General features: G+C 61.8%; 95 protein-coding genes, 2 tRNA genes and 2 pseudogenes (2 of these 99 running past the window's edge). 52 read left to right on the forward strand and 47 right to left on the reverse strand.

Annotation, left to right across the window (positions count from 1 at the left end; genetic code table 11):
- From V8359_RS02595 to V8359_RS02620, 6 genes are all read left to right on the forward strand, one after another.
- Nucleotides 1–1,052 carry the 3' portion of an NADH-quinone oxidoreductase subunit M gene (locus V8359_RS02595; RefSeq protein WP_336427144.1) on the forward strand. It extends 496 nt beyond the left edge of the window, so the window shows 1,052 of its 1,548 coding nt (coding positions 497–1,548); its start codon lies off the left edge, out of view; its stop codon occupies nucleotides 1,050–1,052.
- Nucleotides 1,053–1,064: 12 nt separating this feature from the next.
- Nucleotides 1,065–2,498 carry an NADH-quinone oxidoreductase subunit NuoN gene (gene nuoN, locus V8359_RS02600; protein ID WP_336427145.1) on the forward strand — a complete coding sequence of 478 codons (1,434 nt, stop codon included), beginning with the start codon at nucleotides 1,065–1,067 and terminating at the stop codon, nucleotides 2,496–2,498.
- Between the two features lie 86 nt (nucleotides 2,499–2,584).
- Nucleotides 2,585–3,334, forward strand: a complete 750-nt coding sequence (locus V8359_RS02605; protein WP_336427146.1) for a biotin--[acetyl-CoA-carboxylase] ligase — start codon at nucleotides 2,585–2,587, stop codon at nucleotides 3,332–3,334.
- 18 nt (nucleotides 3,335–3,352) lie between these two features.
- On the forward strand, nucleotides 3,353–4,126 hold the full coding sequence (locus V8359_RS02610) for a type III pantothenate kinase (RefSeq protein ID WP_336427147.1): 774 nt from the start codon (nucleotides 3,353–3,355) through the stop codon (nucleotides 4,124–4,126).
- Between the two features lie 7 nt (nucleotides 4,127–4,133).
- A complete protein-coding gene (locus tag V8359_RS02615) occupies nucleotides 4,134–5,801 on the forward strand; it encodes a ribonuclease J (protein ID WP_336427148.1) in 1,668 nt (555 codons plus the stop codon).
- A 66-nt stretch (nucleotides 5,802–5,867) separates the two neighbouring features.
- Nucleotides 5,868–6,329: a hypothetical protein gene (locus V8359_RS02620; RefSeq protein WP_336427149.1), complete on the forward strand. Its 462-nt coding sequence runs from the start codon at nucleotides 5,868–5,870 to the stop codon at nucleotides 6,327–6,329.
- A 201-nt stretch (nucleotides 6,330–6,530) separates the two neighbouring features.
- Here the strand turns inward: V8359_RS02620 and V8359_RS02625 are convergent, their stop codons facing one another.
- Both V8359_RS02625 and V8359_RS02630 read right to left on the reverse strand, forming a co-directional pair.
- Nucleotides 6,531–8,015 (reverse strand): DEAD/DEAH box helicase, encoded by a 1,485-nt coding sequence (locus V8359_RS02625; protein WP_336427150.1) that lies wholly within the window; start codon nucleotides 8,013–8,015, stop codon nucleotides 6,531–6,533.
- A 197-nt stretch (nucleotides 8,016–8,212) separates the two neighbouring features.
- Entirely contained in the window at nucleotides 8,213–9,223 is a 1,011-nt protein-coding gene (locus V8359_RS02630) for a glycosyltransferase family 2 protein (RefSeq protein WP_336427151.1), read from the reverse strand.
- Nucleotides 9,224–9,298: 75 nt separating this feature from the next.
- Between V8359_RS02630 and V8359_RS02635 the strand changes: the two genes are divergently transcribed.
- The 3 genes from V8359_RS02635 to grxD all read left to right on the forward strand — a co-directional run bounded on the left by V8359_RS02635 (nucleotide 9,299) and on the right by grxD (nucleotide 10,264).
- Nucleotides 9,299–9,535: a BolA/IbaG family iron-sulfur metabolism protein gene (locus V8359_RS02635; protein WP_336427152.1), complete on the forward strand. Its 237-nt coding sequence runs from the start codon at nucleotides 9,299–9,301 to the stop codon at nucleotides 9,533–9,535.
- Between the two features lie 60 nt (nucleotides 9,536–9,595).
- Nucleotides 9,596–9,832, forward strand: a complete 237-nt coding sequence (locus tag V8359_RS02640; RefSeq protein ID WP_336427153.1) for a hypothetical protein — start codon at nucleotides 9,596–9,598, stop codon at nucleotides 9,830–9,832.
- A gap of 69 nt (nucleotides 9,833–9,901) precedes the next feature.
- Complete coding sequence (gene grxD, locus V8359_RS02645; protein WP_336427154.1) at nucleotides 9,902–10,264, forward strand: Grx4 family monothiol glutaredoxin; 363 nt, start codon at nucleotides 9,902–9,904, stop codon at nucleotides 10,262–10,264.
- Nucleotides 10,265–10,416: 152 nt separating this feature from the next.
- On the opposite strand, the gene purL is transcribed toward grxD, so the two are convergent.
- Both purL and V8359_RS02655 read right to left on the reverse strand, forming a co-directional pair.
- Nucleotides 10,417–12,579, reverse strand: coding sequence for a phosphoribosylformylglycinamidine synthase subunit PurL (gene purL, locus V8359_RS02650; RefSeq protein WP_336427155.1), 2,163 nt, complete (start codon nucleotides 12,577–12,579; stop codon nucleotides 10,417–10,419).
- Between the two features lie 130 nt (nucleotides 12,580–12,709).
- Nucleotides 12,710–13,246, reverse strand: a complete 537-nt coding sequence (locus tag V8359_RS02655) for a hypothetical protein (RefSeq protein WP_336427156.1) — start codon at nucleotides 13,244–13,246, stop codon at nucleotides 12,710–12,712.
- 260 nt (nucleotides 13,247–13,506) lie between these two features.
- Here V8359_RS02655 and V8359_RS02660 point away from each other — a divergent pair, with 260 nt between their 5' ends.
- A complete protein-coding gene (locus tag V8359_RS02660) occupies nucleotides 13,507–14,535 on the forward strand; it encodes a pyridoxal-phosphate dependent enzyme (protein WP_336427157.1) in 1,029 nt (342 codons plus the stop codon).
- Nucleotides 14,532–15,662, forward strand: a complete 1,131-nt coding sequence (locus tag V8359_RS02665) for a M24 family metallopeptidase (RefSeq protein WP_336427158.1) — start codon at nucleotides 14,532–14,534, stop codon at nucleotides 15,660–15,662. Before V8359_RS02660 ends, V8359_RS02665 begins: the two co-directional genes overlap by 4 nt.
- Before the next feature lie 32 nt (nucleotides 15,663–15,694).
- Here the strand turns inward: V8359_RS02665 and rsmA are convergent, their stop codons facing one another.
- From rsmA to lptF, 6 genes are read right to left on the reverse strand one after another with little or no spacing between them, the layout of a single operon-like run.
- Nucleotides 15,695–16,534: a 16S rRNA (adenine(1518)-N(6)/adenine(1519)-N(6))-dimethyltransferase RsmA gene (rsmA, locus tag V8359_RS02670; protein WP_336427159.1), complete on the reverse strand. Its 840-nt coding sequence runs from the start codon at nucleotides 16,532–16,534 to the stop codon at nucleotides 15,695–15,697.
- Nucleotides 16,531–17,499: a 4-hydroxythreonine-4-phosphate dehydrogenase PdxA gene (pdxA, locus tag V8359_RS02675; RefSeq protein ID WP_336427160.1), complete on the reverse strand. Its 969-nt coding sequence runs from the start codon at nucleotides 17,497–17,499 to the stop codon at nucleotides 16,531–16,533. Before pdxA ends, rsmA begins: the two co-directional genes overlap by 4 nt.
- The gene (locus tag V8359_RS02680) at nucleotides 17,496–18,812 is read right to left on the reverse strand and encodes a peptidylprolyl isomerase (RefSeq protein ID WP_336427161.1); all 1,317 of its coding nucleotides are present in this window, start codon (nucleotides 18,810–18,812) and stop codon (nucleotides 17,496–17,498) included. Before V8359_RS02680 ends, pdxA begins: the two co-directional genes overlap by 4 nt.
- Before the next feature lie 5 nt (nucleotides 18,813–18,817).
- The gene (locus tag V8359_RS02685) at nucleotides 18,818–21,055 is read right to left on the reverse strand and encodes an LPS-assembly protein LptD (protein WP_336427162.1); all 2,238 of its coding nucleotides are present in this window, start codon (nucleotides 21,053–21,055) and stop codon (nucleotides 18,818–18,820) included.
- Nucleotides 21,052–22,143 carry an LPS export ABC transporter permease LptG gene (gene lptG / locus V8359_RS02690; RefSeq protein ID WP_336427163.1) on the reverse strand — a complete coding sequence of 364 codons (1,092 nt, stop codon included), beginning with the start codon at nucleotides 22,141–22,143 and terminating at the stop codon, nucleotides 21,052–21,054. The genes V8359_RS02685 and lptG overlap by 4 nt, the downstream gene beginning before the upstream one ends.
- Nucleotides 22,140–23,261, reverse strand: a complete 1,122-nt coding sequence (lptF, locus tag V8359_RS02695; protein WP_336427915.1) for an LPS export ABC transporter permease LptF — start codon at nucleotides 23,259–23,261, stop codon at nucleotides 22,140–22,142. Before lptF ends, lptG begins: the two co-directional genes overlap by 4 nt.
- A gap of 219 nt (nucleotides 23,262–23,480) precedes the next feature.
- Between lptF and V8359_RS02700 the strand changes: the two genes are divergently transcribed.
- Both V8359_RS02700 and V8359_RS02705 read left to right on the forward strand, forming a co-directional pair.
- On the forward strand, nucleotides 23,481–24,956 hold the full coding sequence (locus tag V8359_RS02700; protein ID WP_336427164.1) for a leucyl aminopeptidase: 1,476 nt from the start codon (nucleotides 23,481–23,483) through the stop codon (nucleotides 24,954–24,956).
- A 5-nt stretch (nucleotides 24,957–24,961) separates the two neighbouring features.
- Nucleotides 24,962–25,420: a DNA polymerase III subunit chi gene (locus tag V8359_RS02705; protein WP_336427165.1), complete on the forward strand. Its 459-nt coding sequence runs from the start codon at nucleotides 24,962–24,964 to the stop codon at nucleotides 25,418–25,420.
- A 17-nt stretch (nucleotides 25,421–25,437) separates the two neighbouring features.
- On the opposite strand, the gene V8359_RS02710 is transcribed toward V8359_RS02705, so the two are convergent.
- The 3 genes from V8359_RS02710 to V8359_RS02720 form a co-directional block, all read right to left on the reverse strand.
- On the reverse strand, nucleotides 25,438–26,019 hold the full coding sequence (locus tag V8359_RS02710; RefSeq protein ID WP_336427166.1) for a retropepsin-like aspartic protease family protein: 582 nt from the start codon (nucleotides 26,017–26,019) through the stop codon (nucleotides 25,438–25,440).
- Between the two features lie 60 nt (nucleotides 26,020–26,079).
- Complete coding sequence (locus V8359_RS02715) at nucleotides 26,080–26,697, reverse strand: MarC family protein (protein ID WP_336427167.1); 618 nt, start codon at nucleotides 26,695–26,697, stop codon at nucleotides 26,080–26,082.
- Nucleotides 26,698–26,769: 72 nt separating this feature from the next.
- Nucleotides 26,770–28,614, reverse strand: coding sequence for an ABC-F family ATP-binding cassette domain-containing protein (locus V8359_RS02720; RefSeq protein WP_336427168.1), 1,845 nt, complete (start codon nucleotides 28,612–28,614; stop codon nucleotides 26,770–26,772).
- A 132-nt stretch (nucleotides 28,615–28,746) separates the two neighbouring features.
- Between V8359_RS02720 and ndk the strand changes: the two genes are divergently transcribed.
- Nucleotides 28,747–29,169 (forward strand): nucleoside-diphosphate kinase, encoded by a 423-nt coding sequence (gene ndk, locus V8359_RS02725; protein ID WP_336427169.1) that lies wholly within the window; start codon nucleotides 28,747–28,749, stop codon nucleotides 29,167–29,169.
- A gap of 11 nt (nucleotides 29,170–29,180) precedes the next feature.
- Here the strand turns inward: ndk and V8359_RS02730 are convergent, their stop codons facing one another.
- The 8 genes from V8359_RS02730 to V8359_RS02765 all read right to left on the reverse strand — a co-directional run bounded on the left by V8359_RS02730 (nucleotide 29,181) and on the right by V8359_RS02765 (nucleotide 35,759).
- Nucleotides 29,181–29,573, reverse strand: coding sequence for a DUF4112 domain-containing protein (locus V8359_RS02730; RefSeq protein WP_336427171.1), 393 nt, complete (start codon nucleotides 29,571–29,573; stop codon nucleotides 29,181–29,183).
- Nucleotides 29,570–29,743: a YqaE/Pmp3 family membrane protein gene (locus V8359_RS02735; protein ID WP_336427172.1), complete on the reverse strand. Its 174-nt coding sequence runs from the start codon at nucleotides 29,741–29,743 to the stop codon at nucleotides 29,570–29,572. The genes V8359_RS02730 and V8359_RS02735 overlap by 4 nt, the downstream gene beginning before the upstream one ends.
- Nucleotides 29,744–29,880: 137 nt before the next feature.
- Complete coding sequence (locus V8359_RS02740) at nucleotides 29,881–30,006, reverse strand: hypothetical protein (RefSeq protein ID WP_336427173.1); 126 nt, start codon at nucleotides 30,004–30,006, stop codon at nucleotides 29,881–29,883.
- A gap of 217 nt (nucleotides 30,007–30,223) precedes the next feature.
- A complete protein-coding gene (sucD, locus tag V8359_RS02745) occupies nucleotides 30,224–31,108 on the reverse strand; it encodes a succinate--CoA ligase subunit alpha (protein ID WP_336427174.1) in 885 nt (294 codons plus the stop codon).
- Nucleotides 31,108–32,298, reverse strand: coding sequence for a malate--CoA ligase subunit beta (locus V8359_RS02750; RefSeq protein WP_336427175.1), 1,191 nt, complete (start codon nucleotides 32,296–32,298; stop codon nucleotides 31,108–31,110). The genes sucD and V8359_RS02750 overlap by 1 nt, the downstream gene beginning before the upstream one ends.
- Before the next feature lie 14 nt (nucleotides 32,299–32,312).
- Nucleotides 32,313–33,254, reverse strand: coding sequence for an HpcH/HpaI aldolase/citrate lyase family protein (locus V8359_RS02755; protein WP_336427176.1), 942 nt, complete (start codon nucleotides 33,252–33,254; stop codon nucleotides 32,313–32,315).
- Nucleotides 33,255–33,595: 341 nt separating this feature from the next.
- Entirely contained in the window at nucleotides 33,596–34,579 is a 984-nt protein-coding gene (locus V8359_RS02760) for a 2-hydroxyacid dehydrogenase (protein WP_336427177.1), read from the reverse strand.
- A gap of 1 nt (nucleotide 34,580) precedes the next feature.
- The gene (locus V8359_RS02765) at nucleotides 34,581–35,759 is read right to left on the reverse strand and encodes a pyridoxal-phosphate-dependent aminotransferase family protein (protein ID WP_336427178.1); all 1,179 of its coding nucleotides are present in this window, start codon (nucleotides 35,757–35,759) and stop codon (nucleotides 34,581–34,583) included.
- A gap of 252 nt (nucleotides 35,760–36,011) precedes the next feature.
- Here V8359_RS02765 and V8359_RS02770 point away from each other — a divergent pair, with 252 nt between their 5' ends.
- Complete coding sequence (locus V8359_RS02770; protein ID WP_336427179.1) at nucleotides 36,012–36,638, forward strand: helix-turn-helix transcriptional regulator; 627 nt, start codon at nucleotides 36,012–36,014, stop codon at nucleotides 36,636–36,638.
- A 405-nt stretch (nucleotides 36,639–37,043) separates the two neighbouring features.
- Here V8359_RS02770 and V8359_RS02775 read toward each other — a convergent pair whose 3' ends face one another.
- The 7 genes and pseudogenes from V8359_RS02775 to V8359_RS02810 form a co-directional block, all read right to left on the reverse strand.
- Nucleotides 37,044–37,781 carry a DUF5765 domain-containing protein gene (locus tag V8359_RS02775; protein WP_336427180.1) on the reverse strand — a complete coding sequence of 246 codons (738 nt, stop codon included), beginning with the start codon at nucleotides 37,779–37,781 and terminating at the stop codon, nucleotides 37,044–37,046.
- Between the two features lie 727 nt (nucleotides 37,782–38,508).
- Nucleotides 38,509–39,528 (reverse strand): annotated as a pseudogene (locus V8359_RS02780) (IS91 family transposase); the annotation flags it as partial.
- Nucleotides 39,529–39,534: 6 nt separating this feature from the next.
- Nucleotides 39,535–40,432 (reverse strand): annotated as a pseudogene (locus V8359_RS02785) (tyrosine-type recombinase/integrase).
- A 286-nt stretch (nucleotides 40,433–40,718) separates the two neighbouring features.
- On the reverse strand, nucleotides 40,719–41,051 hold the full coding sequence (locus V8359_RS02795) for a copper-binding protein (RefSeq protein ID WP_336427181.1): 333 nt from the start codon (nucleotides 41,049–41,051) through the stop codon (nucleotides 40,719–40,721).
- A gap of 32 nt (nucleotides 41,052–41,083) precedes the next feature.
- Entirely contained in the window at nucleotides 41,084–44,263 is a 3,180-nt protein-coding gene (locus V8359_RS02800) for an efflux RND transporter permease subunit (RefSeq protein WP_336427182.1), read from the reverse strand.
- Entirely contained in the window at nucleotides 44,260–46,452 is a 2,193-nt protein-coding gene (locus V8359_RS02805) for an efflux RND transporter periplasmic adaptor subunit (protein WP_336427183.1), read from the reverse strand. Before V8359_RS02805 ends, V8359_RS02800 begins: the two co-directional genes overlap by 4 nt.
- A 93-nt stretch (nucleotides 46,453–46,545) precedes the next feature.
- Nucleotides 46,546–46,905 (reverse strand): hypothetical protein, encoded by a 360-nt coding sequence (locus V8359_RS02810; protein WP_336427184.1) that lies wholly within the window; start codon nucleotides 46,903–46,905, stop codon nucleotides 46,546–46,548.
- 487 nt (nucleotides 46,906–47,392) lie between these two features.
- Between V8359_RS02810 and V8359_RS02815 the strand changes: the two genes are divergently transcribed.
- A complete protein-coding gene (locus V8359_RS02815; protein ID WP_336427186.1) occupies nucleotides 47,393–48,595 on the forward strand; it encodes a permease in 1,203 nt (400 codons plus the stop codon).
- 130 nt (nucleotides 48,596–48,725) lie between these two features.
- Here V8359_RS02815 and V8359_RS02820 read toward each other — a convergent pair whose 3' ends face one another.
- From V8359_RS02820 to V8359_RS02835, 4 genes are all read right to left on the reverse strand, one after another.
- A complete protein-coding gene (locus tag V8359_RS02820) occupies nucleotides 48,726–49,166 on the reverse strand; it encodes a c-type cytochrome (RefSeq protein WP_336427187.1) in 441 nt (146 codons plus the stop codon).
- Nucleotides 49,167–49,204: 38 nt separating this feature from the next.
- On the reverse strand, nucleotides 49,205–50,107 hold the full coding sequence (locus V8359_RS02825; RefSeq protein ID WP_336427188.1) for a cytochrome C: 903 nt from the start codon (nucleotides 50,105–50,107) through the stop codon (nucleotides 49,205–49,207).
- A gap of 2 nt (nucleotides 50,108–50,109) precedes the next feature.
- Nucleotides 50,110–50,709, reverse strand: coding sequence for a c-type cytochrome (locus V8359_RS02830; RefSeq protein WP_336427189.1), 600 nt, complete (start codon nucleotides 50,707–50,709; stop codon nucleotides 50,110–50,112).
- Nucleotides 50,710–51,345: 636 nt separating this feature from the next.
- Nucleotides 51,346–51,978: a tyrosine-type recombinase/integrase gene (locus V8359_RS02835; protein WP_336427190.1), complete on the reverse strand. Its 633-nt coding sequence runs from the start codon at nucleotides 51,976–51,978 to the stop codon at nucleotides 51,346–51,348.
- Between the two features lie 667 nt (nucleotides 51,979–52,645).
- Between V8359_RS02835 and V8359_RS02840 the strand changes: the two genes are divergently transcribed.
- Both V8359_RS02840 and V8359_RS02845 read left to right on the forward strand, forming a co-directional pair.
- A complete protein-coding gene (locus tag V8359_RS02840; RefSeq protein WP_336427191.1) occupies nucleotides 52,646–53,362 on the forward strand; it encodes a HupE/UreJ family protein in 717 nt (238 codons plus the stop codon).
- 16 nt (nucleotides 53,363–53,378) lie between these two features.
- Complete coding sequence (locus V8359_RS02845; RefSeq protein WP_336427192.1) at nucleotides 53,379–53,990, forward strand: transmembrane anchor protein; 612 nt, start codon at nucleotides 53,379–53,381, stop codon at nucleotides 53,988–53,990.
- Nucleotides 53,991–54,687: 697 nt separating this feature from the next.
- Here V8359_RS02845 and V8359_RS02850 read toward each other — a convergent pair.
- Nucleotides 54,688–56,691, reverse strand: a complete 2,004-nt coding sequence (locus V8359_RS02850; protein ID WP_336427193.1) for a CocE/NonD family hydrolase — start codon at nucleotides 56,689–56,691, stop codon at nucleotides 54,688–54,690.
- Between the two features lie 467 nt (nucleotides 56,692–57,158).
- Here V8359_RS02850 and V8359_RS02855 point away from each other — a divergent pair, with 467 nt between their 5' ends.
- Complete coding sequence (locus tag V8359_RS02855) at nucleotides 57,159–59,864, forward strand: ribonuclease E/G (protein WP_336427194.1); 2,706 nt, start codon at nucleotides 57,159–57,161, stop codon at nucleotides 59,862–59,864.
- Between the two features lie 247 nt (nucleotides 59,865–60,111).
- Here V8359_RS02855 and V8359_RS02860 read toward each other — a convergent pair whose 3' ends face one another.
- Nucleotides 60,112–60,342, reverse strand: a complete 231-nt coding sequence (locus tag V8359_RS02860) for a sulfurtransferase TusA family protein (RefSeq protein WP_336427195.1) — start codon at nucleotides 60,340–60,342, stop codon at nucleotides 60,112–60,114.
- Between the two features lie 91 nt (nucleotides 60,343–60,433).
- Here V8359_RS02860 and V8359_RS02865 point away from each other — a divergent pair, with 91 nt between their 5' ends.
- From V8359_RS02865 to V8359_RS02875, 3 genes are read left to right on the forward strand one after another with little or no spacing between them, the layout of a single operon-like run.
- Nucleotides 60,434–61,186: a cytochrome c biogenesis CcdA family protein gene (locus tag V8359_RS02865; protein ID WP_336427196.1), complete on the forward strand. Its 753-nt coding sequence runs from the start codon at nucleotides 60,434–60,436 to the stop codon at nucleotides 61,184–61,186.
- Nucleotides 61,187–61,236: 50 nt separating this feature from the next.
- Nucleotides 61,237–62,442, forward strand: a complete 1,206-nt coding sequence (locus V8359_RS02870) for a hypothetical protein (protein ID WP_336427197.1) — start codon at nucleotides 61,237–61,239, stop codon at nucleotides 62,440–62,442.
- Complete coding sequence (locus tag V8359_RS02875) at nucleotides 62,439–63,818, forward strand: cytochrome P450 (RefSeq protein WP_336427198.1); 1,380 nt, start codon at nucleotides 62,439–62,441, stop codon at nucleotides 63,816–63,818. The genes V8359_RS02870 and V8359_RS02875 overlap by 4 nt, the downstream gene beginning before the upstream one ends.
- Here V8359_RS02875 and V8359_RS02880 read toward each other — a convergent pair.
- The gene (locus V8359_RS02880) at nucleotides 63,787–64,677 is read right to left on the reverse strand and encodes a LysR family transcriptional regulator (protein ID WP_336427199.1); all 891 of its coding nucleotides are present in this window, start codon (nucleotides 64,675–64,677) and stop codon (nucleotides 63,787–63,789) included. The two genes, V8359_RS02875 and V8359_RS02880, sit on opposite strands and share 32 nt — an antisense overlap.
- 112 nt (nucleotides 64,678–64,789) lie before the next feature.
- On the opposite strand from V8359_RS02880, the gene V8359_RS02885 reads away from it, so the two are divergent.
- The 5 genes from V8359_RS02885 to amaB are packed head-to-tail and all read left to right on the forward strand — an operon-like array spanning nucleotide 64,790 to nucleotide 71,761.
- Nucleotides 64,790–65,854, forward strand: coding sequence for a saccharopine dehydrogenase family protein (locus V8359_RS02885; protein WP_336427200.1), 1,065 nt, complete (start codon nucleotides 64,790–64,792; stop codon nucleotides 65,852–65,854).
- On the forward strand, nucleotides 65,851–67,026 hold the full coding sequence (locus tag V8359_RS02890; protein WP_336427201.1) for a pyridoxal phosphate-dependent aminotransferase: 1,176 nt from the start codon (nucleotides 65,851–65,853) through the stop codon (nucleotides 67,024–67,026). The genes V8359_RS02885 and V8359_RS02890 overlap by 4 nt, the downstream gene beginning before the upstream one ends.
- Nucleotides 67,027–67,035: 9 nt before the next feature.
- Nucleotides 67,036–69,225 carry a dehydrogenase E1 component subunit alpha/beta gene (locus V8359_RS02895; RefSeq protein WP_336427203.1) on the forward strand — a complete coding sequence of 730 codons (2,190 nt, stop codon included), beginning with the start codon at nucleotides 67,036–67,038 and terminating at the stop codon, nucleotides 69,223–69,225.
- On the forward strand, nucleotides 69,222–70,265 hold the full coding sequence (locus tag V8359_RS02900) for an ACP S-malonyltransferase (RefSeq protein WP_336427204.1): 1,044 nt from the start codon (nucleotides 69,222–69,224) through the stop codon (nucleotides 70,263–70,265). Before V8359_RS02895 ends, V8359_RS02900 begins: the two co-directional genes overlap by 4 nt.
- Nucleotides 70,262–71,761, forward strand: a complete 1,500-nt coding sequence (gene amaB / locus V8359_RS02905) for an L-piperidine-6-carboxylate dehydrogenase (protein ID WP_336427205.1) — start codon at nucleotides 70,262–70,264, stop codon at nucleotides 71,759–71,761. Before V8359_RS02900 ends, amaB begins: the two co-directional genes overlap by 4 nt.
- 132 nt (nucleotides 71,762–71,893) lie before the next feature.
- Here the strand turns inward: amaB and V8359_RS02910 are convergent.
- The 3 genes from V8359_RS02910 to V8359_RS02920 all read right to left on the reverse strand — a co-directional run bounded on the left by V8359_RS02910 (nucleotide 71,894) and on the right by V8359_RS02920 (nucleotide 77,008).
- Nucleotides 71,894–71,968: transfer RNA gene (locus V8359_RS02910), tRNA-Gly, on the reverse strand.
- A 214-nt stretch (nucleotides 71,969–72,182) separates the two neighbouring features.
- Nucleotides 72,183–75,623 (reverse strand): pyruvate carboxylase, encoded by a 3,441-nt coding sequence (locus tag V8359_RS02915; protein ID WP_336427206.1) that lies wholly within the window; start codon nucleotides 75,621–75,623, stop codon nucleotides 72,183–72,185.
- Nucleotides 75,624–75,838: 215 nt separating this feature from the next.
- Nucleotides 75,839–77,008: an alpha-hydroxy acid oxidase gene (locus V8359_RS02920; RefSeq protein WP_336427916.1), complete on the reverse strand. Its 1,170-nt coding sequence runs from the start codon at nucleotides 77,006–77,008 to the stop codon at nucleotides 75,839–75,841.
- A 132-nt stretch (nucleotides 77,009–77,140) separates the two neighbouring features.
- Here V8359_RS02920 and V8359_RS02925 point away from each other — a divergent pair, with 132 nt between their 5' ends.
- Entirely contained in the window at nucleotides 77,141–78,073 is a 933-nt protein-coding gene (locus tag V8359_RS02925) for a pirin family protein (protein WP_336427207.1), read from the forward strand.
- 79 nt (nucleotides 78,074–78,152) lie between these two features.
- Complete coding sequence (locus V8359_RS02930) at nucleotides 78,153–79,064, forward strand: DMT family transporter (RefSeq protein ID WP_336427208.1); 912 nt, start codon at nucleotides 78,153–78,155, stop codon at nucleotides 79,062–79,064.
- A 274-nt stretch (nucleotides 79,065–79,338) separates the two neighbouring features.
- Here the strand turns inward: V8359_RS02930 and V8359_RS02935 are convergent, their stop codons facing one another.
- Nucleotides 79,339–80,895 carry an ABC transporter substrate-binding protein gene (locus tag V8359_RS02935; RefSeq protein ID WP_336427209.1) on the reverse strand — a complete coding sequence of 519 codons (1,557 nt, stop codon included), beginning with the start codon at nucleotides 80,893–80,895 and terminating at the stop codon, nucleotides 79,339–79,341.
- Nucleotides 80,896–81,185: 290 nt separating this feature from the next.
- Here V8359_RS02935 and betI point away from each other — a divergent pair, with 290 nt between their 5' ends.
- The 4 genes from betI to V8359_RS02955 all read left to right on the forward strand — a co-directional run bounded on the left by betI (nucleotide 81,186) and on the right by V8359_RS02955 (nucleotide 85,608).
- Nucleotides 81,186–81,788, forward strand: a complete 603-nt coding sequence (gene betI, locus V8359_RS02940) for a transcriptional regulator BetI (protein WP_336427210.1) — start codon at nucleotides 81,186–81,188, stop codon at nucleotides 81,786–81,788.
- Nucleotides 81,785–83,293 carry a choline-sulfatase gene (gene betC / locus V8359_RS02945; protein ID WP_336427211.1) on the forward strand — a complete coding sequence of 503 codons (1,509 nt, stop codon included), beginning with the start codon at nucleotides 81,785–81,787 and terminating at the stop codon, nucleotides 83,291–83,293. Before betI ends, betC begins: the two co-directional genes overlap by 4 nt.
- Before the next feature lie 72 nt (nucleotides 83,294–83,365).
- The gene (gene betA / locus V8359_RS02950; protein WP_336427212.1) at nucleotides 83,366–85,024 is read left to right on the forward strand and encodes a choline dehydrogenase; all 1,659 of its coding nucleotides are present in this window, start codon (nucleotides 83,366–83,368) and stop codon (nucleotides 85,022–85,024) included.
- 65 nt (nucleotides 85,025–85,089) lie between these two features.
- On the forward strand, nucleotides 85,090–85,608 hold the full coding sequence (locus V8359_RS02955; protein ID WP_336427213.1) for a superoxide dismutase family protein: 519 nt from the start codon (nucleotides 85,090–85,092) through the stop codon (nucleotides 85,606–85,608).
- Between the two features lie 6 nt (nucleotides 85,609–85,614).
- Here V8359_RS02955 and V8359_RS02960 read toward each other — a convergent pair whose 3' ends face one another.
- On the reverse strand, nucleotides 85,615–87,012 hold the full coding sequence (locus V8359_RS02960) for a helix-turn-helix domain-containing protein (RefSeq protein ID WP_336427214.1): 1,398 nt from the start codon (nucleotides 87,010–87,012) through the stop codon (nucleotides 85,615–85,617).
- 74 nt (nucleotides 87,013–87,086) lie between these two features.
- Nucleotides 87,087–88,286, reverse strand: coding sequence for a multidrug effflux MFS transporter (locus tag V8359_RS02965; protein ID WP_336427215.1), 1,200 nt, complete (start codon nucleotides 88,284–88,286; stop codon nucleotides 87,087–87,089).
- A 182-nt stretch (nucleotides 88,287–88,468) separates the two neighbouring features.
- Here V8359_RS02965 and V8359_RS02970 point away from each other — a divergent pair, with 182 nt between their 5' ends.
- The 6 genes from V8359_RS02970 (at nucleotide 88,469) to V8359_RS02995 (ending at nucleotide 94,203) form a co-directional block, all read left to right on the forward strand.
- Nucleotides 88,469–90,001, forward strand: a complete 1,533-nt coding sequence (locus V8359_RS02970; protein ID WP_336427216.1) for an acyl-CoA carboxylase subunit beta — start codon at nucleotides 88,469–88,471, stop codon at nucleotides 89,999–90,001.
- A 103-nt stretch (nucleotides 90,002–90,104) separates the two neighbouring features.
- Nucleotides 90,105–90,491 (forward strand): DUF6497 family protein, encoded by a 387-nt coding sequence (locus V8359_RS02975; protein ID WP_336427217.1) that lies wholly within the window; start codon nucleotides 90,105–90,107, stop codon nucleotides 90,489–90,491.
- Nucleotides 90,492–90,705: 214 nt separating this feature from the next.
- Nucleotides 90,706–90,861 (forward strand): hypothetical protein, encoded by a 156-nt coding sequence (locus V8359_RS02980; RefSeq protein WP_336427218.1) that lies wholly within the window; start codon nucleotides 90,706–90,708, stop codon nucleotides 90,859–90,861.
- A gap of 198 nt (nucleotides 90,862–91,059) precedes the next feature.
- Nucleotides 91,060–91,404 carry a hypothetical protein gene (locus V8359_RS02985; RefSeq protein ID WP_336427219.1) on the forward strand — a complete coding sequence of 115 codons (345 nt, stop codon included), beginning with the start codon at nucleotides 91,060–91,062 and terminating at the stop codon, nucleotides 91,402–91,404.
- A gap of 412 nt (nucleotides 91,405–91,816) precedes the next feature.
- Complete coding sequence (locus V8359_RS02990) at nucleotides 91,817–92,026, forward strand: hypothetical protein (protein WP_336427220.1); 210 nt, start codon at nucleotides 91,817–91,819, stop codon at nucleotides 92,024–92,026.
- Between the two features lie 131 nt (nucleotides 92,027–92,157).
- A complete protein-coding gene (locus V8359_RS02995; protein WP_336427221.1) occupies nucleotides 92,158–94,203 on the forward strand; it encodes an acetyl/propionyl/methylcrotonyl-CoA carboxylase subunit alpha in 2,046 nt (681 codons plus the stop codon).
- 153 nt (nucleotides 94,204–94,356) lie between these two features.
- On the opposite strand, the gene V8359_RS03000 is transcribed toward V8359_RS02995, so the two are convergent.
- Nucleotides 94,357–94,809 carry a DUF4174 domain-containing protein gene (locus V8359_RS03000; RefSeq protein ID WP_336427222.1) on the reverse strand — a complete coding sequence of 151 codons (453 nt, stop codon included), beginning with the start codon at nucleotides 94,807–94,809 and terminating at the stop codon, nucleotides 94,357–94,359.
- Nucleotides 94,810–94,870: 61 nt separating this feature from the next.
- Between V8359_RS03000 and V8359_RS03005 the strand changes: the two genes are divergently transcribed.
- Nucleotides 94,871–95,920 carry a hypothetical protein gene (locus tag V8359_RS03005; protein ID WP_336427223.1) on the forward strand — a complete coding sequence of 350 codons (1,050 nt, stop codon included), beginning with the start codon at nucleotides 94,871–94,873 and terminating at the stop codon, nucleotides 95,918–95,920.
- On the forward strand, nucleotides 95,892–98,021 hold the full coding sequence (scpA, locus tag V8359_RS03010) for a methylmalonyl-CoA mutase (protein ID WP_336427224.1): 2,130 nt from the start codon (nucleotides 95,892–95,894) through the stop codon (nucleotides 98,019–98,021). The genes V8359_RS03005 and scpA overlap by 29 nt, the downstream gene beginning before the upstream one ends.
- A 96-nt stretch (nucleotides 98,022–98,117) precedes the next feature.
- Here the strand turns inward: scpA and V8359_RS03015 are convergent, their stop codons facing one another.
- The 3 genes from V8359_RS03015 to V8359_RS03025 all read right to left on the reverse strand — a co-directional run bounded on the left by V8359_RS03015 (nucleotide 98,118) and on the right by V8359_RS03025 (nucleotide 101,280).
- The gene (locus V8359_RS03015) at nucleotides 98,118–99,761 is read right to left on the reverse strand and encodes a CTP synthase (protein WP_336427225.1); all 1,644 of its coding nucleotides are present in this window, start codon (nucleotides 99,759–99,761) and stop codon (nucleotides 98,118–98,120) included.
- 161 nt (nucleotides 99,762–99,922) lie between these two features.
- The gene (gene secG, locus V8359_RS03020; RefSeq protein ID WP_336427226.1) at nucleotides 99,923–100,288 is read right to left on the reverse strand and encodes a preprotein translocase subunit SecG; all 366 of its coding nucleotides are present in this window, start codon (nucleotides 100,286–100,288) and stop codon (nucleotides 99,923–99,925) included.
- Between the two features lie 248 nt (nucleotides 100,289–100,536).
- Nucleotides 100,537–101,280, reverse strand: coding sequence for an IclR family transcriptional regulator (locus V8359_RS03025; RefSeq protein WP_336427227.1), 744 nt, complete (start codon nucleotides 101,278–101,280; stop codon nucleotides 100,537–100,539).
- Between the two features lie 89 nt (nucleotides 101,281–101,369).
- Here V8359_RS03025 and V8359_RS03030 point away from each other — a divergent pair, with 89 nt between their 5' ends.
- The 9 genes from V8359_RS03030 to V8359_RS03070 all read left to right on the forward strand — a co-directional run bounded on the left by V8359_RS03030 (nucleotide 101,370) and on the right by V8359_RS03070 (nucleotide 111,236).
- The gene (locus V8359_RS03030; protein WP_336427228.1) at nucleotides 101,370–102,719 is read left to right on the forward strand and encodes a selenium-binding family protein; all 1,350 of its coding nucleotides are present in this window, start codon (nucleotides 101,370–101,372) and stop codon (nucleotides 102,717–102,719) included.
- 112 nt (nucleotides 102,720–102,831) lie between these two features.
- The gene (locus tag V8359_RS03035; RefSeq protein ID WP_336427229.1) at nucleotides 102,832–103,197 is read left to right on the forward strand and encodes a 2Fe-2S iron-sulfur cluster-binding protein; all 366 of its coding nucleotides are present in this window, start codon (nucleotides 102,832–102,834) and stop codon (nucleotides 103,195–103,197) included.
- 1 nt (nucleotide 103,198) lies between these two features.
- Nucleotides 103,199–103,648: a CoA-binding protein gene (locus V8359_RS03040; RefSeq protein ID WP_336427230.1), complete on the forward strand. Its 450-nt coding sequence runs from the start codon at nucleotides 103,199–103,201 to the stop codon at nucleotides 103,646–103,648.
- Nucleotides 103,649–103,758: 110 nt separating this feature from the next.
- Nucleotides 103,759–104,148 (forward strand): rhodanese-like domain-containing protein, encoded by a 390-nt coding sequence (locus V8359_RS03045; RefSeq protein ID WP_336427231.1) that lies wholly within the window; start codon nucleotides 103,759–103,761, stop codon nucleotides 104,146–104,148.
- A 512-nt stretch (nucleotides 104,149–104,660) separates the two neighbouring features.
- On the forward strand, nucleotides 104,661–105,647 hold the full coding sequence (locus V8359_RS03050; RefSeq protein ID WP_336427232.1) for a TAXI family TRAP transporter solute-binding subunit: 987 nt from the start codon (nucleotides 104,661–104,663) through the stop codon (nucleotides 105,645–105,647).
- Nucleotides 105,644–106,114, forward strand: coding sequence for a DUF1850 domain-containing protein (locus V8359_RS03055; RefSeq protein WP_336427233.1), 471 nt, complete (start codon nucleotides 105,644–105,646; stop codon nucleotides 106,112–106,114). The genes V8359_RS03050 and V8359_RS03055 overlap by 4 nt, the downstream gene beginning before the upstream one ends.
- Complete coding sequence (locus V8359_RS03060) at nucleotides 106,111–108,114, forward strand: TRAP transporter permease (RefSeq protein ID WP_336427234.1); 2,004 nt, start codon at nucleotides 106,111–106,113, stop codon at nucleotides 108,112–108,114. Before V8359_RS03055 ends, V8359_RS03060 begins: the two co-directional genes overlap by 4 nt.
- 63 nt (nucleotides 108,115–108,177) lie before the next feature.
- Complete coding sequence (locus V8359_RS03065; RefSeq protein WP_336427235.1) at nucleotides 108,178–109,914, forward strand: sensor histidine kinase; 1,737 nt, start codon at nucleotides 108,178–108,180, stop codon at nucleotides 109,912–109,914.
- Nucleotides 109,911–111,236 carry a sigma-54-dependent transcriptional regulator gene (locus V8359_RS03070; RefSeq protein WP_336427236.1) on the forward strand — a complete coding sequence of 442 codons (1,326 nt, stop codon included), beginning with the start codon at nucleotides 109,911–109,913 and terminating at the stop codon, nucleotides 111,234–111,236. The genes V8359_RS03065 and V8359_RS03070 overlap by 4 nt, the downstream gene beginning before the upstream one ends.
- A 618-nt stretch (nucleotides 111,237–111,854) precedes the next feature.
- Here the strand turns inward: V8359_RS03070 and V8359_RS03075 are convergent.
- Nucleotides 111,855–111,929, reverse strand: a tRNA-Asn gene (locus V8359_RS03075).
- A 68-nt stretch (nucleotides 111,930–111,997) separates the two neighbouring features.
- Nucleotides 111,998–112,915 (reverse strand): MBL fold metallo-hydrolase, encoded by a 918-nt coding sequence (locus V8359_RS03080; protein WP_336427237.1) that lies wholly within the window; start codon nucleotides 112,913–112,915, stop codon nucleotides 111,998–112,000.
- A 46-nt stretch (nucleotides 112,916–112,961) separates the two neighbouring features.
- Here V8359_RS03080 and V8359_RS03085 point away from each other — a divergent pair, with 46 nt between their 5' ends.
- A complete protein-coding gene (locus V8359_RS03085) occupies nucleotides 112,962–114,254 on the forward strand; it encodes an ATP-binding protein (protein WP_336427238.1) in 1,293 nt (430 codons plus the stop codon).
- Between the two features lie 74 nt (nucleotides 114,255–114,328).
- Nucleotides 114,329–115,343: the 5' portion of an asparagine synthase-related protein gene (locus tag V8359_RS03090; protein ID WP_336427239.1), read on the forward strand. 557 nt of this gene lie beyond the right edge of the window; 1,015 of the gene's 1,572 nt are visible here — the first part of the coding sequence; its start codon is at nucleotides 114,329–114,331; the stop codon falls past the right edge of the window.

Raw genomic sequence — 115,343 nt, forward strand, 5'->3', positions numbered from 1 at the left:
TCTTCCTCTATACGTTCCTCGGCTCGGTGCTGATGCTGGTGGCGATGGTCGGAATGTATGCGGATGCGGGCACCACGGATATTCCGGCGCTGATGCGCCACCAATTCGCCTCTGAGACCTTCCCGCTTCTTGGCGTGCAGATCGTGGGCGGTATGCAGACGCTTCTCTTCCTCGCATTCTTCGCGAGCTTTGCCGTCAAGATGCCGATGTGGCCGGTTCACACATGGCTGCCGGACGCACACGTGCAGGCGCCCACCGCGGGGTCGGTGGTGCTGGCGGCGATCCTGCTCAAGATGGGGGGCTATGGCTTCCTCCGCTTCAGCCTGCCGATGTTCCCCGTGGGGGCGGATGTCCTGGCGCCGCTGGTGCTTTGGATGTCGGCCATTGCCATCGTCTACACCTCGCTCGTGGCGCTGGCGCAGGAGGACATGAAAAAGCTCATCGCCTATTCGTCCGTCGCGCATATGGGCTATGTGACGATGGGCATCTTCGCCGCCAATCAACAAGGGATCGACGGCGCCATCTTTCAGATGATCAGCCACGGCTTCGTCTCGGGTGCGCTCTTCCTGTGTGTCGGCGTGATCTATGACCGGATGCACACGCGCGAGATCGACGCCTATGGCGGTCTTGTGAACCGGATGCCGGCCTATGCGCTGATCTTCATGCTCTTCACCATGGCCAATGTGGGCCTGCCGGGCACCAGCGGATTCGTCGGTGAATTCCTGACGCTGATGGGGGTATTCCAGGTCAATACATGGGTCGCACTCGTCGCCACGTCGGGAGTGATCCTGAGCGCGGCCTACGCGCTCTGGCTCTATCGCCGGGTGGTCATGGGCGAACTGATCCGCGAAAGCCTCAAGTCGATCACCGACATGGGCGGGCGCGAGCGCGCGATCTTTGCGCCGCTCGTGGTGATGACGATCCTGCTGGGCGTCTATCCCAGCCTGGTGACCGACATCATCGGCCCCTCGGTCGAGGCGCTGATAACCAACTACGACACGGCCGTGGCCGAGGCGGGTGCCTCGACGCAACACGCCGCCACATCGCACTGAGGGGACGCCACGATGATCCAGTCCGATCTGAATATCATGCTGCCCGAGATTATCCTCGCCCTGTACGCGATTTTGGGCCTGCTCGGAGCGGTCTATACGGGCCGCGACAAGGTGGCGGGCATGCTCGTGTGGCTTACGGCTGCGTTGATGGTGGCGCTGGCCTTTTACATCTCGTCGCTGAGCGGAGACCGAACCGCCTTTGACGGCATGATCATCGATGACGGCTTTGCGCAGTTCGCCAAGATCACGATCCTGCTCAGCGCCGCCGCCGTGTTGGTCATGAGCCAGGATTACATGGCGCGCCGCGGCCTGCTAAAGTTCGAATTCCCGATGCTTGTCGCGCTTGCGGCGGTGGGCATGATGGTGATGGTCAGCGCGGGCGATCTCATGGCGCTCTATATGGGGCTCGAGCTTCAGTCGCTGGCGCTTTATGTCGTGGCCGCGCTACGCCGCGACAGTGTCAAATCCACCGAGGCGGGCCTGAAATACTTCGTGTTGGGGTCGCTCAGTTCGGGGCTTCTGCTTTATGGCGCGTCGCTCGTCTATGGCTATACCGGCACCACCTCCTTTTCCGGGATCATCGCGGCGGCCGAAGGGCAGGCCCCGATCGGGCTGTTGCTGGGCCTTGTCTTCGTGCTTTCGGGAATGGCGTTCAAAATCTCGGCGGTTCCCTTTCACATGTGGACCCCCGACGTCTATGAGGGCGCGCCCACGCCGGTCACCGCCTTCTTTGCCACCGCGCCCAAGATGGCCGCTATGGCGCTGTTCGCCCGGGTCGTCTTCGATGCGTTCGGCGGGATCGTGCAGGACTGGCAACAGATCGTGGCGCTTCTGTCGGTGCTGTCGATGTTCCTCGGCGGGATCGCGGCCATCGGGCAGACCGATATCAAGCGCCTCATGGCCTATTCCTCGATCGCGCATATGGGATATGCCTTGATGGGCCTCGCGGCAGGGACCGCGCTTGGCGTGCAGGCGATGCTGATTTACATGGCCATCTATGTGACGATGAACATCGGAACCTTCGCTTTCATCCTGTCGATGCAGCGGGACGGTCAGCCGGTGACGGAAATCACAGGGCTCAACATGTATTCGCGGGCCAATCCGGCGCGCGCGCTCTCGATGTTGATCCTGCTGTTCAGCCTTGCCGGCGTGCCACCCTTCCTCGGGTTTTTCGGGAAATTCTACGTGCTGCGCGCGGCCTATGACGGTGGTCTTGTCTGGTTGGCCATCGCGGGTGTGATCGCGTCGGTCATCGGGGCGTTCTACTATCTCAGGATCGTCTTCTACATGTATTTCGGCGAAGAGCGCGAGCCGCTCGATCGGCCGCAATCGCCGGTGCTGTGGGGCTTTCTCGTGGCCAGTGCGGCTGTGATGGTTGTGGGGATCGTGTTCCTCTTCGGGATCGAAAGCGTGGCACAGGCCGCTGCCGTCACGTTGGTCGAGTGATCAGTCCCCAACAGACGGACAGCCGGCGCGCCCTCCGGGGGGCGTCGGTTTTTCTTTGTGCCTCCGGCGGGAGTATTTGAGGAAAGATGAAAGACTGGCCACAAGGATACGGGCGTCGGGTTCTGGCCGAAGTGGACAGCAGCAACGCCGAGGCGTTGCGCATCGCGCCCACATTGACCGGGCCCGAATGGATTCTGGCGTTGCGGCAGACAGCGGCGCGGGGCCGCCGTGGGCGGGTCTGGGCCAACCCCGAGGGCAATTTCGCCGCCACACTGTTGCTGCACCCGGACGAGAGCGCCGACCGCGTGGCCCTGCGCTCCTTCGTGGCCTCGCTTGCACTTTATGACGCGGTGTCGGCGGCCACGGGCCGACCCACCGGCGTGGCGCTCAAATGGCCCAATGACGTTTTGCTCAACGGCGGGAAGCTGGCGGGGATATTGCTGGAAAGCGCGGGGCAGGGCGCCCGGGTGCGCCATCTTGCGATCGGTTTCGGTGTGAACCTGATCACCGCGCCCGAGATCGATGCCCTGAACCCAGGCGCAGTGCGGCCCGTCTCGCTCATGTCGGCCACAGGGGCCGATGTGGGGCGCGAACCTTTTCTCGACCTTCTGGCACCTGCATATGCCCATTACGAGGCGCAGTTCACGACCTACGGCTTCGCCCCCATCCGCGAGGCATGGCTCGATCGCGCCGCGCGGCTTGGAGAGGTGATCACCGCCCGCACGACCCATGAGACCATCACCGGAACGTTCGAGACGGTGGACGCGACCGGTAATCTTGTTCTATCCACCGCGGACGGACACCGCGCCATCCCCGCGGCGGACGTCTTCTTCTGAGCTAAGGGAGGGCGGATCATGCTGCTCGCCATAGATTGCGGCAATACGAATACGGTGTTTTCGATCTGGGACGGCACCCGCTTTTTGTGCACGCTGCGCACCTCGACGCATCATGCGCGCACGGCAGATGCTTATTTCACGTGGTATTCCACGCTTGTGAAACACTACGGGATCGAGGCCGAGATCACCGACGTGATCATCTCCTCGACGGTGCCGCGTGTCGTCTTCAACTTGCGTGTCTTTGCCGACCGGTTTTTCGGGTGCCGCCCGATGGTGGTGGGCAAACCCGACTGCGCCCTGCCCACGCCACCGCGCGTGGACGAAGGCACCGCTGTCGGGCCGGACCGTCTGGTCAATACGACCGGGGCGTTCGACAGGCATGGCGGCGACCTGATCATCGTGGATTTCGGCACGGCCACGACCTTTGATGTGGTGGCCTCGGATGGCGCGTATGTGGGCGGGGTCATCGCGCCCGGCGTGAACCTCAGCCTCGAGGCGTTGCACACGGCTGCCGCCGCGCTTCCGCATGTGGATGTCACCAAGCCGGACCGTGTGATCGGCACGAACACGGTCGATTGCATGCAGTCGGGGGTATTCTGGGGCTATGTGGGCCTTGTGAACGGGGTCTGTGCGCGCATCCGTGATGAATATGGCGCGCCCATGCGCATCATCGGAACCGGTGGGCTTGCCCCCTTGTTCGCGCAGGGCGGCCTGCTATTTGACGTGATCGAAGATGATCTGACCATGCATGGACTCACCGTGATCCATGCCCATAATCAAACGAAAGGCTGACAGCCACATGAGCAGCGAACGACTGATCTACCTGCCGCTGGGCGGGGCGGGCGAAATCGGCATGAACGCCTATGTCTACGGCTATGGCAAACCCGGTCAGGAGCGGTTGATCCTTGTCGATCTCGGCGTGACCTTTCCCGATATGGACACCACCCCCGGTGTTGACCTCATCCTGCCGGACATTGCTTGGCTGGCCGAGCGGCGAGATCGGCTTGAGGCGATCTTCGTGACCCACGCCCACGAGGATCACGTCGGCGCGGTTGCGCATTTTTATGATCGTCTGGGTGCGCCGGTCTATTGCCGCGCCTTCACCGCGAATATCGCGCGCCGCAAGATGGAAGAGCACGGACACCCGCCGCGCGCCGTCAAAACCGTATCGGCCTGGCCCGAGACGACGCAGGCGGGCCCATTCACAGTGGGCTTCGTGCCCATCTCGCATTCCATCCCCGAAAGCTCGGGCCTTGTCATCGACAGTCCGGCGGGCCGCCTGGTCCATTCCGGTGATTTCAAGATCGACGAGTCGCCGCTTGTCGGTGAACCTTTCGATCGTGACCTCTGGCGCGCGGTGGCCGAACCGGGGGTGCGCGCGCTCGTGTGCGACAGCACCAATGTCATGAGCCTGCACGAGGGCCGCTCCGAAGCCACCGTCGGGCCTGAAATCGAGCGCCTTATCGGCACCGCCAAAGGCGTCTTTGTCGCAACAACCTTTGCCAGCAACGTCGCGCGCGTGCTCACGCTGGCCGAAGCGGGCGAACGGGCCGGGCGCTCGGTCTGTCTGTTGGGCCGGGCCATGCGCCGGATGATCGAGGCGGCTGTTGAAACCGGCGTTCTGACATCGTTCCCGCGTACCGTGAGCTCCGAAGAGGCCCGCGATATCCCGCGCGAGAACCTGATGCTTATCGTCACCGGAAGTCAGGGCGAACGCCGCGCCGCCAGCGCCCAGCTTGCAGGGGGTAAATATCAGGGGATCGTTCTGAAGGACGGGGACATGTTTCTCTTTTCGTCCAAGACCATCCCCGGCAACGAACGTGGCGTGCTGCGTATCGTCAACCAACTGAGCGAAAAGGGCGTTGACGTGATCGACGACACTTCCGGGCTCTACCATGTCTCGGGACATGCCAACCGCCCGGACCTCGAAGAGATGCACACCCTTTTGCGCCCTGACATACTTGTGCCCATGCATGGTGAGCATCGGCATCTGCGCGAACATGTAAAGCTGGCGGGGCAGCGTGGCATCAAGGGCGTTCTCGCCGTCAACGGCACGATGATCAACCTGTCCGCACAAACCCCCGAAATCGTCGAATACGTGGACACTGGCCGGACCTATCTCGATGGGACAACGAAATATGGCGCGCTTGACGGTATCGTGCGCGACCGTATCCGTATGGCCTTGAACGGCCATGTCATGGTCAACGTGATCCTCGACGATGAGGATGATCCGCTTGGCGAACCATGGTGCGAAATTCGCGGCCTTGCCGAAACCGGCTCAAGCCGCGCGCCGCTGGTCGATGTGCTTGAGGAGGATCTCAATCAGTTCCTTGGTCGCGCCGATGACCGGACACTGGCGGATGACGACAAGCTTGAGGACGCGATGCGCAAGATCGTGCGACAAACCGCGCAGTCCGAGATCGGGAAAAAGCCCGAAGTCACGGTGGTCATAAGCCGACTTTCCTGAGGGTTTCCCCTTGTCAAACGACATTCGCCACGCTCCACTATGACCGCTTGAATATGGAGGGCGCGAATGGGGATGACCACATGCCGGGAATGCGGCAAGGACGTATCTGATGCCGCGGACACCTGTCCGCATTGCGGAGTGACGTCCCCGTCCCAGACGGATCACTGGATCGGTGTCCTTAAATCCGTCGGGGGATGGGTTGTGATCGGGATCATCGCCGTGGTGGCCATCAGCTACGTCATGAACGCTGGCTTTAGTACCTGCAATGTCGTGTCGATCAGGAATCATGAAGACGCGTTCATCGTAAACGGTGAGCTGGACTATGGCGTTGTGACCAAGGCCGTGGTCGAACTTGATGGCGGCGGACGCGAAGTCACGGTCGAAGTGCGGCTCGAAACGAACGAAGGGGATTTCGTTCGGGCTCAACGGATCAATGTCTCGGAAAACGGGCGGCGCGAAGTGCAGGTGCAATTCCCCGAACCGACCCTCGGCGCAAGGATAAGCCGTAGTGTTGCGACCTGCCGCTAAGGCGGGTCGCCAAAAAACCTGAAGCACGGCTTATGGCTTATGGCGTCATACAGTGCGGTATTGAGACTTGTTCGCGGCTCACGGCACAGGGATGCACCAAAGCCAGTCGGCCCTTCATAGGGCCAGACCTTTCACACGCGTTACGAATGGATCAGCTCAGATCATGGAGAGCTTCATGGCTTTGGCCGGTCGCGGACGCGATCAGCTCGCCATGCGCTCTTCAAAGCTCAGCGCGATAAAGCTCGGGAGATGATCTCCCATACCGGGCTCGGCCTTGCCATTGTCCCGGTTGCCGCCCTGACCCCCGCCACCACGCTTGCGCGCGGGCTTGTTTCCGCTCGTGTCCTGATCGTTGCGTGCGGGTTTTTCGGGGGCCTGTTCAGCACTCTTTTCCGCTGCTTTTTCCGGTTGGCTTTCTTGGGCGCGGTTTTCCTTTGCCGGGGCCGCGTCGGATTTTGCCGGTCGCCTGCGGCGCGTGGACTCCTTTTTGTCCGTCTCTTCGCTGGCCTCATCCGTGGTCTCGGCAGGGCCTGCCGATTTGAGCGGGTTGTCGAGGCGCGGAATGTCCTTTTGGAGAAGCTTCTCGATATCTTCGAGGTTTTTCTCGTCGCGCGGGGTGCAGATCATCATCGCCTTGCCCGCGCGGCCCGCGCGGCCGGTGCGGCCGATCCGGTGTACGTAATCCTCTGCATGGCCGGGCACGTCGAAATTGAACACGTGGCTTACCGCTGGCACATCAAGGCCGCGTGCCGCCACATCCGAGGCCACGAGGAATTTCAGATCACCCGCGCGAAAGGAATCGAGCGTGCGCGTGCGCTGGCTCTGGTCCAGATCTCCGTGGATGGGGGCCGCATCATAGCCATATTTTTTCAGGCTTTTGGCGACGATATCCACGTCTGTCTTGCGGTTGCAGAAGATGATCGCGTTGGTGCAGCGATCGCCCTCGTTGTCGATCATCATCCGCAGGACCTTGCGTTTCTCACTGGCTTCGCGGTCGCGGCGCGAGCCTTTGAACATGACCACGCCCTGTTCGATCGTCTCGGATGCCGTCGCCTGCCGCGCCACCTCGATGCGCGCGGGGTTCGACAGGAACGTGTTGGTGATCCGTTCGATTTCCGACGCCATGGTGGCCGAAAAGAAAAGCGTCTGACGGGTAAAGGGCACAAGGCCGAAGATGCGTTCGATATCCGGGATGAATCCCATATCGAGCATGCGGTCGGCCTCGTCCACGACCATCACTTTCACATCGCTGAGAATAAGCTTGCCACGCTCGAAATGGTCCAGAAGACGCCCCGGCGTCGCGATCAGAACATCGACACCCTTGTCGATGATCTGTTCCTGCTCCTTGAAGCTCACGCCGCCGATCAACAGCGCCTTGGTCAGCTTGAGGTGCTTGGAGTATGTGTCGAAATTCTCGGCCACCTGCGCGGCCAATTCCCGCGTCGGGCAAAGCACGAGGCTACGTGGCATCCGGGCCCGTGCCCGGCCCCGCGCCAGAATGGACAGCATCGGAAGGGTGAAGCTTGCGGTCTTGCCGGTGCCGGTCTGTGCAATGCCCAAGACATCGCGCCCTTCAAGGGCGGGCGGTATCGCACCGGCCTGAATGGGTGTCGGGGTTTCGTATCCAGCCTCGTCAATGGCCTTGAGAACTTTGGGGTTGAGGTTCAGCTCAGAGAATTTTGTCATGTGTATCCGCTTTGTGCGGACACAACCTTGGCCCGCCGTCTCGTTTGGGATCAGGCCCGTTCGGCCCCTGCAGGTCCTCGCAGTCGCGATCCATTGACCCGCCTTTACACGGGTTTGCCCCGCAGGGTCAATGTGCTGTGATATAATGTGGATGATGCCATCTGCAACCGGCACACTGTTGCGTATTCAGCAACAATTCATGCGAAATCGGGAAAGAACTGCGCGCGTTTCGCCGCCAGATCAAGGTCGATTCGCCGCAGAAGTCCGTGATGGTCAAGCCGCGCGCGCAGGTCGGGCGTGGCGGTGCATACCTCGTCATAAAAGGCCCTCAGAGCGTCCTCGCCGCCCTCGGCCTCAAGCATGGAGAATAGCGCATTCATATTGAGCCCGGCGCCGTCCGGATTGGGCGCAGGCTTGAGGTCGGGACGATAGGAGCCGCGGGTCAGACGATAGCGATAGGCCCGCTGCCAATGGGCAAGATCAGGTGCATGCAGATGGCACAGCGTGGCGCCGGTCAACTCGTCCTCACGCTCCATCTGAACCCCGTGAATAAAGGCGTTGTGGATTCGGAAATTGACCTTCTCTATGCCTGTGCGCACGAAAATTTTCCCCGCAACATGGCTTAGAAACCCGCCATTCAAATGCAGGCCGAAACTTGGATAGATTTCGGCAGTCTGCTCTCGGCGCGGGCGCTGTTGCCGGGTGTAAGCCTTGAACCATTGGCCGGGGCGGGGCGGCTCGCCCTCGGGGTCTGCCATCGCCTCGACAGGGCGCATACGGGCAATCTCGGCATCAGGCTTGAGCGCGTTGAGCTGTGCGCCGATGGGTGCATCGGGCCAGATGAACTCGTCCACATCGATATGGGCCAGCCATTCAACGCCCGGCCGCCGTCGATAGGCGCGCGTGGCGTTGCGTGTCTGACGGGCCTGATGTTTTTCGGGCCGCTCACCCTTTTGCGACCAGTAGTCCGCATCGCACACGGTCACGATCACACGCGGTTGCGTCGCCAGTGCCGCGCGGGCCTCGGGGTTGTCCTCGTCCAGAAAGATGTGAATCCGGTGCGCCCCAAGCGCGAGATGATGAGCCACGAAGTTCAGGATAGGCGCCGTTTCGGCCTTGATCGTCGAGACGATGCCCCACTTTGCCGGTCGCTCCATCATGCCCTGCCTCTTGCCGTCCGGCGACAGCATGCCGGGGTGGCCGGACATGCGCAAGCGCCATCGGTGCCTTGCAACCCGGGCACTCAGGTTCTATCTCGGGGGTAAGAGATCAAGGAGGGCGCGATGGCCATTCTCGCAAGCGATATCGAAGCGATGATCCGAGAAAGCTTTCCCGATGCACGGATCACCGTGCAGGGTGATGACGGGGCGCATTTTGCTGCCGAAGTTGTCGATGAAAGCTTTCGCGGCAAGAACCGCGTTCAGCAACAACGCGCTGTCTATGCCGCGCTCAAGGGCAGGATGGATGGATCTAACGGTGAATTGCATGCGTTGGCGCTGACAACCAAGGCGCCGGACTGACGCGGTGCCGCGCGATGGGACATCCCTCGCATCCACCGCACCCACGCAAAGGAAGAATAAATGGAAGCTCGATTAATCGCTGCCATATTCCTCTTGCCCTTTCTGGTGGCCTTTGTCTACGCCGGGGTGCACGAATATCTGCGCTACCGGGCCGAAGGCCGCGCTGACTATGGCCTGCAATTCGACGAGGAAACCGGAACCACCCATGTGACTTCCATGTCCGAAGACGAAGACAGCTATGATCCCGAGGATTTCGACCCAAATCGCGGCTATACCGATGATGACGAGACCACCTGAAAATCCGAACCACATACGCCCCGTTTCCACGGGCAGATGAACGCCGCCCCAACGAAAGGATTACCGAACATGACCGACGCCAAGACCCGGATCGACGAAACCGTCAACGCCAATGACGTTGTGCTCTACATGAAGGGCACCAAGGACATGCCGCAATGTGGATTTTCCAGCCGCGTTGCAGGGGTGCTCAACTATATGGGTATTGAATATGCAGACGTGAATGTGCTTGACGACGAGGCGCTCCGCCAAGGGATCAAGGATTACGCAGACTGGCCCACGATCCCGCAGCTTTACGTGAAAGGCGAGTTTGTCGGCGGCTGTGACATCATCACCGAGATGACCCTCTCGGGCGAGTTGGACAGCCTGCTCGAGGACAAGGGCGTGAGCTATGACAAGGACGCCGCCAACAAGATCCGCGAAGCCAACGCCTGAGTCGTCTGCGCGGTGCTGACATTGCAAAAGTCCCGTCGGTATTTGCCGGCGGGACTTTTTGAGTATTTAAAGCGTTTCGCCTTGGCCTGAGACATCAGTGAACGGCGAAACGTGTTACGGACAGATGAATATCGTTGGCTATCTGCGCGGCCTCAGTTGAATAGCTTGCCGAAAGTGCCCCGATAGATCGCCTTAAGCTCGGCAAGCGGCGCCTGTGCCGCACCATAGCTCACGTCCAAACCTCCGAACCGGCCCACAGCCGTCAACGGCACACCCGCCGTCTCCGCCGCGCCCAGAAGCACATCGGCGGCGGCCGCGTCGCAGGCGATGAGATAACGCGCCTGATCCTCGCCAAAGAGGGGGGCCGCGCCGGTGATATCGATGCTGACACCCGTGCCCGCCGCTTCGGCCATCTCGAAGGCCGCAAGGGCAAGCCCGCCATCGGAGATATCCGTGCAGGCGGCGATATGGGCAGTGTTGGCGCGGATGAACTCACCATGGGCCCGCTCTGTGGCAAGGTCGACCTCGGGCGCATCGCCCTCGACCCGCCCAAGCACTTCGGCAAGATAGGCCGACTGGCCCAGATGCTCACCAGTGGCTCCAAGCAGAAGAAGCACGTCCACCTCTGAGGCCGTGCCGGTGATGGCCTCGTCCTCATGCGCGACGAGCCCCACCGCGCCGATCGTGGGCGTGGGCAGGATCGCGGTGCCGTCGGTTTCGTTGTAAAGCGATACGTTGCCCGACACGATCGGCATGTCGAGCGCCTCTACGGCCGCACCGATCCCTTTGATCGCGCCCACGAACTGCCCCATGATCGCGGGCTTTTCGGGATTGCCGAAGTTCATGTTGTCAGTGGTGGCCAGCGGTCTCGCCCCAAGCGCCGAGAGGTTGCGATAGGCTTCGGCAACCGCCTGTCTGCCGCCGGCCTCGGGGTTCGCCTTGACGTAGCGCGGCGTCACGTCCGACGTGAAGGCCAGAAGCTTGTCGGTGCCATGCACACGGACAAGACCGCCACCAAGGCCGGGACCACGCACGGTGTCGGCCATGACCATCGTGTCATATTGCTCATAGACCCATTGCTTCGCGCAATAGTTGGGCGAGGAGATAAGACGTTTGAGCGCGTCAATCGGATCGGTGTCGGGCAGGTTGCTCTGAATCGGAGGGGCGGGCGGCGTTTCCTCCCAGGGACGGTCATATTCCGGCGCGGTCGAACTCAGTTTCGACAACGGAAGGTCCGACATGACCCGGCCTTCATGCATGATCAGAAAGCGATCCTCGGCGATCGTCTCACCGACGATGGCGAAATCGAGATCCCATTTCTCGAACACCGCGCGCGCCTCGGCCTCAAGCTCGGGCTTGAGCACCATCAGCATCCGCTCCTGACTTTCCGAGAGCATCATCTCATAAGCGGTCATGTTCTCTTCACGCTGCGGCACGGTGTCGAGGTCGAGCCGCACGCCAAGGCCGCCCTTGTCACCCATCTCCACCGCCGAACAGGTCAGCCCCGCCGCGCCCATGTCCTGAATCGAGATGACGGCACCCGTCGCCATCAGCTCGAGTGTCGCTTCCATCAGGCGCTTCTCGGTAAAGGGGTCGCCCACCTGAACCGTCGGGCGCTTTTCCTCGATCGTGTCATCGAATTCCGCGCTTGCCATGGTGGCACCGCCGACGCCGTCGCGCCCCGTCTTGGCCCCAAGATAGACGACCGGCATGCCGACCCCCGACGCCGCCGAATAGAAAATCTTGTCTGCATCGGCGAGCCCGGCCGCAAACGCATTCACAAGGCAGTTGCCGTTATACGCCGGATCGAAACGCACTTCGCCGCCCACGGTGGGCACGCCAAAGCAATTTCCATAGCCGCCGATCCCCTGCACCACGCCATTGACAAGCTGCCGGGTCTTGGGGTGGGTCACCTCGCCGAAGCTAAGCGAATTCATCGCCGCGATGGGCCGGGCGCCCATTGTAAAGACATCGCGCAGGATGCCGCCCACGCCGGTCGCGGCACCCTGATAGGGCTCGATATAGGACGGGTGGTTGTGGCTCTCCATTTTGAAGACCACGGCCTGACCGTCACCAATATCCACAACGCCCGCGTTTTCGCCCGGTCCACAAATCACCTGTGGGCCGTCGGTGGGCAGGGTGCGCAGCCATTTTTTCGAGGATTTGTAGGAACAATGCTCGTTCCACATCGCCGAGAAGATGCCCAGCTCGGTGAATGTCGGTTCGCGTCCGATGATCTCGAGAATGCGGTCGTACTCGTCGGGCTTGAGGCCATGCGCCTCGATCAGATCACGCGTGATTTCGGGTTCCTGCATCTGCTCCGATTCCCCCAATTGCGGCTTGCGCCTTCTTTAGGCGATTGACCGGGTGGGGGAAAGGGGCGCGCATACGAATGACCCGGCCACGACGGGCCGGGTCGGTCGTTTCGTCACGATTGCGCTTGGGTCAAAGCTTGTCGAGTACTTGCTCGCGCAGATGCCGCATCTCGTACCCATACTGGAGTTCGCCGCTTTCCATGACGTTGATCGAGTCGTAAGTGAACCCGACCTCTACGACAGGAACATCGTCCATCGCGCTGATATCGACCCAAAGAACCGGGCCTCTGTCAGGATAATCGCGGGTCAGAATGACAGAGCCAACCAGTTCCCCATCCGAGGTATGCAAGTCCTTGCCGGGCTCGGCATGGCTCAGGATGTTTTGATAGTTGTCATTCTGGAACATGTGCGCCGATTCATTGGGCCCAAGATCCTTCGTTGTGGCAGTGTCGGCAAGGTCGTTGCTCTCAACACCGACGGTCGTTCTCTCTCTGGCCCGGACCTCATAGGTGTCACGGTCAATGATCGTTTCCGTTTCGGTGGTTGCAGCGTCCTCAACGGTGCGGTTCTTCTGTTCAAGACCTTCGTCTTCCACAGTCGCGGCATGGGCCGAAAGGGCGGCCATACTCGTCAGTGCGGTGGTCAGTACAAGTTTGCGAAAGAACATGTAATCCTCCTTCAATTTTCTTGGCAGCGGTGGCTGCCATGTGCGTCGGGCTGTTGCCCGCCATGTTATGTTTCATCAATTTCACAGCGCGGCATTGGTTCCTGCAAAACTCGCTAATGTCGTGTAAGTATCTGATATTAAAACTTTTAATGTTTTTGCACTCTCACCAACCCATTTTCGATTTACGCCGCGTCATGAAGGTTCTGGACCCCCCGGTCCGCGTTTGCTAACTCCGGGCAGCCAAGGGGGAGATGCCAGACATGCAAATTTTGACGAATCCGCACCGGGGGCGGGGGCTTAAAACCGCGGAATTGGCCGAGGTGCCGTTTCCCTCAACGGATGCCGAAACACCGCTGGCATTGCTGTCACGCTGCCCCGTGGCGTCTGAGACACCGCTTGCGGAGCATGAACTTTTCGGCACCCGTATCTGGGTCAAGGATGAAAGCAACCGGATGAACCTCGGATCGTTCAAGGCTTTGGGCGCGGCTTATGTCATCGCGCATATCGCGGCAGCCACCGGCAAGAAAGACCTGTCACAGGCGCTTGCGGGCCGGACCTTCGTGACCTCAAGCGCCGGCAATCATGGGCTTTCGGTCGCTGCTGGGGCGCGGGCCTTTGGCGCGAATGCGGCGGTTTACCTGTCGCAAGAGGTGCCGGAAAGCTTTGCCAAACGTCTCGAAGCCAAGGATGCGCGGGTGGTACGTGCCGGCGCGGACTACACGGCCAGCATGCAGGCCGCGATGCAGGCCGCCGAGACACATGACTGGACCCTTCTGCTCGACACATCATGGCAGGGATATACCGCGCTGCCGCACCGCCTGATGGAAGGATATCTTGTCATGGCCGCCGAAACGGTGCGCCAAATGCCCGAGCCACCCACCCATATTCTGCTTCAGGCCGGTGTCGGTGGCCTTGCTGGTGCCATGGCCGCCTATTTCCGCGCTCATTGGGGGGATGCGCCCCAGATTGTCGTGGTTGAGCCCGACCGCGCGCCCGCCCTTCACGACAGCATTCGCGAAGGCCGCTGCGTCCTGACCGAAGGTGAAACCTCCGACATGGGGCGCCTCGATTGTAAGGAACCCTCCCTCATCGCGCTCAAGGGGCTGGCACGGGATGCCGACAGTTTCGCCCTCATCTCCGAGGAGGAGGCGTTCGAAGTGCTCGACAGCCTCGCAAAACGCGGCCTTGCAACCTCGACATCGGGTGGGGCGGGCCTTGCGGCCGTGGCCCAGATGAACCTTGGGCCGGATGCGCGGGTCTTGACCTTCCTCAGCGAAGGCCCGGCATGATCCGGGGCTTCCCGCCCTCCGAATTCGAGGCCCGCGTGGCCCGGGCCCAAAGCGAAATGACCAAGGCGGGCCTCGCGGCGCTTCTTTTGACGACCGAACCCGAGTTTCGCTATTTCACCGGATTTCTCACCCGGTTCTGGGAAAGCCCGAGCCGACCGTGGTTTCTGATCGTGCCCGCGTCGGGACGTCCTGTTGCGGTCGTCCCGTCCATCGGCGCGGCCCTTCTGGGGCAAAGCTGGATTGACGATATCCGCACATGGGCCGCCCCCGACCCGCAGGATGATGGCGTCACGCTGCTTGCCGATGCGCTGCGCGAACAGGGCGGACCCGTGGGTGTGCCGTCCGGCCCCGAAAGCGGGTTGCGCATGCCGCTTGCCGATTTTGCCCGCGTGCAAAGCCTGAGCGGTCTTGAGTTTCGTGATGATGCCGGGATCGCCGCCCGGCTGCGCGCGATCAAATCAGACGCCGAAATCGCAAAGATAAGCGCCGTGTGTGATGTGGCCGGACGCGCCTTTGACCGCATGGATGAGATCGCGGGCGCGGATGTGCCCCTTGATCGGATATTCCGCGCGTTTCAGGGCCTTTTGCTCGAAGAAGGGGCCGATTACGTGCCCTATATCGCCGGTGGCGCGGGGCAGGGGGGCTATGGCTGTGTCATCTCGCCCGCGACATCCAGACCGCTGGCGCATGGTGATGTGCTCATGCTCGATACCGGGGCGGTCGTGGATGGGTATTTCTGCGATTTTGACCGAAATTTTGCGATCACAACTGTCAGCGATACCACTCACGCTGCCCATGCCCGCCTGATCGAGGCCACTCAGGCCGGGTTCGATGCCGCGCGTCCGGGCGCGCGCGCCTGCGATGTTTTTGCCGCGATGGCGGCCATCACCGGCGGCGGTGAGGAGGCGGGGCGGCTTGGCCACGGGCTCGGTATGCAACTGACCGAAGGGCTGTCGCTCTCGCCACGCGATGAAACGGTGATCGAGGCGGGCATGGTCCTGACGCTTGAGCCGGGGGTCGAAACCGGTCCGGGGCGCCTGATGGTGCACGAGGAAAATATCGTGATCCGCAAAGATGGTGCCGCGCCGCTGACGCGCTTTGCCGGGCCTGCCATTCCGGTCCTCTGACATCGCCCAAGGGCCGTGAAGCCCCGTAAGGCTCAGCTCTCCACAGTTCGCGCCAGCGCGCAGAACTGCTCAAGCGTCACGGTCTCGGCCCGCTGCGTCGGCGCGATACCCGCCGCCTTGAGCCGATCTTCAATGTCGGGCGCCAGCCCCCTGAGCGCGGCGCGCATCATCTTGCGTCGCTGATTGAATGCCTGTGCCACCACCCGTTCCAGAACCTTGGGTTTTGCCGGAAAACGCGGTTCGGGCAGGGCGGTCAGATGCACGACCGCGCTCGACACTTTGGGCGGCGGGGTAAAGGCTTCGGGCGGCAGGCTCATGACGATCCGCGCCTCGGCCCGCCATTGCGCCAAAAGCGCAAGCCGGCCATAGGCCTTCGACCCCGGCGCGGCGACGATGCGCTCGGCGACTTCGCGCTGAAACATGAGGGTCAGGCTGTCCCAGAAGGGCGGCCACCTGTCCGGCGTCAGCCAGCGCACCAAAAGTTCGGTGCCCACGTTGTAGGGCAGGTTGGCGACAATATGGATGGGCGGCGCAAGATAGGTCAGCGGATCAAGCTCAAGCGCATCGGCGTTCATGATCTCGAGCCTGCCGGGATAGGCCGCCGCGATCTCCTCAAGCGCCGGCAAACAGCGGGCGTCCTTCTCGATGGCAAGCACCCGCCGCGCACCCTCGGCCAAAAGCCCGCGGGTCAGTCCACCGGGCCCCGGCCCGATTTCAAGCACATCCGCGCCCCGCAGGTCGCCCGCTTGCCGCGCGATCTTGGCGGTAAGGTTCAGATCCAGAAGGAAGTTCTGCCCCAACGACTTGCGCGCCGAAAGCCCGTGGTCCGTGATCACCTGTCTCAAGGGCGGAAGCGCGTCGATCCCGCTCATGCCGCCCGCGCCGACACCATCCGCGCCGCGAGTGTCAGGGCCTCGATCGTGGAGGTCGGGTTGGCGATCCCGCGCCCCGCGATATCAAGTGCGGTGCCATGATCCGGGGAGGTGCGAATAAATGGCAGCCCCAGCGTCACGTTCACGCCCCGGTCGAAATCAAGCGTCTTGATCGGGATCAGCGCCTGATCGTGATACATCGCGATGGCCACGTCATAGCCCGCACGGGCCCCCGCATGAAACATCGTATCCGCCGAAAGCGGCCCGATCACACCGATGCCATCGGCGCGTAGCGCGTCGAGAACGGGAGCGATGATTTCTATTTCTTCGCGGCCTATCTTGCCGCCTTCGCCCGCATGCGGATTAAGCCCCGCCACGGCCATACGCGGCGTGGCAATGCCGAAATCCCGTATCAGCGCGTCATGCGTGATGCGGATCGTCTCTTCGATAAGCCCGGCAGTAAGCGCGGCGGGCACCTCTCGGAGGGGGATATGGATCGTCACAGGCACGACCCGCAACTGTTCGCTGGCCAGCATCATCACCGCCCGCTGCCCACCCGCCAGATCCGAAAGAAACTCGGTATGGCCCGGAAACGCAAAGCCCGCCCCGTCCTGAAGCGCCTGCTTGTGAATGGGTGATGTACACAGCGCCGACGCCGCACCAGCCTGAACCAGCGACACCGCCTTTTCGATGGCGGCGACGACATGGGCGGCGTGATCCGGATTGGGCTGACCGGGGGTGAGGGCACCGGAAAAGCTCATGGGTAGGACGGGCAGACCGCGCTCTATCGCGCTGCCGGCCTCCTCAGGCGTATTGATCGTCACATGCCGCGTGCCCCGCGGCAGATGCGAGGGGTCGCCGATCCAAAAGAACGGAAGCCGGTCTCGCAAGGCCGCCCAGGCCTTCGTGGCGAGTTCGGGGCCTATGCCCGCCGGCTCACCACAGGTGAGCGCGACAGGCTTCATTTTTCAACGATCCGCGCATCTGCTCTAAGCTGCGCGAGATAACCTTCGGCATAGGAGTTGAGCCGTTGATCACTGATCTGGCGCGATAGTTGCTCGGTCTGCGACAGGCTCAGGGCTTCTTCGTCGCCTGCTTCGCCCTCGGCCGCTGCCTCGCCCTGCGTCTCGGCTGTGACGGGCGCGTCCTCCTCGATGGTTTCCGAGCGGCCGCACAGCATCAAAAGCACCAGTGTTTCGCCATTCGCCCGCGTCAGCGCATAGGACACTTCGCCGGGATCGAGCTTGGAAAGCTCATAGGCAATATCCTGCGGAATCTCTTCCGGCGCCTTGGTGCCCCGTTGCAGCACGGTCTCGGGCTGTCCTTGGGCCACGCCATAAAGATCATCACAGGTATCGGTGTTGGCGTCGATCCGGCGTGCCTGCGTCAGGGCCGCCTCGCTTCGGCCACCATCAATGTAATAGGCGGCATACTCGATCGCGGCATAAGTGGGGTCCGGCACATCGGTTTCCCGGATATCGCGCAACTGAAAGAGCGCGATAGCCCCCTCAAGCGGCAACGGCTCGGTCACGTCACCGGGCGCAAGTCCAAGCACGATCCCGCGAAGCGCGGGGGGCAGGTCGCTGATCGGGGTCCAGGGAAGGCGCCCGCCGCGATCCGCGGTGCGTGTCGCCGAATACCGGCGCGCCTGCGCCGAAAACGCGCCTTCGCTCTCTATTTCGGAAATGCGCCGGGCGGTATCCTCGACGCTTTCTTGCGTCTGTGGTGTCGTGGGGATGATGATCTCGGACATCAGGACCTGAACACCGCCACCGCGGCCAATCGCTTCACGGGCGCGTTGAACATCTTCTTCGGTCACCGAGACGCGGGGCCCGAACTTGGCGCGCGTCAATTCGGCCCAGCTTACGCCGCTGGCGATGAAGGCACGGAAGGTCTGCTCATACACGCCGGCCCCCTCGAAGCGGTTGACCAGTTCCTCGCCGCTCAGGTTCCCCTGCGAGGCAAATCTTTCCATCCCGTCCTGGATTTCCTCGTCGCTCACCTCGATGCCGTTCTGCCGGGCGGCCTGAATCTTGAGGCGGTCGTCGATAAGCTGCTCCCGGGCAAGTTTCTCGGGGTTCCCCGGCGCGCGCAAAAGCTGAAGAAGTCGGGCGCGCTGCTCGATCTCGAACCGCGTGATGGGCGCGTCGTTCACGGTGATCACCGGCTCAAAAAGCGATTGCGCGGCGGCCCGGTCCGGTGCCTGCGTCATCGCCAGCGCTAGAATCACGGCGGCCCCCTGCGATAGCTTGGAAATCATGCTCGTCATCTTGGTCATTGGTATCATTTCCTGCATGTCCGAACATAGCTCTTGTCGGCCGTCCGGGTGGCAAATCCCCGCAAGCCGACGGTCAGACTGATATCCGTCGACGGCGAGAGAATAGTGGAAGAGGTGAAGCGGCGCGAGGCCTTAAGCGAGATATCCACACATTCGTTCGTATAGGTCAGACCAACACCCCCTTCAACGCTGCGGTCGCTTGCGATGTCATAACGCCATTCGGCGCTGCCCGTCCAGTGGCGCGACAGACGGTATGATCCATCGAAGGCCCATTCGGAAATCGTGCCGGGCCGATTCTCGGCCACATCGCGCCCCAGCCAGATGTAGGTCGCATTGAGTTCGGTGCGCGCATTGAACCATGTGCCGCGCACCTCGGCCTTGGTCGTGTCGAACTGATCGTCGAAAAGACCCCGTGCCGTCAGGCTGAGACCGTCCACCGTCGCCAGTTGCGCCGCAACCAGCACATCGGAATATTCGCCCTGCTGGCCGGATGTGTTGGTAAAGCTCGACGCGCCACCGGGTTCAAGCTGACGTTCGTTGCGCCAGACCTGCCCAAGCCCTATCCGCGTGGTCCAGCCATTTGGATTGAGCCGCGCCCATGTCAGGCCATAGGCACCGAAAACCCCACGTTCGCGCCTGTCCGTTTCGGGAAAGCGCGACAAGGAAAGCAGATTGCCTTCGTCGAATTCAACACGAGTGCTTTCGTCTATGGGGATGTTGGGATCGCTCCCGCCGACCCAGGCAAGCTGCACGACCGGCTCGATGACGTTGGTCACCCCTGTGCTGCCCGACCGCCGCGCCCATGGCCAGCGTAGCGTGACTGCGGCGCTCGGGGTAAGTTCCGCCGCCGACGAGGCGCTCGTCGTCCCCGCCTGCCGCACCTTGGTGGCATCAAAGGCAAGGCCGGTCTCGAAGGTGGACCGGATGCCGCCCATCAGGGTCCACGTCCGCAGCCAATCGGCGCTCCCGGTAAGACGCGTGACATCGCGCCCGTCCGCAAAATTGTCGAAATCCGGGCCGTCGGTCGTTGTGTCCGAACTGCGATAATGGCTATGCAGCCCCGCCGAGAACCTAAGCTCCCCGCCCAGCCGTTCGGGATGCACGCGCTTTTCGTAATTCAGATCGCCCACCACCGTGGGCAGGGTGCTGTCCGCCTCTCCCGCCCTGAGGGACCGGAAATGGGTCAACGCCGCGCGCACCCATTCATCGCGCCGGACACGCTCGACCGAGATTTCGCTGTCCAGCCGGTCCTTGTCGGAATAGTCGTAATCCACCAGATACGTATCGTCATTCACAAGCTCGACGTCGAACCGCAGCACGAAATCATTCTTGAGCGCGAAGGCGCCCGCACCGGCGACATAGTTGCGGAAGGAATGCCGCCGTCCGATGTCGTCATCCGACAGCGCGCCCTGAAATTCGATCCCGCCATTCTTGAACGCCTGCCTGTAACGCAGTTCGAGAGTGCGTGTCTTGGTGGAAAAGTAAGGCGTGACCGTCAAATCCTTGTCGTCGCCCAACCGGATGAAATAGGGCACCTTCGCGCCAAATCCCAGCAAGGTCGAATTGCGCAGTGACGGGATCAGGAACCCTGTCGACCGTTTCAATGTCGGGTCCGGCAGGCGCAGACGCGGGAAATACAGGATCGGCGTGTCAAACACGCGGAACTGCGCGTCATCAAGATAGATCTGCCGCTCCCGCCGGTCATGAACCACCCGGCGTGCTCGAATCTGCCAAAGCGGCTGCCCGTCATCGTGGCACACCCGGCACGACGTGACGGCGGCCTTGTAAAGCTGCGTATACCTGCCATTGACGGTGTTGGCCTGCACTGCGGCCATCTGAAGCTGATCGTCCATGACGACGCGCGCCCCGCGCAGGATGCCGTTCTGCAAATCGCGGTCAAGTTCGGCGGCATCGGCCAGCACAGTGGTGTAATCGCCATCCGACAGGGTGATCGGCCCCTCGATGATCAGGTGTTCGGTCTCGCGGTCATAGATGACGGCCCGCGCATTAAGGCGGCGCCCCTCATGAAAAGCTTCGACATTTCCGCGCGCGACAAGCCTTCGGTCCTGCGTGATGCTGACATCGTCCGCCACAAGGATCGCCGGCTCACCCGAGGAAGAGCCCGCGCCGTCGCCTGCCGCATCCCGGACCTGTGCGGTTGTTGGCCCCGCCATCGCAGCGGCCACCAGCAGCCCAAGCGTCAGCACGACCGCTATGCGCAGATGCCCCCAGACCGCTCTCATCCCTCCTCCCGCTGCAAAAAGAGCCCAAGCGCCAGAAGCAGTGACGCCACAGGCGGGGCCCATGCTGCCAGAGCCACCGGAATCTGCCCATTCTCGCCCAGAACCTGCGCGAAATTCCGCACGTAATGCAGGCTGAATCCCAGCATCACCGCGGCAAGAACCGATGTGCCCGTATTGGCCAGCCGTGCATGCCGCATCGTAAAGGCCGCGCCAATGACCACAAGCGCGATCAGGAATATCGGCTGTGCCAGTTCCATTTGGAACCACACCGCATAGCGCCGCGCCGAAAATCCCGCGCTCTCAAGCTGATTGATGAAGGCCGGCAAATCCCAGATTGGAATGTATTCCGGCTTCCCGAAACTGTCGATGATCCGATCCCGCGTCAGAGCGGCGGGAATGCGCAGCGTCTCATGTGTCTCGGCGCTTGCCTCGGGGTTGTCCGCCCCCGCAAGATCCCAGAATTTGGCATTCTGCAAAACCCATTCCCCATCCCCCAGCCGCGCGCTTTCTGCGGTGACACGGGTCTGTGGATCGCCGTCTTGGGTGAAGTCGATAAATGTCGCGCCATAAAGCACATTGAGGTCGGGACTGGCGCTGACCGCATGAATCACGGTCTGCCCATCCGCCACCCCCTGCCTGAGCCAGAGCCCCTCGTCCGAAATGGCCAGAACGTTCTCACCCTCACCTGCGATCCGGTTGTTGAGGTCGCCATAGCGTTTCGACGAGGCCGCGACGATCGGGTTGAACATGGTGATCGCCAGAAGCCCGATAAGCCCCGCCACCGTCACCGGCCCGGCAAGCCCCGTCAGCGCGGACCGCCCCGCCGCACGCACCACGACGATTTCCGAAGACCGGCCCAACCGCACGAATAGCGCCACCGAGGCAAGGATCAGAATCAACGGCATGATCTCGTAATTTGCATGTGGCATGTTCAGAAGCACGATCTCGAACACTTCGACAAGCTGAAGGTCAGGGTGGTCCTGCACCTCGTCCACGAGGTCGATCAGCCCCAGAAGAATGGCAAAGGTCAGGGCGAGACTCAGGAAGGTCCACAGAAACCTGCGCGCGAAGTAAAGATGCAGGATCATGCCACATGCTCCTTCGGGCGTGGCCAGGGCAACAGGCGGCGAACAAGGCCCGGATGCCCCGCGATGTACAAAAGCACCGCCGCGATTCCAAATCCCACGATGCTCGGCACATAGATAAGCGGCCACAGCGCGGCATTGACAAGCACCGGGGCCGCCACGGTCCCCTCGATCAGCTTCACCCCCACCAGAAGTACGAAAGCCAGCAGGATCTGCCGCCAGACCCCGAAACGGCTGAAGCTTCCCACAAGCAGCGTGGCAAATCCGATCAGGGCCGCGACAACGCACAGGAACGCCTGCGCAAAGCGCCCGTGCAACTCGAGCATGACCGCGCCTTCGCTGATCTCCGCGGCCTCGGCCACCGCCTTGGGCGCGCTAAGCAACGTCGGTGTGAGTTGAAAATTGACACGAGTCAGCTTGATCGCATCACGCGACACCAGGCTGCTGATATCATACGAGAAATCATCAAAGAACGTGGTGAAAAGCCGGTTGCCGCCTGTGCGCAATGTCTGGGCCAGCCCGCTCACCATCACGAGCTTGGTGCCGCCACCCTCCTGCACCAGATAGGCGACGTTCGAGGTATAGGTGACCGGCGCTTCGGGATTGCGCCGGTCCGACAGGAACACATCGCGCAACTCGCCTTCGGGCGTGATCTCGCGGATATAAAAGGTGACACCGCTCGCGGGATGAAGGAATTCACCCTCGGTCAGAAGTTTCGCGGTGACATTGCGCGACACCTCGATCTTGCGCATCTCAAGCTGATGGAGGCTGATCGGCACAAGAACATGGGTGAGCAAAGACATCATCGCCCCCACGATAATCCCGTAAAACAGCACCGGTCGCGCCATCCGCCACGGTGAATACCCCGTCGCCTGCATCACCGTCAGTTCGCTTTCGGTGCTCAGACGGTTGGTCACATAGACCGCCCCGGCAAAGCCTGCGATGGGCAACACAATGGCGATGACACCGGGCAGGGTCAGTGCCGTGAGTTCGAGAAAGACAAAGGCCGACTGGCCGTCGCTGATCAGGCGGTCGAACATGCGCACCGCCTTGTTGATCCAGAAGATTGACACGAGGACGAGGGCGAAGAATCCAAACAGCACCATGAATTGCGACAGCATATATCTGTCGAATCTGGTCACTCTGCTCCCCCCGGACACACCATATCTGGTGGCAAACTAGACCAATTCGAAGCCGGGGAAAACTGCTAATCGGCGCCGGGTGTGGCGGGGGTCCGCCACCGGTGCCGGCGCTGGGCACGGCACCGCCCGCCGCCGCCGCTCTGGTCAAGCCGCGCGCGCCGCGTTAGGTCTTGGAAAAACCCATTCAGGAGAGCCATCATGACCAAACCCGTCACTGTCACCTTCACCGATCTCGCGCTTGATGACATTGCCGGGGTCGCGGGCCGGGTGGCCGTCTTCGTCACCCCCGACGGCAAGCTCGACAAACCGGCGCGGCGGGTCAATCGCCTGACCAAGGGGGCGCTGGCCCGGATGATCGAAGAAGGCGTGCTCGAGGATATGAAGGACGGTGACGTCAAGACACTGGCCTGGCCTTCGGGCCTCGCGGCAAAGGCGCTCGATGTGGTTTGCCTCGAACGTAACGCCGACGCGCTGACCGCGCGCAAAGCAGGCGTCGCGCTGGGCAAGCTCAAAGAGCGCGAGCCGATGCTCATCTTGGCCTCGCAACTGCGCCGTCCGGTGGATGTGGCCCAAGGAATAGCCCTGCGCGCCTATGCTTTCGACGACCACAAAAGCGACCGCAAGACAGACGCGCCGGGCGACGTGACCGTGATGGTCGCGAACCCCGAGACCGCCCGCGCCGAGGCCGCGCCGCGTCTTGCCGTGACCGAAGGTGTGTTCATGACCCGCGATCTGGTAAGCGCGCCCGCCAATCACCTGACGACCACGGAATTTGCAAACCGGATCAAGGATATGGGCGATCTGGGTCTCAAGGTGACGATCCTCGAAGAGGCCGATCTCGAAAAGCACGGCATGGGCTGCCTCCTCTCGGTCGGGCAGGGGTCTGTCAGCCCCTCCAAGGTCGCGGTGATGGAATGGATGGGCGGCAACAAGGGCGATGCACCGCTCGCGCTTGTCGGCAAGGGTGTGGTGTTCGACACCGGCGGCATCAGCCTCAAGCCCGCCGCGGGCATGGAAGACATGACCATGGACATGGGCGGCGCAGGCGTTGTCACCGGCACGATGCGCGCGCTCGCGCTGCGCAAGGCGAAAGCGAATGTCGTGGGGCTGGTGGGCCTGGTCGAGAATATGCCCTCGGGCAACGCCACACGCCCCGGCGACGTGGTCACCTCGATGAAGGGCGACACGGTCGAGGTGATCAACACCGATGCCGAAGGCCGCCTCGTTCTCGCCGACGTGATGTGGTATGCACAAAAAACCTACAAACCCGCAGGCATGATTGATCTGGCCACACTCACCGGTGCGATCATCATCGGGCTCGGACACGAAAATGCCGGCGTCTTCTCCAATGACGATCCGATCTGCAACAAGTTCCTGCGCGCCGCCGAAGCCGAGGGGGAAGGCGCATGGCGCATGCCGATGGGCCGCGCCTATGACGAGATGCTCAAAAGTCAGATCGCCGATGTGAAAAACGTTGGCGGGCGCGCTGCGGGGTCGATCACGGCGGCGCAGTTCCTTCAGCGTTTCGTGACCGAGGGCACGCCCTGGATTCACCTCGATATCGCTGGCGTCGCCTCGGTCAAATCCGACACGCCGCATGCTCCCAAGGGGGCGTCAGGCTGGGGCGTGATGGCGCTCAACCGTCTGGTGGCCGATCACTTCGAGGCGGATTGACGGCGATGGGCGCGGCCTATTTCTACCACCTCACGCGCCGCCCGCTCGAGGCCACGCTGCCCATGCTCCTTGATAAGGCGCGGGGCGCGGGCTGGCGTGTCGCGGTGCGCGGGGTCGCGGCCGCGCGGCTGGAATGGCTCGATGAACGGCTCTGGCTTGGCCCCGAAGACGGCTTTCTGCCGCACGGCCTTGCCGGGGGCGATCACGACGCGGATCAGCCGATCCTGCTGACCACCGGTGTCGACATGCCCAACGGCGCGCAGTGCCTCATGACCATCGACGGGGCCCCGGTCACACCCGATGAGGTGGGCACGCTCGAACGCGTCTGCGTTCTCTTTGACGGCAATGACGCCGCCGCTCTTGATACAGCGCGCGGCCAGTGGAAAGCCCTCACCGGCGCAGGCTGCGCGGCGCAATACTGGTCCGAAGAAAGCGGCCGGTGGGAGAAAAAGGCGGAACGCTGACCGCGCCGCCGGTGGGCCTATTGCGTCAGGATCAGCATGTCGTTCATGATCTGGATGCTCTCGAAGCGTTGAAGATAGGACATGCCCAGCAGCGATGTGTCCAACTCCCCGCCATTCACCACGGCGCGCACATTGCGATGCTCGATCCCCCCCGCGTTCAGCCTGTCAATCCGCACCGGCGCGGTGCGGATGCTGCCATTGGCGGTGACCGCGCGCCCATGAAAACTCAACTCCTCAGGATCGAAACCCGCAGCCTTCGCATCAGCCTGGCTTAGAACCACATGCGTCGCGCCGGTATCCACCACGAACCGCACATCGGCGCCGTTGACTTCGGCCAAAAGGTAGTAATGCCCGTCCGCCATGCGCGGCAATTCGATGCGGCCCGCTTCTGTGTTCACGCTTTGGCGCGGCATCACGGTGTCACGGATATGATCCCACATGCCGACACCAGCGATCACGCCGAGAAAGATCAGCCCCCAAAGAAGCGCCTGTTGCGTCACCTTGCCCAGCGAATTGCGGTTCGCGGCCACGAACCAGACAACCACCGCGCTGCCCAGCACGATGAGATAGACAAGATTGGCGGTTTCGAAATTCTGCATGGGGGCGCCCCTTCACGGCTCTTTGTTCAGAGATAGGGGCAGGGCTGCCCGGCGAAAAGGTCAGCCGGCGAAGCCGAAGCTTTTCAGCCCGTCGAGAACGAATTGCACCGACAGCGCGGCCAACAGCATGCCAAGAATACGGGTCAGCACGATAACGCCGGTGCGCCCAAGCATCCGGTCAATAAGCCCCGCAGCCAGAAAACAGACATAGTTGAGCACCAAAACCCCGAACATCACGCCCAGAACGGCAAAAAACCCGCCCCAGCCGGGCTGCTGCCCGGTCAGAAGGATCACCGTCGCGATTGTGCCCGGTCCCGCGATCAATGGAATCGCCAGCGGAAAGACAGCCGGATCGTCGTGATCATCCTCCTCGGCGCGGTTCTCGCGTCGCTTGCTGCGCCGTTCGAAAAGCATGTCGAGCGCGATCAGAAACAGCATGATCCCCCCCGCGATGCGGAAGGCGGGCATGCTGATCCCGATGAAATCCAGAAGCTGCTCGCCAAGGCCCGCAAAGGCCAGAAGCACACCGCCCGCCACCACACAGGCATGCAGCGCGACCCGCCGCCGCTTGTGCTTGTCCATGCCCTGCGTCAGTGCCACGAACATCGGGGCAAGGCCGGGCGGGTCCATGACCACGAAGAAGGTGAAGAAGGCGGTGATAAGGAATGCGCTGTCCATGCTCAGAGGCCCTAAGCCGCCGCGCGCCCGCAATCAACCCTGTTTCTTGGCCGTCACCGGCAATCGCCGGGTTTAGCTTTCGGCCTTTTCCAGCTTCTCGAGCGCCCGCATCCAAAGCGCCTCGGCCCGGTCGAGCCCCTCCATCACCTCGGCATATTTCTTCTGCCAGACCGTCGCTTCGTCGACGCGCGCCTCGTCATACATCGTCGGATCAGCGAGCTTGCGGGCCAGCCGCTCGGACATCTCCTGAAGCTTTTCGACACGCTCCTCGCATTTGCGCACCTCTTGCTTAAGGGTAAGCACGGAATCGCGCGAAGGCCGTTTGGGCTTGTCCTGCTTGGGCTTGGCCGCAGGTTTGTCGGGCGCGATCAAGCTTTGCCGATACGTTTCGAGATCACCATCATAGTCGGTGACACGCCCCCCTTTCACCAGCCAGAGCCGATCGGCCACCAGACTGAGAAGATGCATGTCATGGCTGACAAGGATAACCGCCCCCGAATAGGCCGTGAGCGCCTCGACCAGCGCCTCGCGGCTTTCTATGTCAAGGTGGTTCGTCGGTTCATCGAGGATGAGCATATGTGGCGCATCTATCGTCGCCAGCATGAGCGACAGGCGCGCTTTCTGCCCACCCGAAAGGCGCCCGACCACCGTGTCGGCCTGTTCGGCCCCGATGCCGAACCCGCCCAGCCGGGCGCGCAGGCGTGCGGGTGTCTCACCGGGGCGCAGCCGGCGGATATGCTCCAACGGCGTTTCGTCCACACGAAGCTCGTCCACCTGATGCTGTGCGAAATACCCGACCCTAAGCTTCGATGTCTTGGTCACCCGCCCCGACATCGGCGCAAGCCGGTCGGAAAAGAGCTTTGAAAGCGTGGATTTTCCCTCGCCATTGCGCCCCAGAAGCGCGATCCGGTCATCCTGATCTATGCGCAGATCAAGCTGCGAAAGCACGGGCTTGCCATCATAACCGACCGCCCCGCCCTCAATCCTGAGAATTGGCGGCGATAGCTCTTCGGGCTCGGGGAAGCTGAAGGCGCGCAGCGCAGCCTCCTGTGGCCGCGTGATGGGCTGCATTTTGGCAAGCGCCTTGATCCGCGCCTGTGCCTGCCGCGCCTTGTCGGCCTTATAGCGGAAGCGATCGACATAGGATTGAAGATGCGCGCGTCGGGCATCCTGCTTCTTGGCTTCGGCCTCGGCTGCGGCGATCCGCGCCATGCGGGTTTGGGCGAACGTGTCGTAATTGCCCTGATACAGCGTCAGCTTGCGATCCTCGAGATGCAGGATCGCGCCAACCGCCCGATTGAGAAGCCCGCGATCATGGCTCACGATCAGAACCGTATGCGGGTATTTCGCCAAATAGCTTTCCAGCCACAGCGCGCCCTCAAGATCAAGATAGTTGGTCGGTTCATCGAGCAAAAGCAGATCGGGCTCGGAAAAAAGCACCGCCGCCAAGGCCACGCGCATCCGCCAGCCGCCCGAAAAGGCGCTGCACGGCATGCGCTGCTCTTCGGCGGTAAAGCCCAGCCCCCGCAGGATCGTGGCGGCGCGGGCCTCGGCCCCCCATGCGTCGATATCGGCAAGCCGGGTCTGCACATCGGCGATGCGCGTCGGGTCGCTGGCGCTTTCGGCCTCTTGAAGCAGGGTGGCGCGCTCGATATCGGCGGCCAGAACCGTATCGATAAGCGAAACCTCGTTGCCGGGCACCTCCTGTGCGACACCGCCGATGCGCGCCCGTGACGGAAGCGAAATATGCCCCTGTTCAAGGGCAAGCTCGCCCCGGATCAGGCGAAACAGCGTGGTTTTGCCCGTGCCGTTGCGCCCCACGATACCCACCTTGTGCCCCTCGGGGATGGCGGCCGACGCGTCCTCGATCAGCGGGCGCCCCGCGACGGAGTAAGATATGTTTTCGATCTTTAGCATGCGCGCGGTTTGCCGGAATGGGGGAGGGCCGTCAATCGCAGCTTTTCAAAGGGCAGGGCGCATGCTATCGGGGCCGCGATTTACGAACGCGCGCGGGCATGGGGCCCGCGCATTCAGCACAAAGAGGCTTACATGGCTGTCGAACGCACGCTTTCCATCATCAAACCCGACGCGACCAAGCGCAACCTGACCGGCAAGATCAACGCAAAGTTCGAGGATGCGGGTCTGCGCATCGTCGCACAGAAGCGGATTCACCTGACCAAGGCGCAGGCCGGCGAGTTCTACAAGGTCCACGCAGAGCGCCCGTTCTACGACGAACTGTGTGAATTCATGGCCTCCGAGCCGGTTGTCGTTCAGGTGCTCGAAGGGGACGGCGCCATCGCCAAGAACCGCGAAGTCATGGGGGCGACCAATCCCGCTGACGCGGCTCCCGGCACGATCCGCGCCGAATTCGCCGAGTCGGTTGGCGAAAACTCGGTTCACGGCTCCGATGCGCCCGAAACCGCAAAAGAGGAAATCGCGTATTTCTTCTCGGGTCTCGAACTGGTGGGCTGAAACAGTCGGGGCTAGCGCCCTGTCTGATCAAGGTTTTTCGGCAAGGGCGGTGCATCATGCGCCGCCCTTTCCATTCGGGCCCGCAACAGGGCCACGTTCCGGCTGTTGGCCTTGAGTCCGACGTCCAGAATATCTCCCACCACGGGAACAAGGCCGACGATCCAATCGATCGCGATATTTCCACTCATCCTGAGCAGGAGCGGCGTCGAGGCGCCCAATCGCCATGCGCCGTGCACGATATAAATCGCGGGCGCGACGGTCAGCGTATCACCTATGCCGGGCACGAGACCAAGGATCGAATCCCAGCCGAATCGTATGTCTGTAAAAGGAAACCGAAACGCCCGGTCCATGCGGCGCGCGATCCGCTCAAGCCGCTCGACCTCTCTGCGTTCGTCCTCTGTCATGCGCGGTGCGGACCGGTTCGCGCGATGATCCATACGGCATGCACGATGCCGGGGATGTATCCAAGGATGGTGAGAAGGATATTGAGCCAGAAATGCTTGCCCGGTCCGACTTGCAGGAAAACTCCAAGGGGCGGCAAAATAACGGCGAGGATGATGCGGACAATGTCCATTCGGGGTCTCCGGCACAAGGTTACGTTGCCGGTGAAACGCGGGCCGGGGGGCATTGTTCCCGGTCCTGTGATGCAAGTCATCCGCGACCGCGAGAGCGCCCGGATGTGACCGCTCGTTCAACGCCTCTGCAGGGCGTTCAGATGCTTGCGAAGTCGGTAAAGACCTGACGTGAGATGATCTTGGGCTTGCGCGGCAGGGCGGGCTTGGCCGGATTGGGCTGTTCGGATTTCGGGGCCGGGGGGCGTTGGGGTGACTTGGCCATCTGCTGTTCCTTTTCTGGATCAGCTGACCGGGCCCTGGCGCGCCCCGTCGGCGCGTGTCGATTCCATCAGGGTATTGCGCGTTAGGGGCAGCCGGGTGGCAAGAATGTGACCTAATTGGGGCATTTTTTACATCGGCGCAATAATGCGCCTGTCTTGTGCAGAATTGTTTCCATTTCGGCGCTGCGGCGAGGGGCTCCCCACCGCAGCCAAGGGGGCTTAAGCCGCGATCATAGTTTCGACCGTCTCGCCAAAGGCCGACGGGGTGGGCACAATGGTCACGCCGCAGCCTTGCAGGATCTCGACCTTTTCCTGCGCGCTTTCACCAAACGCTGACACGATCGCGCCCGCATGGCCCATCCGCCGCCCCTTGGGTGCCGAAAGACCGGCAACATACGCCGCGACGGGTTTGGTCATGTGATCGCGGATATATTCCGCAGCAGCCGCTTCCTGCGGGCCACCGATTTCGCCAACCATAACGACGCCATCGGTGTCGGGGTCATTCTCGAAAAGTTCGAGGATATCGCGGAAACTCGATCCGTTGACCGGGTCGCCGCCGATCCCGATGGACGAACTCACCCCGATTCCGCGCGCCTTCATCTGGCTCGCCGCCTCATATCCCAGTGTGCCCGAGCGCCCGATGATCCCGATGCGCCCCTCAAGATAGATATGCGGCGGCATCAGCCCGGCAAAGGCCTGTCCCGGCGTGATGATCCCCGCACAGTTCGGCCCGATCAGGCGCATGCGCTTCTCGGCCTTGTAGCGCCGCATATAGCGTTTGACCCGGATCATGTCCTGCGTGGGGATGCCATCGGCGATACAGACACAGGTGCGGATGCCGCCATCCGCCGCCTCCATGATCGAATCCGCCGCGAAGGGCGGTGGAACAAAGGCGATGACCGTGTCCGCCCCGGTTTCCGCCACGGCCCCCTTGACCGTGTTAAAGACCGGCAGGCCGTTATGCGTCGTGCCACCCTTGCCCGGTGTCACGCCACCCACGACATTGGTGCCGTATTCGGCCATCTCCTGCGCGTGAAAGCTGCCGATCCGGCCCGTAAGTCCGGTGACGAGCACCCGCGAAGTCTTGTCGATCAGAATAGCCATCACGCGGCCTCCCCGTTGCTTGCTTGTCCCTGCTTCCACGCTGTCACGACCTTCTCGGCCGCCTCGGCCAGTGTTTCGGCGGTGGTGATGTTGAGGCCGCTTTCGTCAAGAATCTGGCGCCCTTCATCGACGTTTGTCCCGCTCAGTCGCACCACCAGCGGCAGCTTGAGGTCAAGTTCGCGCACGGCCCGCACGACACCTTCGGCGATCCAGTCACAGCGGTTGATGCCCGCGAAGATATTGACCAGAATGGCCTCAACATTGGGATCGTTCAGAACCGCCTTGAACGACATCAGCACCCGGTCGGGCGATGCGCCGCCTCCCACATCGAGAAAGTTCGCAGGCTCGCCGCCGGCCATCTTGATCATGTCAAGCGTCGCCATCGCGAGGCCCGCACCGTTCACGATACAGCCGATTTCCCCCTCCAGCCCGATATAGTTGAGGCCCCGGTCGCCCGCATAGGTCTCGCGCCCGTCTTCCTGGCTCTTGTCGCGCAGCTCGGAAATCTCGGGGTGACGAAAGAGCGCGTTCTCGTCAAAGCTCACCTTGCAATCAAGCGCCACGATCTCGCCCGCGCCGGTCACCACCAGCGGGTTGATCTCGAGCATGCTCGCATCAAGCTCGTCCATCATCCGGTAAGCGCCGGTGATGGTCTTCGACGCCTGCGCGATCAGTGACGGATCAAGATCAAGCTGAAAGGCGATCTCGCGCGCCTGAAAGGCCTGCATTCCCACCGCCGGATCAACGACCGAGCGGATGATGCTTTCGGGCTCGTTCGCGGAAATCTCCTCAATCTCCATGCCGCCCTGCGCCGAGGCCACGACAACAACACGCTCTTCGGTGCGGTCCATGACGAACCCGAGATAAATCTCCTGCTGAATGTCGGTGGCTTCCTCGACATAAAGCCGCCCGACCAGTTTGCCCTGTGGTCCGGTCTGATGGGTCACGAGCTTGCGGCCCAGCATCCACGCCGCAGCATCAGCGATCTCCTCGTCCGAGGAACAGACGCGCACGCCGCCGGCCTTGCCACGCGCGCCCGAATGGATCTGCGCCTTGACCACACAGCGATCACCCGAAAGCTCTTGGGCGCGATAGACCGCCTGTTCAGGACTGTAAGCGATACCGCCTCGCGGCACGTTCACGCCGAACCGCTTGAGCAGGTCCTTGGCCTGATATTCATGAATGTCCATGGTCGGGGCCTCCCTTATCCCTTGGCCGCGATGGCGTCGGCCACCGTCAGCACGTTGTTGGCCATGCGTTCGCTGGCCGCGTCGATCATCTTGCCGTCAAGGCTGGCCGCGCCCTTGCCTTCGGCTTCGGCCTTGCGCAGTTCCTCGATGATGCGCCGCGCGCGTGTCACCTCGGCATCAGGCGGTGAAAAGACGTCGTTCGCCAGCGCGATCTGGCTGGGATGAATCGCCCATTTGCCTTCGATGCCGAGGGCTGCGGCACGCTTGGCGCTGGCCACATAGGCATCGGGATCGCTGAAATCACCGAAGGGCCCGTCGATGGCGCGAAGGCCATAGGCGCGGCAGGCGACGGTCATCCGGCTCAGCGCGAAATGCCATTGATCGCCCGGATAGTCGGGGTTCAGCCCGCCAATGACCACCGTGCGCGCCCGGTTCGACGCGGCATAATCCGCAACACCGAAATGCAGCGCCTCAAGCCGGCCGGGCGTGGCCGCGATCGCCTCGACATTGGCCATGCCAAGCGCCGTCTCGATCAGCGCCTCAAGCCCGATCCGGTGCTCAAGGCCCATGGCCTCCTCGATCTGGCTCACCATCGTCTCGACGGTATAAAGATCGCCGGGCACACCCACCTTGGGCACAAGGATCGTGTCCACATGCGTGCCCGCCTGTTCGAGGATGTCCACCACATCGCGATACATGTAGTGTGTGTCGAGTCCGTTGATCCGGATCGACATGGTTTTGCCCTTGCCACGCCAGTCGATGTCGTTCAGCGCCTCGATGATGTTCTTGCGGGCCTGCACCTTGTCGGGCGGGGCCACGGCATCTTCGAGATCGAGAAAGATGTAATCCACATCCGAATCCGCCGCCTTCTCGATCATCGCCGGGTTTGAACCGGGCACAGCCAGTTCGGATCGTTGCAGGCGCTGTTTTTTCAGCGGGTGCAGGGTATAGCTCATCGGATCCCTCCCTTGGGGCAAGTGTTTGCTGACGTCACAATGCGCCCATCGGGCCCTGACGGTAACGTTCCCTCGGGTAAGTTTGCGCGCCCGGGGTTGGGGGCGTGGGCTGAACGGGTAGGGCGGCACTACCCGTCGCCACGCAAGAGGAATGCAATGGGATGCCAAGCGAAGGGCATGCGCGCCGATGCGACGTGCAGGTTCCCGATACGAAACGCGCCGCCGTCCTGCTGCTGCCGTGCGAGCTTTGCCCGACTCGGTCCGCATCCGGGCGGCGCGCAACGCAAAACGCCGGGGCGCATCCGCCCCGGCGTCGTGCAAACCACGTCTCGCACCGCGCATCAGGTCACAAGATCGGGGGGCGTCTCCTCCCTGAGGAAGGCCTCCAGATTGTCGATGGCACGATCCCCCATCGCCATGCGTGTCGCGTCGGTGGCACTCCCCAAATGCGGCGCCAGCACGAGGTTGTCATAGCGCAGGAAGCGCGGGTCAAGCTTTGGCTCGCCCACATAGACATCAAGCCCCGCCGCACCCAGCCGCCCGGTCTCGAGCGCCTCGAAAAGCGCCGGCTCGTCCACCACGTCTCCGCGTGCGGTATTGATCAGAATGGCGCCCGGCGTCATCGCCTCAAAGACGCGTCCCCCGATCAGTCCGGCGGTCTCCGGTCCACCGGGACAGTGCAGCGACAGAAAATCCGCCTCTCCGGCCACCGCCTCAAGGCTGTCCAGTTGCTGCGCATTCCCGGCGCTGGCGCAGGTCTCGGCATCGACGCGCGACCGATTCTGGAACACCACGCGCATACCGAACCCGTAATGCGCCCGCCGCGCCATCGCTTGTCCGATCCGGCCAAAGCCCACGATACCCAGCGTGGCCCCGCTGACCTTTTTTCCGATCATGTGGGTCGGGCGCCAGCCGTCCCACCGCCCGGCGCGCAACTCCCGTTCGCCTTCGCCGATCCGCCGTGCCGCCGCGAGAAGCAGCCCCATCGCCAGATCGGCGGTGCAATCGGTGAGCACGCCGGGCGTGTTGGTCACCGCGATGCCAGCCTCCCGTGCCCGTGGAACGTCAATGTGGTTGTAGCCCACGCCATAGCTCGCCAGAAGCCGCACCTTGCCCCGCGCCGCATCGTAGAACGCCGCTGGGATGCTGTCCGAAACGGTGGGCATGATCACGTCATGTCCCTCGGCCGCCGCGATCCACTCGTCATGGCTCATCGGCGTGTCGGGCGCGCGAAAGCTCACATCGCCAAGGGCGGCCACACGCGCCTCCGCCGCCTCGGGCCAGCGGCGCGTGATCAGGATGCGCGGGGTCTCAGTATTCGCCATCTCAGGCCCCCGCGCCGCGATAATGCTCCTGCGCCGCGGCCACGCCCGATCCGGGCTCGATCCGGGCCCCTGCATCCCTCAGCGCCATTTCCGCGGCAGAGATCGCCCCGCACAGCATCACCGGATTCAGCGATCCCAGATGCCCGATGCGGAACGCCTTGCCCATCAGCTTGTTGAGACCGGTCCCAAGCGACGTCTGATACCGGTTGTAGGCCCCCGAAATCACGTCGCGCGCATCCACGCCCTCGGGCGTATAAATCGCCGACACCGTGTCCGACGCCCAGTCCGGCCCGCGCGCCACCAGTTCGCAACCGTCCCACGCGGCCACGGCCTTGCGCACGCCCTCGGCGTGAAAGGCATGACGCTGCCACACCGTTTCCATGCCCGCCTCAAGCAGCATATCAAGCGAAACGCGAAGCCCCCGAAGAAGCTGTGTCGCCGGTGTATAGGGAAAATACCCGGTATCGTTCAGCTTGATCATGTCCTCAAAGCTGAAATAACAGCGGTGCATTCCCGCGTTTTGCTGTCTGTTGACCTCAAGCGCCTTGTCGCTCACCCCCAGAATGCCCAGACCCGCCGGAAGCATGAACCCTTTCTGCGATCCCGAAACGGCAAGGTCGACGCCCCATTTGTCCATCTCGAATTCGATCGACGCGATCGAGCTCACGCCATCGACGAACAGGAGGGCAGGGTGGCCCGTTTCGTCCAGAACCCGCCGCACGCCTTCGATGTCCGAGGTGACGCCGGTCGCGGTTTCGTTCTGCGTGGCGAAGACCGCCTTGATCTTGTGCTCCGTGTCGGCGGCAAGCGCCTCGCGATACGCCTCAAGCGGCACGCCCTTGCCCCACTCGACCTCGCAAAGCTCCACCTCAAGGCCCAGCCGCTCGGCCATATCCACCCACAAAAGCGAGAACTGGCCAAAGCGCGACATTAGGACGCGGTCACCGTGATTGAGCGTGTTCGAGATCGCGCTCTCCCACGCCCCGGTGCCCGACGACGGAAAGACGAAGATGCGCCCGCCCTTCATCCGATAGGCTTTCTTGAGATCGGTCAGGAGGCCGTTCACAAACTCGGGAAAGTCGGGCGCGCGCATGTCCTCCATGGGTATGTTCATGGCCTGACGCACTTTTTCCGGCACATTTGTCGGGCCGGGAATAAATAGATGCTGGTATCCGTTCATGGGTATCCTCCGCGATTTTGGTCGTTATCCCCATGCCCGCCATATGGCGCAATGCCCGTGCGTATGGCCGGAACGAACAAAGGCGGGGTGCCATCACCGAACGGGTAGGGCGGCCCTACCCACCCGGCAGTCGCGATGACCGCATTCTGGCTTGTATACCAAGGCATGCGAAAAAATGCTTTGATTTCATGTGGTTCTCCGGGTCACACTGTGATCCACCATTCACATCGGGTCGGACACGTGCTCAAGATCATGGACAATGCGGAAGTGACCACATCGCGCGTCATCGTGGCGGACCGGCAGGTGATCGTCTGTCAGGGCATCGGCTCGCTCGTCTCACAGATGTCGGGGGTCTCGCTTGGTCCCTTTGCCACCGATCTCAAAACCTTGACCCGCGTTCTGGGGCAGGAGGATGGACCGGTTATCGTGATCTTGGGCGTGCGGCTTGCCGATGCCGATCTTGCCCATGCGCTGGCCACGCTGCAAAAGGATTTTCCGCATGTGATGATCGTGGTGGTGGCCGAGGAGACGGAGTTCGCCTTCATTCGCGCCGCGATCAAGTCGGGCGCGAATTCGGTCTGCATGATGAGCCATATCCTCGAGAACCTGCCGCTTATCCTCACCCGTCTGGTCGAGGGTCACAGCCTCGTTCCGACCGATATCCTGCGCAGGCTCACCCATGACACGTCCGACGCGCTCACAAGGCGCGAACACGAAATCCTCGGGTTGTTGGGCGACGGGCTGACCAATTTTCAGATTTCCGCGCGTCTGGGGCTCAGCGAGAACACGGTGAAATATTACCTCAAGGCCATCTATCAAAAGCTCGAGGTCAACTCCCGCGGCGGCGCCATCGCCAAGTATGTCTCGGGCAATTACTGAGGGCGCAATTATTAAAGGCAGTGTGGACCGCGCGCCATTGGCTCGGAGCGTGCCGGATGGCGACGGTGCGGGTCTTTGCTGCCGTTGTTCCCCAACGTGCCACAAATGACGGCTTTCAGCCCTGAGCGGACATGGCGCGAGACGGCGGGGATGGTCAGAGCGGACTTTCGGGCGGGCTGCATCCAGTGACGGCAGTCCGGAGTAAGTGATCCTTGGTCACACCAGCGCCGATGACCGCTTACGGGAACCCGTTAAAAAAAGGTGGTTTTTGGGGAGGAATCTGGCATTTCCTCGAGCCGCCACATAGCGGATTTCGGGGGCCTCACGCAGTAGGGGAACTGTGGCGGGACGTATTTCCGCCGGCGGATCAGCCGCAAGAGGCTCGGCAGGGGGTGTGGTGGGGTTTCAGACCATTTGTTTCGGCCATAGCCACCAAGACTTCACAAACATGAACTGTCTTATCGGTGTTTTAACGACCAGAAGCAGAATTGCTATTGATAGCAGGCACCAGATTGCGGCCACTTCATTAGGGTTGCTGGTCAGCAGCATGGACAACTGCGGCCCAATTAAGAAGTGATACACAGTAAATTTCCAAGAACCGTAGATAAAGGGCAACAAGATCCCAGCGACGAAGTAGGTGGGATACAGGCTCAGGAAAGATGCCCATGAATCGACAGTTATAAAATTCAACATCCCGTTTGTCGGCACGTCCCACGCGATATGCCAGTCTCCCGATACTGAGCATAGTTGCTCACCACACAGTCCGCGCCCCAGCTGACATGACCCCGCCCATTCAAACGGATAAAGCTGTAAGAGCATGATAACTGTCGAGAAAAGACACACCGTATAAACCGGCCATTGTATCTTCTGACGCACAGCGCTTGGTATGAAATACATCGACAGAAGGTTGATGAAGAAGGGTTGGAACGCGATGTGTAGATAACTAAGAAGAGTGGCAACTTGGTTCGAAGGCAGTGAGCATTGATCAATCACCGAGTATGTATAGGCCTGCAAAAGCTCCATTAAAGAGAAATAACCGAGGGCCACCCATAACGGGGCTGGTTCTTTCTTGTAGGTCGCGTAAGCAGTTGTTCCTAAACCAATAAATGCAAGTGTAGCCGACGCTTCACCGCTCCAGCACATAAAATCACTTTCTTGATGTGTAGGTTTGCAAACTAACGACTATGCGACTGGAACGCCAGATGGCCTTATCTGTCATTCTGATCAAAAACCCCCGTTGTTGGAACGAGCGTAAAACACATCGTTGGACGCAGCCACAAACCCCGTTCTAAACCAAAGACGGAGAAGTTGTTGAAGGTTTTTGACTGTCCATCGATAGCCGACGTTCGAACGCGTTGCAGCATTTGACACTTTGGGCTCACTCCCGTCTTTCGCCGCAGTCTACACGAAAGGCCGCTGTCGGGAAACGGGCCAAGCTTTGCAAAGGTCGCTTCCTGCGCATAGCCGCCGCTCACCCCGTCTGGCCGGTGTGAGGTGCCTGACGGAATCTATCAAATGACTTCAGCAAGCCCGGAGCGGACATGGCACCTAAAGCGTTTCGCCTTTAACCTGAGACATCAGCGAAAGGCGAAACGCGTGCAACGCCTGAATGTTGCGCTGCGTTTCGCGCAAATCTGTGATCAGGGTTTTTCGCGAAACGCTTTAACTATCCGGTTGGTCTGAGCGGACCTTCGTGCTTGGGAGGTAGAGCGACCGAAGTGCGGACAGAAGCCGCGCCTCGACGGGCTGCGGTGCGGCGATCCGTCGGTGGTGCTGATGCGCTTTACGTTTGCCGAATCCGGACGGCGCTCGGGCGATGCGACCAGCCCTGTCAAATCGCCGTGCCGTGGAGGCGGCCCGGCGATGCGCGGCGGCGCGACGCGCCTTGTCCCGCGCGGTTGCCGTTTCCGAAGAAGCCGTAGTGGCGGATGCGGTGCTGGCCCTTGGGCAGGACATGGATGAGGACCCGGCGGATGAACTCATCCACCTTGAGGGTCATGCTGGTGTGCCGCCCGGGACCGGTGACGCGGTAATCCTTGACGCGGAAGGTGACGCCGTGGTCGTCCATGCGGATCAGGCGGCTGTTGGAAATCGCCACTCTGTGCGTGTAGCGCGACAGGTAGGCCAGCACCACCTTGGGACCGGCGAAGGGCTCCTTGGCATACACGACCCACTCGATCTTGCGCAGCGGTTGCAGGAAGGCATCGAAGGCATCCTGGTCCAACAGGTCGGCGTGATCGCCGTGGAACTGGAGCTTGCCGGTTTTGTGCAGCTTGATCAGCCCGTCCAGAATGAGGCGCCGGTACAGACGGGACAGAACCCGGACGGAGAGGAAGAAGTTCCTGCGACAGGCGATCCACTCGGTGCCGTCGGCAGACAAGCCGCCGCCCGGAACAATCATGTGAACATGGGGATGATGCATCATCGCCGAGCCCCATGTGTGGAGCATGGATGTGATGCCGACCCGGGCACCGAGATGCTTGGGATCAGCGGCAATCCTGACCACCGTGTCCGCGCTCGCCCGCATCAGCAGGTTGTAGATCTCGCGCTTGTTCTGAAACGCGATGTCGGCGATCGGCTTCGGCAACTTGAAGACCAGGTGGAAATACCGCACAGGCAGCAGTTCGGCCTCGCGTGCCGCCAGCCAGGCCTTGGCCGCACCCGCCTGACATTTGGGGCAATGGCGATTGCGGCATGAGTTGTAGGAGATGTGATCATGCCCACAGTCTTCACACCGCGCGACATGGCCGCCGAGCGCCGCCGTGCGGCAACGCTCGATGGCGTTCATCACCTTCAACTGGTCGAGGCTGATGTGCCCCTTGTTTGTTGACCGATACGCAGCACCACAGGCGCGGAAGATATCCGCAACCTCCAGCCGTGGCCTGGACATTCTACGCTACGGTGCGCCTTTCTTGCCTTTCTTGCGTTTCGACGCGGTCAGATCGTCGAGCGGGCTCCCGACCGCCGAGATCATGCCGGTCGCGACGCTGGCATACCGCGCCGTCGTGGTCAGCTTGGTGTGGCCAAGCAGCGCCTGGATGACCCGGATATCGACACCGCGCTCCAGCAGATGGGTCGCGAAGGAATGGCGCAACGTATGCAGCGTGACCGGCTTGGTGATCCCCGCTTCCCGCGCAGTCTCCTTGAACAGCCGAGAGGTGTTTGCCCCGATAGCCTGGAAAAAGGACCCGCTCAGGCCCGGGCACATCCTTGTCCTGGCTGGTCGGGCGTTCTTTCCACCACTCGCGCAACAGACCAAGGATATCCACGGGCAACATCACGTTGCGATCCTTGCGCCCCTTCGACTGGACGATCCGGATGACCTCTTGGGCGCTGTCAATATCACCGACCTTCAGTCGGACGACTTCGCCCGCGCGCATGCCGCAGCCATAGGCGAGCGAGAGCATCACCCGCGCCTTCAGACCAGGCGCCATGGCCAGGATGCGTTTGATCTCCTTTTGGCTCAGTACCAGCGGCACCTTCACCGGTTCCTTGAGGTGGAAAATCTCGGCCACCAGATCATGGCGTCGCATGGTCACACGGAACAGAAACTTGACGCCTGTCATCGTTTGGTTGCGCGTGCAGATGCTCGTGGCAGTTTCGATCAGATGTTGCTGGAAATCCCGCACATCGTCTGGCGTGGCCGTTTCTGGCGACCGCCCGAGCCAGGCCGCAAATCGCCTGCAGGCCCGCAAGTGACTGGTCTGGGACGCGGGTCCGAGATTACGTGCGGACATGTCGGCGACCATGCGCGTACGGAGGGGGATCATCGGCGCGGATTGCTGTACATTCATGGGACTATCCTCTGTCAACCGAGGCAAAATCACCTCGATCAACAGCAGACACCCGACATCACAATCTGCGAAACATATCCCACTTCAGCGCAACGACCGCCACAAGCGCCCCTATCGCGAAGCGATTTAGTGCATGGGCCGTTCACGTCGCTCAAGCAGGAGGGGCGGGGACCGGTCATTCGCTGCGCTCCATCCCAATGTCAGCTTTTCAGCGTTCATCCGATTGCGGGTGATCAAGCGCGACCCACTTTTCCAGAAAAGGGCGCGCTCTCTGCGGCGGAGCGGCTTACTTTTTAGGCAGGAGCGCACGTATGGCGTACATGCCATCATCACCCTTTTCGAGCATCATCATCACGTCATCACCCGACTCTATTTCGCCAACCTCGGCGCCATCCAGTACGGGGAGGTCCATCGTCATCGCGGGCCAGCCGATTTCGGCGATGGGACCGTGCGAAATATTGGCCATGTTGCCGTCTATGCTGTTGACAGTTGCCTCGGCGTGAATGCCTTCCATGCCTTCGTGCGAGGACATTTCATGGCCTGAATGGGAATCGTCACTGGCCAGAGCGAGCGTCGGTACGGTCGCGGCAAGAGCCAGGGAAAGCAGAAATTTACGCATGTTGTGCCTCCTTTTGCGCATGTGGTGCCCGGTCATTCGCCGGGTTGAGGGGAGTGGAAAGGCTGGAATGGTTGCAAAATCTGCCGGTTGACTCGCCCAAGCGAGGCGCGTTTCCAGATCACGAAGATCGCCGGTATGACGAAAAGCGTCAGGATCGTCGCCGTGGCCATGCCGCCGATCATCGGTGCCGCGATACGCTGCATCACCTCCGAGCCTGTCGCATCACCATACATGATCGGGATGAGCCCGGCAAAGATCGTGGCAACGGTCATCAGTTTGGGCCTCAGGCGCAGAAGCGCGCCTTCGAAAACCGCCGTTTCGATATCGTCGCGGTTGACCCGGCGGCCTTGTTCCTTTGCGGCTAGAACGCACCGGTCCCAGGCAAGGTTCAGGTAAAGCAACATCACGATAGCCGTCTCGACCGCCACGCCCGCGAGCGCGATAAAACCCACCAGCACGGCGACCGACACGGCGTAGCCGAGGGTGAAGATCAGCCACACGCCCCCGGCCAGCGCCACGGGGAGCGCAAGAAGGATGATTGTCACTTCCGTCACCCGATTGAAGGCGAGGAACAGCATCAGCGTGATGATCATAAGGGTTGCCGGGGCTACTAGGCTCAGCCGCTCCTGCACCCGCTCGATATATTCATACTGGCCCGACCACGCGATGGAATAACCAGGCGGCAGGTCGACGTTTTCCGCCACAACGCGCTGTGCCTCGGTGACGTAGCTGCCAAGGTCGCGCCCGGCGATGTCGATAAAGACGAACCCGGTGCGCCGCGCATTCTCGGAGCGGATCATGCCCGGCCCATCCACCAGCTTCACCTCGGCCACCGTACCCAGCGGGATATGCGCGCCAGAAGGCGTGACGATGGGCAGATCCTCCAACCTGTCGGGGCTGTCTCGCCAGTCGCGCGGATAGCGCAGGTTGATCGGGAAGCGTTCGAGCCCTTCCACGGATTCCGCGATGGTCTGGCCGCCGATGGCCGTTTGCACCACCTGCTGCACGTCCTCGATGGAAAGCATGTAGCGGGCCGCCGCCATGCGGTCGATGTCGATCTCGATGAACCGCCCGCCGACGGGCCGCTCGGCATAGGCCGAGGTGGTTCCGGGGATATCCGCCACCGCCTGCTCCACCGCGACGGCGATCTGCTCGATGACGCTCAGATCGGCGCCCGAGACCTTCACCCCCACGGGCGTCTTAATCCCCGTGGCCAGCATGTCGATGCGGTTCTTGATCGGTTGAATCCAAACGTTGGTGACGCCCGGAACCTGCACGCGCGCGTCCAGCTCGTTGCGGATGTCGTCCATCGAAATGCCGGGACGCCAATCCTCGCGTGGCTTCAGCTGGATCGTGGTTTCGATCATCGTCAGCGGCGCAGGATCAGTGGCCGTATCGGCCCGGCCCAGCTTGCCATGCACGGTGTCGACCTCCGGCACCTGCGCGATTATCCGGTTGGTCTGTTGCAACACCTCGCGCGCTTTACCAATGGACACACCGGGGTAAAGCGAAGGCATGTAGAGGAAATCGCCCTCGTTCAACTCCGGCATGAACTCCGTGCCCAGCCGTTGCAGCGGATGCGCCATTGAGGCAACTAGCGCGGCGGCGAGTAGGACCGTCGCCCAAGGCCAAGCCACCGCCGCGTCAAGAAACGGCCGATAGATCCACTGGCAAGCCAGGTTCAGCGGGTTGCGCCGCTCGGCAACGATCTTCCCTCGCACGAAATAACCCATGAGGACCGGCACCAGCGTAATCGAAAGGATCGCGGCTGCGGCCATGGCATAGGTCTTGGTAAAGGCCAGCGGCTTGAAAAGCCGCCCCTCCTGCGCCTCCAGCACGAAAACGGGCAGGAAACTAACCGTGATGATCGCCAGCGAATAGAACAGCGCCGGTCCGACCTCGGTGGCAGCCTCGCGGGCGGCCTGCCATCGCTCCTCGGACGACAGGCGCTTGCCCTCCATCTTGCGGTGCATCGCCTCGATCATCACCACGGCTGCATCCACCATCGCGCCGATGGCGATGGCAATGCCCCCCAACGACATGATGTTGGCATTGACCCCCTGCAGGCGCATCACCGCGAAAGCCGCCAGCACGCCCAAGGGTAGGAACAGTACGATCACCAGCGAGGAGCGCAGATGCAGCAGGAACGCGCCGCAGACGAGCACAACGACGACGAATTCCTCGGTCAGTTTTTTCTTTAGGTTGTCGATGGCCCGCTCAATCACGCCGGAGCGGTCATAGGTGGTGACAATCTCTACCCCCTTGGGCAAAGACTCGCGCAAGGTGTCTAGCTTATCCTCCACCGCCCTGATCGTCGACAACGCGTTCTCGCCCCAGCGCATGACGATCACCGCGCCGACCGCGTCGCCTTCGCCGTTGAATTCGCCCACGCCGCGCCGCATCTGTGGGCCCAGCCGGATTTCGGCCACGTCCCCCAACGTCAGTGCCGCGCCCCGGTCGTTAACCATGAGCGGTATCGACGCGAGATCCTCGATACTGTCCACATAGCCGGTCGCGCGAACCATGTACTCTGCCTCGGCCATCTCGATCACGCTGCCGCCGGTTTCGCGGTTGGCCTCGCCGATGGCTGCGCGCAGCTTGGCCAGCGGAATGTCGAAGGCGCGCAGCTTGTCGGGATCGACAACCACTTGGTACTGCTTGACCATACCGCCTATGGTGGCGACCTCGGACACGCCCTCAATGGTCTGCAATTCGAATTTCAGGAACCAGTCCTGAAGCGTGCGCAGTTGTGACAAGTCATGGCCGCCAGTCCGGTCCACCAGTACGTATTGATAGATCCAGCCGACGCCGGTAGCGTCTGGACCAAGTTCCGGGTTCACGCCTGTGGGTAAGCGCGATTGCACCTGTGCGAGGTATTCCAACACCCGCGACCGCGCCCAGTAGAGATCGGTGCCGTCCTCGAAGACGACATAGACATAGCTATCGCCGAAGAAAGAAAAGCCACGCACGTCCACGGCGCCCGGCACCGATAGCATAGCGGTGGCAATCGGGTAGGTCACCTGATCTTCCACCACTTGCGGGGCCTGTCCGGCATAGGGTGTCTTGATGATGACTTGCACGTCCGACAGGTCGGGGATCGCGTCGACCGGGGTGCTGCGCAGCGCCCAGACCCCGGCCGCCCCGAGGAACAGCGCCAAGACGATTACGATAAAGCGGTTGGCGATTGACCAGCGGATGATGGCAGGGATCATTGGCCCAGCTCCACGGTGCCTGACAACGACAGGGACATATCCGCTCCCTGCGTCAGCAACAGCTCCGTTTCGCGTCCCACGGGCAGGGTGCTTGGGTCAAGATCATCGACCAGGGTGAAATCCATCGTCATGCCGGGCATACCGATAGCCGCAATCGGGCCGTGAGTGACATTGGCCATTCCGGTTTCTGCATCGATGCTGTTGATCGTGCCTATCACGGTCATCGGTTTAGGCTGGGTCTTGACCTCAGCCAGCACCATGGTCATGCCATCTGGCCGCGCAAAGGTCAGGGTCACATCCTGCTCCATCGGCAGATCCGCCGGATTGAGCGTGTCGGTCAGGGCGAAGTCCATCGTCATTCCCGGCATCCCGATCTCGGCAATGGCGCCATGGGCGATGGTCGCCATGCCCGTTTCGGCATTGATGGCTTCGATGCGGCCTTCGACGGTGATCGGCGGCGCGGCCTCGTCCTGGGGTTTGGCCTCCACTGTCTCGGGCGCTGCCGCAGCCTCCGCACCCTCTGCCCGCACGGCCACGATGACGGCCATACCGTTCTCGCCCGCGGACAGGTCGAACGAGACCGGCTCTCCCAAGGGTATTGCGGCGGTATCGACGCCCTGCACGTCGAGGTCCATCTTCATCGCGGGCCAGCCGAGCGCCGGGATCGGGTCGTGACTGACGGTCAGCTTGCCCTCGGGCGTGACGGCGTGCACGACCCCTTCGCCTGTGGCATCCACCCCGTCCTCCCGGCCAAGGTGGGTCAGCGCAATCAGTCCATCGGCGCCCCGCACCGCCTTGAATTCCACATCCTGCCCCTCAGTCAGGTCTTTCAGGTAGACATCCGAGCGCAGGGCGAAGTCGGTTTCCATCGCGGGCCAGCCCAACGCCTCGACTGGCTCATGCGAGATCCGGGCACGATGTGTTTCGGCGTCCAGCGACAGCAGAACGCCCTTGCCTATCGCAGGCTCCGCCTCGGTGGGGGCAAAGCGCATCATCCCGGCGTTCAAGGCACTTTCACTGTCGATGAGAAACTGGGCCGAGGCCATGACTTCGTCCCCGGGGGCCAGCCCCTGCACAATCTCGGTGCGCCGACCCTCGGCAAAACCGCCGCGCAACCCGGTCGTCACCAGACGGGGGCGGAAATTGCCATCCGATAGCCGCAGGATCACCCGCTCGGCGCGACCGGTGCGGATCACCGCCTCGGACGGCACGGTCAATGCCTGCCGCGCGTCATCCGGCACCAGCGCCACCTTGGCGAACATATTGGGCCGCAACAGTCCTTTTGCATTGTCGAACCGTAGACGCACCCGAAGCGTGCGCGTCTTGGCGTCGAGCTCGGGAAAAATATAGTCGATCTCGCCGGTGAAGACGTGCCCCCGCAAGTGATCAAATCTCGCCTCTGCGCGCATGTCTTGTGTTACAAAACCCATGTCTCGCTCGAACACGTCGACTATCAGCCAGACCGATTCCGTATCTGCCAGCGACATCGCTCGCGTCTCAGGGCGAAGGTACATGCCATCGGCTGCGTTGAGAGCGAAGACCACACCATCCTGTGGCGCATAGAACCGGATACGCTGTGCGGGTCGTTCCGCCTGCGCCATCTCATCGATCTGCCGTGCGCTTACCCCGAAATTCATCAGCTTCGTACGGGCGATTGAGATATTATCCGCGTCGCCAGACTGCGTGGCACGCAGAAGCTCGGAGCTGGCGATGGTGATTTTCGGCGCGTAAAGATTGAAGAGTAAGTCACCCTTTGACACCCGGTCTCCGACGGCGCGCAACTCAAGCCGCTCGATCCAGCCCTCGACGCGGGTATGGATATGGCTTGTCGCGTGCGCGTCGTAATCGACGAAGCCCACCGTCTCGATCCGGTGCGCGATGTCCTCGACCCGCGCCACGGCGGTGCGCACGCCGATGGTATTCACCTCGGTCGCCGAGAGCTTTACATCTTCAGGGGCGCCCGACGGCTCATCCCCCTCGTAGACAGGCACCAGATCCATGCCCATTGGTGACTTCCCCGGGCCGTCCTTACGAAAATTGGGATCCATCGGCGCAACCCAGTAGAGGACCTCGGGCTCGTTGGTGCCCGCCTCCAATGAGTGAGCCACCCGCTCGCGTTCGTACCACATGCCGCCAGCGCTTCCTGCGGCGAGCGCCATGATCGCCATCGCGAAGTATCGTCCACGCATATTACATACCTGTCTCTTGGGGTCCCGCGGACGCACCGCGGCAACAAGGGTGCCCGGACGCGCGAATGCGCCCGGACTGTTCCGGTCAAGGGATCAGGCGTGTTTTGGGGGTTTCTTGGCGCGCTCGGGCTCGGCCTGCGTCAGGCGGGCCTCGGCGGACCGGACATAACTCGCCGGTATAAGCTCGGGTTCCGGCCGAAGCGGACCGAAATCCGGTGCTTCCGAGAAACAGCACACCGTCATTGTGCAGGCAGCATGGCCATTCTGCATCGGCGCGCCGGCTTTGTCCATTGTTGGACAGTCATTGGCGGTCTGCGTCGCGTGGTCCATCATCTGGGCAGTCTTGACTGCAGTCGCGGCACCGGCGGCGCCCATACCGAAAGAGCCCATGACGAACATCGCCATGAGCATGACCATCAGGCACCGGACAAGAGTGGACCGCAGCTGTCTCATGACTCCGGAAAATACCGGGCTTTCCCGCACTGTCCAGTCAAACCGTCGCTGTAGGAAAACAAGTCGCCCCAATTTTTCGTGATCAGCGGGCCTTCGATCGCCTATTTCGGAACGTCTGCTCCGACGGTTTCCAGAAAAGCCTCCGCACCGAAGGCAAAACCGCGATTTGATCGCCACTGGCCGCGAACCACCCGGGATCGTCTGAGGCGAAAGCTGGCGCCCGCAACCTCTGCAACGTTAAGCGAAGACCCTGTTCTTCGCCTTGATCGGCACCGTGTCGGGCGTGTTATATTCGGTCTTCGACACACTGCTGTCGCCGATGATCGCAGCGGCGGTGATGTGCGTCGCCCGCGCCGGGTTAAGCTGTGATGGTTGAGCGACGACCCTGCACTTGATAGTCCGATGGCGAGTTAACTTCGAATATTCCAAGCGGAACTTCGCGGAGATTGAAAGCGTAAGATACCCAGTAAAAGAAAGGACAAGCACGATGGCGCAGAGTTTTTTCGACACCTGGCATGCCGCCGCCACGACCGCGCTCGGCCTGTTCTGGACTGCGTTTTGGGCTTTCGGCCTCGGGTATCTGATCTCGTCGATGATTCAGGTGTTCGTGACCCGGCAGACCATGCGGGAGAAGATGGGCGAGGCCGGGCCGCGCTCGGTTGCCATGGGCACATTCTTCGGTTTCGTAAGCTCGTCTTGCAGCTTCGCGGCCCTTTCGGGCACCCGGGCGCTTTTTGCCAAAGGCGCGGGGCTTGTCCCGTCTCTCGCTTTCCTGCTCGCGTCCACCAATCTGGTGGTCGAACTTGGTATCATCATCGGGATTTTCCTTGGATGGCAATTTGTCGTTGGCGAGTATGTGGGCGGGCTGCTTCTGATCCTTCTGATGTGGATGGTCATCCGCCTGAGCAAGGGGTTCGCGCCGATCGAAGAAGCGCGCACCAATGCCGAGAAAAGCCAGGGCGACGACGATGAGTCGGATGGATCGGACATGTCGTGGCGCGACAAGATCGCGTCGCGCCAGAGCTGGGCCATGGTTGCCCGGCGCTACGTGATGGAATGGATTATGGTCTGGAAGGATGTGACCATCGGCTTCACGCTCGCGGGCGTTATTGCCGCCTTTGTTCCGCAAACCTTCTTCGAATGGCTCTTCATTGGCGGTGACGACCCGAACTTTCTGGAATTGCTCGCTCAGGCCGTGGTCGGGCCGTTGGCGGCATTCTTCACCTTCATCGGGTCGATGGGGAACATCCCACTGGCCGCCGTGCTCTACGGCAACGGCGTCGCATTTGCGGGCATCATGGCTTTCATCTTCTCTGATCTGGTCGTGATCCCCGTCCTGCGGGTGAACGCCCAGTATTACGGGTGGAAGATGGCCCTTTACATCCTCGGCGTTTTTCTGGTCGTGCTCGTGACCACCGCGATGATCCTGCATTACGGCTTTGCGGCTTTGGGCTTGCTGCCATCGACCGAGCAGGTGCGCACGGTCAGCGACCGCGAGTTTTTCGCCGTGGATTACACCTTCTGGCTCAACACTTGCTTTGCTGCGCTCAGTCTTGGGTTTCTCGCCTGGAAGATCGCGCGATCCGGCTGGAGCTTTGCCATAGGTGCAGGGGCAACCGAAAAACTCCTCTTCGCCCTCGCGATGGTGTCATATGCTTGGCTCATCCTCGGCCTTACCGTTGGCGGGTGATGCGGGGGAGACCCGGTTCAGGTTTTAGCAAGGCTTCAAGCACCGGGCGGTAGCGTTGTTCCCGGCGCTTACGATGGCGCCTAGGCATGCCCATTGCCCCCAACTCTTGTTTGCGGCTGTAGATGACGCTTCAGTTGATCCCGTTGACCTTCTGCACCTCCCGGACATAGGCGACAACGGCATCCACATCGGCCTTCGTCAGCCCGTCCTGCGCGGGCATATCGCCGAATGTCCAGTGATGCGCGCGCACCCCGTTCTGTACGGCCATGTGAAAGGACATGTCGCCGTGATGCGAGGGTTCGTAGATCTTGTGGATGAGTGGCGGCCCGCTGCCCGTCTTCCCGGCCGCGTTCGTGCCATGGCACTCTGCGCAGACGGCGTCGAACGCCTGTTTGCCCATCCGCGCCTGTTGTGAAAGCGCATCGGGAAGCGTCACTTCCACCATCGCCGCGCCTTGCGCCGGCACGGTTCCATTGCCGGCTGTCGGGCTCTCGCCACCGATTTGCGTGAAAAATACCGCAGCCCCTGCGGCCAAGGCGGCAACTACGCCAACCATCAACGTTCTGTTCATTCTCTTTCTCTCCGAATTTGTCCTGTGTCAGGGGCGGCTCACTCGTCCCCAGCCGTGTCTTCGTCCAGAAGGTAGGCGGCCATCGCCTCCCGGTCGTCTTGGGTCAGCCAAGACGTTCCCTGCCGCACGACCTCGCCCATACCGCCACCGAAGGTGTCACCATCCGGCATGACGCCGGATTTCAGCCCGAAAGCCAGCGCCGAAACTGTCCAGCCGGCCTCGCGCAGATCGTCGGGGCGGATCGGCGGGGCCTTGCCCCCATCCGGCAGGTCATCGCTACCCGAAAGGTATTGGTCAGGTCGACGCCCGCCCACGAGATTGCGGTCGGTATGGCAGGCACCACAATGAGCCAGCCCGTTGACCAGCCACCGGCCCCGGTTCCAGGTCTCCGAACGGTCCGGCAAAGGCTCCGTGGGCGGGCCGTTTTGAAATGCCGCCCGCCATAATTTCAAACCGAAACGCAGGTTGAACGGAAAGTCGATGTCGTTGGCCCCCGCAGTCACCTCCTGCGCTTGGACGCCTTGGAACGCCGCCCAAAGGTCGGCGATATCCTGATCGCTCAGCTGGCCATAGAACGCATAGGGAAAGGCCGGGTAGTAGGGATCACCGTCCGGTGCCACGCCCTGCCGCACGGCACGGGCGAAATCCTCGATCGTCCACGCGCCAATACCCGCCGTTTCGTGCGGGGTGATGTTGGGTGGCATGAAGATGCCGAAGGTGGTTTTGATGGACGCCCCGCCGGTCAGGGCAGGACGGCCGGAACCCGGATCGGAATGGCAGGCGATGCAGCCCCCGGCACGGGCCAGATAGGCACCACGCTGGGCATCGCCCTCGCGCGGAGCCAGTTCAGGCGCCTTACCGATCGGCCAGAGCGCCAGTGTTGCGCCGCCCAACCCTGCCAGAGCGCCGAAGCCTAAAAGGATACTATAGCTGCGACGCATGCTCAGCCGTCTTCCTGCCGGTAACGGTCATGACAGGCCGAACAGCTTTGCGTGACCATCATGAAGGCCCCGTCGGCAGGCATCTGTCCGATATGCTCGGCGCTGATCCCCTGAGGTATGGTGTCACCACCCATCATCATGCCGCCCCCCATCATGCCGGAGCTATCACCCATCATGTTGCCGCCCATCATCCCGGCGTGGCCACCCATCATGTGCCCGTCACCGTGCAGGCCATTGTCCGCTGCCATGGCAAGTCCCTCTGCCGCCGTCTCCAACTGGGTCGCGAGCGCGGTGAAGCGATCCCATTCCTCCCAAGTACGTGGCAGCGTTTCGGAGGGATGCTCGGTCGAGCCCTCCGGGAACTTGCCGGTCAAAGCCTCGCCCGCTTCGGAGGCGATGACTTGCGCGGCTTTGCGCACGCTGGCCGCGTCATAGCCGGCCTCGCCGGACATCATCGGCTTGATCCGCTTGATGGCCTCTCCCATGGATTTCATCGCACCCATGCGCTCCTTGACCACGCCCGTGGCCCCTGAATGCGCGAATGCCGTGGCGGAAAGGCCCACTATAGCGGCCCCGCCCAGTACCAATTGTCTGAATGTCATTTTTCATCTCCCGTGATCCGATAGAGTTTACCCCGCAGGGCAGGCTTCGATCGGTCAGGGGCGCGGCGGGGGCGGATCCGTTGCCGAGGAGATGGAGGCACGCCTCTCCGCGGCGAAGCCGTGCTGCAATGTCGTAAGCGAACCGTCCAGCGGCACTGTGGCTGGGCTGAACTGAACGAATTGCACGACACAGGTGCCCATCTTGTGACAACAGGTCTCGACCGTTGGTATTTCTCCATCGGTAGCGTGGGTCTCAGACACCGCCGCAAAATCATGCATACCATCCGGATGCGCGGACGCAGGTTCGGTCGTTGCCGCGAGAATCCCAAAAAAGGCAACCATGAAGTATGCGACCATAATGACCATGCGGGATATAGCGACTGTCATGTCAGAAACAATGCGTCTTGACTGCTCGCGTTGTCAACATCAAGGCCGGTCGATAGCGGCAGTCAACTGCTCACTGCTGCCAGCCTACCGACGCCGCGGCGGGCACATCTTCGTATACGTTCAAGATCGGTCGAATGAGACGCAACCTTGCTACGTTCACCGCAAATGCCTGCCAAAATCAATAGCAGCCATTCGCGGCAAGAAACGGGAACGGTCACAAAGGGCCGTCCGTGAAAACGGCCCGACTCCTTAAATTTCAATGGCCTCTGCAATCGCGAGAGCATCCTCAAGCTTAACGCCAAGATACCTGACGGTGCTGTCCATTTTCGTGTGGCCCAACAGGAGCTGAACCGCGCGCAGGTTGCCCGTCTTTTTATAGATTTGCGTCACCTTGGTCCGGCGCATTGAATGCTTGCCGTATGCGCTCGCCTCCAGGCTGATCGACGTCACCCAGTCACGAACAATCCGCGCATACTGGCGGGTTGAGATGTGAAGGCGTTCGTGAAAGCGGCCGGGCCAGAGGTACTCGGATCCAACCATCAGCGGGTCTTGCATCCACTTTTCCAGCGGCGCCTGCGTGCCTTCAGAGTTTTCAAAGCGCAAGGGTTTCTGGGTTTTGCTTTGCAGAACCGATGCGCGTTCCTTGATCTTGCCAGAGGCCATAACATCAGCGACCTTCATTTTGACCAGATCGCAACCGCGAAGCTTGCTGTCGATGGCCAGATTGAACAGCGCGAGATCGCGATGGTTCTCGGCCGGTTCCAGTCGAACTCTGATCGCCCAGACATGTCTTGGCTTCAAAGGGCGTTTCTGGCCGACGATGCGACCTTTATTCCAGGCAGGGCGAAGCGCGCGAATGACAGGTAGGTTTGGTGTTTCCATAACTGATCCTCCGATCCGCCACGCCCACCCACAACGACAACCCGACGTTGACGAACGCAGCATATCACGGGATCGCATCGCCGCCTCGGAGGTCGTCAGTGTGCTCTCACTGCATGATGCAGCCACTTGCTTTATTATCGCCCGCTGCTTCTCGGTAGGTGACGGCCGCCCGCAGAAGACGGCTTGTTGCCGGGTTTGATCGACGGTATTTAAGAAAGAAGGTCGAAAAACGGCGGCTTCGAGCAGGTACGACAGATGCTAGCTATGCCTGAAAGCTTCAAAAGCGTCTTGGCAGCACTGATGTGCTTGGCACTGGTCGTCTGGTCCGCGGTTCCGGCTTTCACACATGCACCGGCAGTTTTCGAGACGATCCAGGATCATCTGGAAATGGTTGAGGACCACGGCCACTCGCATGGGGTCGAGGAAGACCTGTATTGGGCGATGCACGGACATAGTCACGACACGGCCGATCACGACCACAACCCGGCTTTCTTGCTGACTGGCCGGAGCGCCGATCCCGCACCCGAAATGACCAGGGTCTGGCGTCCTTCCGTGTCGCAGACCGGCCCGTCCCGAAAGTTCCGCATAGACCGACCTCCGCGCGCTTGATCGGTCCCGCGCAAATCTGCGTACCACTGATCATTTCAAATAAAAGCGGAGTCTCTCCATGAAAACTCTCTCAAGGGGCAGCAGGGGCGCACTCGTGCCGCTGGCACGTCTTGCCCTGTTCACACTGGTGCTGATCCCCGGCACGGCCTTGGCCCATGACGTCACGCCCGGTGACGCGGGCTATATCCAAGAGATCTGGGGGGTGCATATCGTCCCCTTCATCTATCTTGGCGCCAAGCATATGATTACGGGATATGACCATATCCTGTTTCTTCTGGGCGTCGTCTTCTTCCTTTATCACATGAAGGACGTGGCGATTTACGTCAGCCTGTTCGCTCTTGGCCATTCCGTTACCATGCTTCTCGGCGTGTGGTTCGGCTGGGGCATCAACGCCTACATCATCGACGCCATAATCGGACTATCGGTTGTCTACAAGGCGCTCGACAACCTCGGTGCATTCCAGAAGTGGCTGGGCTTCCAGCCAAACACCAAGGCGGCAACGCTGATCTTCGGCCTTTTCCATGGCACGGGTCTCGCCTCGAAAATCCTCGAATACCAAATCGCCGAGGATGGTCTTCTGGCCAACCTTCTTTCGTTCAACTTAGGCGTCGAGCTGGGCCAGCTTCTGGCGCTATTCGTGATCCTGATCGTCATGGGCTATTGGCGGCGCAGCCCCAACTTCCTGCGTCAGGGCACCTACGCGAACATCATCATGGCCGGTCTGGGCGTGCTGCTGACGTACCAGCAGATCGCCGGATACATCGCCAGCACATAAGAATTGGAGACATCTCATGCATAACGCACGCAAACCCAAGCTCGAAGACCTGCCCACCAATGCACAGCTTCGCCGGTCGTCGATCATAGCCTGTATCGCGGCAGTGGCCATAGGCGTCATGGTTTACATGCCCGCCGAACTGGGTAAAGACCCCACCGGGGTAGGCAGCCTTCTCGGGCTGACCGAGATGGGTGAAATCAAGCAGCAGCTCGCCGCAGAGGCCGCCGCGGACGCGGAGACACATGGCGATGATTCCTCTTCGCTTATGAACGACTTTCTTGGTGTCTTCGTCGGGACGGCCCATGCTCAGGAGGCATGGCAGGATCAGATCACCTTTACCCTCGCGCCGGGAGAATACACCGAGATCAAGGCGACGATGGAGAAAGGCGCGAGCCTTTTCTACGCATGGAGCTCTAACGGGGGGCGGATCAATTTCGACCTTCACGCCCATGCGGATGGTCAGGACGTGAGCTATGAAAAAGGGCGCGGCAAAACCTCGGGTGAGGGCAGCTTCGAGACGCCTTTCGCCGGGAACCACGGCTGGTTCTGGCGAAATCGCGACGACGAGGCGGTCACAGTGACGCTTCAACTGCGCGGCGACTATAGCGCTATCGTAAGAGACGAATAAGCAAATGTCCGGCGCACGCCGAACGCAGTGTGCGCCGGACAAAGCCAATATTGGTCTGGTGAAAGCCCGGTGTGATCCCGCATTGCTGCCACTCGGGCCTTAAATTGCTGCGCTATGCATGAATGGCCGGTTTGGTGAAGCTGCATTGCAGCGTAGCAACTGACCGCGGATGTCGACTCTGGGCCGGTCGCGTCCTGAAGAGCGACCATGACCCGCAACTTTGCAAATGTCGCTCCCTGCGCATAGCCGCCGCTCACCCCGTCCGGCCGGTGTGAGGTGCCTGACGGAATCTATCAAATGACTTCAGCAAGCCCGGAGCGGACATGGCACCTAAAGCGTTTCGCCTTTAACCTGAGACATCAGCGAAAGGCGAAACGCGTGCAACGCCTGAATGTTGCGCTGCGTTTCGCGCAAATCTGTGAGTCAGGTTTTTCGCGAAACGCTTTAACTATCCGGTTGGTCTGAGCGGACCTTCGTGCTTGGGAGATTGAGCGACCGAAGTGCGGACAGGAGCCGCGCCTCGACGGGCCGCGGTGCGGCGATCCGTCGGTGGTGCTGATGCGTTTTATGTTTGCCGAATCCGGACGGCACTCGGGCGATGCCACCAGCCCTGTCAAATCGCCGTGCCGTGGAGGTGGCCCGGCGATGCGCGGCGGCGCGACGCGCCTTGTCCCGCGCGGGGGCCTTGCACGCTCTCTCACATCCCGTTGCGTGGAACGTCATAGGCCCATTCCTTTTCATGGAAAAGCGCGTCTCCGTCGTAGCATCGCGTCACAGCCCTCAGGTAAAACGTCTCCGCGTCGGCCCACATGTCCGCCCGCGTTTCGATCCTCGGATGCCACTCGCCGCGGCGAAAGCCGCCTTCCTGCGTCATCACGGCGCGCGCGCTTAGCGGATCGCGCCCGATCTCATAGCGCCGGTCCGACAGGTCACCTACCTCGGTGCCCGTCTCATCAAGCCGGATGCGGCCCACCGGGCCAAAGACACCGCCATCAATGGTGACATGATGCGACAGCCGTTCGGTCAGCGCGTCGAAATTCCAGCCGCGTTCCATGCTGCCCTCGCGCAGCTGTGTCATCGCGGGCGGCGCGGCGGTGGCCGGATCAAGAAGGGGGCGCGGCGGCGTGGCACCCGGCGTGGCCTGCCGCACCGGCAGATCAAGCCGCGCCGCTCCGGGGGCGAGGCTCAGCCGGACAGGCGCGGGTGTGGGCCACAGGATTGGCCAGTATCCCGACGACAGCTTGAGCATCAGGCGATGCCCGGTGGGCACGCGGTAGCTGGCTGCATGAAATTCCAAAGGCATGTCGACCGGTTCGCCCGGCACCAGTGGCACAACCGTCTCGGGCCCCGCGCTGTGCATCAGGTTGGCATATCCCCGCGCGATCACGGTCTGCGTGCCATCCGTCGCCTCGTCGATCAACAGCGCGGCCACCTGCGCCTGCGGCTGATCTGCGGCGATCCTCAGCGCCATGCGCGGCACGCCCAGAATATCGAGTGTGTGGTCAAGCACCGGACCGCGAAACTCAAGCGCGCCCGCCCCGTCAAGCCGCGCATCCGCTGGCAAATCGCCCGGCGCGGCAAAGGACATCACGTCACCGCCCGCCGCGCCATAGCTCGTGGGGGTCGTGACGGCCATCGTCTCGCCGGTCTCGGGCGCATCGCCCAGTGTGCCCGCATTGAGCCAGAGCACCCGGCTCTCGACATTCGGACTGGGCCAAGCGGGTTCCTCGACCCAGTGACCCGCACGATGTGCATGCCCGGGGGCAGGGCACACCGCCTCTTGAAGGTATAGCCGCACGGGCGGCTCATCCATCAGCCCGGTGTCGCGCCCTTTCATCCAGTGATCCCACCAGCGGATCAGTTCGGCGGGAAAGTCCACCTGCGGCCCCGGCGCGCCCTCATGCGGATAAAGATGCCCCCACGGCCCGATCATGACCTTCACCGGGGCGCTCGCGTGCTCGGCCATGCGAAAGGGCGTGTTGCGATAGGCATCGGCCCAGCCGCCAAAGATATAGGCGGGCACCTCGATCGCGCTGTAATCCTCGCGGACCGATCCGTGCTGCCAGAACGCGTCGCGCGTCTGATGGCGTAGCCAGTCGCCGGGCCAAAACTCGGCCGCATCAAGCCGCGTGCGCCACATCTCGCGCCACGCCTCGCCCACGATCTCGGGGTCCGGCGGCTGCGCCATGAAAAGCTGCATGATCGCACCCCACCAGAAATTGTCGGTCATGAGGCAGCCGCCGGTGAAATGGATGCACTCCGCCCACCGGTCATCGGTGCCCATCACCGGCGCAATCGCGCGCAACCCCTCGGGCCGCCGTGCCGCCACCTGATAGGCGCTGTAAGCCCCCCAGCTCTTGCCGAACATGCCCACTTGACCGTCTGACCAAGGCTGTTCCCTGATCCACGCGATCACGTCACAGCCGTCTTGAATTTCCTGCTCAAGGTATTCGCCATGCATGATCCCGCCGCTGTCACCCGCGCCGCGCATGTCCACCCTGATCGCCGCATACCCGGCCTCGGCCATTCGTGGATGCATGCTCTCATCCCTGAGCCTCGTGCGGTCCCGACGCCGGTAGGGGATATATTCAAGGATCGTCGGCACCGGCCCCGTCGAGGCCTCCTCCGGCAACCATAGCCGCGCAGCAAGCCGCACCCCGTCGGGCATGTCTATCCATACCGTTTCCCGCGTCTCGATCATCTCTTGCCTTCCTGTGGTTCAGGCCCCATTTCTGCGCTGAGATACGGTGCGATGCAACGGCGGCGGACGCGCCGGGCATTTTGCCCATTGTCATTTCCCTTGCATGGGCATTACTGTAGACTGTGCGCGGGAGGCGAGACGCCTCGCCCGCTATGAGTTTCGCTGTATCAGAGACACCCGCAGGGACGTCCCCCGGTTCATCTGACACAGACCGATTGGACCCTGCTAAGGGTCAAATGCATGCCCGCCGCCCCGCTCGAAGGGGCGCTCCGGGCCACCGAATGGGTGCCCCGACGCGGGCACCGGAGAAGAACCGCGATGACGCGCGCAACAGGAAACATTACGATCAGGCACGCCGTTCGCGGCCGTGATCCCTCAGCGCCCGCGCTCGCCTTTGACAGACACCCCGCGACAGGATCGGACGCCCCGCCGGGGCACGCTCCCGCACGCCGGTGCAATTGGATTACATGGCCAAGAAAATGCTTATCGATGCCACCCACGCGGAAGAGACCCGCGTTGTGGTGGTTGACGGAAACAAGGTTGAGGAGTTCGACTTTGAATCCGAGAACAAACGCCAGCTTGCTGGCAATATCTATCTCGCCAAGGTAACACGGGTCGAACCCTCGCTTCAGGCCGCGTTCGTCGACTATGGCGGCAACCGGCACGGCTTCCTCGCCTTTTCCGAGATTCACCCGGACTACTATCAGATCCCCGTCGCCGACCGCGAGGCCCTGCTCGAAGAAGAGCGCGCCTATGCCGAGGCACAGAACGCCCGCGACGAGGACGACGAGAAGCCCAAACCGAGGCGTAACCGCCGCTCGCGCTCGCGCACCAAGGCCGCAACAGCCGATAATGGCGACGCGGTCGAAAGCTCGGATCCGATTTCGGGGATGGAAACCATCGACACCGCCGATGGTGACGAAGAGGGCATGTCGCCCATGGAGCGCGTCGGCGAAACCCCGGTCGAGGAACCCTCCGCCGATACCGCCGATAACACCGACGACACCAGTGCCGATGGCAATGGCAACGGTGACGGCGACGAGGCCAACGGCGATGATCGCCGGAATGCCTCCTACAAGGATTCCTCCATCGAATCCGTTGCCGATGACGACGATCACGAGGATATTCGCCCGCCCCGCAAGCCGCGGCCCCGCCGCTACAAGATCCAAGAGGTGATCAAGGTCCGTCAGATCCTGCTGGTGCAGGTCGTCAAGGAAGAGCGCGGCAACAAGGGCGCGGCGCTCACCACCTACCTGAGCCTCGCGGGCCGCTACTGCGTGCTTATGCCCAACACCGCACGCGGCGGCGGTATCAGCCGCAAGATCACCAATGCCGCCGACCGCAAAAAGCTCAAGTCGATCGCCAATGAAATCGACGTGCCCAAGGGCGCGGGTCTCATTGTGCGCACCGCCGGCGCCAAACGCACCAAGGCCGAGATCAAGCGCGATTACGAATATCTGCAACGGCTTTGGGAACAAATCCGCGAACTGACGCTGAAATCCATCGCCCCGGCAAAGATCTACGAAGAGGGCGACCTGATCAAACGCTCGATACGCGACCTTTACAATCGCGAGATCGACGAGGTCATGGTCGAAGGCGAACGCGGCTATCGCATCGCCAAGGACTTCATGAAAATGATCATGCCGTCCCATGCCAAGAACGTGAAACACTATGTCGACCAACAGCCGCTTTTCGCCCGCTATCAGGTCGAGAGCTATCTCGGCGGCATGTTCAACCCCACGGTTCAGCTCAAATCCGGGGGCTATATCGTCATTGGCGTGACCGAGGCGCTCGTCGCCATCGACGTCAACTCGGGCCGCGCCACCAAGGAAGGCTCGATCGAGGAAACCGCCCTCAAGACCAATCTCGAAGCCGCCGACGAGGTGGCCCGCCAATTGCGCCTGCGCGACCTTGCCGGCCTGATCGTCATCGACTTCATCGACATGGACGAACGTCGCAACAACGCGGCGGTTGAAAAGCGGATGAAAGAGCGGCTCAAGACCGACCGCGCCCGCATTCAGGTCAGCCGCATATCGGGTTTCGGCCTCATGGAGATGAGCCGTCAGCGCCTGCGCCCCGGCATGATCGAGGCCACGACCCAGCCTTGCCCGGCCTGCCACGGCACCGGGCTCATCCGCTCGGATGACAATCTGGCACTGTCGATCCTGCGTCAGATCGAGGAAGAGGGCGTGCGCCGCCGTTCACGCGAGGTGTTGGTGAAATGCCCTGTCGGTATCGCCAACTTCCTGATGAACCAGAAGCGTGAACACGTCGCCCAGATTGAGGCGCGTTATGGCCTCTCGGTTCGCATCGAAGGTGACCCGACTCTGATCAGCCCGGATTTCAGCCTTGAGAAGTTCAAGACCGCCACCCGGGCCGTGCCCGAGGTGGAAGCGCCCGTCGTATCGGTCGACAGTTCGATCATGGCCGGTGTCGATGATGACAGCACCGCCGACGCCGCCGAGGATGACACGCAGGAGCAGGCCGAGGCCGGGCCACAGAACGGCGAAGGCGAGGGCGATGACAAGCCCAAGAAGCGCCGCCGCCGCCGTCGCCGCCGTGGTGGCAAGAAAACCAATGGTGGGGACGAGGCGCAAACCGCCGAGGCCAACGGCACCCAAGGTGCGGCAGAGACCGAGGCCAAGCCGGCTGCATCCGCCGACACCGCCGAGGCCGAAGGCGCGGCCGAGACCGAAAGCAAGGCCGAGGTCAGCGCCACGACCGAAACCGGCGACAGCCCCGAGGCCGCCGCCGAGGATAAGCCAAAGCCCAAGCGCACACGCAAGCCACGCAAGAAGAAGTCGGATGACGATACTCCGACCTCTGTCGCGGAAGCGCCTGCTCAGTCCGAGGCCGACGTACCCGCACCGGCCGAGGCCACCGAGGAGGCCAAGACCGAAGCCAAGCCCAAGCGCACGCGCAAACCCCGCAAGCCCAAGGCGGCTTCACCCGAAGCGTCAGAAAAGGCCGATACGGGCGAGCAGGCCGCGCCTACGCCCGAACCCGCCGCCAAGCAGGAGTCCAAGCCCTCCACCGAGCCCGAGCCAGCACCCGAGCCGGCAAAAGTGACGGAAATGGCCGAGGCCGAGGCGACCACCCCCGCGAAAGCCCAGTCCCGCGACGAGGCCGATGACAAGCCCAAGCGGCGCGGTTGGTGGTCCATGGGGCGCTGATTTAGCGCGTTTCGCGAAAATCCGGGTCTCGGGTTTTCGTTGAAACGCGCCAGTCAACTCAAACAGCAGTCCAAAGGGCAGGCATTGCGATGTCTGCCCTTTTTCGTTGCGCGGGCCGGTCCGTCGGGCCTGCCACCGCGCGCCGTTTTCATGGGTGGCCCAGACGTCCACCACCGACGCGATACATACGTGAATACCGACGCAATACCGACGTGTCGGTCGGCCCGTTAACCTTTGATTCGGCCTACTATCCGCCCGCCGCGATTTCGAAGGTCAAAACGCCCTCATTCTCGTGTGTTTCCAGAAGGGTGTGACCGGCTTCGGCACAGAAATGCGGCACATCTATCAGCGCTGCGGGGTCGTCCGCGACCATCGTGATGCGTGCGCCTTTGTTAAGCGTTTTCAGTATCTTACGAAGCTTCAGAACGGGCAGGGGACACAGAAGGCCGGTGGTGTCGAGTGTGGTTTCATCGCTCATGCGGCCAATTAACCGCAACGTGACACTTAGTCCACAAACTTGTGACCGAAAGAACGATGACCTTGGCGGCCAAATACCCTATCTGTGCGTCATGTTCGGGATAGATATCATAGACGCCTCCCTCTTCCCCGCCATGCTCGTCGCGCTGGTGGCCGGGCTGCTCTCGTTTCTGAGCCCGTGTGTGCTGCCCATTGTGCCGCCCTATCTGGCCTATATGAGCGGCACCACCATTGCCGATCTGCGCGCCGCCGAGGCGGGCCGTAACAAAGCAATTGTTCCCGCTTTGTTCTTTGTCCTGGGACTCTCGACGATCTTTCTCATCTTGGGATTCGCGGCCTCTGTGGCAGGGGCGGCTTTGCTGCAATATCAAAGCTATCTCAATGCCTTGGCGGGCATTCTTGTGATGGTGTTCGGGCTGCATTTCCTGCATATCCTGCGCATTCCCTTCCTTGATCGCGAGGCGCGCATGGAAGCGGGTGATCATGGCGGATCGGCCTTTGGCGCCTATCTGCTGGGTCTTGCCTTTGCGTTCGGTTGGACGCCTTGCATCGGCCCGCAGCTTGGCGCGATCCTGTCCCTCGCGGCCTCAGAAGGATCGGTTCCGCGCGGCACGGCCCTTCTGGCGGTCTATGCGGCGGGGCTTGGCATTCCGTTCCTCATCGTTGCCGCCTTCCTGCCCCGTATGGGCGGCTTCCTCGACTGGATGAAACGCCATATGGACGTGATCGAGCGGATCATGGGCCTGCTGCTCTGGACAATTGGTCTCATGATGCTCACTGGCGGCTTCTCGGCCTTCGCCTTCTGGCTGCTCGAACTCTTCCCGTTCCTCGCTCTCCTCGGTTAAGACTTACTCTGGCCCAACTCCTGCGCTAACTTGCGCGGCAGAGGTACGTCATGAGCAAACCGGTGTCCCGCAGGCGGGTCTTCTACATCCCCGGGTATGACCCGATTCACCCCCGGCGCTACAGAGAGCTGTATCGCAAGGAAGGGGCTGCGCAAGCTGCGTTAAGTGGATATGATATCGATCTGAAACCACAAGATAAAAGCGGCAAGGCCAAACGTTATGGATGGCATGTCACGGGCGATATCGAAGGCGTGAGGACCGAGACCGATTTCGAAGTGCTCGTATGGTCCGATATCGTGCGCGACAGCATGGAGCAGGGTATTGCCGCGACCTATGCGCAATTGGTGCGCACCGCCTGGACCTACATCGCGTCGGGCGCGCTTTTGCGGCTGATGCGATTGCGCAAGGGGCCGGTGATTGCGGCGCTTTATCCGGTGGGCTTTCTTCTTGTTCAACTTGCGCTGGCACTGGCCGCCGCTGGGGGGCTGGCGCAGCTTTTGGCCCTTGTCCATCCATGGGCCGCGTGGGGCGGGATCATCATCATCCCGTTTCTGCTCAACTGGTTTCGCAAGAAGGACAACAAGTTCTTTGCCTATTACCTCATGCATGACTATGCCTATTCCGCGCGGTATCGCGGCGCCAATCCACCCGAGCTTGAGGCGCGAATGGCCGAGTTTGCCGACGAAATCGCGCAAGCCCTTCAAGGGGATAGCGACGAAGTGCTGGTGGTTGGCCATTCCTCGGGAGCGCATCTGGGCGTGTCGATCTTGGCTGATCTGGTCCGGGCGGGAAAAGTGCCGCGCGATGGCCCGACCCTGTCTTTCCTTTCTTTGGGGCAGGTCGTGCCGATGGTGTCCTTTCTGCGCGATGCGTGGCGGCTCAGGGCGGATCTGGCCTATTTGTCTGCCCGTGATGAGTTGACGTGGGTCGATGTCTCTGCGCCCGGCGACGGCTGTGCTTTCGCCCTGTGCGATCCGGTCGCGGTCTCCGGGGTGGCACCCGAGAACAAGCGGTGGCCGCTGGTGTTGTCCGCGGCGTTCACCCAGACCCTCAGCCCCGCCCGCTGGAAAGAGTTGCGCTGGAAGTTCTTTCGTCTGCATTTTCAGTATCTTTGCGCCTTCGACCAACCCGGCGACTATGATTATTTTCGCATCACCGCCGGTCCGCAAAGGCTGAACGAAAGGTATCGCGACCGACAGCCATCGAAAAGCCGTATCACCAGCCCCGTCAACCGCTACACGAGCGTGACCCGATGACCCGCCCTCCGAAACCTCCGGCGCGTCAGGGAAAAACATCACTTCTGCGCTACATGAGGCTGTTTCGAAAGGATATTCTTTCGGCACAGCCTGCGCGGCTATATCGCGCTTGGATGGCCGAGTTCCGCACGCCGTTTTTTCGCTCCTACCTGTGCAATGAACCGGATCTCGTGGATCTGGTGCTGCGGCGCAGGCCCGATGATTTCCCGAAGTCCAACCGAATTCGCGAGGGTCTTACGCCACTGCTCGGGGAGTCAGTTTTCGTGACCAATGGCGAGACGTGGAAGCGCCAGCGCCGCATCATAGATCCCGCCTTCGAGGGAGGGCGCCTGCGAGATACGTTTCCCGCCATGTGGCAGGCCGGGCAGGGCGCTGTGGCGCGTCTTGATCAATTGGCGGGAGGGGCGCCGATCGACATCGAGGGTGAAACCAGCCATGCCGCCGCCGACGTTATCTTTCGCACGCTTTTTTCACTCCCGATCGAAGACCGCCTCGCAAGTCAGGTGTTCGAAGCGTTCCGGGCCCATCAACGCGCGCAGCCGGTCCTCAATCTCGGGGCTTTCCTGCCGTTGCCGCGCTGGTTCCCGCGCTTTCACCGGCGGCAAATTCGAGAGACGGCCCAGCATATCCGTGCCCTGATCACCGAGCTGACGACCCGCCGCATGCAAGAGATCGAAGAGGGGATCGCGCCTGATGATCTGGCGACGAAGATCATGACCACGACCGATCCCGAAACCGGGGAGCGATTCGAGACATCCGAAATGGTCGATCAGGTCGCAATCTTCTTTCTGGCCGGGCACGAGACCAGCGCATCGGCGCTTGCTTGGGCGCTGTATCTCATGGCGATCTTTCCCGACTGGCAGGAAAAACTCGCGCACGAGGCCGACACCGCGATGGCACAAGACTTTGCATTCAAAGACATGAGCAAGCTTCGGATTTCGCGAGATATATTCCGCGAAACGCTCCGTCTTTATCCGCCTGTTCCGATGATGGTGCGGCAAGCGGCTCAACCCGAGACATTCCGCGACCGCGAGGTGCCCAAAGGCAGCCAGATCGTGCTTAGCCCATGGCATCTGCACCGTCACGAACGCCTTTGGGATCGCCCGGACGACTTCGATCCAACCCGCTTTCAGACCGAGAACGGACGGGCTTGCATGCGCTCCGCCTATATTCCCTTTTCCGCCGGTCAGCGCGTCTGCACAGGCGCAGGATTTGCCATGATCGAAGGGCCGCTCCTGCTTTCGATGATCGCGCGCCGCTTTCGGGTCGAACCACTGGCCGAGCGGCCTGCGATGCCTGTTGCGCATCTGACGGTGCGGGGCCGCGATGGCATCTGGCTCAGGGTTACACGCCGCGGCGCGGCACCTGCCGCCTGAGCCAGTCGATAAAGATGCGGGCCTCGGTGCGGGAGGCTCCAAGGGGAGTTGCGATATGATAGCTGCCCATCTGTGACGAGGGTGCGCTGGCGATTTGGCTCAGGGTGCCGCTGTCGAGTTCTTCCTCGATCAGGTAGCTGGGAAGGAGGGCGGCCCCCAGCCCCTGCACACAAGCCGCGATCATCAGCGAGAACTGATCGAATTGCATACCCGCCCGGCCCGGACGTTCGTCGCGTCCGATCTGCGTCATGAAATCGGTCCATGCGGTCGGTCGGGAGGTGAGATGCAACAGCGGCGCGGAGGCTATGTCCGCGCTGCTTTGAATGTCATGAGAGGTCACGAATGCGGGCGCGGCCACGGCGAGAAGATTTTCGGGACAAAGCGGCGTGAGCCGGGCACCGGGCCATTCCGCATGTCCGAAATGGATCGCCAGATCACATCTTTCAGCCTCAAGATCAAAAGGTTCGGTGTGGCTGCTAAAGCTGAGTTCGATGCCCGGATTGGCGGCGCGAAATTCCGGCAATCGGGGTATCAGCCAGCGTGATCCGAAAGTGGGCAGCACCGCCACCGACAGGATTTGCGCCCCGTCGCCTGCGGCCACGGCGCGTGCGACGGTCTGACGAAGGCGGTGCAGGTCTCCATCAAGCTCGGCGGCAAAGGTCCGGCCTGCCTGTGTCAGTTGCACCGCCCGTCCGACACGGCGAAAGAGGCGCGCCCCGATCAGTGCCTCCAACTCGCGCACCTGACGGCTCACGGCCCCTTGTGTCAGGCCCAACTCTTCTGAGGCCAAGGTAAAGCTTTGATGGCGCGCCGCGGCTGTAAAGCTTCTCAGGATCGAGAGGGAGGGCAAATGGCTCATGGTGGGGCTTTCGTGAGTTTTGGTCACTAATACCCGAGTTTTCTGTGTGTTTTAATACCTCATTTACTCAAGTAGACTGTGCGCAAACGGATCACTTTAAAAAGGGGTAGGCATGAAACGCATCGCGGTCATGGGATTGGGCAAGGTGGGCCGGCTGGCGGCCGAACTTCTGGTCGAGGCGGGTTTTGAGGTTACGGGCTTTGATGCCGCACCGCGTGAGGCGGGCTTTGCGACGCGGGTGCTTGACTTGGGGGACACGGACGGCCTTGCCGCCGCGCTCGGGGATCAGGATGCGGTGTTGTCCTGCCTGCCTTACAGCCTCAATCAGGCGCTTGCGACGTCGGCGCACGAGGCCGGTCTGCACTATTTCGACCTGACCGAGGATGTGCCCACCACCAAGGCGATTATGGCCTTGTCGAAAACCTCCAAAGGCCTCATGGCGCCGCAATGTGGATTGGCGCCCGGATTCGTCGGGATTGTCGGCGCGGACCTTATCAGCCGTTTCGATGAGTGTCGGTCGTGCAAGATGCGCGTCGGCGCGCTGCCACAGCATCCCACCGGTCTCATGGGCTATTCCTTCAACTGGTCGCCCGAGGGTGTGGTCAACGAATATCTCAATGATTGCGAGGTGTTGGAGGAAGGTCAGCTTAAGACGGTTTCACCGATGGAATGGATCGAAAAGACCATGATCGGCGGCACCGAACTTGAGGCCTTCACCACTTCGGGTGGGCTTGGCACCATGTGCGAGACCTATCTCAACCGTGTCCCGAACATGGATTACAAGACCATGCGGTATCCCGGTCACGTCGATCTCATGAACTTTTTCTTCCACGAACTTCTGATGCGCGAGCGGCGTGAGGAGGCGGGGGAAATCCTCGTCAATGCCAAGCCGCCGGTGGCCGAAGATGTGGTTTATGTCCATGTCTCCGCCGAGGGGGTGAAAGACGGTCACCTTGGCCGCGAAGAGTTTGTGCGGGCCTACAAACCCATCGAGATCGCGGGTGAGCGGCGCACGGCGATCGCATGGACCACCGCTTCGTCGGTTGTCGCGGTGATCGAGATGGTGCGCGACGGAAGCCTGCCGGGGCAGGGCTTTCTCAAGCAGGAGGATATCCCCCTTGATCGCTTCTTCGACACTGTCGGCGGCCAACGCTATGCGACGCGGGGTCAGGTATGACCGGGACATTCCGCCGTGCCACACGCCTTGAGGGGCTGGAACTCTCTGAGATCGTGCAGGTTTCGGAAGCGGCCCGCGAGATGCGTGCCAAGGGCCGTGACGTGGTGGCGCTCAGCACCGGAGAGCCGGATTTTCCAACACCCGACCACGTGATCGAGGCCGCGCACCGGGCCGCACTTGCGGGGGAAACCGGCTATCCGCCGACGGGTGGCACAGCCAAGTTGCGCGCCGCAGTTGCCGATGGTGCCGGGGTCAATCCTGCCCAAGTGGTTATCTCGACCGGCGCGAAGCAGGCCATCGCCAACGCGCTTTTGGCCACACTGAACGAAGGCGACGAGGTTGTGATCCCGGTGCCCTTCTGGACCAGTTATTCGGATATCGTGCGCATGGCGGGGGGTGTGCCCGTGCTTGTCACCTGTCCGCTTGAGGCCGGGTTTTGCATGACGCCAGATCAGCTTGAGGGGGCGATCACGTCGCGCACCCGGTGGCTGATGCTCAATGCGCCGTCCAATCCGTCGGGTGCGGTCTATGATGCAGGTCAGATCGCCGCGCTCGCCGCGGTGCTCGAGCGTCACCCGGATGTCTGGATCATGGCCGATGAGATTTATGAGCATCTAAGCTATGTGCCCTTCACCTCGTTCCGCGAGGCCGCGCCGGCGCTTACTGATCGAACTCTCGTCATAAATGGTGTCAGCAAGGCCTATGCAATGACCGGCTGGCGTATCGGATGGGGCATCGGGCCCGCCCCCTTGATCAAGGCGATGACGGCTGTGCAAGGGCAGGTGACATCCGGAGCGAGTTCGATTTCGCAGGCTGCCGCCCTTGTCGCGGTGACAGGCGACCAGTCGCTTCTGGAGACGCGGCGCATGGTGATGCAGGCACGGCGCGACAAGGTGGTGTCCGCGCTTGATGCGCTGAGCGGTGTGAGATGCCCTGTTCCCGATGGGGCCTTCTATGTGTTCCCGAATATCGAAGGCGCGATGGCCGCTGGCGGGTTTGAAAGCGATGCGGATTTTTGCCGACATCTGCTCGAAACACAGGCGCTGGCACTTGTGCCGGGGCGGGCCTTTGGTGCGCCCGGGCATCTGCGCCTGTCCTTTGCCTATTCCGAAGCGGAACTTGATGAAGGGTTGGCACGTATGGCACAGGCTGTTCAGGCGCTTGGCGGATAGGGGAAAACCATGGACAGAGCCCAGATCGTTCACGAAAATTTCCTGCGTCGCGTGGCGGACGGCGACCTGCCCGAGGGGCGCGCGCCGTCAGGGCCGCTTGATCCCGAGGGTGCGGTAGGTATTTTTCGCGCCGGATGCCTGAGCCGTGCGCTCGACCGTCAAAGCCGCGCCATGCAGAAGGCGGGGCAGGGCTTCTATACGATCGGGTCGTCAGGGCACGAGGGGATGGCCGCCGTCGCCGCCGCCCTGCGCCCCACTGACATGGCGTTCCTGCACTACCGCGACGCGGCGTTTCAGATCGCGCGCGCCGATCAGGTTCCCGGTCAGACGATCCTGTGGGACATGTTGCTGAGTTTTGCTGCCTCCTCGGACGATCCGATCAGCGGCGGACGGCACAAGGTGCTTGGCTCCAAGGCGCTCAATATCCCGCCGCAGACATCAACCATCGCGAGCCATCTGCCAAAGGCGGTCGGCGCGGCCTATTCCGTGGGTATGGCCCGCAGGCACCGGCCAGAACATGCCGAACTGCCCAAGGACAGCATCGTCTATTGCAGCTTTGGTGACGCATCGGCCAATCATTCGACCGCGCAGGGCGCGTTCAACACCGCCTCCTGGACCGCCTATCAAGGCGTGCCGCTGCCACTTCTTTTTGTGTGCGAAGACAATGGCATCGGCATTTCGGTCAAGACACCCAAGGGCTGGATCGCGGCAAGTTTCCGGGATCGTCCGGGAATGAAGTATTTCCACTGTGACGGGCTTGATATCTTCGAGACATTCCGCGTCTCACAGGAGGCCGCGCGTTATGTGCGCACGCAACGTAAGCCCGCGTTCCTGCATATCCGCACCGTTCGACTTTATGGTCACGCGGGTGCGGACATGCCCACCACCTATATGCCCAAGGCCGAGGTCGAGGCCGACGAGGCCAACGATCCGCTTTTGCGTGCCGTGCGTTTGCTGAACGAATCCGGTGCGATGGGGCTTGATGCGGCGTTGTCGGTCTATGAGGAGACCTGTGACAGGGTCGCCCGCGTGGCCGATGAGGCCGTGACGCGCCCACGCCTCAAGACCGCGCAGGACGTGATGGCAAGTCTTGTCCCGCCCAAGCGTTCCTGCCGCCCCACGAACGGCCCGACGCCGGAGGCGCGCGAAAAGGCATTCGGCGGCGATCTCAGGGCGATGGAGGAGCCGCAAATCATGTCGCGGCTCATCAACTGGTCGCTGACCGATCTGATGCTTGAACACCCCGAAATCGTGATGATGGGCGAGGATGTGGGCCGCAAGGGCGGCGTCTATGGCGTTACGCAGAAATTGCAGGCCCGGTTTGGCCCGGACCGCGTGGTCGACACCCTGCTCGACGAGCAATCCATTCTGGGCATGGGGATCGGCATGGCGCAGAACGGGTTCGTGCCAATCCCGGAAATTCAGTTCCTTGCCTATCTGCACAATGCCGAGGATCAGCTTAGGGGCGAGGCCGCGACTTTGCCCTTCTTTTCAAACGGGCAATATACCAATCCGATGGTGCTGCGGATTGCCGGGCTTGGCTATCAGAAGGGGTTTGGCGGGCATTTCCACAACGACAACTCGCTTGCTGTGCTGCGCGACATTCCGGGGCTTATTCTTGCCGTTCCGTCCTCGGGGGCGGATGCGGCGCGGATGATGCGCGAATGCGTGCGCCTCGCGCGCGAAGAACAGCGGCTTGTGGTGTTTCTCGAACCTATTGCGCTCTATCCGATGCGCGACCTTCACGAGGCGGGTGATAATGGCTGGATGACCTGCTATCCCGACCCGTCCGAGCGCATCGCGTTTCAGGAGGTCGGTGTTGAGGGCGACGGCGACGATCTGGTGATCGTGACCTATGGCAACGGGCGTTATCTTTCGACCCAAGCGGCCGGGAAACTGAAGGATGAGGGGGTGAAGGCGCGGGTCATTGACCTGCGCTGGCTTTCGCCCCTGCCCGAGGCGGCGCTGCTTGATGCGGTCAAAGGTGCCAAGCGGGTGCTGATCGTGGACGAAACCCGCCGGTCGGGCGGTGTGGCCGAGGCGCTGATGGCGCTTTGTGCCGAGCATCTGGACGTGCCATTCGCCCGTGACGTGGCGCGGGACAGTTTCATCGCGACGGGCCCCGCCTATGCGGCGACGATGCCCTCGGTCGAGAGTATCACCGAGGCGGCGCGCGCACTGATCGGGGGCAAACCATGACCAAGGCCGTTGTGATCTGTCCCGGGCGCGGAACCTATAACAAGCCTGAGCTTGGCTATCTCCACCGGCACTTTCCGGATCAGGATTTGCTGAGGTCGTTCGACACGCAGCGAAGCGCACGCGGAGAGGCCCCGCTGACCGAACTGGACGGCGCCGATAAGTTCTCGCTCTCACGGCATACACGGGGTGATAATGCGTCTGGACTGATCTATGCCGCGACGCTGGGCGACTTTCTCACGATTGACCGGGACACGATCGAGATCGTGGCGATCACGGGCAACTCGATGGGGTGGTATAGTGCGCTGGCTTTGGCCGGGGCGCTGTCGCCGCGCGATGGGTTCGAACTGGTCAACACCATGGGTGCGCTGATGCAGGAGGCGATGATCGGCGGGCAACTGGTTTATCCGATCACCGGTGACAACTGGGTGCCGGAGCCCGAAAAGCGCCGTGAGATCATGAACCTCATCGCGCGCATTGATGAGCGCGATGACTGCGTGCTCACGGTGTCCATTGATCTTGGCGGAATGCTGGTTTTGGCGGGCAATCACCACGGGCTCGACACCTTCAAGCAGGCCGTGCCGCAGATAGACGGACGCTATCCCATGGTGCTCGCCAATCATGCCGCGTTTCATTCGCATCTTCAGGGCCCGGTGGCCGAGAAAGGGCGCGCGGCCTTGTCCGATGGGCTTTTTGCATCGCCTGATCTGCCGCTTGTGGATGGGCGCGGGGCAATCTGGTGGCCCGGTGCCACGAAGACAGCGGCGCTATGGGAGTATACGCTGGGCCATCAAGTGACCGAAACCTATGACTTCGCCCGTGCCATCGCCGTGGCTGCGCGGGAGTTCGCACCGGACCTTTTCATCGTGACAGGCCCGGGCACGACGCTGGGTGGGGCGGTGGCCCAATCGCTGATCGCCGCCGACTGGCAGGGGATGCAGGGCAAGGACGACTTCAAGACACGACAGCAAAGTGACCCGATCCTGATTTCCATGGGCATGGACGATCAGCGTGGGCGCGTAACAAAGGAGAAAAACACATGACTCACAAGGACGTATTGCTAAACGCCGGCCTATCAGAGGCCGAGATCACCGGCGGCACGCTTGACGTGGTGTCGCCAATCGACGGTGAGGTCGCGGCCAAGGTGACCGAAACGAAAGCCGCCGATATGGACCGCCTCATCGGCACGGCCCAAGAGGCATTTCGTGCATGGCGCCAGGTTCCGGCACCGCGCCGCGGCGAGCTTGTCCGCCTCTTCGGCGAAGAGCTTCGCAAGGCGAAGAACGATCTCGGAGCGATTGTCACGCTCGAGGCCGGCAAGATCACGTCCGAGGGGCTTGGCGAAGTTCAGGAAATGATCGACATTTGCGACTTCGCAGTAGGTCTCTCGCGGCAGCTTTATGGGCTGACCATCGCCTCCGAGCGTCCGGGCCACCGGATGATGGAAACATGGCACCCGATGGGGCCCGTGGGGATCATCACGGCGTTCAATTTCCCCGTCGCGCCGTGGAGCTGGAATGCGGCACTCGCGCTTGTCTGTGGCGACCCGGTGATCTGGAAGCCATCCGAGAAAACACCGCTGACCGCCATGGTGACACAGAAGATTTTCGAACGCGCGGTCGCCAAGTTCGGTGCCGATGCGCCCGAAGGCCTGAGCCAGGTTGTCGTGGGGGGTGCGGATGTGGGCGACGCCCTTGTCACGTCGCGCGACGTGCCGGTGATCTCGGCAACCGGATCCTGCCGCATGGGGGGAATCGTCGGGCCGAAGGTGGCCGAGCGTTATGGCCGCTGCATCCTTGAACTGGGCGGCAACAACGCGATGATCGTGGCCCCCTCGGCAGATCAGGACATGGCCGTGCGCGCCATCGTGTTTTCCGCCGTTGGCACCGCGGGTCAGCGCTGCACGTCGCTGCGCCGTTTGATCGTGCATAATTCGATCCGCGAAGAATTGGTCGAAAAAGTCGCCAAAGCCTATGCCAGCCTGCCGGTGGGCGACCCACGCCAAGACGGAACGCTGGTCGGGCCGTTGATCGACGCGGGCGCACGTAGCCAGATGCAAAAGGCGCTCGATGCCGCCAAGGCCGATGGCGGCACCGTTCACGGCGGTGAAGCCGTGACCGATGGCGTGCCGGGTGGCACCTATGTGAAACCCGCCATCATCGAGATGCCGGGCCAGACCGAGATCGTCAAGACCGAGACCTTCGCACCTATTCTGTATGTCATGGGTTATGACGATCTGGACGAAGCGATTGCGCTGCAAAACGAAGTGGCCCAAGGGCTTTCGTCCTGCATCTTTACGCTCAACCTGCGCGAAGCCGAGAAATTCGTGTCCGATACAGGCTCGGATTGCGGGATCGCCAACGTGAATATCGGCCCCTCTGGTGCCGAGATCGGTGGTGCCTTTGGTGGCGAAAAAGAAACCGGTGGCGGGCGCGAAAGCGGTTCGGACGCATGGCGCGGCTACATGCGGCGGCAGACGAACACGATCAACTATTCCGACGAGCTTCCGCTTGCGCAGGGTGTGAAGTTCGACATCTAAGGTTTCGGAAAGAAACGAAAATAAAAGCCCGGTTGCCGATGCGGTGGCCGGGCTTTTTTTTACTGTCATGCGACAGTCAAACCAAAAGAAACCGCCGAATGCGGTTTGATCTTTTGAAGATAGAGAAGAAATTGGAGCGGGTGATGAGATTCGAACTCACGACATTTACCTTGGCAAGGTAACGCTCTACCCCTGAGCTACACCCGCGTCCGTTGGGTGAGGACGATCTATAAATTCTGGCCGGGGGCCGCAAGTGCAAATCGCATGGCAGCGCAATTTTTTTCCCGGATCGCGCCGTGTTCTGGGCTGATGCCATGCGCGCGACGCTCAATCTGTGCAGGGCGTTTCCCGAAAGCCGTGATGCGGGTTTTTCGGGAAACGCTCTGGAGAGTGATCGCACACCATTCAAACGGGGGAATGATCACTCAAGTTCGATCATGAGATCCTTGGCGTCGATCTGGCCGCTGGCATGCACGTGGATCGCCTTTACCACCGCGTCACGCTCGGCATAGATGCCGGTTTCCATCTTCATGGCCTCGATGGTCAAGAGCAGGTCGTCCTCCTTGACACTTTGGCCTACTGAAACGGCGACCGATGACACCACGCCGGGCATGGGCGCGCCCACGTGATCCGGGTTGCCGATTTCGGCCTTGGGGCGCGCGGCAGTCTGCGATTTGACAAGACGGTTTGGCACGCGGATCACCCGCGGTTGACCGTTGAGTTCGAAAAAGACGCGCACCTCGCCGTCTTCTTGTGTCTCGCCCACAGCCTGAAGCAGGATTTCCATGGTCTTGCCTGGGTCAATCTCGACCGCGATCTCTTCGCCGGGTTCCATACCGTAGAAGAACGTGCGGGTTGGCAGGGTGCGCACCGGCCCATAGGTGCGGTGACGCCCCATGTAGTCGAGGAAAACCTTGGGATACATCAGATAGCCATTCAGGTCCTCGTCATCGACCTCTTTGCCTTCAAGCATCTCGGACACTTCCTTGCGCATCGCTTCGAGATCAACAGGCGCAAGGTGCTTTCCCGGCCGCTCGGTGTTGGGCTTCTCGCCCTTGAGCACCTTTGCGACGATCTTGTCGGGGAAGCCGCCCGGCGGCTGACCAAGATTGCCCCGCATCATGTCAACGACCGAGTCGGGGAAGGCCACATCAGTGTCCGGGTCTTCGACATCGGCACGGGTGAGCCCCTGTGACACCATCATCAGCGCCATGTCGCCCACCACCTTGGACGATGGCGTGACCTTGACGATATCGCCGAACATCTGGTTCACATCGGCATAGGTGCGGGCCACCTCGGGCCAGCGATCTTCCAGGCCAAGCGAACGCGCCTGTGCCTTGAGGTTGGTGAACTGCCCACCCGGCATTTCGTGCAGGTAAACCTCGGAGGCGGGGGCGGCGAGGCCGCTTTCGAAGGCGATATATTGCGCGCGCACCTGTTCCCAGTAATCCGACATTTCGCGGATACGCTCGATCTCGAGGCCGGTGTCGCGGTCGGTATGGGCGAGCGCCTCGACGATCGAGCCAAGGCAGGGCTGTGACGTGCCGCCCGAGAAGGCGTCCATGGCCGCATCCACCGCATCGACGCCCGCATCGGCAGCGGCAAGGATGGTGGCCCCTGCGATGCCCGACGTATCATGCGTATGGAAATGTACGGGGATGTCCAACTCGTCCTTCAGGGCCTTGACCAACACGCGTGCCGAGGCGGGTTTGAGAAGGCCGGCCATGTCCTTGAGGCCCAGCACATGCGCGCCTGCATCCTGAAGCTCGCGCGCCATGCCGACATAGTATTTGAGATCGTATTTGGACCTGTCGGGATCAAGAAGATCGCCGGTATAGCAGATCGTGCCTTCGCAGATCCTGCCGGTCTCATTCACGGCATCCATCGCGACGCGCATGTTCTCGACCCAGTTGAGGCTGTCGAAAACACGGAACACATCGACGCCGGTTTCTGCGGCCTGACGGACGAATTCCTGAACGACATTATCAGGATAGTTAGTATATCCCACGCCGTTGGACGCCCGCAAAAGCATCTGTGTCAGGATGTTCGGCATCCGGCTCCGCAATTCTCTAAGGCGCTGCCACGGGCATTCCTGAAGGAACCGGTAGGCCACATCGAAGGTCGCGCCTCCCCAGCACTCGACCGAGAACAGGCCCGGCAGGTTTGCCGCATAGGCAGGCGCGGCCTTGATCATGTCGATCGAACGCATGCGCGTGGCCAGCAGCGACTGATGGCCGTCGCGCATGGTGGTGTCCGTGAGCAGAAGCCGGTTTTGCGCCAACATCCAATCGGCGACGGTCTTGGCGCCCTGCTCCTCGAGCAGGGTCTTGGTGCCGGGGGCGGGGGCCGTGTCGAAGGCCGGCGGCTTGGGGCCCTTGGCCTCCGCCGAGGGCTCGGGACGGTCCTGTGTTTCGGGGTGACCGTTCACCGTGATATCGGCGATATAGGTCAGCACCTTGGTGCCGCGGTCGCGGCGCTTCTTGAAGGTGAAAAGCTCCGGCGTCGTGTCGATGAACTTGGTCGAGTATTCATTGTTCAGGAAGGTCGGATGCTTGAGCAGGTTCTCGACAAAGGAAATGTTGGTCGAAACGCCACGAATGCGGAATTCGCGCAGGGCGCGGTCCATCCGGGCAATGGCGGCCTCGGGCGTCTGTGCGTGGGCCGTGATCTTGACCAGCAGGGAATCGTAATAGCGCGTGATGACACCGCCCGCATAGGCCGTACCGCCATCAAGCCTGATGCCCATGCCGGTGGCCGAGCGATAGGCGGTGATGCGGCCATAGTCGGGGATAAAATTGTTCTGCGGGTCCTCGGTGGTGATCCGCGTTTGCAGCGCATGACCGTTGAGACGGATTTCGTCCTGGCTGTTCTTGCGGGTCGCCTCGGGCAGGGTTTTGCCTTCGGCGATCTTGATCTGGGCCTGAACGATGTCAATGCCGGTGACCTCTTCGGTCACGGTATGCTCGACCTGCACACGGGGGTTCACTTCGATGAAGTAAAACTCGTCGGTTTCCATATCCATCAGGAACTCGACCGTGCCGGCACATTCATAGTTCACGTGCTTGCAGATCTTGTAACCCAGCTCACAGACCTCGGCGCGCTGTGCGTCGGTGAGGTAGGGGGCGGGGGCGCGTTCGACGACTTTCTGATTGCGGCGTTGCACCGAACAGTCGCGCTCATAGAGGTGATACATATTGCCGTGCTTGTCGCCGAGGATCTGCACCTCGACATGGCGCGCACGGGTGATCATCTTTTCTAGATAGCCTTCGCCGTTGCCAAAGGCCGCCTCGGCCTCGCGGCGGCCCTCGAGCACCTTTTCCTCAAGTTCGTCAGGGCCATTGATCGGACGCATGCCGCGCCCGCCGCCGCCCCAGCTTGCCTTGAGCATCAGGGGATAGCCGATTTCGGCGGCCTCCTTGCGGATCATCTCCATATCGTCGCCCAGCACCTCGGTCGCGGGGATGACGGGCACGCCTGCCTTAACGGCGACGCGGCGCGCGCTGGCCTTGTCGCCAAGGGCGCGCATGGTTTCGGCACGGGGGCCGATAAAGGTGATTCCATTGGCGTCGCAGGCATCCACGAAATCGGGATTTTCGCTTAGCAGACCATAGCCGGGGTGGATCGCGTCGGCGCCGCAGTCACGGGCCACGCGAATGATTTCGTCGATCGAGAGATACGCCGCGACCGGCCCCAGCCCCTCACCGATGCGGTAGGCTTCGTCTGCTTTGAAACGATGCAGACCCAGCTTGTCCTCTTCGGCGAATACGGCGACCGTGCGCTTGCCCATCTCGTTGGCGGCACGCAAAATGCGAATGGCGATTTCGCCCCGGTTGGCGACGAGTATCTTCTGGAAATCACTCACGGGGTAGGTCCCTCTTACGTTGACCCGGGTCTTGGGCCGGGAATGCCGCGCTGCAGCGCGATGTTGCGAAGTTTGTAAGGTTTGTGAAAACTTTACGCAATCCAGACCGAAGTAATGTCACCCATCTGCGACATGATCTGCCCGATTGGAGGAATGGCACAGATCGCTTGTATATGAGAATATACAAATTAAAACATAAGGTTAGATCATAGCGTTTACCCGCTTGGGTAGACGGAGCCACCCGCAAGAGCCGGCGAGGCAAGGTTGCCGCGGGCCGCAGACGGAGAGGTGATTCCCATTTGGCCCATGTTGGCGACAAGATCGCGGCGCAATATCTCGGCCAGATGCGCCGGCCCCTCCGGTCCGAGGGCCGCCAGCGCATAATGCCAAGCGCGACCCAGCATGACGAAATCCGCCCCAAGGGCGAAACCCCGAAGCATGTCCAGTCCGCCGGACATGCCGCCGTCCAGAATGAGCGGCAGATCGGTGGCGTCGCGAAAGGCGGGCAATTGTGTGATCGGGGCCGGGGCGGCATCGAATTGCCGCCCGCCGTGATTGCTGATCCAGATCGCGTCCGCGCCCAACCGCTCGAGCCGGGAGACATCCGTTGGGTCAAGCACGCCCTTGACCACGAGTGGGCCGTGCCATGCGTCGCGTAACCACTTCAGATAGCTTTCATCGGGGGATGTGCGCAGCATATATCCGGCATGAGCATTGGAGGGCAGGCCCTTGGTATCAGGCGCATAATCATCAATCATACGCATCCTTGGCATGCCCGTTCGCGCCATACCGGCGGCCCATGCGGGACGCATTGCCACCTGCGCCATGAGCCGCGGGGTCAGGCGCGGCGGCTGTGTCAAGCCCGAGCGCAATTGCCGCTCGCGGCGCGAGGCGACCGGCACGTCGAGCGTGATCACAAGCACCCCGAATCCTGCGGCGCGCGCCCGGTTCAGCATGTCGGTGCGAATCTCAGGGTCGCGGGGCGGATACATCTGGAACCATTTATGCGGACCGGCCAAAGGGCCTGTGACTTCGGGTGTCTGACTGGCCACGGTTGATAAAGTATATGGAACATCAATATCTTGCGAGGCTCTTGCGAGGTGCCTTTCGGCGTCGGGCCAGATCAGGCCAGACATGCCCACGGGCGCAATGCCGAAGGGCAGAGGCATCTTCTGTCCAAAGAGAGACACCGAAAGATCAGGCGCGATTTCTCCGTGCAGGATGGACGGCAGGAGAGTCACCCTTTCGAATGCGGCGCGGGTGCGGGCGCGCGCTTCCTCGGACCCAGTGCCGGCATCAAGGTATTCCCAGACGAATCGCGGGATGCGGGCCCGCGCACGGGCGGCAAGATCGCTGATCGCGGGATATGCGGCGTGACGGTCCATCGCCCAGATGTGCGGAAATGCGCGACGATTGTCCAGCGCGGACAGCCCTGCACAGCGGCTGTGCGGGCGGGCGTATTGGGCGGGGCCGGCTGTGACGCTATCTTGGGCGATAACCGACAAGGAGACCGTGACATGAGCTGGAACCCGTCGCTTGAGCCGCAATGCCCCGATGCGGGGGCGTTGGACGATATCGAGACACTGATCATTCCGCGCGCTCGGGACTTGGGAGAGTTCGAGGTTCGGCGCGCGCTGCCCGCGCCGAAACGACAAATGGTGGGACCATTCATCTTTTTCGATCAGATGGGGCCGGCAGAGTTCCTGACGGGGCAGGGAATCGACGTGCGCCCGCATCCGCATATCGGGCTGGGCACGGTGACTTATCTCTATGACGGGGCGTTTCAGCACCGCGACAGCCTTGGCACGAACCAGATGATTCACCCGGGCGCGGTGAACTGGATGGTGGCGGGAAACGGCGTCACGCATTCCGAACGCACAAGCGAAGAGACGCGACGTGGCAACTCGCGGCTTTTGGGTATTCAAACGTGGGTCGCGCTCCCAGAGGTGGATGAAGATCGGGGTGCAAGCTTTGAGCACCACGGCAAAAACTCTCTTCCGTTCCTTGAGGCGGAGGGAAAATCTCTGCGTCTGATCATGGGCCGTGGCTGGGGTGAAACGGCGCCGGTCAGCACCTTCACCGACATGTTCTATGCCGACATCGTGCTGTCGGCGGGGGCGAAGGTGCCGCTTCCGGATGATCACGAGGATCGCGGGCTTTATGTCACTCAAGGCAGTGTCGAGATCGCGGGTGAGACCTTTGACGCGGGCCGCATGATGGTTTTCCGGCCGGGCGACGCGATCACCGTGACCGGCGGGGCGCAGGGCGCGCGCCTTATGGCGTTGGGTGGCGAGACATTGGCAGGGCCGCGCCACATCTGGTGGAACTTCGTGGCATCGAGCCGAGAGAGGATTGATGCCGCGAAGGCCGCTTGGGCCGAGGGCGACTGGACACATGGGCGATTTCGCCTTCCTCCGGGGGATGACGCGGAGTTCATTCCGCTGCCGTAAACGTGGCCCGGAATGATTTGTGGAAAATAAACCCCTGACACCCCTCGACATTCCTAAAAGAGGCGCGATTAATGGCGCCATGAACCCACTGACCAAGACCGGCCCGCTCTGGGGCGTATTCTGGATGCTGACCACCGGCCTCCTTTTTGTGATGGTCACGGTTCTGGTGAAAATCCTTGGCACGCGGATACCCGCCTCGGAGGGCGCATTCCTGCGCTATGTGATGGGGTTGGTCTTCTTCATACCGATGATGGGTCCGTTGTGGCGGCGCGCGCGGGAATTCGACCGCGTCACCCTCGGGCTTTTTGGTTTACGCGGGCTTGTGCATACGGTCGGTGTGGCCCTTTGGTTCTTTGGCATGGCGCGTATCCCGCTCGCCGATGTGACGGCGATCAACTATCTTTCTCCGGTCTATGTCACTCTGGGGGCTGCGATTTTTCTGGGGGAACGCCTTGCCATGCGGCGCGTGATGGCGGTTATTGCCGCGCTGATCGGGGCCTTCATCATCCTGCGCCCCGGGTTTCGCGAGGTGGGGGCGGGGCATCTTGCCATGCTGGGCACGGGCCTGTCGTTCGGGATCTCATACCTCGTGGCCAAGAAGGTGAGCGAGACCTGTGGCGCGGGGATCATCGTGGCGATGCTGTCGGTGACGGTGACAATCGGGCTCGCCCCGCTTGCCATTGCAAGTTGGGTCACGCCCAACCCGATGGAATTGCTTATCCTTTTCGGGGTCGCCTGTGTTGCCACGGGCGGGCATTACACAATGACACTGGCCTTTCGGGCCGCGCCTTTGGCGGTGACACAGCCGGTGACCTTCCTGCAACTGGTCTGGGCGGTGAGCATTGGTGCGCTCTTCTTCGGTGAGCCCGTGGACATGTTCGTGGTGCTGGGGGGGATGGTGATCGTGGCGGCGATTTCGTTCATCAGTTGGCGCGAAGCGGTGTTGAAACGCAAGGCTTTGACGCCGGCGGTGTCAGCCACCAAATTCTGAGGTTAGGGCCTTATTTTGTGGAGTGGGGCGGGGCGCACGCAACGTCGGCATTCACGTCAGTAGTCACGTCGGTATCGCGTCGGTGCATTGGTTACCGAACAATTAAACTGTGACGGATACTCTGACGCCCGAATGTCGCGCTGTGTTGTGGCACGAGCTGTGAGTCGGGGTCTTGCAGAGCGGCACCAACGCCGCCGGACAGAAAACGGGGCGCGGATTGCCGCGCCCCGTGTCGATCGTGCCGGAGGCCGCAGAGCGCGGCCCGGTCACTGTATCAGACGAACCACCAACGCTCGATCCAGCGCTGTCCGTCCACATCCCAGTTCGAGGCCAATTTATCGGCGTGGCCGACCTTGTCTGAGTTGGCAAAGACGTAGTTGGCGAACATCGGAACGACGACGCCGCCCTGATTGGACACGATGTCCTGCATTTCCCAGTACATCTCGCGCCGTCTGTCCTCGTCGAGTTCGGAACGGGCCTTGTCCAGCAGTTCGTCGAAGCGTTCATTGCACCAGAAGCTGTCGTTCCACGACGCACCGCATTTGTAGGCTGTCGAGAACATTTGATCTTCGACGGGGCGACCGGACCAGTAGACAGCCGCGTAGGGTTTCTTCATCCAGACGTCGGACCAGTAGCCGTCATTGGGCTCGCGGACCGGTTTGAGGTTGATCCCGCCGGCCTTGGCCGAGGCCTGATACAATGTCGCGGCGTCAACCGAGTTGGTGAAGGCCGCATCCGAGGCGGACAGCGAAACATCGACACTGTCGAGTCCGGATTGCTTGAGATACCATTTTGCCTTGTCCGGATCGTAGGTCTTTTGTTCCAGCTCGGTGTTGAAAAAACGTTGACCTTGACCAATCGGGTGATCGTTGCCGACCGATCCATAGCCAAACAGGATTTTTTCGACCAGCTCTTCGCGGTTCAGGGCATATTTGAGCGCCTGACGTACGTTGTTGTCAGAGTAGGGCGCTGCGCGCGTATCCATCGCGAAGGTATAATGCTGTGTGCCAGCTACCGAACTGATCTGTAGGTTGGGGTTACGTGCCAGCAGACCCACGGTCTTGACGTCGAGCCGGTCGGCCATGTCCACATCACCGGATACAAGGGCGGTGGTGCGGGCGTTGATATCGACAACCGCCAGCATTTCGACCGAGTCGAACCAGCCGACATCGCTTCGCCAGTGGTTCGGATTGCGTTCGAACGAGGCCGAGATGCCCGGGCTGAAATTCTTGAGAACGTAGGAGCCGCAGCCATCGCCCGACTGCCATTCAATCGAATCGCCATCAGCCTTGCACATCGTCAGGTGGTAGTCCGACAGGATGTAGGGGAAGTCGGCATTGCCGCCGTCGAGGATAAAGACGACGGTGTCGTCACCTTCGGCTTTCACGTCCTGAATCGGCGCGACGATGGGGCCGGCCGCCGAGGTCGAATCCTCGCCGCGGTGGAAGTTGATCGAGTTGATCACGTCCTGGATGTTGAGCTCATGACCTGAATGGAAGGTGACGCCCTTCCTGATCTTGAACCGCCATTCCGACGCGTCATCGGAGGCTTCCCAGCTTTCGGCGAGCTCGGGAATCAGCGAGCCGTCCTGTGTGACTTCGGTCAGTCGACCGTGAATTGCGAAGGACAGCGAGGTGGTGAAGCTGTTTTCATAGGTGCCGGGGTTCAGCGTGTCGGTGGTCTGGCCATGGCCAATTGCCGCCCTCAGGTGTCCCCCGCGTGTGGGGGCCGCCATAGCGCCGCTCATGGGCACAGTGGCCGCCATGGCCGTGGCTGCGGTTGTTTTCAGAAATCCGCGGCGATCGAGTAGGCCGCCTTTGATAATCGACATGTTCGGTTCTCCCTGTGTCGTTTAGGTCGTTTGGTCTAGAGTGCGGAGGGGTCCGGGCTGTGCCGGTCGCGCGGTCTTATGTCTCGTGGCCGCGCATCCTCGGGATGAGCGCAATACCATGCGCTTCATACTCTTATTGTCAGACAATACGGTGACAGCTTCCGCTCCTGCAACCGGGTTTCGGGTTTATGGCGCCGGGCGGTGATTGACATCTTTTCCCCTCTTTATTGATTGACGAGTCAATTAAACGGAAATACTCACAATGGACAAGCCTTTTCATGGAGAACAGGATGCCCAAGGTCGGCATGGAGCCCATACGGCGCGCCGCGCTGGTCGAAGCGACAATCCACGAGGTGGGCGCGCGCGGCACGCTTGACGTGACGGTGAGCCAGATTGCCAAACGCGCGGGCATGTCGAGCGCGCTGGCCCATCATTACTTTGGCGGCAAGGAGCAGATATTCACCGCCGCGATGCGCCATATCCTCGGGCTTTATGCCGCGGAGGTGCGTGGCGCGCTGTCGATGGCGCGCGATCCGCGCATGCGGATCGAGGCGATCATACGCGCCAACTTCAGCAGCACGCAGTTTCGCAATGAAACCGTGGCGGCGTGGCTCAATTTTTATGTTCAGGCGCTGAAATCCGAAGAGGCCGCGCGCCTTTTGCACATCTATCAAAGGCGGCTGCGGTCCAACCTGCATCACGCCGTGCGCCAGATCGTGCCCGAACCGCGGGCGCGCATCCTTACCCGGGGGCTGGCGGCGATGATCGACGGGCTTTACCTGCGGCAGGCCCTCAGGCCCGACCCGATCGAGGCCGACGCGGCCATCGACGTGATACTGAACTATCTCGAGGATGCGCTGGCCCCCCGACATGACGAAAGGACAAACTCATGAGCACACCCAATATCCTGATCCTGATGGTGGACCAGCTTAACGGGACATTGTTCCCGGACGGGCCTGCCGATTGGCTTCATGCGCCCAACCTCAAGAAATTGGCCGCACGCTCGACCCGATTCGCCAATGCGTATACCGCGAGCCCCCTGTGCGCGCCGGGGCGGGCATCCTTCATGTCGGGCCTATTGCCATCGCGCAGCCGGGTTTATGACAACGCCGCCGAGTTCTCGGCCGATATTCCAACCTATGCGCACCATCTGCGCCGCGCGGGCTATCAGACCTGCCTGTCGGGCAAGATGCATTTTGTCGGCCCCGATCAGCTTCACGGCTTCGAGGAGCGCCTGACCACCGATATCTACCCGGCCGATTTTGGCTGGACGCCGGATTATCGCAAGCCGGGTGAGCGGATCGACTGGTGGTATCACAACATGGGCTCGGTCACGGGCAGTGGCGTGGCCGAGATCTCCAACCAGATGGAATATGATGACGAGGTGGCCTATAATGCCACCCGCAAGGTCTATGATCTTGCCCGTGGTCATGATGACCGGCCATGGTGCCTCACAGCGAGTTTCACCCATCCGCACGATCCTTATGTGGCGCGGCGGAAATATTGGGACCTCTACGAGGATTGCGAGCATCTTCTGCCGCCCGTGCCGGCGATGGATTACGAAGATCACGACCCGCATTCCAAGCGCATTTTCGATGCGAATGACTGGCGGTCCTTCGACATCACCGAAGAAGATATCCGCCGGTCGCGCCGCGCCTATTTCGCCAATATCTCGTATCTGGACGACAAGGTGGGCGAAATTCTGCATGCGCTGGAGGCCACGCGGCAGGAGGCCGTGATCCTGTTCGTGTCGGACCATGGCGATATGCTGGGTGAGCGGGGGCTATGGTTCAAGATGTCCTTCTATGAAGGATCATCGCGGGTGCCGCTTATGGTGTCGGCGCCGGGGATGGAGCCGGGATGCGTAACCGAGCCGGTCAGCGCGATCGACGTGTGCCCGACGCTGTGCGATCTGGCGGGGGTGGACATCTCGGAGGTGATGCCGTGGGTTGCGGGCGAAAGCCTTGTGCCGCTGGGACAGGGGAGCACGCGCAAGAGCCCGGTTGCCATGGAATACGCCGCCGAAGCCTCTTATGCGCCGCTTGTCTGTCTGCGGGAGGGGCGGTGGAAATACACCAATTGCGCGCTTGATCCCGAGCAACTTTTCGATCTTGAGGCCGATCCGCACGAGTTGACCGATTTGTCAGACGATGCCGATTGCCGCGAGGTGATGGAGGCATTCCGGCTTGAGGCGGCGGCGCGCTGGGATCTTGAGCAATTCGATGCGGAGGTGCGCGAGAGTCAGGCACGGCGTCTGGTGGTTTACGAGGCGCTGAGGCAGGGGGGGTATTACCCGTGGGATTACCAGCCGCTTCAGAAGGCCAGCGAGCGCTACATGCGCAACCACATGGACCTCAACGAGGTGGAAGAGAACCAAAGGTTCCCGCGGGGCGAGTAACCCTGTCCCGCGCGCGACATCAATGACCCTGCGCCAGACCAGAGGCGCGACCCGGACCCGGAGAAATCAGACATGCAAGCGGATTATGTGATCATCGGTGCAGGAAGTGCGGGCTGTGCCATGGCGCTGAGGCTTAGCGAGGCGGGCAAGCGGGTGATCGTCATCGAGCATGGCGGCACGGATGCGGGGCCGTTTATCCAGATGCCCGGGGCGCTCAGCTATCCGATGAACATGTCGCGCTATGACTGGGGATATGCCACCGACCCCGAGCCGCATTTGGGCGGGCGGCGCCTTGCCTGTCCGCGCGGCAAGGTGATCGGCGGCTCATCGAGCATCAACGGCATGTGCTATGTGCGTGGCCATGCGAAGGATTTCGACCATTGGCGCGATGAAGGCGCGGCGGGCTGGGGATATGCCGACGTGCTTCCCTATTTCAAACGGTTGGAGCATTGGCATGACAGCGGACATGGCGGCGACCCTGACTGGCGCGGGTCGGACGGGCCGCTTCATGTGACGCGCGGTCGAAGGGACAACCCGCTGACCCAAGCCTTTGTCGAGGCGGGCCAGCAGGCGGGATACCCGGTCACCGACGACTACAACGGAAAACAGCAGGAAGGGTTCGGCCCCTTCGACATGACGGTGTGGAAGGGGCGGCGCTGGTCGGCGGCGAATGCCTATCTCAAGCCCGCCCGCGCAACGGGGTTTTGCGAGGTCGTGAACGCGCTGGCGCGGCGGGTCGTGATCCGCGACGGGCGCGCACGCGGCGTCGAGGTGACGCGCGCCGGACAGACCGAGGTGATCGAGGCCCGCGAAGAAGTAATCATAGCCGCGTCGTCGATCAACTCTCCCAAGTTGCTGATGTTGTCGGGGATCGGGCCGGCGGCGCATCTGGCCGAACACGGGATCGATGTGATCGCGGATCGGCCCGGGGTTGGTCAGAACCTTCAGGATCACCTTGAGCTTTATATCCAGATGGCGGCGAGCCAGCCGATAAGCCTTTATTCCTATTGGAACTTGCTGGGCAAGGCGTATGTGGGCGCGCGCTGGCTTTTAACGCGGACGGGGCCGGGGGCGTCGAACCAGTTTGAGAGCGCCGCCTTTATCCGGTCGGCGGCGGGTGTGGAATACCCTGATATTCAATACCATTTCCTACCTATCGCGGTGCGCTATGACGGCAAGGCGGCTGCCGAGGGGCATGGGTTTCAGGCCCATACCGGCCCGATGCGCAGTGTGTCGCGGGGCGAGGTGACGCTACGCAGCGACCGCCCCGAGGACGCGCCCCGCATCCTGTTCAATTACATGAGCGATGAAAGCGACTGGGCCGATTTCCGCAGATGCATTCGCCTGACCCGCGAGCTTTTCGCCCAGGAGGCGTTCAAGCCCTTTGTCCGCCACGAGATACAGCCCGGCGAGTCGGTGCAATCTGATGACGAGTTGAACGGGTTCATCCGCGAACATGTCGAGAGCGCCTATCACCCCTGCGGCACCTGCAAGATGGGGCGGGCGGATGACCCGATGGCAGTTGTGGACCCCGAGGCGCGGGTGATCGGTGTCGACGGTCTGAGGCTGGCCGATAGCAGCGTCTTTCCGCGGATCACCAACGGCAATCTGAATGCGCCGTCGATCATGGTGGGCGAGAAGGCGAGCGATCACATCCTTGGCCGTGCGCCGCTGGCCCCCGAGAACGCGGAGCCGTGGATGCACCCCGACTGGCGTGTCGCGCAGAGATAGACGGTCTGGAACCTCGGGCGGCACGGGGTGGTTTCCCTTGTGCAACCAGAATGGAGGAACCTGAGATGTTGAGATCACTTACCCTTGCCGCCGCGATGAGCCTTGCGACGGGCGCAGTGCAGGCGGACAACCATATGACACCCAAGGCCTCGGCCCTGATCACCGGCACCGAAGGTGCGCTGGCCGGGAGCGTCACGTTGAACGCGACGGCATCGGGCCGGACGCTGGTGCAGATCAATCTGACTGGTGTGCCCGAGGGCGTGCATGCCGTTCACCTGCACGAGACCGGCGATTGTAGCGCAGAAGATTTCACGTCGGCAGGCGGGCACATCGCGGGCGATGCGAAACATGGCGTGCTGACCGAAGGGGGCCCGCATCCTGGCGATATGCCCAACATGACCGTGGGCGAGGATGGTATCCTCAAGGCCGAGGTGTTTCTTGATCTGCTCGATATCGACGAGATGATCATGGATGAGGACGGCGCGGCCTTCATCATGCACGCGGGCGCGGATGATTACATGTCGCAACCTGCCGGTGATGCGGGCAGCCGGATTGCCTGTGGTGCCTTTTCCAAGGCCGATTAAAGCGCCTTAGCCGACGCTATAGGGCAGAACTCCGCGTTCGTCCGAGCGAATGGTCAACCTGCGTTCAAGCGGAGGTATCGACCGCTGATGACAGTTCGTGCGTTCGCAGATGCGGCACGAAATACCGATGGGCTCGAACGCGTCGCCATGGGTGACATCGAGCCCGTCGGCATATGCCAGCGCCTCGGCGTGCTTGACCTCGCAGCCGAGGGCGATGGCGAAGCGGCGCACGGGCGCGCCGAAGGCGCCGCCCGGTTTCGACACGTCCCGCGCGAGGCTGATATAGCGCACGCCGTCGGGGGTTTCCGCCAGTTGCCGCAGGAAGCGGCCCGGTGTCTCGAAGGCGCGGTGCACGTTCCAGAGGGGGCAGGCCCCGCCATATCGGGCGAATTGCAGATAGGTCGCGGAGTGCCGCTTGGTGATGGTTCCCGCCTGATCGACGCGCACGAAGAAGAACGGTATCCCCTTGGCCCCGGCGCGTTGGAGTGTCGAGAGGCGGTGCGCAACCTGTTCGATGGACGCGCCGAAGCGGCTGGACAGGATTTCGAGATCGTGGCGCACCTCTCGGGCGGCCGAAAGAAATGCGCCATAGGGCATCATGGCCGCGCCGGCATAATAATTGGCCAGTCCGATCTTGGCGATGGCACGGGCCTCGTTCGATTGAAACCGCGCGAAATCGAGCGTCGCCTCGAAAAGCTTGTCCTGTGTCAGCAGGGCAAGTTGCAACAGCATCTGAAAGGTGCGGGTTTCGGGCGCCGCGCGTGACGACAGATGCAAAAGGCCGGTATCCCGGTCCAGTCGGCGCAAGGTGTCGCTATCATGGGTGACGATGGAAATGCCAAGGTCGCGCAGCGCGGCGCGGGCCTTTTCGGCCACGGTGGTGCCGGGGCGGTCGGGCGTGCCGAACCGTTCGGCGGCCCGATCCACCGCATCAACATAGTTGTTGCAGTAGTGAAAGAAGTCGCGCACCTCGTTCCATGGGCTTTGCTGAGTCTGGGCGTCGTCGCGGCCCAACGCTTCGTCGAGGGAGGCGAGGCGTTCGTGGGTTTGCCGGTAGGCGCCGTGGAGTTCGAGAAAAGCGCGCGCAAGGGCCGGAGCGTTGGCCGCGGTCAGACGCAGATCGGCCAGCGGCGGCGTGTCGGAGAAAACAGGATCGGCCAGCGCCTCGCGCATGTCCGAGACCATGCGCTCGGCGTCGCCGGAACTCAGCTCTGTGACATCGAACCCAAACTCCTGTGCCAATGCCAGCACGACCGTGGTGCTGACCGGGCGGTTGTTGTTTTCCATCTGGTTCAGATAGGGGAGCGAGACGCCAAGCCGGGCGGCGAAATCCTTCTGGGTGAGTGACAGGCGTTGACGGGTTTCGCGCAGCTTGGCCCCGGCATAGAGTTTCTGGGTTGGCATGGTCGGGTCCGGTTTTGCAGATTAGCGGTGAACCCAGATTAGATTTGCAAACCTGCCCGCGCAAGCCCCCGCCATCACCTCAGCCGCGCCTCGCGCCACAGGACGACCTGAATCGAAGCGATGGCCGCAAGGGCGGTCATCAGCATGATCCAAAGCAGCGGGAAGGCGCCGCTTTGGGGTGAGAGCATCGCGCCGGAAAGCGCCGAGAGCGCGGCCCCGCCACCGATGAGCAGCGCGCCGGAGAGCCCGCTTGCCGCGCCGGCGAGATTGGGGCGCACCGACAACGCGCCCGCCGCCGCATTGGGGTTGGTCATACCGTTGCCCAGCCCGACGAAGGACATGAAGCCGAAGAAGGTTTCGGGCGTGGCAAGGCCCAGATAGAAAAGCAGAAGATTGACTGAGATGCCGCCGGCGTTCACCAGCGTGCCCCAGTAGACCATCCGGTTGACCCCGGCGCGCACCGAGAGCCGGGCGGAAAGGTAATTGCCGAGGAAATACCCGATGGCGGGTGCCCCGAAGTAGAGACCGAGCCACGCGGGATCGAGGCCGAAGACCTGAGCGCCCACGAAAGGGGCGCCACCGAGGTAAGCGAAGAACGAGCCCGAGGCGAAGGCCGCCGCCAGCGAATATCCCCAGAACCGCGGAGAGGTCAGAAGTTCGGGGTATTGACGGGCCTGTTCGCGGAAGCTCTGGCCGTTGAGGGGGGCGGTTTCGCCGAGGTCGAACCACGAGAGCACAAGGATACCGAGGCCAAGCCCGAAGACGATCCAGAAGCCCGCCTGCCAGCCGAATACTTCATCGAGAGCGCCGCCGATGGCGGGGCCGATCATGGGAACCACCGACATTCCCATGGTGACATAGCCGATCATCGAGGCCGCGCGATCCTGTTCGACCATGTCGCGCACGATGGCCCGGCTGAGCACCATGGCGACGACCGCCGTGGCCTGAAGCATCCGAAAGGCGAGAAACATCGCGATATGCACCGAGAAGATGCAGCCCAGTGTCGCCAAGACGAAGATAGCCATCCCGCCAAGCACCACCGGGCGGCGGCCAAGCCGGTCGGAAAGCGGCCCGAGAAACAGTTGCAGCCCCGCGTTCACCCCGAGATAAACCGCGATCGAAAGCTGAATCACGCGGTATTCGGTGTCGAAATACAACGCCATGCCCGGCAGGCTGGGCAGAAAGATATTCATCGACAGCGCCGAAACGCCCGCAAGCAGGATCAGCGTGATGAGGTGGGGCGGTGATGTTCGTTTGCCGAAACGGGGCTGCATCGGATGTAACATCCCGCAGGGGTAGGCAGGCGCCGGGTAAGAGTCCATGTGGCGGCCGATGGATTAGCAAGTTTGCGGGTTAGCCGAACATCCTTCGCAGAAGTTTGCAAATTAGCTGGATTTTCCTTTTTGGACCCCGGGCACATGCGTATAAGGGCCGGTAAACACACGCGGGAGGCCACATGAAGGATATTCTGGAACAGCTCGAAGCGCGGCGCGCAGAAGCGCGGCTGGGCGGCGGGCAGGGGCGGATCGACGCGCAGCACAAGCGCGGCAAGCTCACGGCGCGGGAACGGATCGATTTGCTGCTCGATGAGGACAGCTTTGAAGAATTCGACATGTTCAAGGCGCACCGCTGCACCGATTTCGGCATGGAAAAAACCCGTCCCTATGGCGATGGTGTGATCACCGGTTGGGGCACGATCAACGGCCGCATGGTTTACGTATTCAGCCAGGATTTTACGGTTTTCGGCGGATCGCTCAGTGAAACGCATGCCGAGAAAATCTGCAAGATCATGGATATGGCCATGCAGAACGGCGCGCCGGTCATCGGCATCAACGATAGTGGCGGCGCACGTATTCAGGAAGGCGTTGCGAGCCTTGCCGGGTATGCGGAGGTGTTTCAGCGCAATATCATGGCGAGCGGTGTCATCCCGCAGATCAGCGTGATCATGGGCCCCTGCGCGGGTGGGGCGGTCTATAGCCCGGCGATGACCGACTTCATCTTCATGGTGAAGGACACGTCCTATATGTTCGTGACTGGCCCCGATGTGGTCAAGACCGTCACCAACGAACAGGTCACCGCCGAAGAGCTGGGGGGCGCGTCCACGCATACCAGAAAGTCGAGCGTTGCCGATGCGGCCTTCGAAAACGACGTGGAGGCCCTGGCCGAGGTGCGGCGGCTTGTGGATTTCCTGCCGCTCAACAATCGTGAGAAACCCCCGGTTCGGCCCTTCTTTGACACGCCGGGGCGGGTGGAGATGAGCCTTGATACGCTGATCCCCGATAATCCCAACATGCCCTACGACATGAAAGAGCTGATCCACAAGCTCGCGGATGAGGGGGATTTCTATGAGATCCAGGAGGATTTCGCCAAAAACATCATCACCGGCTTTATCCGTCTCGAGGGGCGCACGGTGGGGGTTGTCGCCAATCAGCCGATGGTTCTGGCCGGGTGCCTGGATATTGACAGCAGCCGCAAGGCCGCGCGTTTCGTGCGCTTCTGTGACGCGTTCGAAATTCCGATCCTGACGCTGGTGGATGTACCCGGCTTTCTTCCTGGCACGAGCCAGGAATTCGGCGGAGTGATCAAGCATGGGGCCAAGCTTCTCTTTGCCTATGGCGAGGCGACGGTGCCCAAGGTGACGGTGATCACCCGCAAGGCCTATGGCGGCGCCTATGACGTGATGGCGTCAAAGCATCTGCGCGGTGATTTCAACTATGCCTGGCCCACCGCCGAGATCGCTGTGATGGGCGCCAAGGGGGCCAGTGAGATCATTCACCGCAAGGATGCGGATGAGCCCGAGAAACTGGCGGCGCATACCAAGGATTACGAGGATCGTTTCGCGAATCCCTTCGTGGCCGCGGAGCGCGGTTTTATCGACGAGGTGATCCAACCGCATGGCACGCGCGCACGGGTGAGCCGGGCCTTTGCCTCGCTGCGCAACAAGGCGCTGAGCAATCCGTGGAAGAAGCACGACAATATCCCGCTGTAATGTAGGGATGGGGGAGTGGTTTTGGGGGCGTTGCCCCCCCGGCGGCATGGCCGCCTTCCCCCCAGGATATTTTCGGCAAGAAGAAAGGGCCGGGGTTGAAACGATGCAACGGGCTGGTGCGCTGGGTCTGATCCTGTTGGCCGGGGCGTCTTGGGCGCAAGAGGCCCTTCCGCTGCCTTCGGGCGGGGAGGCTTGGCTTCAGGAGGTGCTGAGCAATGTGCCGGGCAACGGGCTGACTTACAGGTTCCGGTTTGTGCAGGAGGGGTTCGAAATGTCGGAGGAACGGTTCGAGGCGGTGATGGGCGATCTTGAATATCTGTGCACGACCTATGCGGTTCCGCGTCTGCCCAATATGGGACCGACCCCGAACCAAGTCGTGATATCGCTTGCGTCGGCCCCGGGTGAGTTCGGTGTGCAAAACCCCGCGATCGTGCAGGTTTTCGAGGCATATCGTGTTGAAAATGGTGCCTGCATCTGGGAGGAATTTTGACGGTGACACAATATCTTGCGCATCGAAGCTCAGGCGTTGAGCCTTTTGAGGCTTCTGAGTCACAGGGGGTGTGGATAACTTCCGGCGCGTATCTATCAAGGCCGAATTCGGCTATTCTCCTGACCGGTTGCATCCAAGCGGCCCATTCCCCGAACGCGGGGCAGGTGGGGGTTTTTGCCCCGGTTTTACCTATTGAAAAGGACAGGAGACTAACATGTCGAACAGTATCAAGAGCCTTCTGGCGCTCGGCTTTGTGGCCATGGTCGCAGCCTGCGCCCAGCAAGCCGAGGAAGAGGAATACGTGGTCGTGGAGCCCGAGCCGATTTCGGTCGAGCCCGTGTCGACCGGCAAATACGGCGGCAAATACTGAAGCGTTTCGCGAAACACCTGACTCTCAGCTTTTCGGGAAGCGCGCGGCGCAGATTGAGCGTTGCGCGCGTTTCACCGTAAGTGAGTGCCTGAGGGTCAAGGCGAAATGCTTTGAGCATGCACTAAACGCTCCAAGTTTGGCGGGGCGGACCTTGTGGTCCGTCCCGTTTTTCGTGTCAGCAGGGCGGGAGATGCGGGCATGATGAAGCATCGCGGATTTCCCGGGCGGCTTCCGGGTTCGGACCTTCAGTTTACCCTGCGGCGCGCCAACCCGAAGGGCGCGACCCCCGTCGTCAGGCGCGAGCGGTTTCGCGACCGCAAGCCTGTGGACCGGCGCGCCGACGCGGTCTTTGCCGCAGCCCTTTGGGACCAGTTCGGTGATGAGCCGTTCGAGCGGGGTAACCTTGATGCCGGGCGGCTGAGCTGGCTTTTCGGGCGTGAGGTGCTGCCTTATGACGACCCGTTCGATCCCGAGGATTACGAAGCGCGGCTGATCATCGACCCCGAGGCGATGGCGCGGTCTTTTCCGGAGGCCATGGAATGACCGGTGGGTCCGGACAGAATTCTGCGCGGCGTCTTGCCGATGGCGGGGCGGGGCCCGGTGTGTTCGGCTACAACCCGCCCACGGGCCGCAGATTTGCGCGAAACTCAGCCGAAAGTTGCACGGTGGGGTGGCGGCGCTTGGCACAGGGCGTGCCGGGGCGCACCATTCAAAGTGTAGTGGCGGACCTTCCCCAAGGGTCCGAGACAATTCGTCTGAACCGTTACCCTTCCCCTGATGGGCGGCAGGCCATATCGTGCCTGCCGCTCTTTTTTGTTTATAAATCAGAGCCTTGCGGAGATGAGTGGGGATCCGCCGATTGTCACCTGACATGGCGGGAACAGTTTTCAGCGCGGCGCGTTGATGTCATTCATATCGGAAAGAATAAGAGTTTTCCGGAGAGAGGTGAGACATCATGCGACGTAGTTTCAAATTTGCAGCACCCGTATGGGTGGTTCTGGCGCTTTCTGCCTGTGGCGACACGGTGGGCGAGCAGGCTGTTATCGGAGGTGCTGCGGGGGCCGGCACGGCGGCGGTGTTCGATGGCAATATCCTTACCGGTGCGGCCGTGGGTGCAGCGGGAAACACCATCTATTGCCAAGCCAATCCCGGCAAATGCAACTAAGCTGACAGGCACGCCCGGGCGGCGTGCATGTGAACGATTTACAAGGCCATCGGCGGTGACACCGCCGGTGGTCTTTTTCATGCCAGACGCAGGGATAAAGAGCCCTGCCAAGATGACCAAGGGGATATGAGATGTTCAAGAAAATCCTGATCGCCAACCGTGGTGAGATCGCTTGTCGCGTGATCAAGACAGCGCGCAAGATGGGGATCGCCACGGTTGCGATCTATTCGGACGCGGACCGCAATGCGCTGCATGTGAAAATGGCGGACGAGGCGGTGCATATCGGGCCCGCGCCCGCGAACCAGTCTTATATCGTTATCGACAAGGTGATGGATGCCATTCGCGCCACCGGTGCCGAAGCGGTGCATCCGGGCTATGGTTTTCTATCGGAGAACGCGAAATTCGCCGAGGCGCTTGAGGCTGAGGGTGTGGCCTTTGTCGGACCGCCCAAGGGGGCGATCGAGGCGATGGGTGACAAGATCACCAGTAAGAAAATCGCGCAGGAGGCAGGTGTGAGCACGGTGCCCGGCGTCATGGGCCTGATCGAGGATGCCGACGACGCGGTGAAGATTTCCAACGAGATCGGTTATCCTGTTATGATCAAGGCCAGTGCTGGCGGCGGCGGCAAGGGCATGCGCATTGCCTGGAGCGACGAGGAGGCGCGCGAGGGGTTCCAATCGTCCAAGAACGAGGCGGCTTCGAGCTTTGGCGACGACCGGCTTTTCATCGAGAAATTCGTGACACAGCCGCGCCATATCGAAATTCAGGTTCTCTGCGACAGCCACGGCAACGGTGTCTATCTTGGTGAGCGGGAATGCAGCATTCAGCGGCGTAACCAGAAGGTGATCGAGGAAGCGCCCAGCCCGTTTCTGGACGAAGAGACACGGCGCGCGATGGGCGAACAAGCCGTGGCACTCGCGCAAGCCGTGGATTATGCGAGCGCCGGCACGGTCGAGTTCATCGTGGATGGGGAGAAGAACTTCTACTTTCTGGAGATGAACACGCGGCTTCAGGTGGAGCATCCGGTGACCGAGCTGATCACCGGGGTGGACCTCGTGGAGCAGATGATCCGCGTCGCGGCAGGTGAGACGCTTTCCATGACGCAGGACGAAGTGAGCCTGAGCGGCTGGGCCATTGAAAGCCGGCTTTATGCCGAGGACCCCTATCGCGGGTTCCTGCCGTCGATCGGGCGGCTTACCTCGTATCGTCCCCCCGAGGAAGTGGCCGCAGGTCCGCTGGCCGAAAACGGCAAGTGGCAGGACGAGGCACGCGAAGGCGACACGGCGGTGCGCAACGATACCGGCGTTTACGACGGCGGTGAGATTAGCATGTATTATGACCCGATGATCGCCAAGCTTTGCACATGGGGCGCGAACCGCGAGACCGCAATCGAGGCGATGCGCGTGGCGCTTGACAGTTTCGAGATCGAGGGGATCGGACATAACCTGCCGTTCTTGAGCGCGGTGATGGATCACCCCAAGTTCGTCGCGGGCGAGATGACGACCGCCTTCATCGCCGAGGAATATCCCGAGGGGTTTGACGGTGTCGAGCTTGACGAGGATACGCTTCGGCGCATCGCGGCATCGTGTGCGGCGATGCATCGGGTCGCGGAAATCCGGCGCACCCGCGTTTCGGGCCGGATGGACAATCACGAACGCCATGTCGGTGATACTTGGGTCGTGACGCTTCAGAACAGATCGTTCGAGGTGCGCATCGCGGCGGACCGTGACGGATCTACGGTGACGTTCGCGGATGGCGGCCAGCATCGGCTGACAAGCGCATGGACCCCTGGTGACAGCCTTGCGCGGCTCGATGTCGATGGCGCTCCCCTTGTTCTCAAGGTAGGCAAGGTCTCGGGCGGGTTTCGCATTCGCAACCGGGGTGCCGATCTGAAGGTTCATGTGCGCACGCCGCGCCAAGCCGAGCTTGCCGCACTCATGCCCGAAAAGCAGGCGCCGGACACCTCGAAGCTTTTGCTGTGTCCGATGCCGGGTCTTGTGGTGAACATCAATGTCGAGGTGGGGGCCGAGGTTCAGGAAGGTCAGGCGCTGTGCACGGTCGAGGCGATGAAGATGGAGAACATCTTGCGCGCCGAAAAGAGGGCTGTCGTTTCCAAGATCAACGCAGGGCCGGGGGACAGTCTGGCCGTTGACGAAGTGATCATGGAGTTCGAATGACGCCGTGACCGTCGCGTGCTGGATCATAAACTGTGTTCGGGATGGGCGTCGCAAAGGTGGCAGTCCGGGCCTGTGCGCGCGGGCCCTTGATCGCGCGCGTGCTGGTCTGAGTGTGGATGTGGATGTGGATGGGACGAGCGCGGGCGGACGGGGTTATTCGACCCCGGCGCCGCGACGATCGCGCATTTCCTGTTGGCGCAGCGGCAGTTTGTCGATCGAGCGGGAGAGTTCGCGCACGTCGCGGGGCGCGGGGCGGCGCAGGATAATCGAGCCGTCCTTGGCAACCAGCACGATCATGAAGCCGCGCGGGTGGAATTTTTCGCGCAGCTGGCTGTCAGAGCCAGGGTTGGTATCGGTCAGCACCACCACATCGCGTTCGGCAAGATCATCCAGCCGATCTTTCACCTTGTCCATCTGCTGGATAAAGCGCGGATCCGCCTCGCTGTCGGCGAAGACGACGAGCAACCGTTTTTTCCATAAAAATTCACTCAAATCGGTGTCCATCTCACCGATGATTACCTCGTCGGTGAGCGGCTCGGTGCCGTCGGTCGCACCTAACGGAAACGCGACCAAGATGCCGAATATGAACAATAATCCCCGGATCATGTGTCCTCCTGTCATAAGACATATAAGCGTCGTGCGCCCGATTGCGACAGGGAATTCCCGTGTGCCGAGCCAAAACGGCCGCATTCACCATATCGCAAAGCCTTTTTGGCAGGATCGTGAGGAATTTACCACGCGACCGTTCTGCGGTGGCGTGATGTGCAATCCGGGGGCCGACATGGACATCTTTCTGCATATCGGTGCGCATCGTGCCGCCTCGACCTCGTTTCAGCATTACATGCGGGCCAACAAGGTCGAGTTGCGGGCACGCGGTGTGGCGTTCTGGGGTCCGGTGCGACTTCGCAATGGGTTGCTGCACGGGCTCATGCCGGTGCCATCGCGACGCAGCATGGCCCAACAGATGGCACGCGCGCAGGGACGGATCGCGCTCAAGCTCGCCAAGCTTGAGGATCGTGGGTTTGACCGGCTTGTGATCAGCGATGAGAACATGATGGGCAGCATGCGCCATAACATGCGCGATGGCTGTCTCTATTCTGCCGTCGGCGAACGGATGGCGCGCTATCACGCGGCGTTCGGAACCCGTGTCCGGCGTGTGACGATCAGCCTGCGGACGCCGCAGGAGTATTGGGAGTCGGCCTTTGCCTATTGCCTGATGCGGGCGGGGCAGGTGCCCGATGCCGGACGCGTCGCGCGCATTGCCGCGATGCGCAGATCATGGCGCGACGTGATCACCGATATCGCCTGTGCGATGCCCGGCGTCGAGATTGTGGCGCTCGCGCATGAGAGCAGCGGAGGTCACGCCGGAACGCGGCTTGCGGCGCTTCTGGGTGATGGAGAGGTGCCGGTTCACCACGCGCATATGGTGCGCAATGCGCGCCCGACGATGTCCGAGCTTCGGTCGCAGATGGACGCATGCGGCGCATTGGGAAATGCGCAGAGCCTGGGGCGTGACGCACTCGACTTCCTGACGGATGAGACGCGCGCGGCGATGGCCGAAGGGTATCAGGATGACCTGCTCTGGCTGCGCGCGGGCGCGGACGGGCTGGCCCGATTTTGTGAGGAAACCGTGCCGGAGAAAGCGGGAATAAATCCCGTTCACGGCGCACCAGAAAGAGGACAAGTTCATGGGACGCAAAGACGACACATGGCGTAGCATCGCCGAAAAGGAACTGCGCGGTCGCCCGCTCGAGGACCTGACCTGGCACACGCTTGAGGGGATCGCCGTCAAGCCGCTTTATACAGATGAGGACCTTGAGGGGCTGAAGCACCTGGGCTCGATCCCCGGACAGGCACCGTTCACGCGCGGCGTGAAGGCCACGATGTACGCAGGCCGCCCGTGGACGATCCGGCAATATGCGGGCTTTTCCACAGCCGAGGAATCGAACGCGTTTTACCGCCGCAACCTTGCCGCTGGTCAGCAGGGTGTCTCGGTGGCCTTCGATCTGGCCACCCATCGGGGCTATGACAGCGATCATCCGCGGGTCGAGGGCGATGTCGGCAAGGCGGGCGTCGCCATCGATAGCGTCGAGGACATGAAGATCCTGTTCGACGGTATCCCGCTTGACCAGGTGAGCGTGTCGATGACGATGAACGGCGCGGTCATTCCCGTTCTGGCGAGCTTTATCGTCGCCGGTGAGGAGCAGGGGCACGACAAATCGGTCCTGTCGGGCACCATCCAGAACGACATCCTCAAGGAATTCATGGTCCGCAACACCTATATCTATCCGCCCGAGCCCTCAATGCGGATCGTGTCGGATATCATCGGGTATACGTCGGAGCATATGCCGCGATTCAACTCGATCTCGATTTCCGGCTATCACATGCAGGAGGCGGGCGCCGACCTTGTTCAGGAGCTGGCTTTTACGCTTGCGGATGGCAAGGAATACGTGAAGGCCGCGATCGAGGCGGGAATGGATGTGGACAAATTCGCCGGGCGGCTGTCCTTCTTCTTTGCGATCGGGATGAATTTCTTCATGGAGGCGGCCAAGCTGCGTGCCGCGCGGCTTTTGTGGCACCGGATCATGGAGGAGTTCGGCGCGACCAGTGATCGGTCCAAAATGCTGCGGACCCATTGCCAGACCTCGGGGGTGTCGTTGCAGGAGCAAGACCCCTACAACAACGTGATCCGCACCGCCTATGAGGCGATGAGTGCGGTGTTGGGGGGCACGCAGAGCCTGCATACCAATGCGCTCGACGAGGCGATCGCGCTTCCTACCGATTTCAGCGCCCGGATCGCACGTAACACCCAATTGGTTCTTCAGGAGGAAACAGGCGTCACAAACGTGGTCGATCCGCTTGCAGGCTCTTACTATGTCGAAAGTCTCACCGCCGAATTGGCCGAGGCGGCGTGGAAGATCATCGAGGAAGTGGACGAGATGGGCGGCATGACCAAGGCCGTGGCCAGCGGCATGCCCAAGCTCAGGATCGAGGAATCCGCAGCCACCCGGCAGGCGATGATCGACCGGGGCGACGAAGTGATCGTGGGGGTCAACAAATACCGCAAGGACAAGGAAGACCCGATCGACATTCTGGATGTGGACAATGTGAAGGTGCGTGACGGCCAGGTGGCGGCGCTCAAGCGCATTCGTGACAGCCGCGATCAGGCGGCCTGTGATGCCGCGCTCAGCGAACTGACCCGGCGCACGAAGGAAGGTGGCAACCTTTTGGAGGCGGCGATCGAGGCGGCGCGGGCCCGTGCAACGGTGGGAGAGATCAGCATGGCGATGGAAGAGGAATTCGGCCGGCATCGGGCCGAGGTCAAGACGCTCGCGGGCGTCTATGGTGCCGCCTATGAGGGCGACGAAGGGTTTGCCGCCATTCAGAAATCGGTGGAGGATTTCGCCGAGTATGAAGGCCGCCGTCCGCGTATGCTCGTGGTCAAGATGGGGCAGGACGGCCATGACCGGGGTGCCAAGGTGATCGCCACCGCCTTTGCCGATATCGGGTTCGACGTGGATGTGGGTCCGCTTTTTCAGACCCCGGACGAGGCCGCGCAGGACGCCATCGACAACGATGTTCACGTGATCGGCATCTCGAGCCAGGCGGCGGGCCACAAGACATTGGCGCCAAAGCTGATCGATGCGCTACGCGAGAAGGACGCGGGCGACATCATCGTGATCTGTGGCGGGGTCATTCCCCAGCAGGATTACGAGTTCCTGAACAAGGCCGGTGTAAAGGCGATTTTTGGTCCGGGGACCAACATCCCGCAGGCCGCTCAGGATATCCTGAAGCTTATCCGCGAAGCGCGGGGATAAGAATAGGGCCGTCGCAGGGACCGCCTTCGACGGCCAGACGCGCGGCGCTTTGGCCGCGCTCGGCACACCGCACGGCGGGATGCGTGCGCCAGTGCCTTACACCAATCGCGAATTCTCGACCGCGGCGCGGATGAAATCGGCGAAGAGGGGGTGGGGTGCGAAGGGTTTCGACTTCAGTTCGGGGTGGAACTGCACGCCGATGAACCACGGGTGGTCGGACCATTCCACGATCTCGGGGAGGCGGCCGTCGGGGGACATGCCGGAGAAGGTCAGGCCGCACTCTTCAAGCTGTTTGCGGTAAGCGATGTCCACCTCGTATCGGTGGCGGTGGCGTTCGTCGATCTGGGTCGTGCCATAGATTTCGGCGACCCGGCTGTCATCCTTGAGCGTGGCGTCGTAGGCCCCGAGCCGCATGGTGCCACCCTTGTCGTCGCTGACCTTGCGTTTGACCTTCTCGTTGCCCTGAATCCATTCCTTGAGGTGGTAGACCACCGGTTCGAACCGGCGTTTTCCTGCCTCGTGGTCAAATTCTTCTGAGCCGGCGGTGGCGATGCCGGCCACGTTGCGCGCCGCCTCGATCACCGCCATCTGCATACCAAGGCAGATGCCGAGATAGGGGATCTTGCGGGTGCGGGCAAACTCGGCCGCCTTGATCTTGCCTTCGGTGCCGCGTTCGCCGAACCCGCCGGGCACGATGATCGCATGGAACCCTTCGAGGTGAGGCGCGGGGTCCTCACGGTCGAAAATTTCGGCATCGACCCATTCGACCTTGACCTTGACCCGATTGGCCATGCCGCCATGGGTCAGCGCCTCTTTGATCGACTTATAGGCATCTTCGAGCTGAATGTACTTGCCGACGATGGCGACTTTCACCTCGCCGTCGGTTTTGTGGATGCGGTCGGAAACGTCGGTCCAGATCGACAGGTCCGGCTTGGGCGCTGGCGAAATCTGAAACGCGTCGAGCACCGCCTGATCGAGCCCTTCGCGGTGATAGGCGAGGGGGGCCTCGTAGATCGAATTCAGATCGTAAGCCGCCACGACGGATTCTTTGCGGACATTGCAGAAAAGCGCGATCTTCTCACGCTCCTTTTCCGGGATCGGCTGTTCGGAGCGACAAACAAGGATATCGGGTGCGATGCCGATGGATTGCAGTTCCTTGACCGAGTGCTGGGTCGGCTTGGTCTTGAGTTCGCCTGACGCGGCGAGATAGGGCAGGAGGGTCAGGTGCATGAAGATGCACTGACCGCGGGGCTTGTCATGGCTGAACTGGCGGATGGCTTCGAAAAAGGGGAGGCCCTCGATGTCGCCGACGGTGCCACCAATCTCGCACAGCATGAAATCGACGTCATCTTCGCCGATATGGATGAATTCCTTGATCTGGTTGGTAACGTGGGGAACGACCTGAATGGTTTTGCCGAGGTAATCGCCGCGACGTTCCTTTTCGAGCACGTCAGAATAGATGCGACCGGAACTGACCGAGTCGGTCATGCTGGCGGGGACGCCGGTGAAGCGTTCGTAATGGCCAAGGTCGAGATCGGTTTCTGCCCCGTCATCGGTGACGAAAACTTCACCGTGTTCAAACGGCGACATGGTGCCGGGATCGACGTTCAGATAGGGGTCGAGCTTGCGCAGTCGGACCGAGAAGCCGCGCGCCTGAAGAAGCGCGCCGAGTGCGGCAGATGCCAGCCCCTTGCCAAGGGACGAAACGACGCCGCCGGTGATGAAGATGTATCTTGCCATGCGCAGGCATGCCCCCCGTGGTTTCTGGCCTTCAATGGCACGATTCGGTCCTTGAGAACCGCAGCACCACGGGACTCAACTCTTACATGACTTGTGGGACCCGCGCAAGGCGACCGCAACATGCTGTCATGCCATGCGCGAAGGTCTCAACGGTTTGTGGATCAATCGGCGCTTGGCACCAGCGGCGCATCGTCACCTTCTGCGGGTGGCAAGAGGGTGTCGAGCCCGTCGAGCCCCGTCTCGGCAGGTTCTTCACGGGCAGGTGCGTCGTTGATCCGGTCGAGCACGGAGCTTCCGGCGGATTTCTCGGCGGCGATGATCGTGAGCGCCATGGAGGTGGCAAAGAGGCCGATGCCGAGGATCCACGTCAGCTTGCCCAGAGCCGTGCCAGCCGAGCGACCTGCGACCGCACCACCGCCACCGCCTCCGCCCATGCCGAGGCCGCCACCTTCGGAGCGTTGAAGCAACACCACGCCGATGAGCGAAAGAGTCAGCAGCAGATGGATGGTAAGGACGACGTTTTCCATGGATGGCCTCGGCATTCGGAGTTAGCGCGCTATCTATGCCTTTCGCGCGCGCACCGCAACCCGCGACTTGGACCTTGTCGCCGGCATATTTACCAATCCACGATGACCGGGCCCTGAGTGGCGCGTGCGGCGCGCTTTGGGCGCCTTGGAGCACCGAAGTGTAGGGGCGTGAATTGTGGAAAAGTTGCGGTTTTTACCACGCGCCGAGCGGTAAGGCGCAGCCGGCGTCACCTCATCCGACTCTCAAATTATCCCCGAACTTGCAGAGCCAGCGCGGCCTTGTCGGCGAACTGACCCAGTTCGCGACCAATCTCGGTGCGCCGCCGCGCGGTGAAGCGGCGGACGGGGCCGGTTGCGCCGATACTGTATGTGGCACCGATATTACCGATGCGGATGGGCGCGGCAACCGAGGACACACCGACTTCGATCTCTTCGACGCATTCCGCGTAGCCGGACATTCGGATTTCGGAAAACTCCTTGCGGAGCGTTTCGGGGTCGCTCTTGGTTTGTGGTGTGTAGCAACGCATGGGCCCGTTCAGGATTTCCTCACGGAACCCATTTTCGGCAAAGGCCGCGATCACCTTGGAGCAGGAGCAAGCATGCATCGGGCGAAACCCAAGGCCGGGATGGACGAAGGAGCGCGTGGCGTCCTGAGGCGTCTCGACATGGATAATCTCCACCCCCTTGTTTCGATAGCGCGACAGGAACACCGCCTCACCGAATTCATCGGCGGCCTGGCGAAGGGTTGGGGCGGCGGCCTGACTGGCATCGATATCGGTCTGACCCAGCAAGGCAAGGCGCACCAGACGTTCACCGATCAGAAAACGCCCCGGTTCCGGCTCGTCCAGAAGGCGATGCTCGGCCAGTGATTGCAGGAGGCGGTAGCATGTCGGGCGGGGGAGGCCGGTCGCTTGCTGGATTTCGGGGGTAGATACCGCCCGTCCGACGACGGCGATGGTTTCCAGAAGGCTTGTCAGTCGATCGAGATTCATGGGTGTCTCAATAAATGAACATTTGTCTCAGATATTAAAACTTGCTACGAAATGTCAATGACGATGAGTCGAACGGGGGGAAGACACTTATGGAATGTTGTGGACCGGGCTATGCCAGCCCCGCGGAGGCGATAAAGGCCCCGCGCGAGAAACTGCTTTACACGATCGCGATCTATACCGGCACCGGCATCCAGAAGCCGGATTACCTCACCACCGTGGACGTAGACCCGGAAAGCCCGACCTACAGTGAGGTGATCCACCGGCTGGAGATGCCGGGTATCGGGGATGAGTTGCATCATATGGGCTGGAACGCCTGCTCAAGCTGCCATGACGATGCTGGTATGTCGCGCAAATACCTGCTGCTGCCCGGCGTGCGCTCGAACAACATCCATATCGTCGATACCGCCACCGACCCGCGCGCGCCGCGCTTGCACAAGGTGATCGACGGGGCGGAGATCAAGGCCAAGGCCGATCTGTCGGGGCCGCACACGGTGCATTGCCTCGGGTCCGAGATCATCATCTCGTTTCTGGGCGACGCCAAGGGCGAGGCGCCGGGCGGCTATCTGCATCTCAACAAGGAGTTCGAGATCGTGGGCCGCTGGGAAAATTCCATGGGCGATATCAAATTCGGCTATGATTTCTGGTATCAGCCGCGTCACAACGTGATGGTCTCCTCGGAGTGGGCCGCGCCCAACACCTTCATGCCCGGCTTTGATCTCGAAGAGGTGGGGCACCTCAAATATGGTCGCGAGTTGCATTTCTGGGATTTCGAAAAGCGCGAACCCATTGAGACCATGTATCTGGGCGAGGACGGTCTGATCCCGCTTGAGGTGAAGTTTCATCATGACCCGGACAGCACGCACGGGTTTTGTTGCGCCGCGCTTAGCACGAACGTCATCCACTGGTGGCGCGACGAGGCGGGCAAATGGCAGTGGGAAAAGATCATCGACGTGGCCAACGAGCCGCATCCCGAATGGCCGATCCCGGTGCCGGGAGTGATGTCGGCGCTGCTGGTGTCGATGGATGACCGCTTTCTCTACATCAACAACTGGCTGCACGGCGACATGCGTCAGTATGACATCACCGACCCGCATAACCCCAAGCTCACCGGGCAGGTCTGGATGGGGGGCCTTCTGGGCCGCGCGCCGGTGGTGAACGGCGTCGAGATGGCGGGCGGGCCACAGATGTTCCAGCTTTCACTGGATGGCCGGCGGCTCTATGTCACCACGTCGCTGTTCTCGACATGGGACAATCAGTTCTACCCAGAAATCCGCGAGAAGGGCGGAGTGATGGTGATGATCGACTGCGATCCTGAAAACGGCGGTATGACGCTCAACCCCGATTTCATCGTCGATTTCGGGCAGGAGCCGAATGGTCCCTCCCGCTGCCACGAGGCGCGCTATCCGGGCGGCGACTGCACGAGCGATATCTGGCTATGAGACACAGGGCACACAGCCGGGGTGACCCCCGGGATAGCCGGGGTAAACCCCGGCCTACGCCGGTTTCGGGCCGTAGGCCGGGGTTTACCCGGGCACAAGACAGAGGCATTCCATGACCACGCGGACCGTCACAATCGCCAATCGCGACGGCACCACCTATGAGGTCGAAGCGCGCCGCCCGCTGCTCGATACCCTGCGTGAGCAGGGTGTCGATCTGCCCTATGGCTGCAAATATGGCGGCTGCATCACCTGCGCGGCCAAACTGAAGAGCGGCGAGGTCGATCAGCGGCGGCAGGTCGCGCTCAACAACCGTCAGATCGCGGCGGGCTATGTCATCCTCTGCGTGGCGCGCCCTGTCACCGACATCACGCTCGAAATCGGCGTCGAGAGCCACGACCGGCTCTACCGCAACCCGTTTCTAGACCCGCTCGATGCGCATGAGCTTAAGTCTGATATCGCCACCCCCAAGGAGCCCTGAGATGGACCACACCCAGCCCTATACCGACGCTTACCTTCAGGACATCCTGAAATCCGTCAAGACCATCGCCATGGTGGGCGCGAGCCCCGACAAGACCAAGTTCAGCTACGGCGTGCTGCGCGTTTTGGATGAGACGGGCTATGACATGATCCCGGTGAATCCGCGCCACGGACTTGAGGAAATCCGCGGCATCAAGGTTTATCCCTCGCTCGACAGTATCGACCGGCCCGTCGACATGGTGCAGGTGTTTCGCCGCGCCGAGGATCTGGCGGGCGTGACCGAGGAGGCCATCGCCATCGGGGCACGCGTCCTTTGGGGGCAGATCGGCGTGGTCGATCACGAGGCCGCCCGCCGCGCCGAGGCGGCGGGGATGAAGGTTGTCATGGACCGGTGTCCCAAGATCGAGCTGTTCCGGCCCTTCTGGAAACCGAAACTGCATTTGGAAATATGACAGAGAAGCCAACACACGCTTGTTGCTGTCCGGGGGCCGTCGCGCTCGATTGGCCAATCAATGTACTGCTGGAGAAAATCGGCCTGAGTGCCGGCACAAAGGAGCCCACCATGGCCCAGACAATCACGAAAAGCGCCAAGGACATCGTCAAGGCGGCACGGGAGTCGGTGCCCGAGATAAGCGTCGAGGAGGCGCTGCCGCTGGCGGACAGCGACACCCATGTGTTCGTCGATCTGCGCGACGGGGATGAGCAGGCGAAAACCGGGATCATTCCCGGTGCCGTCGCATCGTCGCGGGGGATGATGGAGTTTCACATCGACCCCGAAAGCCCGGCGCACAAGTCCGAGTTCAATCAGGACAAGACCTACGTGTTTTATTGTGCATCAGGCGGACGGTCGGCCCTTGCCGCTCAGGTGGCGATGGACATGGGGCTAAGCCCTGTGATGAACCTGAAGGGTGGCGTCGCGGCGTGGACAAAGGCGGGCGGCGCGATCGAATGAACGCGAGTTGACGTGCCGCGGAGTGTGACCACCCCGGTCACACCGTCCGGCGGTGTAGCGCGGCGGGGATATAAAATTGCATCGCCTGCACACGCGGAAGAGCCCGACGGGTCGTGATCGTGCGCCCCGTATGTTGCGTCTGACGTATCGGGACACGACACCGTCATCAATTCTTGGCCGTTTGGTGCCGGCGACACAGGACGTCCTCGCGCATTGGAAAGATCGGTTTTGCATTGAACAAGGACGTCACACTATAATGTTTCGCGAAACACTATGGTGTGCTTCGCATGGCGCAAACGGTCGGTCGGTATGAGGAATATGTGACCGGTTCAGGCGCAATCGCGATGCCGGCACATGGCGACATCTTGCTTTCCGCATGGCGGATGATTGCCAAAAAATTCGGTTTTCAGAGCAGAAAACCGTCCACCTTGGTCCGTATTTCTGAAAGACTGTTGGCATCGCGGGAGGAAACGCGAGACGATTTGACGAAAAATCTGTCATGGGAGGACAGCATGCTTAACACACTTCTTCGCGGGCCGAAGGGCCTGATCGGATCGGCTGCGCTGGTCGCATTGAGCCTTGGCGCACCGGCGCTGGCACAGGACCAGCTTTCCATTGCCACCGGCGGCACCGGCGGTGTCTATTACCCCATGGGCGGTGGTCTTGCCGAGGTCATCAACAACCATGTCGAAGGCCATTCCGCCACCGCCGAGGTCACGGGTGCGTCGGTCGAGAACATGGGCCTGATCGCCACTGGCGACGCAGACCTGGCGATCGGTCTCGCCGATACTGTGGCGCAGGCCTATAACGGCGCGGGCCGGTTCGAGGGGCAGCAATTGTCCATGGTGCGCGGGCTGGCGTCGCTTTATGCCAACATGGTGCATATCGTCGCGCTTGAAGGCAGCGGGATCACATCTCTGGACGACCTGCGCGGTAAGCGCGTGTCCATCGGCGCGCCGGGATCCGGCACCGAGGTCAACACCGCCGCCATTCTTCAGGCCAACGGGATCACCTATGATGACATCGACGAGCAGCGCCTGAACTTCAACGAAACCGCCGATGCGCTGGCCAATGGCGATATCGATGCCGGTTTCTGGTCGGTGGGCGCGCCCACATCGTCGATCATGAACCTTGCGACAACGCAGGACATCACGATCATTTCCCTGTCCGAAGAGGAACTTGCCGCTGCCAAGGGCGCGCATGATACCTTTGCCGCGACGACGCTCAAAGGTGGCACATATACCGGCGTTGACGAAGATAAGACCGTTCTCGGCATTCCCAACGTTCTGACGGTGTCTTCGGAAATGTCCGACGATCTGGCCTATGAGATCACCAAGGCCATGTTCGAGAATATCGCGGAGTTGCAGGCGGTCCATCCGGCGGCGAACCAGACCACGGTTGAGTTCACGCTCGACGCGACACCGGTGCCGCTGCATCCCGGTGCGCTTCGTTACTATGAAGAAACAGGCGCCACCATCCCGGACGCTCTGCGCCCGTGACCGGCTGGATGAGAGGGGGGCTTCTGGCCCTCCTCCTGTCTGTTTCAACGTCTGCCGGCGCCGAGGTTCTTGTTGCCACGCGACCGAATGGCGAGCAGATCGCGCGCTTTAACGTCCCGGATGGGGGCTGGTGGTGCGTGCTCTGGCATCATTCGGTTCAGGGCTTCGAGGTGTCGGACTGCTATGAGAACCGCGGCGGTCGGATGATTCTCGTCCGGTCGCATCTTCCTGATTTCGCCGCCGGGCTTGATCATATCCCGGGGCGCGGGCGTCAGGTGTCGGATGGACAGGGCGGGTATTTCATACTTGATATCGATGAGCCGGTGCCGGGCAATGCCTATGTGCTGCGGCCCGGGGCCGGGCCGGTCGATCACCGGCTTCAGGTGGGCGGACAGACCGTGTCTCTGTCGGCCAAGGCCGCGCGCGAAAGGGTGCGGATCGTTTTAACGGGGACCGAAGACCAATGACCACCGAGCATTCCAGCACCATGAGACCGCAGCCGCGCATCGTCTTGCGCGCCATCGCGGTGATCGGGATCGCGCTGTCGCTGTTTCAGCTTTGGGCGGCGGGGGTGCAGCCGCTGGGTCTGTTCTTTCAGCGACCCATTCACCTGGGCTTTATTCTTGTTCTGTGTTTCCTGATCTACCCGGTCTTTGGATACGATCGCGCGCGCGGGCTTTTGGGTTGGGCGATCGACGGGCCGCTGATCGCCGCCTCCATCTTGGTGGGGGCTTGGCTGCCGGTGAATATCGACGTCATCGCCAACCAGATTTTTCCGCGGGACATCGACGTCATGGTCGGCGTGCTGACCATCCTTGTCGTGCTGGAAGGCGCGCGCCGTGCCGTGGGGCTGGGCATGACGATCATCGGTGCGGCCTTTCTTGCCTATGCTTTCGCGGGCAACCGCGGAGAGCTGCCCTTTCTCGCGGACTGGATGCCGGGCATCCTCAACCATCGCGGTTATTCGCTCGACCGGGTTGCAAGCCAGATGACACTTGGGGCCGAGGGTATCTTCGGCATTCCGCTCGGGGTTGCGGCGACCTTCGTTTTCATCTTCGTTCTATTTGGCGCCTTTCTGGAGGCGACCGGGGCGGGCAAGTTCTTTATCGATCTGGCCTATGCCGCGACAGGCCGCCAGCGCGGCGGCCCGGCGAAAGCGGCAGTCATCGCGAGTGCTGGCATGGGGTCGATCAGCGGCTCGGCCATCGCCAATGTGGTGACAACCGGCGCCTTTACCATCCCGCTGATGAAGAAGCTTGGGTATCGCCCCGCGCAGGCCGGCGGAATCGAGGCCGCCGCCTCGACCGGTGGACAGATCATGCCGCCGTTGATGGGGGCGGGCGCGTTCCTGATGAGCGAATTCACCCGGATGCCCTACGTGGATATCGTGCTGGTCTCGATATTTCCGGCGGTGCTGTATTTCGGGGTGGTCTATCTGCTGGTGCATATCGCCGCCGTCAAGCAAGGCATGACCGGCCTGACCGCCGCCGACCTGCCCAGAACGCGTAAGGTGCTGGCCGAGGGCTGGCATTTTCTCTTGCCGCTGGTGGCGCTGGTGGTGCTGCTGGTGGTCGGCTATTCGCCGATGCGGGTGGGCTTTTATGCCATTCTGTCAATCATCGCGGCGGCCTCGGCGCGGGCGCTGTGGACCTATGCCACGACCGGACCGACCGCCATCGGCCTTGTCGACCTGTGCCGCCGCGGCATCGCGCTGACGCTCGAGGCGCTGGAATTGGGCGCGCGCAACGCGGTTTCCGTCTCCATGGCCTGCGCGGTGGCGGGGGTCGTCGTCGGTGTTGTGGGTCTGACGGGACTGGGGCTGAAATTCTCGGCCATGATGATCGCGTTCTCGGGCGGCAACCTGCTTCTGGCGCTTATCCTCGTGGTTATCGCCAGCCTGATCCTTGGCATGGGGCTCCCGGTGACGGCGGCCTATATCGTGCTGATCATCCTTGTCGGTCCCGCCCTGACCGAGGAATTCGGCGTGCCGCTGCTGATCGCGCATCTGTTGGTCTTTTGGTATTCACAGGACAGCAACGTGACCCCGCCGGTGGCACTGGCCGGGTTCGCCGGGGCGGCCATCGCGGGATCGAAACCGATGGAGACAAGCGTTCAGGCATGGAAATATGCCAAGGGGCTGTATCTGATCCCGCTGTTCATGGTCTTCAACCCCGAGATCATCCTCGGTGGACCGCTGCCGTTGGTGCTTTGGAGCGGGGCGATTGCCGTTCTCGGGCTCGTGGCCTTCGCGGCGGTGCTCGAAGCTTTCTTGTGGCGGCCGATGCAGGTCTGGATGCGGGTGCTTCTACTTCCCGGAGTCGTGGCCCTGTTCTGGCCCGATCTCACCGTGGAAATCGCCGGTGCGATCCTGATCGTGGCGTTGCTTGCAATCAACTGGGTGCAGGCCCGCGGGGACCGGAATTCATCGGGGGACGTGGCGCCGCAATCCGACGCCCAGCATTCGTGATGTCATGAGGCAGCATGTGGACGCCGCCCGCACCGACGCCCGCGGCACGGGGCGGGTCAGGGTATGACCTTGGCGCGCGCCCTGCTCTTTGCGTGTCTGTCGGCGGTGCTGGTCTGGTTCGTCGCGCAGGCCATCGCGCTTGGCAACGCGCGGCAGGAACTCGACCAGACCCTGCTGCTTACCACGCGGGCGGTCGAAGCCGAGGTGGATCGCCTGCGCGCCTTGCCTGCGGTCGCGGCAGAGGACGCCCGTATCCGCAACGCCCTGACCGGAACCGGCCCGTTGCAGGAGGCCAATACCTATCTGGAAAGCATCGCCGCCCATGCCGGCGCCGATGATCTGTTCCTGATCGACAGCGCGGGAAATACGATCGCTGCGTCGAACTGGAACCGACCGGGCAGCTTCGTGGGACAGAACTATGATTTCCGCCCCTATTTTCAGGACGCGATCGCAACCGGACGCGGCCAATTTTATGCCATCGGCGTGACCACGGGCGTGCCGGGCTATTTCCTGTCCGTCCGGGTCGAGGTGGAGGGCGCAGTCGGTGTCATGGTGGTCAAACTGGATCTGCGACCGCTTGAGGAAACCTGGCGCGCCGCAGAGGCGGATGTTGCGCTGGCGGATGAGCACGGCGTCGTCTTCCTGTCGGCGCGACCGGAGTGGCAGTATCGACCCTTGGTCGGTTTGACTCCAAATGTGCTGAATTATCTTGTGACCACGCGCGCCTACGAGGGGGCCGGTCTTGGCGAAGCCGCGCCGTTGTTCGCAGAGACGCCCACTGGTGCCGATGCCCGGGGCGCGGACTGGATCGCGCGGCTTGGCCCCGTTCCGGCAACCGGCGGGCAGGTCATCGCGGCCCGTCCGACGCGCAGTTTGCAGGTGATGGCATGGGGGTGGGCGCTCCTTGCGGCCCTTGCCACTCTGGCCGTTGCGGCGGTCGCCAAGGCGATTGAGCAACGTCGACAGATCACCGCCCTGCGCCTTTCACAGTCGGCCAAGCTGGAATCCATGGTCATCGCCCGCACCGCCGATCTGGGCCGCGAGGTCGAGGCCCGCAGCCAAGCCGAGGCGGATTTGCGTGCCACGCAAGAGGCGCTGATCCATACGGAGAAGATGGCCGCGATGGGCCGGATGTCGGCCGCGATCGTCCATGAGATCAGCCAACCGCTTGCCGCGATGGAGGCGACGCTATCGGCGGCGGAACTGGGGATGCAGCCCGGCGATACCGCGACGGCCTCCCGGATCGGCAAGGCCCGTGACATGATCCGCCGGATGCAGCGCACCACCAAGCACCTCAAGAGCTTTGCCCGCAAGGAAACCGCCGAACTGACCCTGATCGACCTGCGCGCGCCGCTTAAATCGGCGCTCGATCTGGTTCGGCCCCGCGCCAAGGTGGTCGGTGTTGAACCGCGGTTGAACATACCCGAAACTCGTGTGCCGATCATGGCCGGGGCGGTACGGATAGAACAGGTTGTTGCGAACCTGTTGCTGAACGCGTTGGATGCGGTCAAAGCTGTCCCCGCCGCAGAGGTTTCCATCACGCTCACGGTCGATGAGGGACAGGCCAGAATCAATGTTCGAGACAACGGGGCCGGCATCTCCGAAAGCGATCTGCCGCGCGTGACCGACCCATTCTTTTCGACCAAACTGACCGGCGAGGGGTTGGGGCTTGGCCTTGCTATTTGCCAGGCGATTCTTGCCGATTTCGGTGGCACGCTCGACATTCAATCCGCGCCGCAACAGGGCACGCAAGTCACGGTGATTTTGCCGTTGGCACAGCAAGAGGACCAAACCCGATGACCACCTGCATCCACATCGTGGACGACGACACCGACCATCTTTCGGCCCTGTGTGATCTGGTGACGGCCGCAGGCTATCAGGTTCGCGGCTTTGGCGCTTCGCAGGATCTGATGGCTGCGCTGTCGGACCGGCCCGACCTTGTGATCAGCGATCTGCGCATGCCGGGGATGGACGGGCTCGGGCTGCTTCGTGCGGTGCGGGAACAGACACTTGCAGTGCCGGTCGTCTTGCTGACCGGTCATGGCGACGTAGCCCATGCGGTCGAGGCGATCCGCGCAGGGGCCGAAGACTTTCTGGAAAAGCCTTACGATTCCGCGCACCTGTTGTCCGTGATCCGACGCACGCTCGACGCGCAGGCCGCCCGCAACGAGCTTGTGCGATTGCAACGGGTTCTGGCGGAGCGCGACAAGGTCAGTATCCTTGGCAAATCCCGCGCCATGCAGGCATTTCGCGATCGTATCGCAGCCCTTGCTTCGGTCGACCTGGATGTGGTCATCACCGGTGATACCGGCACTGGCAAGGAACTGGCGGCGCGCGCGATCCATGCGGGCAGCGGTCGCGCTGAGGGGGCTTTTGTTGCCTTGAATTGCGCAGCCCTTCCCGAAGCGATGGCCGAAACCATCCTCTTCGGTCACGGCGAAGGCGTCTTTGCCCATGATGCGAAAGGGCGTGCAGGCAAGCTGGAAGCGGCCGATGGCGGCACCCTGATGCTCGACGAGGTTGAAACCATGCCCCAGATCATTCAGGCCAAGCTGCTCCGTGTTTTGCAGGAGCGCACGGTCGAGCGGATCGGGGAAACCACTCCGCGCGCCCTTGATATCCGGGTCATCGCGACGACAAAAGCACAGTTACGCGTGCTCGAGGGGTTTCGCTCCGATCTCTACTACAGGCTTGCGGGCACCGAGCTTGCTGCCCCGACCTTGCACGAGGCGGGAGAGGACATACCCCTGATTTTCGCCCATTACGCCCAGCTTGCCGCGCGCCGATACGGGCGGTCCGATCCGAAGCTGCCTTGGTCGTTGCAAAGCAAGCTGAAGCGTCTGGCATGGCCGGGCAATGTCCGCGAGTTGAAGGCTAGCGCCGAAGCCTATGCGCTTGGGCTGTTCGAGGTGCCGGACCACTACACCCCAGCACCGGGCCGGGTGAACTTGGCCGATCGCGTTGCCAAATTCGAGGCGCGCGAGATTGCGGCGGTGCTGGATACTCATGCCGGCAACACGTTACGTGCCGCAGAAACGCTCGGACTCCCGCGTCGAACCCTCAACGACAAGATGCGCCGCTACGGCCTGTCCGCGGAACCGAATGTGAACCACACCGGTTAGCTCGCAACGCTACGATGCCAGTCCGCCGGTGTGGTTCGCGAGGCGAGGGGTTGGGGGCTGGCTACAGCCGCGGGGATCGAGAGAAGTGCATGACGCTGGATGGGGCGCGACTGAGCACGCTCATCGCCCTGCAAAGAGCGCAATGGTCTGCGGCCCAAAAGCTGGCGTTTCGCTGTTATTGCAATTCGCTAAGCGCCACAGATGCGCCGTTGAGTGGCATTGCATAATCCGGCGTCAGCACCGCCCGCCACCATGCCCCAAGAGAGGGCAACCGCCGACGAAATCAGCCAGACCCTTTCCGCGCTTCTGGAAAGGATCGTGAGAGTCCGTTAGCCTATTTGCTAGATGAGGGCCTTACCCATGCCGATAAGTTCAAGCTGGATCGGGTGGCCGATGATTACCGGAAAAGGGGAGTTTGCCCCGGAACCCTGTCCACGACCTTTCCGCGAAGTTGGGCCGGGTGAGCGTAGCCTTGGGATATCGATACGAGGCAAATCACCCGTAACCGTTAGCAATCAGGCATGTGCAAAGCTGATTGCCAGACGACTTCTAATGCCAAACACCCCCTGAGCCATCTCGCTGAGGTGCCTCGTAAATGTCTCATCTACTTGAGGAAATTGGCTCCGGCGGTAGGGATCGAACCTACGACCAATTGATTAACAGTCAACTGCTCTACCGCTGAGCTACGCCGGAATACCGAGGGCGATATAGCAACAGGTCGAGGCGGCGTCCAGAGGGTGTTTGAGATTTTTTAGAGCGTGTCACGCGGTGTCGGGGACGGCCGAAAAACGGCTGTTTTCGTGTAGTGGATCGTCGCAGCGGACCCGGTTTCGTCCCGCAAGATCAATGAGGTGGGCAAGCACGTTGCGGGTCGCAGCGGGCAGGAGCTGTGGCAGCGTGTCGGTATAGATGCGCGCCGCCAGTTCGGGCGCGCTGGCCGGTCCGTGGGAAAGCGCGGAGAGAACCTCGGCCTCACGCGATTGCCGGTGTGCGATAAGCCAGCCGATGCGCGCGGTTGCCTCGGCCACCGGGGCGCCGTGGCCGGGATGAAGAACCGCCGGCCCGAGCGCCCTCAGCCGACGGCAGGAGGCCATGAAATCGCTCAGATCCCCGTCGGGAGCCGATATGAGTGAGCTTGCCCAGCCCATGACCAGATCGCCGGTAAAGACATGCGAGCCCCATTGAAAGCACAGGTGATTGCCAAAGTGCCCCGGTGTCCAGAGCGCGGTCAGTGACCAGCCTGCGCCGTCGATCCGTTCGCCATCGGCGATGGTCCGGTCCGGGATAAAAGCATGATCAACCCCTTCACCGCTCCTATCGGCCCCTGCGGCGGCGAGCGCGGTCATGATTGCGCTGCGCCCGGCCGCGGCATTGCCATATGCAAGAACCGGGGCGCCCGTTTCGCGTGCAAGGGCCTGCGCCAGCGGAGAATGATCGAGATGGGCATGTGACACGAGGATATGTGTGATCCGTTGCCCCTTTGATACCGCATGCAGAATCGCTTCGAGATGGGCGGCGTCCCGGGGGCCGGGATCGATCACCGCGAGATCGGTTTCCCCCAGAAGATACGTGTTTGTCCCACGATACGTCATGGCAGACGGGTTCGGGGCGAGGATTCGGCGCAGGCTAGGCACCAGTGTTTCGGGTGCGCCGGGGGATGGGTCGAAATCGTCGCGCATGGCGGTTTCTCTTTCGCAAGGGGCAGGCTGGGGGTAGATGTAGCGCATGTCTTTCCGCTGGCTCAAACGATATATGCCGCGCAGCCTTTCGGGCCGGGCCTTGCTGATCCTGCTGTTGCCGGTGATCTCGGTGACGCTTGTCGTGTCGGTGGTGTCGGCTCAACGCCTGTTCGAAGGGGTGACGACGCAGATGACGACCGCCGCGGCGCGCGAGATACGCCTTGTCTTGAACGCGGAGGACCGAAGCGCCGTGGCCGGGCCCCTTGATATCGAGGTGGAGGAGATCGCGCGCGATGAGGTGCCGCAGGCCCATACGCGCCGCTGGTACGATGTCACGGGGCTTCTGGTGATCCGGCAATTCGAACGCTCATTGCCCGGTTTGCTGGCGGTTGAGCTTCCGGATGACAACAATATCGAGATGTATTTCTCAGGCCCTGAAGGCCCGGTTTCGCTGAGTTTCGACCGGCGGCGCGTCTCGGCCTCGAACCCGCATCAACTTTTGGTCAATATGGTCTTTTTCGGCGCGATCATGACGGTGATCGCCTTCGTCTATCTCCGCAACCAGCTTAGACCGATCACCCGGCTGGCCCGCGCCGCCGAAGCCTTTGGCCGGGGGCGCGTGGTGAATTATCGACCTGGCGGCGCGACCGAAGTGCGCGCGGCAGGCAGCGCGTTCTTGGACATGCGCGCGCGGATCGAGCGTCAGATCGAACAGCGCACACTGATGCTTTCGGGGGTCAGTCATGACTTGCGCACACCTTTGACCCGGCTGCGGCTTGGGCTGTCGATGATCGACGATGACGAAGCGCGCGCAATGCAGCGCGATGTGCGTGATATGGAACGGCTTCTGGATGAATTCCTTGATTTTGCGCGTGGCACGGCGGAGGACGACATCGCGCGCGCCGTGCCCGTGGTGCTGGTCCGGCAGATCGTGGAGGACTGTGCCCGGGCCGAGATGAATGTGACGCTGGTCAATGTCGAGGGGGACGCGGAGGCCGAAATCATGCTGCGTGAAGGGGCGATACGCCGCGCCCTTGAGAACCTCATAAGCAACGCTGTGCGCTATGGCACGCGGGCCGAGGTTTCGGTCGCCGTGCTTGACCGCAGTCTGCGTATCAGCGTCGAGGATGATGGGCCCGGCATTCCGCCGGAACTGCGTGAGGATGCGCTCAAGCCGTTCGCGCGGCTTGAGCCAGCGCGCAATCAGAACCGGGGTGGAGGCGTGGGCCTCGGCCTGTCAATCGCGATGGATGTGGCGCGCAACCACGGTGGTGCTCTGCGACTTGGCGAGAGCGAGAGGTTGGGCGGATTGAAGGCGGATATCGTGATTGCGCGATAGCCCCCTGCGCGTCATGATTTTGCCGCGAACATAGGACAGAAGGGCCCTGTTTTCGTGAGGACAGGCACGACAAGATGACTCGATCCGATGCCCCATACATCCGATTGACCCACCAAGACGGTGCGGCGCAAATGTCCGGTGTGGCCAATTGGCAATCTGCACCCGCCCCACTGGATCCGGCGACAGGGCTCATGCGTGGGGCGTGGGCGTGGAATGGCACAGAGTTGCAGGCCGAGGTTGATCCTTACGGTTTTTACAGCCTGTTCGTTTATGAAAAGGATGACGTGGTTGCGGTCTCACCGTCGCTGCTTGAGCTTGTGGCGCAAGGATGTGACACGACGCCTGATCCGTTGGGATTGGCCGTGTTCCACCGGCTGGGCATTTTCGTCAATGATGAGACACCGTTGAGATACGTGCGCACATTGCCGCCGGGCGGTAAGCTCGTCTGGCGCGGCGGGGAGCTACGGATAACCGGTGGGGCGGCGATCCATGTGCCGTTGAAAATAACCCGTGATGAGGCCGTAGAAGGAATGATCGAGCTGTTCCGTGCGGCCATGACGCGCATTCTGAGCGTATGTGATGGCCCGGTGATCCTTCCGCTGAGTGGGGGGCGGGATTCGCGGCATATTCTTCTGGAACTGCTACATCAGGGGCGGCAGCCCGAGACCTGTATCACCTTCCACCACAACGGTGCCGAGATGAATCGCGAAGCGCAGGCCGCCCGTGCGGTGTGCAATCGGCTCGGGGTTCGGCACGATGTTCTGGGATATGCACGGCCGAGGCTGGCCGATACTGTGCGGGCGCTGGCGCTGACTGGGCTTTGTGCGGATGAGCATGCTCAAATGATGCCGCTTTATGATTACATGGCGCGCCACGATGCCACTGGCTTTGACGGGATCGCGGGCGACATCCTCACGAACCCGGATGATTTCGCCGACCGTTTCTTTCACATGGCGGGTCGTGGGGATTGGAAGGGGATCGCGCAAGGCATGATGGATGGCCACGGTGCGGTGATTTCCACCGACGAATGGGGGCAGGGGGCCGGACCGATCCATTCGCCGGGCATGGACGAGGAGGTGCGCGACCACG

It is taken from the genome of Roseovarius sp. E0-M6 (assembly GCF_037083845.1).
In the GTDB taxonomy this organism is placed as follows: domain Bacteria; phylum Pseudomonadota; class Alphaproteobacteria; order Rhodobacterales; family Rhodobacteraceae; genus Roseovarius.

Bases quoted from the DNA above. Each gene is read 5' to 3' on its own strand.
- V8359_RS02705 (WP_336427165.1), top strand. From the start codon at position 24,962: ATGGGCGCGGCCTATTTCTACCACCTCACGCGCCGCCCGCTCGAGGCC.
- V8359_RS03000 (WP_336427222.1), bottom strand. From the start codon at position 94,809: ATGATCCGGGGATTATTGTTCATATTCGGCATCTTGGTCGCGTTTCCG.
- betA (WP_336427212.1), top strand. From the start codon at position 83,366: ATGCAAGCGGATTATGTGATCATCGGTGCAGGAAGTGCGGGCTGTGCC.
- V8359_RS03045 (WP_336427231.1), top strand. From the start codon at position 103,759: ATGGCCCAGACAATCACGAAAAGCGCCAAGGACATCGTCAAGGCGGCA.
- V8359_RS02990 (WP_336427220.1), top strand. From the start codon at position 91,817: ATGCGACGTAGTTTCAAATTTGCAGCACCCGTATGGGTGGTTCTGGCG.
- V8359_RS02630 (WP_336427151.1), bottom strand. From the start codon at position 9,223: ATGTCCGGCCACCCCGGCATGCTGTCGCCGGACGGCAAGAGGCAGGGC.
- scpA (WP_336427224.1), top strand. From the start codon at position 95,892: ATGGGACGCAAAGACGACACATGGCGTAGCATCGCCGAAAAGGAACTG.
- lptF (WP_336427915.1), bottom strand. From the start codon at position 23,261: ATGCTGTCGCAATTCATGGTGCTGTTTGGATTCTTCGCCCTCGTCCTC.
- purL (WP_336427155.1), bottom strand. From the start codon at position 12,579: ATGCAGGAACCCGAAATCACGCGTGATCTGATCGAGGCGCATGGCCTC.
- V8359_RS02935 (WP_336427209.1), bottom strand. From the start codon at position 80,895: ATGTCGATTATCAAAGGCGGCCTACTCGATCGCCGCGGATTTCTGAAA.
- V8359_RS02920 (WP_336427916.1), bottom strand. From the start codon at position 77,008: ATGGACCGTCACGCCGCATATCCCGCGATCAGCGATCTTGCCGCCCGT.
- secG (WP_336427226.1), bottom strand. From the start codon at position 100,288: ATGGAAAACGTCGTCCTTACCATCCATCTGCTGCTGACTCTTTCGCTC.
- V8359_RS03065 (WP_336427235.1), top strand. From the start codon at position 108,178: ATGACCTTGGCGCGCGCCCTGCTCTTTGCGTGTCTGTCGGCGGTGCTG.
- V8359_RS02840 (WP_336427191.1), top strand. From the start codon at position 52,646: ATGAAAACTCTCTCAAGGGGCAGCAGGGGCGCACTCGTGCCGCTGGCA.
- V8359_RS02635 (WP_336427152.1), top strand. From the start codon at position 9,299: ATGGCCATTCTCGCAAGCGATATCGAAGCGATGATCCGAGAAAGCTTT.
- V8359_RS02755 (WP_336427176.1), bottom strand. From the start codon at position 33,254: ATGAGCTATACCCTGCACCCGCTGAAAAAACAGCGCCTGCAACGATCC.
- V8359_RS02715 (WP_336427167.1), bottom strand. From the start codon at position 26,697: ATGGACAGCGCATTCCTTATCACCGCCTTCTTCACCTTCTTCGTGGTC.
- V8359_RS02925 (WP_336427207.1), top strand. From the start codon at position 77,141: ATGAGCTGGAACCCGTCGCTTGAGCCGCAATGCCCCGATGCGGGGGCG.
- V8359_RS02835 (WP_336427190.1), bottom strand. From the start codon at position 51,978: ATGGAAACACCAAACCTACCTGTCATTCGCGCGCTTCGCCCTGCCTGG.
- V8359_RS02605 (WP_336427146.1), top strand. From the start codon at position 2,585: ATGAAAGACTGGCCACAAGGATACGGGCGTCGGGTTCTGGCCGAAGTG.
- V8359_RS02620 (WP_336427149.1), top strand. From the start codon at position 5,868: ATGGGGATGACCACATGCCGGGAATGCGGCAAGGACGTATCTGATGCC.
- V8359_RS02995 (WP_336427221.1), top strand. From the start codon at position 92,158: ATGTTCAAGAAAATCCTGATCGCCAACCGTGGTGAGATCGCTTGTCGC.
- V8359_RS03070 (WP_336427236.1), top strand. From the start codon at position 109,911: ATGACCACCTGCATCCACATCGTGGACGACGACACCGACCATCTTTCG.
- rsmA (WP_336427159.1), bottom strand. From the start codon at position 16,534: ATGAGCGGGATCGACGCGCTTCCGCCCTTGAGACAGGTGATCACGGAC.
- V8359_RS02615 (WP_336427148.1), top strand. From the start codon at position 4,134: ATGAGCAGCGAACGACTGATCTACCTGCCGCTGGGCGGGGCGGGCGAA.
- lptG (WP_336427163.1), bottom strand. From the start codon at position 22,143: ATGATCCTGCATCTTTACTTCGCGCGCAGGTTTCTGTGGACCTTCCTG.
- V8359_RS02800 (WP_336427182.1), bottom strand. From the start codon at position 44,263: ATGATCCCTGCCATCATCCGCTGGTCAATCGCCAACCGCTTTATCGTA.
- V8359_RS02980 (WP_336427218.1), top strand. From the start codon at position 90,706: ATGTCGAACAGTATCAAGAGCCTTCTGGCGCTCGGCTTTGTGGCCATG.
- V8359_RS02865 (WP_336427196.1), top strand. From the start codon at position 60,434: ATGTTCGGGATAGATATCATAGACGCCTCCCTCTTCCCCGCCATGCTC.
- V8359_RS03025 (WP_336427227.1), bottom strand. From the start codon at position 101,280: ATGAATCTCGATCGACTGACAAGCCTTCTGGAAACCATCGCCGTCGTC.
- V8359_RS03050 (WP_336427232.1), top strand. From the start codon at position 104,661: ATGCTTAACACACTTCTTCGCGGGCCGAAGGGCCTGATCGGATCGGCT.
- V8359_RS03040 (WP_336427230.1), top strand. From the start codon at position 103,199: ATGGACCACACCCAGCCCTATACCGACGCTTACCTTCAGGACATCCTG.
- V8359_RS02810 (WP_336427184.1), bottom strand. From the start codon at position 46,905: ATGAGACAGCTGCGGTCCACTCTTGTCCGGTGCCTGATGGTCATGCTC.
- nuoN (WP_336427145.1), top strand. From the start codon at position 1,065: ATGATCCAGTCCGATCTGAATATCATGCTGCCCGAGATTATCCTCGCC.
- V8359_RS02895 (WP_336427203.1), top strand. From the start codon at position 67,036: ATGGACAGAGCCCAGATCGTTCACGAAAATTTCCTGCGTCGCGTGGCG.
- V8359_RS02960 (WP_336427214.1), bottom strand. From the start codon at position 87,012: ATGCCAACCCAGAAACTCTATGCCGGGGCCAAGCTGCGCGAAACCCGT.
- V8359_RS02975 (WP_336427217.1), top strand. From the start codon at position 90,105: ATGCAACGGGCTGGTGCGCTGGGTCTGATCCTGTTGGCCGGGGCGTCT.
- V8359_RS02850 (WP_336427193.1), bottom strand. From the start codon at position 56,691: ATGATCGAGACGCGGGAAACGGTATGGATAGACATGCCCGACGGGGTG.
- amaB (WP_336427205.1), top strand. From the start codon at position 70,262: ATGACTCACAAGGACGTATTGCTAAACGCCGGCCTATCAGAGGCCGAG.
- sucD (WP_336427174.1), bottom strand. From the start codon at position 31,108: ATGGCTATTCTGATCGACAAGACTTCGCGGGTGCTCGTCACCGGACTT.
- V8359_RS02985 (WP_336427219.1), top strand. From the start codon at position 91,060: ATGATGAAGCATCGCGGATTTCCCGGGCGGCTTCCGGGTTCGGACCTT.
- V8359_RS02750 (WP_336427175.1), bottom strand. From the start codon at position 32,298: ATGGACATTCATGAATATCAGGCCAAGGACCTGCTCAAGCGGTTCGGC.
- V8359_RS02830 (WP_336427189.1), bottom strand. From the start codon at position 50,709: ATGACATTCAGACAATTGGTACTGGGCGGGGCCGCTATAGTGGGCCTT.
- V8359_RS02740 (WP_336427173.1), bottom strand. From the start codon at position 30,006: ATGGCCAAGTCACCCCAACGCCCCCCGGCCCCGAAATCCGAACAGCCC.
- V8359_RS02795 (WP_336427181.1), bottom strand. From the start codon at position 41,051: ATGCGTAAATTTCTGCTTTCCCTGGCTCTTGCCGCGACCGTACCGACG.
- V8359_RS02700 (WP_336427164.1), top strand. From the start codon at position 23,481: ATGACCAAACCCGTCACTGTCACCTTCACCGATCTCGCGCTTGATGAC.
- V8359_RS02845 (WP_336427192.1), top strand. From the start codon at position 53,379: ATGCATAACGCACGCAAACCCAAGCTCGAAGACCTGCCCACCAATGCA.
- V8359_RS02735 (WP_336427172.1), bottom strand. From the start codon at position 29,743: ATGGACATTGTCCGCATCATCCTCGCCGTTATTTTGCCGCCCCTTGGA.
- betC (WP_336427211.1), top strand. From the start codon at position 81,785: ATGAGCACACCCAATATCCTGATCCTGATGGTGGACCAGCTTAACGGG.
- V8359_RS02820 (WP_336427187.1), bottom strand. From the start codon at position 49,166: ATGAACAGAACGTTGATGGTTGGCGTAGTTGCCGCCTTGGCCGCAGGG.
- V8359_RS03085 (WP_336427238.1), top strand. From the start codon at position 112,962: ATGTCTTTCCGCTGGCTCAAACGATATATGCCGCGCAGCCTTTCGGGC.
- V8359_RS02730 (WP_336427171.1), bottom strand. From the start codon at position 29,573: ATGACAGAGGACGAACGCAGAGAGGTCGAGCGGCTTGAGCGGATCGCG.
- pdxA (WP_336427160.1), bottom strand. From the start codon at position 17,499: ATGAAGCCTGTCGCGCTCACCTGTGGTGAGCCGGCGGGCATAGGCCCC.
- V8359_RS02805 (WP_336427183.1), bottom strand. From the start codon at position 46,452: ATGCGTGGACGATACTTCGCGATGGCGATCATGGCGCTCGCCGCAGGA.
- V8359_RS02625 (WP_336427150.1), bottom strand. From the start codon at position 8,015: ATGACAAAATTCTCTGAGCTGAACCTCAACCCCAAAGTTCTCAAGGCC.
- V8359_RS02710 (WP_336427166.1), bottom strand. From the start codon at position 26,019: ATGCAGAATTTCGAAACCGCCAATCTTGTCTATCTCATCGTGCTGGGC.
- V8359_RS02855 (WP_336427194.1), top strand. From the start codon at position 57,159: ATGGCCAAGAAAATGCTTATCGATGCCACCCACGCGGAAGAGACCCGC.
- V8359_RS02680 (WP_336427161.1), bottom strand. From the start codon at position 18,812: ATGACCAAGATGACGAGCATGATTTCCAAGCTATCGCAGGGGGCCGCC.
- V8359_RS03080 (WP_336427237.1), bottom strand. From the start codon at position 112,915: ATGCGCGACGATTTCGACCCATCCCCCGGCGCACCCGAAACACTGGTG.
- V8359_RS02875 (WP_336427198.1), top strand. From the start codon at position 62,439: ATGACCCGCCCTCCGAAACCTCCGGCGCGTCAGGGAAAAACATCACTT.
- V8359_RS02760 (WP_336427177.1), bottom strand. From the start codon at position 34,579: ATGGCGAATACTGAGACCCCGCGCATCCTGATCACGCGCCGCTGGCCC.
- V8359_RS02610 (WP_336427147.1), top strand. From the start codon at position 3,353: ATGCTGCTCGCCATAGATTGCGGCAATACGAATACGGTGTTTTCGATC.
- V8359_RS02770 (WP_336427179.1), top strand. From the start codon at position 36,012: ATGGACAATGCGGAAGTGACCACATCGCGCGTCATCGTGGCGGACCGG.
- grxD (WP_336427154.1), top strand. From the start codon at position 9,902: ATGACCGACGCCAAGACCCGGATCGACGAAACCGTCAACGCCAATGAC.
- V8359_RS03030 (WP_336427228.1), top strand. From the start codon at position 101,370: ATGGAATGTTGTGGACCGGGCTATGCCAGCCCCGCGGAGGCGATAAAG.
- V8359_RS03035 (WP_336427229.1), top strand. From the start codon at position 102,832: ATGACCACGCGGACCGTCACAATCGCCAATCGCGACGGCACCACCTAT.
- V8359_RS03060 (WP_336427234.1), top strand. From the start codon at position 106,111: ATGACCACCGAGCATTCCAGCACCATGAGACCGCAGCCGCGCATCGTC.
- V8359_RS02880 (WP_336427199.1), bottom strand. From the start codon at position 64,677: ATGAGCCATTTGCCCTCCCTCTCGATCCTGAGAAGCTTTACAGCCGCG.
- V8359_RS02930 (WP_336427208.1), top strand. From the start codon at position 78,153: ATGAACCCACTGACCAAGACCGGCCCGCTCTGGGGCGTATTCTGGATG.
- V8359_RS03015 (WP_336427225.1), bottom strand. From the start codon at position 99,761: ATGGCAAGATACATCTTCATCACCGGCGGCGTCGTTTCGTCCCTTGGC.
- V8359_RS02825 (WP_336427188.1), bottom strand. From the start codon at position 50,107: ATGCGTCGCAGCTATAGTATCCTTTTAGGCTTCGGCGCTCTGGCAGGG.
- betI (WP_336427210.1), top strand. From the start codon at position 81,186: ATGCCCAAGGTCGGCATGGAGCCCATACGGCGCGCCGCGCTGGTCGAA.
- V8359_RS02885 (WP_336427200.1), top strand. From the start codon at position 64,790: ATGAAACGCATCGCGGTCATGGGATTGGGCAAGGTGGGCCGGCTGGCG.
- V8359_RS02665 (WP_336427158.1), top strand. From the start codon at position 14,532: ATGATCCGGGGCTTCCCGCCCTCCGAATTCGAGGCCCGCGTGGCCCGG.
- V8359_RS02640 (WP_336427153.1), top strand. From the start codon at position 9,596: ATGGAAGCTCGATTAATCGCTGCCATATTCCTCTTGCCCTTTCTGGTG.
- V8359_RS02660 (WP_336427157.1), top strand. From the start codon at position 13,507: ATGCAAATTTTGACGAATCCGCACCGGGGGCGGGGGCTTAAAACCGCG.
- V8359_RS02765 (WP_336427178.1), bottom strand. From the start codon at position 35,759: ATGAACGGATACCAGCATCTATTTATTCCCGGCCCGACAAATGTGCCG.
- ndk (WP_336427169.1), top strand. From the start codon at position 28,747: ATGGCTGTCGAACGCACGCTTTCCATCATCAAACCCGACGCGACCAAG.
- V8359_RS02970 (WP_336427216.1), top strand. From the start codon at position 88,469: ATGAAGGATATTCTGGAACAGCTCGAAGCGCGGCGCGCAGAAGCGCGG.
- V8359_RS02965 (WP_336427215.1), bottom strand. From the start codon at position 88,286: ATGCAGCCCCGTTTCGGCAAACGAACATCACCGCCCCACCTCATCACG.
- V8359_RS02860 (WP_336427195.1), bottom strand. From the start codon at position 60,342: ATGAGCGATGAAACCACACTCGACACCACCGGCCTTCTGTGTCCCCTG.
- V8359_RS02900 (WP_336427204.1), top strand. From the start codon at position 69,222: ATGACCAAGGCCGTTGTGATCTGTCCCGGGCGCGGAACCTATAACAAG.
- V8359_RS02775 (WP_336427180.1), bottom strand. From the start codon at position 37,781: ATGTGCTGGAGCGGTGAAGCGTCGGCTACACTTGCATTTATTGGTTTA.
- V8359_RS02890 (WP_336427201.1), top strand. From the start codon at position 65,851: ATGACCGGGACATTCCGCCGTGCCACACGCCTTGAGGGGCTGGAACTC.
- V8359_RS02685 (WP_336427162.1), bottom strand. From the start codon at position 21,055: ATGAGAGCGGTCTGGGGGCATCTGCGCATAGCGGTCGTGCTGACGCTT.
- V8359_RS02955 (WP_336427213.1), top strand. From the start codon at position 85,090: ATGTTGAGATCACTTACCCTTGCCGCCGCGATGAGCCTTGCGACGGGC.
- V8359_RS02655 (WP_336427156.1), bottom strand. From the start codon at position 13,246: ATGTTCTTTCGCAAACTTGTACTGACCACCGCACTGACGAGTATGGCC.
- V8359_RS02815 (WP_336427186.1), top strand. From the start codon at position 47,393: ATGGCGCAGAGTTTTTTCGACACCTGGCATGCCGCCGCCACGACCGCG.
- V8359_RS02870 (WP_336427197.1), top strand. From the start codon at position 61,237: ATGAGCAAACCGGTGTCCCGCAGGCGGGTCTTCTACATCCCCGGGTAT.
- V8359_RS02720 (WP_336427168.1), bottom strand. From the start codon at position 28,614: ATGCTAAAGATCGAAAACATATCTTACTCCGTCGCGGGGCGCCCGCTG.